Origin of the sequence: Metabacillus sp. 22489 (genome assembly GCF_052044855.1) — a bacterium.
Classification (GTDB): domain Bacteria; phylum Bacillota; class Bacilli; order Bacillales; family Bacillaceae; genus Metabacillus; species Metabacillus niabensis.
The window spans coordinates 115,344-199,769 of sequence record NZ_JBQENT010000004.1 but is presented as its reverse complement, the minus strand read 5'-3'; the positions used below and the strand labels follow the sequence as shown (position 1 = coordinate 199,769).

Sequence of the window (84,426 nt, the reverse complement as noted above, 5' to 3'; positions counted from 1 at the left end):
AGGAGAGAATCCGACAAAGCCAGGTGAAGGAGAGAATCCGACAAAGCCAGGTGAAGGAGAGAATCCGACAAAGCCAGGTGAAGGAGAGAATCCGACAAAGCCAGGTGAAGGAGAGAATCCGACAAAGCCAGGTGAAGGAGAGAATCCAACAAAGCCAGGTGAAGGAGAGAATCCAACAAAGCCAGGTGAAGGAGAGAATCCAACAAAGCCAGGTGAAGGAGAGAATCCGACAAAGCCAGGTGAAGGAGAGAATCCAACAAAACCAGGTGAAGGAGAGAAACCTACAGACCAGATAAATGGTAAGAATCCTACAAGAACCGATATGGGGGAAGAACTTCCTAGTACTGCTACAAGCCTATACAATGTTTTATTATTTGGAATAATGTTAGCTGCAGCAGGTATCGTACTAGTGTTTATTGTAAGAAGAATAAAAGAAAATTAATATTATTACATGACAAATGGCCAGCATCCAACTATTTATTCTTGGATGCTGGCCATTTTTTGAACTACTTTATGAAGCAATACTTTAAATGAGGTTATTGGAAATCGACAACGAAAGATAGATGAAGCTGTTTTAGTGATTATTACACCAATTGTAGAAACAAATTTGAATGAATTTAATGATATTTCTACCTGTTGATCATAAAACAGTTCGTTTTGGGCCACTTCAAGCCATTCAATCTAATAAAAAATATCATAATTTTACCCAAATAACTCCTTTTTCAAAAAAGTACTATTGTCGGAAAATTATTAAGGTACTAACGTAGAAAGAAAGAATGAACTTTATACGGTTCTTCTGGTAACGATTAGATTGAATCAAATTAATAAATGAGGTGAAAAGAGCTGCTTTTTTGCATATGGTTCAAAATTCAGATTATGACTTCGAAATATAAAACTAAGTATTCGAGATAAACTCTCATCATTTTTGAAAGGGTTTACGTTAAGGAGAGAGAATATTGTATTAATAGATACTTTTGACAAAGCACCTTTATAGAGACTCAAAATTTAATTAGGAAATTGTTTCGGTAATAAGGGAGGAGAAAAGGCATGAAAAAATATGTTTTAGTTGGAACTGGCGGAAGAGCCGAATTTTTTTATGGAGCAATTGTAAGGGATTTCAGAGAAGCGTGTAAGCTTGTTGCCTTTTGTGATTTGAATCAAACTAGAATGGATTACGCGAATCGTTTACTTGAAGAGAGATACGATCACCCGAAAATAAACACATACGTGCATACTGATTTTGAAAGAATGATAGAGGTTGAAAAACCAGATACCGTAGTTGTTACGACTGTGGACAGGACTCATCATACATATATTATAAAAGCTCTTGAATTAGGATGTGATGTGATTACCGAAAAACCAATGACAGTGGACGCTGAAAAGTGCCAAGCAATTATTGATGCTACAAAAAGAACCGGAAAAGAAGTTCGCGTTGCTTTTAACTATCGTTATGCCCCGCATAATACGAAAATTCGCGAGCTAATTATGAATGATGTGATTGGCCAAGTAAATTCTGTTCATTTTGAGTGGGCGTTAGATACACAGCATGGAGCTGATTATTTCCGAAGATGGCATCGAGATAAGCGAAATAGTGGAGGCTTGCTTGTCCATAAATCAACACATCATTTTGACTTAGTAAACTTTTGGTTAGATACAAAGCCAGAGACAGTTTATGCAACTGGCGGACTGCGTTTTTATGGTAGAGAAAATGCTGAAGCTAGAGGAGTTACACAGTTTTATCAACGAGCGTATGGGAGTGAGTATGCTAAAAATGATCCATTTGCGATTCATTTAGAGGAAAATGAACATTTAAAAGCTATGTATTTGGATGCGGAAAAAGAAGATGGATACCAACGTGATCAAAGTGTTTTTGGCGATGGAATTAACATAGAAGATACGCTTGGTGTTTTAGTCACATATAAAAACAAAGCGATTTTAAACTATTCGTTAAATGCTTATTTACCGTGGGAAGGATACATGGTTTCCTTTAACGGTACGAAAGGAAGAATAGAAGTTCGCATTCGTGAACAGTCATACATTAATTCAGGCGGAAGTAAGGATGACGAAGGCAGAGTAAAGGAAAAATCAATCATCGTAATGCCAATGTTTGGCAAGCCTTATGAGGTTGAGGTGATAGAAGGAAAAGGTGGACACGGTGGCGGAGATCCAATTCTGTTACAAGATATTTTCGGAACTCCTGTTAAAGACGAATTCAATCGTGCAGCCTCTCATGTAGATGGAGCGATGTCGATTTTGACAGGTATTGCCGGGAATATTTCACTTAATACAGGTCAGGCCGTAAAAGTAGATGAATTGATTAAGTTTTAAAATAGTCCAGTAAATTAAAATTCAGCTGGGACTATGCTCTGCTCTCTCATTAGAAAGGAGTGTTATATAGAATGATGAGTACGTTGCATCAACAATTTTTAAACCCTCCAGAGGAATTCACTCCGATTCCTTTCTGGTTTTGGAATGATCGTTTAACGAAAGAGGAAATCATTAGACAAATCAATGATTTCTATGCCAAAGGGGTAACCGGCTTTGTTTTACATCCAAGGATTGGTATTCCAGAGGAAATCGTTTATTTATCAGATTCCTATTTTCAATTTGTCCACACAGCTGTTGAAGAAGCCAAACGACTTGGAATGCAGGTGATTTTATATGACGAAGCAATGTATCCCTCTGGTTCAGCGAAAGGTTTAGTTGTAAAAGATAATCCGGAATATGCAAGTAAAGGATTAAAAATGATTGAGTATCCTTGTAACAAAAATGAAGAAATAAGGATTAATTTAGTTGAAAAGAACTCATTGGTTTCGGTTCAAGCAGTCAAAAAGTTATCATCAGAATCAATAGATTTATCATCCTCGAAAAAGTTAATTGTCCATAAAGGTAAAGTATCATTTTGTCCTCCTGATGACGGGAACTGGTCCATTCTCGTTTTTGTTGAAGCATTTTCTGGAGGAAGCATTCGTGGGATCCATTTTGGGGAAGATGATGGAGAAGAGCATGCACCAGCATCTGCTGATTTACTAAATCCTAAAGCAGTGGCAAAGTTTATTCAGATTACACATGATAGTTACTATGATAGATTGAAAGATTATTTTGGGAATACAGTCATTGCCATGTTTACTGATGAACCAGATATTTTGGGGAGAGGGGCAAAGGCTGGTTTAAAGCCCTGGACTAGAGATTTTCTCTCCTATTATAAACAGCATGGAAACAAAGAAGAGCATCTAGCCTCCTTATGGTTTTATGCTGGAGATGAGACAGAAACATATCGAAACAACTATCGAAAGGCTGTCAATTCAAGACTAACGGAAGCTTATTACGAGCAAATAAGTAAATGGTGTGAACGTCATGGAATTGCCTTAACAGGTCATCCAGCAGGAAGCAGTGACATTGGCTTGCTCGAGCATTTTCATATACCAGGTCAGGATGTTGTCTGGCGTTGGGTTGCACCTGAGGATGGAAAAGCGATAGAAGGAGTACACTCGACAGCTGGAAAGTGTTCTGCCGATGCTGCAAGACATAGAGGAAGACGACGAAATTTGAATGAATTTTTGGGTGTTTGTAGTAAAGAAAGTCCGTGGGCACTTACTCCAGGTGATATGAAGTGGTATATCGATTGGCTTTTAGTTAGAGGAGTTAATCTTCTATGTCCACATGCCTTTTATTATTCAATTGATGGAAAGAAGAGAAGTCACGAACGTCCACCAGACGTTGGACCGAATAACCTATGGTGGCCCTATTATAAACAGTTTGCTCAATATATGAAGCGTCTTAGCTGGCTAATGACGGATAGTATCAATCAAACGAGAATTGCTATTCTTTGTGGAGAGGATTATTTACCATGGAAAATTGCAAAACACCTGTACGAGAATCAAATTGAATTTAATTACCTTGAGGATTCTTTAATTTCTTCAAAAAGTCTGTTAACAGAAGGACAAATTAAGATTGAAAATCAAGCATATAACACTTTTATAATAGAAGATAGTTCAATGTTAGCAGACACCTTACTAGAGAAGCTTGAACTATTTATTCAAGGAGGAGGGGAGATCATTTCTCTCATAAATGAAGATGAAACGCTAACAATTAAGGGAGTGAAAACCATCGATAGGGCTGAAGAAATCATTGATACACTATCTATCGTTCAGCATGAAGAAGTGATGATTTCTCCAAAATGCAAGGATATAAGAGTTAGTAAAATCATTAAAGATTCCGAGCTATTTTATTTTTTTGTCAATGAAGGTGAAGAAAACTACAATGGAAGCTTTGTCTTGAAGGAAAAAGGTAGTGTTGAAAAATGGGATGCATGGACAGGGAGTATAGAAAAAGTGAATTTGAGGAATCGAGGGGGAAATTTAGTTGTTCCACTGCTACTCGAAAGAAGATCTTCGCTTGTCTATGCAGTTCATATAAATCAGCAACCTCTAATTGGGGAAGAGGAACGAGCGGATTTTACCATTGAAAAATTGGAGCTCGATAAAAACTGGTATGTAAATAATCATCAATTATTCGCTTTAGAATCCTGGCACCTTTGGAAGGGAATGGAGTCCTTTTCTGGGACAGTCGTTTATGAAAATCTATTTACATTAGATGAAATAGCTTCTATAAAAAAGGTTTTCCTAAATTTAGGTGAAGTATATGAAATCGTCAAGGTGACTTTAAATGGTTATGAGGTTGGTGTGAAAATGTGGGCTCCGTATCACTTTGAAGTGAATCCAGATTATGTAAGAAAAGGTGTTAATAAACTAACAATTGAAGTTACGAACAATCGAGCAAATGAAATGGATAATGCTCGTTTACCATCTGGATTGCTTGGGCCAATTACTTTTGAGGCACATGTTTGTAAAAAAGAAAAAAGCCATCATTACATTTAAATTTGAATAAGAACGATAAAAAATCTTATCTATCTCAAGAATGATGAAGATTTGAAAACGAATGCACTAGAAAAATATTATCATTATAAAGGGGAAGATAAAATGAATCAAACCGAGCTTATTAATAAAAGTAAAGTTAATACGTATATTGAACGGCTAATGGATAATCTTTCACAAATTAAGGACAGTACAGGGGAATACTTATTAAACTTCGATGGACTCGTAGTTGATGATAAAAGTTGGGCTGTATGGAATTGGCCGCAAGGTGTCGGGCTGTATGGGATTTTTAAATATTGGAAATTAACAAATAGCCAAAAGGCTTTAAAAATGATTAATGACTGGTTTGAAGCTAGATTTGAGGAAGGGGTTCCTCCGAAAAATGTAAATACAATGGCACCGCTATTAACATTAGCATTTTTATATGAAGAAACAAAGGACCCTACACTTATTCCTTATTTAGAAGAATGGGCTGAGTGGGTCATGAACGATATGCCGCGTACAAAAGAAAATGGACTGCAGCATATGACATACGGACCAGAAAATAAAAATCAGCTTTGGGATGACACATTAATGATGACTGTACTCCCTCTCGCAAAAATTGGAAGGCTTTTCAATAAAGATGAATATATTGAAGAAGCAAAGCAACAGTTTTTGATCCATATTAAATACTTAACAGATCGAAAGACAGGGTTATGGTATCATGGTTGGACATTTGAAGGTAACCACAATTACGCTGAAGCTTTATGGGGAAGAGGGAATTGTTGGATTACCATTGCAATCCCAGAAGTTATCGAAATATTGGATTTAAAGGAAGGGGATTTTTTAAGAGAGTTTCTAATTAATACCTTAACTAGACAAATTGAAGCACTTGCTAAATATCAGGATGAGAGCGGCTTATGGAATACATTAATTAATGATAAATCCTCTTACTTAGAAGCTTCTGCAACTGCTGGTTTTGCTTACGGGATTTTAAAGTCAGTTCATAAACAATATATTAGTGATGAATTTAAGGATGTAGCCTTAAAGGCAATTAAAGGGATTGTAAATGAAATAAATGATGAAGGTGCTCTGCAAAAGGTGTCAGTTGGTACAGGGATGGGTGATAGTTTAGATTTTTATAAAAAGATTAAAGTTACGAATATGCCATATGGACAATCACTTGCTATTCTTTGCTTATCAGAGTATTTACACGAGAGCTATCTTTGAAATGGACATTAATAATAAAAATTATATTTTAAAGCAGCCAAAGATTCATCTTTTTGGCTGCTTTTTCATCTTTAGCCCTTTCCTGCCTGAAAACCAGGATATTGAGTCATTCCTCCATCAGCAAAGAGTGTTAGACCTGTAACGTAGCTCGCTTCACTCGAAGCAAGCCATACTGCACATGCTGCAATTTCTTCAGGCTTGCCGATATAGCCCATTGGAATAAGCTCAACGACTCCCTTTTTAAGCTCAGGGTCATCAAACTTTTCTTTATTAATTGGCGTATCGATTGCACCAGGAGCGATGCAATTCACTCGAATTCCGTGAGGGGCGAATTCAAGTGCGAGTGTTTCAGTCATCAATTTCACGCCCCCCTTACTTGCTGCATAATGGACAAAATGAGGCCATGGGATTTCCTGGTGAACAGAAGACATATTGATAATTGAGCCTTTTATGTTATTGTTTAGCATATAGTCAATTGCTTCCCGACAACCTAAAAATTGACCTGTCAAATTCGTTGATATTACCTTATTCCAATCAGCGAGTGAGAGGTCCTCAGAAGGGACTTCATTTTCTATTCCAGCATTATTGACCATAATATCCAAGGAGCCGAATGTATCTATGGCATGGGCAATGATCTTCTTAATGTCGCCTTCCTTCGTGACATCACCTTGTATCGCACTTGCGATTCCACCCGTCTTTTCAATCGTCTTAATGATCTCATTTGCTTCCTGCTCTTCATTGAAATAGTTAATGACTACCTTCGCTTTTTCAGCACCGAATCTCTCTGCCATTGCCTTCCCTATACCTGTAGCTCCACCTGTAATCACAACTACTTTTCCTTCAAGACTTGGATACATATAATTCCTCCTTTATGTTTTTGTAAAGCCTAATAAGACTCCGCCAATGATAATAAACAAACATCCAAGTAAAACAAGCCATACCTGCTTTTTACTTTTGCGCTCGTTTAAAAAGAAAAGACCGCCGATAGTTGAAATAACAATGCCTGTTTGCGAAAGGGAAAAGCTTGTCGCCACACCGATTTTCGGTAAAGCAAGTAATAGTCCAAGGTTTCCTGTGCTCCAAAGAAGGCCTGTTAAAATATTTCGAACAGCATACTTATTGTATGGCTTATCCCGTAAAGTGATAAAGAATGCACCTGCTACCATTCCTATCGCTTGAGGTAGGATAGCTGCCCAACCATCAATATTAAACCAGCGAATTAATACGACATATGTAACATATCCTACTGTCGATACAAGCAAGATAAAAAATCCTTTTTTTCGGCTTTTAGCTTGTCCTTTATCATTCCCTTGCTTGATAGATGTAAGAATCGCACCTGTAATAATACAAGCAAGCGCAGCAAGCCCGATTATAATACTCTTTGTTGTTCCCCATTCCTTAAAAATAAAAACACCGAAGAATGTTGTTCCAATAAGCTGTAACCCTGTTGACATTGGAGCTGTTTTTGCAACACCTAAGTATCGAACTGCGCCAAATTGATTTTTTTGTCCTATGCACCAAAATAAGCCTGAAATAAAGCCTATTGCCCAGGTGACAGAAGACAAATGAGGCATCTTATAAAAATACACACCAATAGCAAATATTAAGGCACCAACTGTTGTACCAAGTGTCTGGCTGTCTTCATCTCCACCAAGCTTATTACTGACAAATACGATGCTGCCCCAAGTAACGGCTGCAAGGATGGCTAAAAGAATTCCTGTCATATGTGAGTACCCCATTCTCATTTATTGAAACGATGAATGCTTTTTTTTAGATTGCATGAATACGAACAATCTTATTCAAAATTGCGACACAAAAAAGTTTAATTCATATAAAGAATCTACCTTTCATAAACGATTATTATTGATTACATGTGCATGTATTCTTATAATGGATAATAACTAGATTTGTAAACGATTACACAACGGGTGAATGGCGGGAAATTTGTTGCTTTTTAAGAAACCTAGAATTTATGATTCTACAGGTTAATCAGAGGGGAGAAAACATAGTGATAAATGTTGAAAATCATGCATATTTATTTGTCCATTTTATTCATGAGAATGAAAGTAGGGCTGACTTAGAACAGGTGTATTTTTCCGTTAGTCAGGATGGGATAAGATGGGAGACTTTAAATGATCGGAAGCCTGTTTTAACCTCAAAGCTAGGTGAACAGGGGGTAAGAGATCCATTTATTGTCCGTTCTCCAATCGATCATAAATTTTACATAATAGGTACAGATTTATCTATGTATTTTCGCAAGGATTGGGACGAGGTACAAAAATCGGGCAGTCAGCATATTGTTGTGTGGGAGTCTACGGATTTAATCACTTGGTCAGAACAACGTTTAATTAAGGTTGGTCCTGAAACTGCAGGATGTGTTTGGGCTCCTGAAGCAATATATGATAAAGAAACCGATGATTTTCTAGTTTTTTGGGCATCAAGAGAAAACTTTGGTGCTGATAAACAAAAAATATTTTATTCAAAAACAAAGGATTTTAAAAACTTTACCAAGCCTAAACGTTATATTGAAAGAAACAACCATATTATTGATACAACGATTATTGAAGAGGATGGTAAATATTATCGTTTCTCAAAGGACGAAACGGTTAAAAGCATAACTGTAGAAGTTTCTGATAGTTTACTAGGCGAGTTCACTACTCTCGAGACGAATCTAAAAGATCTAATCGGAGTTGAGGGTCCTGCTTGTTTTAAATTAAAAGAAGGCAATAAATGGTGTTTATTGCTTGACCATTATGAGATAGAGAAGAAATATATCCCTTATTATACGACAGATTTACAATCAGCCCAGTTTACAAGAAGTAATGACGATTTAGATATTCCTGTAAATTCTAAGCATGGTGGTGTAATGCCAATAACAATAGATGAGTACAACGCTTTGGTGAAAGCATATGGGGGAAGTAGCATATAAAAGCTGTTTGGCAAAATTCTAAATACGAGTATTTTTTATTAATCAAAGGTAGCTTTAATAGGTTTGTAAAGAATCCGTATTAAATATTTTTTGTCCTTTCTATTAGACTAGTAACTACGAAAATAAAGTAATATTTAAAATACCGAGGTGCAATAATTTTGCACCTCGGTATTTTTATATTAGAAAAAAGCAGCATTAACACTCCAAGTGTCTTATTTTTCAGTAATTGACAAGCTTAATAATACAGCCGTTTTCACTTAAGTGTGAAAAAGACTGTATTAAATCTTCATAGCTCAATGATTATACTGAGTTTGTAATTGAAATGGTTTTCATAAAAAGTATAGAGAAGGGGGAATTACAAATGAGTAGTTCTTGGCTTGGATTAGAAGGGAAAGTTGCTATCGTTACTGGTGGTGCTTCTGGCATCGGCTTAAATATAACGAATGAGCTTTTAAACAATGGTGTGAAAGTAGTTGTTGCGGATCTGAATGGAGAAGAGGGACAACAATCTAATGGCTCTTACTTTATGAAATGTGATGTAACGAATAAGGTAAGTGTTGATCAAACAGTTTCAAAAACAGTAGAGTTATTTGGATCATTGGATATCCTAGTAAATAATGCAGGTGTCAATCTTCCAAGACTTTTAGTTGACGATAAGGGTGAAAAACCTGAATATGAATTAAGTGAAAAAGATTTTGATTTTATGGTTGCGGTTAATCAAAAAGGTCCATATCTTTTCGCACAAGCATCTGCTAAAGAGATGTTAAAGAAAGGTAATGGTGTCATTATAAATGTTTCTTCGGAAGCTGGTCAGGAAGGGTCTGCAGGACAAAGTTGTTACTCTGCTACAAAAGGAGCTGTCATTGCATTTACACGTGCTTGGGCAAAGGAATTAGGAAAACACAATATTCGTGTTGTTGCAATTGCGCCTGGAATTATTGAAACTACTGGATTGAGAACAGATGCTTATAATGAAGCATTGGCATATACTCGCGGTGTAACCGTAGATGGTTTATCAACAGATTATAGTAAATCTATTCCTTTAGGGCGTGAAGGGAAACTAAGCGAAATTGCTGATCTTGTTTCTTACTTGTCCTCTGATCGTGCAAGTTATATAACAGGTACAACATTTAATATCTCAGGCGGTAAATCCCGCGGTTGATGGCATAAGGGTCAAATCATAGCCTCTATGGATGCCAATTCGTACGGGGAAAACTATAATGGCATCCATTTTAGAAAGAGGTGCTAACAATGTCAGACATAATATTTGATGAAAGAATAGCTCAAATTCTGGAAATTGCTCGAACAAGTAAATACCATTCTCTAGAAGAATTTGCTGATGCATTGAACGTAAGTACAAGGTCTGTTCGCAATTATCTTAAGCAATTAAATGATGATTTAGTAGGAATAGCTTCAATTATAAATGAAAGAGGTAGGGGATATCGTTTAGATATAGTTGATAAACAAGCATTCGAATCTTTACTAGAAAAAAACAGAATAAAGGACGATACACTAAACTCTCAAAAGGGGAGAATTGCCTTTATAATTGACCGTTTAATGAATAGTGAAGAGACGTATACGCTTGATGATCTAGCATCTGAAATGCATATTGGTAGAACAACATTGGTTAATGAGATTAAAAAGGCAGCTGTTTCCTTGGAAACGTATAGTCTTACCATTCAAGGAAAGCCAAACAGAGGTATGGAGCTTAAGGGGAAGGAATTGGATCTCCGATTCTACATTCTTGATAATCTTTATGATGTTTTGTACGGAGATTACCCATTAGATACTGACATTATTGAAGCAATTGAGATGATATCAAATAAGCATAACCTAGAATCGACAACCCAAGCTAGATTAATGGAATTTATTATTATTATGCTGGATCGAATCTTGAAAGATCATCCAATTAGTGAAGTAGACGAAAAACATAATAAATTATTGGGGACAATGGATTACCAAATTGCATTAGAGATTGTACAGAAAATAGAAAATCAGCTTCCCATTAAGATTCCTCAGGCTGAAATTTTGTTTATCACCCTACCGATTGCCGGGAGAAGAACACCTACAAACAATCGGACATTAGCAGACATCGCAATTACACAGGATGTGCAAAGATTATTAGAGCAAATCATTGAGCATGTTGGCTTTAAGAAAGAAATTATTTATGAAAATGAGTCTTTTTTTAAAGATCTCCAATATCATCTAACTTTCATGTTAAATCGATTAATTTTTGGATTGAGATTGAAAAATCCCTTACTAGCTGATGTGAAGGAAAAATACTTCGTTGCTTACAAGATGGCAGAGATTGCTGGTCAAGTTGTTGAGAATAGATATGGGCTTAAAGTGCCTGAGGATGAATTAGGTTATTTAGCTTTCTATTTTGGAGTGTTTATTGGCCAAAGTGATTTAAAAGAAAAAAGATTTCGAAGAGCTGCTGTTGTATGTGGAACTGGTAGAGGAACAGCAAAATTAGTAGCGATCCAATTACAACGTGTTCTCAATCAAAATACAGAAATAGATCTGTTCTCAGAAAAAGAAGCAACAAAAGTGATATTGGATAAATACGATCTTGTATTTTCAACAGTGAAGCTGTCCTTTGAAACGAGTGCTCCTTTTATTATGATTAATGAGATTTTTGATGAACGTAATGTCTCTAGAGAAATCGAAAAAGTAACATATATGAAAAAATTAAAGATTCATAATGCGAATGACTATCAATCCATGATTACACATCTTGTTACAAAGGAGAAATTTTTCTTATTAGACTCGACCAAAGGCTATCAAGAAAATGTGCTAGAAATGATTGAACATTTAGTAGAGGATGGTCATCTCGATACTGGCTTTAAAGAGCGTTTGAAAGAAAGAGAAGAGCAAGGATCCATGGTGTTTGATCGCTACATTGCCTTTCCGCATACTTTTAACAATCGTTCGGCATCAATTGAGCTTGCAATTGGAGTATTTCCCGAAAACGTTGTTGCAGATGGGAAAGAAGTAAAGCTTGTTTTCTTACTTGGTCTGCCAGAACGACAAAATGATCATAATGAAAATTTAATTGTTAAGATTTACGACGAAATTATACGTATTGCTAATAACCAACAAATTATTGATCAATTAACGAATGTAAGCACATATGAACAATTTATGCGGGTGATTGAACAGTCGAGCAACTAATAAGGAACATCATGAAAGGGGAAAAAGAGTAGATGATATTATATTTAATTATTTTAATTGGAGCTGCTTGGCTTGTACAAAGTATCCTTGGATTTATGCAAATCAGACATTTTAACAAAAAATATGCTGAAATGCGAGCATTGGGAAGAGTAGCAATCGGAAAGAAAACAGGAGCATTTCGTGCCGGGACAGTTGTTATGATTGCCATTGATAAAAGAAATAAAATCTTAAAGGTAGCAAAAATGCAAGGTGTGACCGTATTTTCTCGAGTTAAAGAGTTAAAGGGGTTTGAAGGCAAATATTTATTGAAAATTTCTGAAGAAGATTTTCAAGGTGTTGATAAATTAACAAGACTAGCAATTGCAGACGCTCTTAGAAGTTATGACATTATTTCTAAAGGTGGCGAGCTGCAAGTGAAAAAAGGTTGGATAGACTTTTTAATTCCTAAAAAGAAAGAAATGAGAAGGGGTTGAAATAATGGATATTATTATTAATTTAGCAGAAGGCTTTATGGATTTATTCCGTAAAGGTGGAGAAACATTTGTTGGTCTAGTTACGGATATTGTACCGTTATTAATCATGTTATTAGTTGCGATGAATGCACTTGTTCGTTTAGTTGGGGAAGAGCGGGTCGAAAAACTTGCTAGAAAATCTGGGAAAAACCCATTTACAAGATATTTTATTCTTCCCGTCATTGGAACGTTTGTTTTAGCGAATCCGATGACACTATCACTTGGAAGATTTTTGCCAGAAAAATATAAACCGAGTTACTATGCTGCAGCATCATACTCATGTCATACGCATAATGGATTGTTTCCACACGTAAATCCAGGTGAGTTATTTGTTTTCCTTGGGATATCAGCAGGGATTACGACATTAGGACATGATGTGACAGAATTAGCACTTCGTTACTTCTTAGTAGGGATTGTAACAAACTTTTTAAGAGGTTGGGTAACAGATTTAACAACAGCGTATGTTGCTAAACAGCAAAATGTGAAATTAAAAGATACAGTTCAATTATAGGTGGTGGGAAAAATGACAAATTTTCAATCAATTAAAATAACAAAAGGTGCAGGTGGCTTCGGCGGACCATTAGTCATTACTCCGACAGCAGAAAAAAATAAGGTTGTTTATATTACAGGGGGACAAAGACCAGATATCGCAGAGAGAATTGCAGAACTTATTGGTTGCGAACTTGTCGATGGGTTTAAAACATCTGTTCCTGAAAGCGAAATGGCATGTGTAATTATAGACTGTGGGGGTACGTTACGTTGTGGACTATATCCTCAAAAACGAATTCCAACAATTAATATTATGCCTACAGGACAAAGTGGTCCATTAGCTAAGCATATTACTGAGGATATCTATGTTTCAGGTGTAAAGTCTGAAAATATTCAATTGGCAGACGGTGGCAGTGCAGTAGAAACAACAGTAGCTGCTGTTCAAGAGGGCAATGATAGCACAGTAAAAGAGCCTAGATATGATGCGAGCAAGAAAATAAGTGAACAACAAAAGCCAAAAGGTATTATGGCACGAGTTGGTATGGCAATGGGCTCGATTACTAGTGTTTTTTATCAAGCTGGCCGTGAAGCAATTGATACTGTAATCAAAACAATTCTTCCGTTTATGGCGTTTGTTGCAATGCTTATCGGTGTTATTCTTGAGTCTGGCATCGGTGATCTGTTTGCGAAATTCCTATCACCGTTTGCAGGTTCGATATGGGGATTAATTGTCATAGCTCTAGTATGTTCGTTCCCACTACTATCTCCATTTTTAGGACCGGGTGCTGTTATTGCTCAAGTAGTTGGTACACTTATTGGGGTTGAGATTGGAAAAGGGAATATTCCAGCTCATTTAGCATTACCTGCTCTATTTGCCATTAATGCACAAGCAGCAGCTGACTTCGTGCCAGTAGGTCTTGGATTGGCAGAAGCGGATGTTGAAACAGTAGAGGTAGGAGTTCCGTCGGTTCTCTATTCAAGGTTCCTAACGGGTGCACCAACAGTCTTTATAGCCTGGCTAGCAAGCTTTGGCTTATACGATAGTTGATATTTTCGCTCTATTTTTAAGTTTTAAAGCAGCTAAAATATAAATAAGGACAGGATTCCTCTACTTTTGGAGGATCCTGTCAAGATGAAATCGATTCCTATAAGAAAATTATGAATGAAAAGGAGTATTTTTCAATGCAAACTAAATTTGAAACACAAATCAATAAAATCGGTCCATCGGTATCAGATTTCCTTGGTGAAAAAATGTTAATTTTATTTGGTGAAAATGCACCAGCAGAACTAGCTGAATATTGTCTTTTAATTGATGTGAATGCTGTTGAAGATGACATTAAAGTTGGTGACACGCTTCAATTAGGTAACAATGAATATAGAATTACCGCTGTAGGTGATGCGGTTAAAAAGAATTTATCCTCACTAGGTCATATTACTTTAAAATTTGATGGTTCGAAGACTCCTGAATTACCAGGCACATTATATTTAGAGGAAACTGAGATTAAAGAAGTAAAAATAGGCGATAAAATTCAAATTTTTTCATAAAACGATGAATGAATACTAGCTTAACTTTTGTAGCGTCTTTAAAAGAAAATGAATAGCAAGAGTTAAGCTATTATTCTATCTTAGAAAGGGAGTAGTAAGTATGCAATTAGTAATTGATTCAGCGAATATTGAAAAGATTAATAAGTTAATTGAATTTTTTCCGATCGATGGAGTTACAACAAATCCGAGTATTATTGTAAATGAGAAAAAGCCGTACTTACCCTTATTAAAAGAAATAAGAACTGTAATGGGTGATAAAAAAGAGCTTTTTGTTCAAGTAATTTCTAAAAATGCGACAGATATGGTAGAAGAAGCAAAATATATTTGCGAAACTTTATCTGGAAATATCATTATAAAGGTTCCAGTAACTATGGAAGGCATTAAAACAATTAAACTACTTAAGCAAGAAGGAATCCGTACATTAGCAACAACAGTTTATACTCCAATGAATGCATATTTAGCTGCTAAAGCTGGTGCGGAATATGTTGCCCCTTATGTGAATCGAATTGATAATTTGACAGGAAATGGTGTAAAGGTTGTTAGTGAAATTACAGACATATTCTCACGTCATCATTTATCTTGTAAAGTATTAGCAGCAAGCTTTAAAAATGTTCAACAGATTCATAACATTTGTTTAGCAGGCGCCCAAGGAATTACTGCAGCACCTGAATTAATAGAAGCACTTATTGCACATCCTTCAATTGAAGAGAATGTTGAAAAATTTAGAAAAGACTGGCTCGATCAATACGGTGAGGAAAGCTTCATCGTAAAAGCAACAAAATAATCCTTTCGTAAATCTATTGAAGAAAGCTGAAGGTGAGAAACATGATTAAGGCGATTGTTTGTGATTTTGATGGGTTAATCATTGATACCGAATTCGCGTTATATGAATCATTTTGTGATTTGCTAAACATAAATTCTGGTGATCTACCAATTAATGAATATGCTAAATATATAGGGACTGATTCCACAGAGCTCTATCATTATATAGTGAGTAAATCAAACGGTGAAATGACACAAGAGGAGGTCATTGAAAAATCACATACGCTTCATAAGGAAAGGCTTGAGTCTCCTATTGCGCGAGATGGTGTTGAAGACTATTTAAAGGAAGCAAAGGCTAAAGGTTTGAAAATAGGGTTAGCATCAAGTTCAAATAGAGAGTGGGTAACGTATTTTTTGAAAAAGTTAAATCTTCTCGATTATTTCGATGTTATCCAAACTCGTGATGACGTAGAAAAAGTAAAACCGGATCCTGCGCTTTATCGGAATGTCATTCATTATTTTGGAATAGAACCATATGAGGCAATTGCCTTTGAAGATTCCGTCAACGGGTCAAAGGCAGCCATAGCTGCAGGATTGAAATGTGTAATTGTTCCTAATAAGATAACTGAGAACCTAGAATTTGAAGCCTTTCATATGAGATTAAATAGTATGAAGGAAAAAGAGCTTTCGAAGGTAATTGAAATTATCGATTCTTTGTATGTTTAAAGTACAATTGACTTGTTCGATAATTAATAAGCCTACATGTAGAAAAATGTAGGCTTTTTTGCATAGATTGCATAAGAATTCATGTATGAACTAAAGAGAGCTTATCTACTATCTCATCCTATTATTAAAGGATCGTCACTGTAGAAGAACAAGGTGTTTTCGGTTTAATACATTTGTAGTACTTATAAACGTTAGTAGCTTTACTCAACATGCATAAAAAGATTAAGTTTCTTCTAAACATCTCTTGTTTCCACTTAAATATACTTAATTATTTTTGCCGATTACCTTTAAGTCTAATTGCTCAATATTTTGAATAACTCGATCAAATCGTAATGGTTGAGGCTCACTTGGAAAAATATAATGCTCGTAAGGATCACCTAATGTTCGAAAAAATGGTTCAAATAAACCAGAAACAAGTAAACCAACAACCTTTGTATAATGTGAATCAAGACGGTAAGAATGAACTGTATTAGCTGGAACGTGGAGAAAATCCCCTGGATTTAACATGATTTCCTCTCCATTTGCCCACATTGTCATTTGACCCTCTAGGCAAAAAAAGGTTTCAGTATGCTGTTCATGGTAATGCTCAGGAATTTTTTCTCCTATTGGTCCCTCTGACACAACGACGATAAATTGCCCATTCGTATTCTCTTGTGTTGCAACAATCCGATGGAGCTGATCACCTGTTAGAAGTCGATCACCTTCTCCAGATTCTAATACATATGGAACAACATCTGTTGGTAGAGTTGCATTTTCAACAAGCAACGCTGTGGTAGATGATGGCTGCTCATTGAGAAATAGTTTAACATCTGCAATGGATTCAGCTTTTTCTAAAAGTGAGTTGGAAATTTCTTGATTTACGTGTGGAGGGTATTCTATCTTATCATAAGGTATACCGATAGTTGAATAAATCGCAGAAAGATTTCCTCCCATTGTGTATGAAACAAATCTGGTCCGATGGCTTTCCATTTGATAACAATGAATAGTACCAGCGGGAATATTGGCAAAATCACCAGGCAATAGAAGATGATTTTCTCCATTTAGTGTCAGCCTAAGCTTTCCATCAAGGACTAAAATGGCTTCATGAGTCGATTTATGAAGATGTAAAGGAAACTGGTCACCTTTCCCTCCTGCAATTAATACCTGTTCAAAAAGCTGACCAGTACTCTTTTCATCAGCCATAACTGTAGCAACCTGTCTGCCAAATAAATATCGTTTACCTTCACCGCTTCTTAGTAAATAAGGAACCTTTTCTTCCTGAAGAGAGTGCTTAAATAATGTTGTCATAAAGACCTCCTATAGACTAGTTCGGAATCGTATTAATTAGACCAGTCTATATAATACCATCGAAAAGGATAAATGAATATTATCCTTTTTTCCTAATTAAGTGTGGGATTTGCTCCTCAATTAGTAAGAGATATGATTTGTTCTGTTGGGTAATTGAGAGCATTATCCCACCTTCAATCATCGTATTTATTAGCATACTTGCCTTTTGAGCTACTTCTAACTCATAACCGTTTTGAACCAATTTTTCAGTGAAGATTGATTCCCAGCTTTTAAACGCATTCATACAGACTTCACGTAACTGCTCACTCAATAGTGCAGTTTCACTTGCAACGAGTCCAACGGGAATTCCCTCGATCGTTTCTGGATTATCAAACTGACTGGCAGTTTCTCGAATAAAAAGCTGAATCGCTTCAATTGGATCAGAACAGCTATCCAACGTTTGTTTCATTTTATTTTCAATAAATAATGCTGTATATTTAACTGCTTCGATAGCTAATTCTTCTTTTCCATTTGGAAAGTAGTGATAAAGCGAGCCTTTAGGTGCACCACTTTCTTTTATTATCTGGTTTAAACCAGTTGCGTGGTACCCCTGTAATTGAAAGAGACGTGAGGCAGTTTGAAGTATTTTTTCACGTGAATCCATTTTATTTTTCATTAAACAACCCCCTATTTAAAAACTAATATAGAGAAAACTTGATTGAAAGTCTAGATGTAGGAGATTTTAGATGTAAAAAAGTTATCCCGTTCAATACTTGATCAAAGGAATCAATAGTAGTATATAGAGAAGAGGTTGGCAATTTATGAATCAACGACTATGACCATACATTTGAAAAAAGAGAGCGATAAAGAATACGATATATAGTTCAAAAGGTAGTTGAATCAAGATACTTATTGACTTATGGATAATATTGCATTTAAATTAAATGAAATGGGTTTCAAAAAACCTTCAAGATTGCAGTGAAATTATAAGCGATGGAGGAAAGCTATGAAAAAGGAAAACATAACAATCTATGATATTGCTAAAGAAGCGAATGTATCTCCTGCTACAGTTTCGAGAGTACTTACGGGAAATGCAAAGGTTCGTCCACAGACAATGCGGAAAATCGTTGATGTAATTGAAAAATATAATTTCCGGCCTAATAGTTTAGCAAGGAGCTTATTACACAAGCAATCGAAGACGATTGGTTTTATTCTACCAGATATCAATCATCCATTTTTTTCAACATTAGTGCAAAAAAGTGAAGCACATGCTTTGGAATTAGGGTACACTTCGTTTTTATGCAATACGATGAACAGCTCGGAAAATGAATCAAAATATTTACAAAGCTTAGTAGAAAAACAGGTGGATGGGATTATATATCTAGGTGGAAGAATTAATGACACTGATACCGAACAAAAGTACGCAGATGAAATGAAGAAAGTGATGGAAAGAATACCTGTCGTTTTTGTGAATGGGCAAATGACAGGAGTTGATGCGCATATTGTAAGAACAGATGAAGAATCGGGAATTGAAAAGCTTGTTGAATTATTAGTTAATCTGAATCATAAAAAAATTGGCTTCCTCGGTGGAATAGAAGGAATAAGCTCAACAGATGTAAAAAAGAACACGTTTGTTAAAATGATGAATAATAAAGGATTAGATGTCAATAAAGATTGGGTTTTTGGCAATGGGTTTAGCATTGAATCTGGTGAAGAGGTTGCCGCACAGCTGCTCTATTTAAAGGAGAGACCAACAGCGGTAATCTGTGCAAATGATTTTGTAGCGATCGGGGTAATAAAAGTTCTAACAAAGTTTGGGCTAAAGGTTCCGGATGATGTTTCTGTTGTTGGGTTTGATGATATTTATTTGGCAGAGCATTTCCCTCCTGGGATTACGACTGTAAGTCAAAATTACGATTTGTTAGGGGAAACTGCTATCAATGTTCTAGTAGATTTAATAAATGAAAGGGATGCAGAGAGGGAAACGGTTGTTCCAACTTCACTCATATTAAGAGATTCTTGTAAATTATTTTCTGAATAATATGTGGAAAATATTGCTTATTACCTGAAAGTAAGGTACGATAATCATGAAAAGGGTTTCTTGCCAAAAGGAATATAATGTAATAGAAATGAATATTACTATGATAAAACTCTATATTCCTTTAACTTGAGTATTAATGAAACGGGTTTCATAAAGAGGTTTAGAGAGTGTTTGGAATTTACATTTATGGAAGTGAGGTATTCTTATGCTCAAACAGCTGAAGAAATATAGCTATACTCCCCCTGAAAATGGCTATCCAGAGTGGAACAACAACCCTGAAATTTTTCAATTGAACCGTTTGGATGCACATGCAACATTAATGCCATATAGGACTGTTGAGGAGGCATTAAAAGGAGATCGAACTGCATCTGAATTTTATCAGTCGTTAAATGGAAGGTGGAAATTCGCATTTTATGAGAATCCGGAAATGAGAAATCAAGCATTTTTTATGATGGATTATGACGATGAAAATTGGGATGAGATCAAGGTCCCGTCACATTGGCAGCTTCAAGGATATGACTATCCGCAATATACAAACCTCAGATATCCATGGGAAGGAAAAGAGGATATAAAGCCACCTTTTGCCCCAGTAAATTATAATCCTGTCGGGCAATATATTCAAAAATTTACGATTTCAGAAGATTGGAAAGGCCAGCCGGTATATCTTAGCTTTCAAGGAGTAGAGTCAGCCTTTTATGTGTGGGTGAATGGTGAATTTGTTGGATATAGTGAGGATACATTTACACCGGCTGAGTTTGATATTACTCCGTATTTAATTGATGGAGAGAATAAGCTAGCGGTAGAAGTATATCGTTGGTGTGATGCAAGCTGGTTAGAGGATCAGGATTTCTGGAGATTAAGCGGAATCTTTCGCGATGTTTATTTGTATTCAACACCAGAGGTTCATATCAATGATTTCTTTGTAACGACAGAGTTAGATTCTGATTATAAGGATGCAAAATTGAATATCGAAGCAAAAATCAAAAATGTATTTGAGAAAACAGTTCAAGGGTTTACGGTAGAGGCAGTGCTTTATGACAATGATGCTAATCCTGTTTTAGAGAAGCCAATTCAAATAAAGGTGGACATGAATAATCAATCCTTTATGTCTCTCTATGCTTCAACAATTGTAAAAAATCCATTTAAATGGAGTGCAGAAAAACCATACTTGCATACACTTGTTTTTATATTGAAAAATGAAAGCGGAACCATTATAGAGACAGAAAGCTGTAGGGTTGGTTTCCGTACCTTTGAAATAAAGGACGGCCTCATGAAAATCAATGGAAAACGAATTGTTTTTAAAGGTGTAAACCGTCACGAGTTTGCCTCTGATAAAGGTAGAGCAATTGGGTATGATGAAATGGTTCATGATATTAAACTCATGAAGCAGCATAATATAAACGCTGTCCGTACCTCTCATTATCCTAATCATCCATTGTGGTACGAATTATGTGATCAATACGGATTGTATTGTATTGATGAAACAAATCTTGAAACACATGGAACATGGAAATATGGGCAAAAGGATTTAGAAGATACAGTGCCAGGGAGCAAAATTGAATGGCAGGAAAACGTCCTTGATCGATGTAACTCCATGTTTCAACGAGATAAAAACCATCCTTCGATTATTGTTTGGTCGCTTGGAAATGAATCATTTGGTGGAGAGAACTTTCTTAAAATGCATGATTTTCTTAAAAAGAATGACCCGACAAGAATTGTTCATTATGAGGGTATTTTTCATTATCGCAAATCAGAAGCAGCCTCAGATATTGAAAGCACGATGTATATTAATCCTGAGGGTGTAAAAAAATATGCTGAATATGCCGAGAATGCAGAAAATCCGAAACCGTATATACTTTGTGAGTATAGTCATGCTATGGGCAATTCCTGTGGAAACCTTTTCAAGTATACGGATTTATTTGAAAAGTATCCGATCATTCAAGGAGGTTTTATTTGGGACTGGAAGGATCAAGCTTTAGAAGCAAAGACAAAGGATGGAGTGCCTTACTTAGCATATGGCGGTGACTTTGGAGAAACTCCACATGATGGGAATTTTTCTGGGAATGGTCTTATTTTTGCTGATGGAACAATCTCACCGAAAATTATTGAGGTGAAAAAGTGCTATCAGAATGTCCGTTTTACAGTAAATAATCTAGAAGCAGGAAAAATTAATGTAACAAATAACTATTTGTTTACAAACTTGCAGGAATTCGAACTTATTTGGCAGCTAGCGGAAAACGGAGTATTCATCCAAAAGGGTACAGCTGAAATAGAGATAGAACCATGTTCGTCAAAAACGATAAACCTAGCATTCTCCCTTCCAAAAGACTTTAAACAGTCTGATGAATACATTTTAACTGTAAGTTTGCATTTAAAAAATGACACAATTTGGGCTCAAAAGGGACATGAGCTTGCTTTTGAACAATTTGTCATTCCTACAGGAAAAGCAACATTTGATTATCCATTAATTAACTTTCCAGAAACAAAAGTACAGGTAGGAGAAAATGATGTAACAATAAAGGGTGAATTCTTTCATGCTGTTTTTAATAAAAACAATGGCTCGCTAGAATCATATAGTTACAAAGGGACGCATTTGCTTGAAAATGAATTGTCGCCAAACTTTTGGCGTGCGATGACAGACAATGACCGTGGGAATAAATTACATGAACGTAGCTCTGTATGGAGAGAAGCTGGAATGAATAAAGTTCTCACATCGTTTTTAGTGGATGTAGAAAATAGTGCGACTATCATTACAACTGCTTACAGTTTGCCAACCACAATGTCCACGTGCGAGATTATTTACACTATTACGGGTGATGGAGAAATAACAGTAGACTATAAGCTAAAGCCTGGAAAGGATCTTCCCGAAATACCTGAGGTCGGAATGATGACAACATTAGATGGTTCATTTGATACGATTACGTGGTATGGGAAAGGACCTTATGAAAATTACTGTGATAAAGAAAAGGGAGCTAAAATAGGATTATATACAGGTAAAGTAAAAGAGCAATATGTTCCATATTTAAGACCTCAGGAATGCGGAAATAAAACAGGTGTAAGATGGGCGGTGCTTTCTAATCAGCAAGGGGTGGGCTTAAAGATATCGGGAATCCCAACAGTTGAGGTAAATGCCTTACCTTATACACCTTTTGAGCTTGAAGAACATGATCATGGATATAAATTACCTCAAAGTGCTAAGACAGTGATTCGAATAAATGATCTACAAATGGGTGTCGGTGGGGATGATAGCTGGGGGCAAAAAACACATCCAGAATTCACATTATTTGCTGATAAATGCTACTCGTATTCTTTCAAGCTTAAGGGGATTCAGATAAAGGATTTATAACTCCTCGTAAAGATTTCACAAATGAGAAATAAGTAATCAATTATTCATACTAAGAAGTTTAGCTGTTCCCTTTGATAAGTTATAGAGCGAGGGAACAGCTAATGAGTGCACTTAGAAACCCGTTTCAATATTTGCGCCTTCCTAGAGGGGAGTTTAAAAAAATTATAGAAATTTGTCAAAATAATTGTATTTACTTTTATTTGCCGTATGAATATAATGGGAATTGTAGTAACCGCTTACAATATTGGTATTACAAGGCAAAAATAATGAATAAGAAACATTGCAATTTTTTTTTGAAACCCATTTCATGTCCATTCTAGAAATCATCCAAGAAAGAGTTAATCAAGAAGTCGTCCATCTTTTAATTATTCATTTTTGAAACCCGTTTCATTTCTAGTTTCTATTACATTTATCTTCTCCATATAGATGTAACAAGCCTTTCTATTAAATAAGAAAGTCTTTTTAAATATTGAGTATGGTAAGAGATTAGTAATCAACTAGATAATATTGTCGCTTTATTTGGTAAAGTTGGTTGCTGCTACATTATTAAGATTATGTTGTTAGGGGGGATTTATATGAAAACCGTAACTGTGCAGTCACAGACAACAATTGTTGAAAAACAGAAGAAAGAATCTGTATTTAAAAGAATGTGGAAGAACCGAACCCTACTGCTAATGTGTTTACCTGCAATTATTTTCTTTGCTATATTTGCATATCTACCAATGCCAGGATTATATCTTGCATTTGTAAATTATGATTATTCACTCGGGATATTTGAAAGCGCTTTTGTTGGCTTAGAAAATTTTCGCTTTTTAATTATGACAGGAGATTTATGGAAGCTAACCTTTAATACAGTTGCTTATAACCTAGCATTTATTATTCTCGGTAATTTCCTACAAATCGGTGTCGCAATTATGCTAAACGAACTTCGAAGTAAATGGTTCAAAAAAGTATCACAAACGATTATGTTTCTCCCGCATTTTATATCTGCAGTTCTAATTGGTTTACTAGCATATAACATTCTTAGCTACGATTATGGTACGCTAAATTCATTTTTAAAATCAATCGGAATGGATCCAGTTCAAACATATTCTAATCCTGCAATATGGCCTTATATCATCGTTGTGACCTTCCTTTGGCAATCTACAGGCTACGGCTCAATCGTCTATTTTGCTGCTATTATGGGTCTGGACAAATCGATTTTAGAAGCAGCTGAAATTGATGGCGCAAATGCATTCCAACGAATTCGATATATCATTATCCCTTGGCTAAAACCAACCTTCATCATTTTACTCCTATTCTCTTTAGGTGGAGTATTACGAGGAAACTTCGGCTTGTTCTACAATTTAGTTGGGGCAAATAATACAATGCTTTATGAGTCGACGGATATTATTGAGACGTATGTGTTCCGTACATTTAATGACAAATTTCAACTTCTCTCTTGGAAGTGCAGTTAGTTTATATCAATCAGTATTTGGATTTATTATCGTCATTACTGCAAACTGGCTAGTTAAAAAATTCTCGCCAGAAAACTCATTGTTTTAAAGGAGGGAATTGTTTATGCAAAGTACGAGTAGGCGGAATATAGACTTATCGACCATAATGGTTCGTATAATCGGTTATGGGTTTATCGGGATTTTTTCCTTATGTTGTCTTTTACCCTTTGTGTTAATCGTTTCATCTTCCTTCTCATCAGAGCAGGCGATTATGGAAAACGGCTTTTCCTTGTGGCCACTAGATTTCACTACGTTTGCATACGAAATTGTTTTTAGGAATCCAAGACTTATTATAGGTTCATATGCTGTAACATTTGGAATTACGCTAGTTGGTACAGCATTAGGTTTGTTCATTGTCGCCATGACAGGCTATGCATTACAGCGAGTGGACTTCCACTATCGAAATAAGATTTCATTTTATATTTACTTCACAACACTTTTTTCTGGTGGATTAGTGCCGTTTTATCTGTTAATCTCACAATATTTACATCTTAAAGATAATTATCTTGCAGTACTTCTTCCAGGATTATTAAGTCCGTTTTTAATCATTATGATGAAAGCGTTTACTAAATCAATCCCACATGAAATTACAGAATCTGCAAAAATGGACGGTGCCGGTGATTTTACGATTTTTCTCAGATTAATTCTTCCAATGTCAACACCAGCCTTAGCTACTATTGGTCTCTTTATTGCGTTAGGCTATTGGAACGAATGGTACAACTCAATGCTATTCCTATCACCGAACATGGAATATCGACCGTTACAGTTATTTCTCTATAACGTTATTACAAGTGCTGACTTCATAAGGAATTCTGCTGCAGCTTCAAATGTAGCACCACAGGAAATACCGTTGGAAACGATGAAAATGGCAACAGCAGTGATTGCAACTGGTCCGGTAATTCTCTTCTATCCTTTTGTACAACGATTCTTTATTAAAGGGATTACAGTTGGAGCAGTAAAAGGATAATTGGTTATGGCCTGAGGGAACATCCTCATTTCATAGAAAGAACAATTAAGTAAAGGGAGGCAATTATATGGTAAAGATGAAAAAGCTATTAGTACTGTTCATGGCAATGCTGTTGACCTTTAGCCTTGTGGCCTGTAATGGATTTAGTCAAACGAATTCAGAAAACTCCAATCCAAGCACAAAGGTCAATGAAGATGGGGAAATTGATACGTCAGAATTTGTTACGATTACGATGATGACATTGGGAGATAAGCCGACAAACGGTCAATTAGAAAAAGTAATGGAACAAGTAAATGCTAAATTAAAAGAAAAAGTAAACGCTCATCTTGAAATAAAATGGATTGAATGGGCGGATTATATGACAAAGTATAATCTAACTCTTGCGTCGGGAGAACCTATTGATTTAATTATCACAGCAACTGACTGGTTAGATGCGTGGGGAAATGCACAAAAAGGTGCATTCATGGATATTACTGAGCTACTTCCAACATACGCTCCTAAAACTTGGGAGGAAGTATCTGAAGAAAATTGGGAGCAAACAAAATATAATGACAAAATTGTGATGATCCCTGAGGACTCCTTTACACAATGGGTAAACCATGGCTTTTTCTATCGTACAGATTGGGCCAAGGAATTTGGAATTACAGAACCTATTGAGGATTTTGAAACATTAGGTAAGTACTTCCAAGGTATTATCGATAATAAACCAGGTGTCATTCCATGGGATACACCAGGAACAAACGTTACAACTGCATGGGGATATACAACTTCTTATTCAGATGCGATTGAAATTCCAATCGCTACAGGAGTATTCCCGATTTATTGGGCTAAATCCTATGAGGATCCATATACAATTATGAGTCCGGTGTTCGAAGATATTTTTGTCGATTATGCAAAGCTAATGAAAGATTGGGCGGATAAAGGCTACTGGCGTGCAGATGTATTAAACTACAAAGGAGACACTCGGGCATTATTCCAAGCTGGTAAGACAGGAGCTGACCAGCATCATACTGAAACATTTTCAGGCTTGCGTCCACAAATGGACATAAAACAACCAGGATCAGAAATCGATATGTTTGCATGGTCTGATACACGAGACAATTTAATTTCAATGTCGATTACTCACGGAGCTACTGCTGTTGGAGCGAAAAGTAAAAACCCAGAACGGGCGTTAATGGTATACGACTTACTTCGCAATGATGAGGAAATTTACAAGCTATTTAACTATGGTATTGAAGGCGTACAATATGAAATTAAAGACGGCAAACGTGTTCGTCCTGAAGGCTATGATGAAACAAAGCATTCCTTCGCTTCTAACTTCTGGGGTGGGCGTGTTGACAAGTTCGAAATTCCAAGTGCTGATAAGTGGGAGGGAATGTCTGAGATTTACGCGGAGTACGATAAAATTAAGAAGCCATATCCATATGGACAATTTGTTTTCGATAGTACTCCTGTAGAAGCAGAGCTTGCTGCTTTATCACAAGTAACTGCTCAAATGGTACCCGCAATTGCCTTCGGTAAAGCAGGAGACCCAGAAAAAGCTGTTGAAGACTTGCGTAAGAGATTAGAAGCAGCAGGGTATGAGAAGGTATTAAATGAAATCCAAAAGCAAATGGATGAATATAAAAAGCTTGTAGAGGGCAATTAATCGAACGATGAAAGTTAAGTGAACAGAGGGCTATCATACTTGCTTGATAGCCCTTATTCTATCAGTCTAAAATGCTTTAAATAAAACACTTACAATCACTTGTTAAGGGGTGTAGCGATTATGTCAAATGTACTAACTCAAGACTGGAATCTATCTGTAAAAAGTAGAATGTTTAACTTTGATTGGAAATTCTTAAAAGGTGACAATTCTGATGCGTATAAAATTCAGTTTGATGATTCAGCTTGGCGTACATTAGATTTGCCACATGATTGGAGTATTGAAAGTCCGTTTAAGAAGGAATATGCAAGCTCAACAGGGTATTTACCAGGTGGGATCGGTTGGTATCGAAAGAAATTTACTATCCCTAAAAATATTAAAGGAAAGAAGCTTTTTATTCAGTTTGATGGAATTTATAAAAATAGTGAAGTCTGGATAAATGAACACTTTCTTGGTAAACGACCATATGGTTACAGCTCATTTCATTATGACCTGACTCCATATGTGAATTTTGAAACAAAGGAAAATGTTCTTGCTATAAAAGTAGATCATTCCGATTTTGCTGATTCTCGTTGGTATCCAGGCTCTGGTATTTATCGAAATGTATTTATCAATATAACAGATAATGTGTATATCAAGCCATATGGAGTATTTGTTACGACACCGAACATATCAACACAAGAGGCTGAAATCCATATTCAAACAAGTGTGAAAAATGATTTTCAAGACGAAGCTACAATTCAGATAGAACATCATATTAAAGATGCTAATGGAAAAGAAGTAATCTCCTGTTCATCTATCGAGAAGATTCCAGCAAATGACGAACTTAACTTTGAGCATTCTGTTTTCCTTGAACAACCAAATCTTTGGTCACCTGATCATCCGTATTTATATAGTGTTGAAACGAAAATGAGAAAAAGTGGTGAAGTGATAGATATGGTGACAACGCCGCTTGGTGTTCGGTCATTTCATTTCGATGTGGATTCAGGCTTTTTTCTTAATGGTAAAAGCTTGAAATTAAAAGGTGTATGTATCCATCATGATGCGGGGTGTCTAGGAGCGGCTGTTCCTGAAAAGGTTTGGCATCGTCGTTTGCGGCTTTTAAAAGAAGCTGGTGTGAATGCGATTAGAATGAGTCATAATCCCCCTGCACCAGAATTACTGGATATGTGTGATTCATATGGATTTTTAGTTCAGGATGAAGCATTTGATGAGTGGGAATTTCCTAAAAATAAGTGGGTAGAGGGATGGAATCGAGGTGAACCATCTTTAGATGGCTATGCTTCTGAATTTGCTGAATGGGCAGAAACGGATTTGAAGGACATGGTGTTAAGAGACCGAAACCATCCGTCGATTATTTTTTGGAGTATTGGGAATGAAATTGATTATCCGAATGATCCATATTCACACCCAGTACTTGAAGAGCGCTATAATGCTGAAAAACCTGAAGCAAAGAGAATGGGGGAAATCGCCAAAAGGCTGGCGAGTGTTGTAAAGCACTATGATCCGACCCGACCTGTAACAGCAGCTTTAGCAAGTGTTATAATGTCAAATGAAACTGAGTTTCCAGATGCTCTAGACGTAGTTGGTTATAATTATCAAGAATTTCGTTATATTGAAGACCATAAAAAATACCCTAATAGAGTAATTTACGGAAGTGAAAATGGAAGAAATCACGATGTATGGATGGCTGTCAAACAAAATGATTTTATATCAGGTCAGTTTATCTGGACAGGGATTGATTATTTGGGAGAAGCACGTGGATGGCCAGTACGTCATGCAACTCCTGGAATGCTCGATCTTGCTGGCTTCAAAAAGCCTTTATACTATTTTAAACAAAGTGAATGGTCTGATCACGACATGGTCTATATCGGCTTAACACCTATCAAGGAAGAGAATCCAGGGCAAATTTATTGGGACCATGAAGTTATCTGCGCTTGGAAGGGGAATGAAGGAGAGATTGTCAGGGTTGCTTGTTGTACAAATTGTCCTGAAGTAGAGTTACTTTTAAATGGTGAATCATTAGGTGTAAAAAAGCGTAAAGACTTTCCATATGGAACGATCTATTGGGACGTTCCATATGCTAAGGGGACAATTAAGGCAATTGGTAAAAGGAACGGTAGCATTTGCTGTTCATTTGAATTAAAGACAGCTGATGACCCTTTTAAGTTAGAGTTACTTTCTGATACGAATACATTAAAAGCGAACAAACAGGATGTAGCACATGTAGAAGTTCAAATCCTAGATAAGAATAATACCCTTGTCTATGATGCAGATAATTTAATTGATTGTGAGATTGAGGGACCTGGTGAAATTATCGGAATTGAGTGCAGCAACCCTATAAGTCATCAGAATTATAAAGAAACAAACAGAAAAGCCTACAATGGAAAACTATTAATATATGTGAAGTCTACTAACAAATCAGGAACCATTACTTTAAAAACATCATCTGTTGGCTTGGAAAGCTCATCTGTTGAAATTAATGTTGATTAATAGTGTTACTTTCTTTAAATCTTAAGAAAAGTGATCACGCGAAAGGACAGAGGAGTTGAAAGAACTCTCATTTAAGCAAGAGTATTCGGAAACGGAATCTTCGACTTAGGCGAGAAGCTAAAAGAATAAAAATAATCGTTTGGAGATGCTGAAAATGCCGTATAACAAAGCGTCAGATACAACAAATCCTATAAAGGGACATAGGCTGAAAAATATTCCTGCTCATGACCCGTTTGTCTTGTCACATAAAGAAACAAATACTTATTATCTTTATACGACAGGAATTCCAGAATTAACGGATTTAGAGAGAAGTAGTGTACTTGTTTATAAAAGCAAAGACCTACTAAACTGGGAGGGCCCTTATGTCGTTTTTGAAGTCCCAGATGGAACGTGGGCACATCCACAGCATGGGACATGGGCACCTGAGGTTCATCACTACGATAATAAATATTATTTATTCGTCACACTTCATAATAGAGATAAGATCCTTGCAGAGCCACCAGAGGTTTGGAAAACCAATCATCTTCGAGGCACTAGCATTGCCGTATCTAATTCACCGGACGGTCCGTTTGAATTACTAAAAACGGATGGACCTGTTCCTCCTAGCACTTTCATGACATTAGATGGCACTTTGTATGTAGATGAGGGTGGAAAGCCATGGATGGTATATTGTCATGAATGGATTCAAGTAATAGATGGGACATTTGAGGCGGTTCCGCTTATGGCTGATTTGTCTTGCACAGATGGTGAACCTCTTCATCTATTTAAAGCTTCAGATGCACCGTGGATAAATGCTGAACGAAAGCCAGATGTAAAGCCTACTGTTTATGTTTCTGATGGCTGTCAATTGTATCGTACAAAAGGCGGACATCTAGTGATGCTATGGTCTAGCTATAAAAATGATAGCTATGTCCAAACAATCGCTAGCTCAAAGTCAGGGAAGCTAATAGGACCTTGGGAACAGCTTGAACCATTAGTCGAAGGTGATAGTGGACATGGAATGCTTTTCAAAACATTTGAAGATGAATGGATGCTTATTCTTCATCAACCATTTAGTACACCAGAGTCTCGAGCTAAGATTTATGAAGTAGAAGAAACGGAGAACAGCTTTAAGGTCATAAAACCTAGAGTTGATTTACACGGCTAAAAACTAGTAGAGGGTAACTCAAAAGGAGCTGCCCCCTCCAACAAACACTGATATATAGTAAACTAACCTCATCATTAGGTTGTATATTGTGTTTGGGGGGGCGAAGCTTTGCTTTTGAGTCACCCTCGTTTTATTTGAAAATCTCCTAAGATTATCAAACAAAATATAAAAGTTCAATACTCTCCAACTTGGATTGGTACGGTTTCAATAATCCTTTTTCTAGCATTCTTCGCAAATGCTTCTCTATAAAAATAGTATGTACGCTTTTACTATTTTCTTAGAGAAGGAGACTTTTCCCCTAATAGAAATAAAGCGGCCGAGCCGAGAAGTGTTGTAGTAAAGATAATTGTTCCCATCGGCACAGCGGACGCTTCATTTATTCCAGCAAGCGGTGAAACGATCGAGCCAATTAATAAAGGGAGCATTCCGAGTAATGCACTCGCACTACCTGCGCGATGCCCCTGTTTGGCTATGGCTACGGTAAAGGAGCTTGTCAGTACGATTCCCATACAAGTCATATAAATAAAAATTGGAATAACAATAAGTGCAAGTGGTCCTTTAATGATTGTCATGGCAAATAAAAATGCAGCTGCACACGTTGCCGTAACTACACCAATTTTTAGTAATCGCTTTTCCTCGATAATTCCTGCTAAGCGACCAACAAGAAAGCTACCTGTTATAATCGCAATTCCGTTAATACCAAATAGGATACTAAACATTTGTGGTGAAACACCGTATATACCTTGATACACAAATGGTGTACCTGATACATAAGCAAAGCTACCACCATGTACAAATCCTAGTGTAAGGGCATAGCCGATAAACGAGCGATCCTTCATTAAGGATCCCATCGTACGAATTGTATGTCCGAAAGAGCTTGGCATGCGTTTTTCGACGGGGAGTGTTTCTTTCAATTTGAAATAAATAGTGATTACGATAATTAATCCGATGATTGATAGTACAAAGAAAATTGTATTCCATGTTGCATTTGGGAACCATAAAATCCCGCCCCCAGCGATTGGTGCGGCCAATGGTGCAACAGCATTAATAACCATTAAGAGTGAGAAAAACTTCGTTAATTCTTTACCACTAAAACTATCCCGAACGACTGCACGGGAAATGACAACACCAGCAGACGCAGTCAGTCCTTGTAAAAAGCGACCAGCAATCAAAATTTCAATTGAAGGTGCAAAGGCACATAGTAATGTAGCAAGTACAAATAATGTAATCGAAATTAACAATGGTCTTCTACGACCATAAGCATCACTGACTGGTCCTACTACGAGTTGTCCTGTCGCAAGTCCAATTAAGCATGCTGTTAGACTCATTTGAACGAGCGAAGCATGAGCCTCCAAGTCATTTGCAATATCAGGGAAGGATGGTAAGTACATATCAATGTTTAGCGGGCCTAAAGCGCCAAGCATGCTTAGCAATAACGCTAATCCCAGCCGTTGTTTTAATGTTGGATTCTCTTGCATTATACATACACCTTTCTATTGTTCGTTCTATTATTTAATTGTCATAAGTTATATAAGATGACGAAGCCCAATATATAACATTAGCGTCATTAGTTCAAGGATATCGTTCTGAATAAGTAAAATTTCATTGTCTCATCATTACTATTGAAGCTATTTTGTGATTATAACACTAATTGGAGTACTTTGATTTGAAAAGTGAAGTTTGTTTCCACTAAAGGTACTGTTAAGCTTGGGTGTTTATTCTGCTACAGGAGTACTTACGTGGGTGGTCTAGAAGTCTTCTCCTCGAGTCTACCTACAAACGTATTTTAAGCATGAGTCTCTCACTTTCGCTTCAAACAATTAAAAAAAGTTTAAAAAAAGCACCTAATAAAAAAAGTCACCTTACTTTTTACAGTAAAGTGACTTTTAATGATTAAACTTATTTTTTTATTATTAATTGCGGATTAGGTAATCGAAAGCTCCTAAGGAAGCTGTAGCACCTGATCCCATCGAAATAATAATTTGTTTATAAGCACTATCTGTACAGTCACCTGCAGCAAATACTCCAGGAATATTTGTAGCACCATGCTTATCAACAATAATTTCACCGAAGCGCGTACGTTCAACTGTGTCACCTAACCAATCAGTATTAGGGACAAGACCGATTTGAACAAATACACCTTGAAGTTCAATATGATGTTCTTCTCCTGTTTCGCGGTCAATGTAAGAAATACCGTTCACTTTATCAGTACCTGTAATTTCTTTCGTTTGAACGTTTTTAAGGACTGTTACATTTGGTAAGCTATTTAGACGATCTTGTAATACAGAGTCAGCCTTCAACTCTGGCATGAATTCTAGTACTGTAACATGCTTGACTATTCCAGCTAGATCAATCGCTGCTTCAATACCAGAATTACCTCCGCCGATAACAGCAACATGCTTACCTTCAAATAACGGACCATCACAGTGAGGACAGTATGCCACACCTTTATTTTTGAACTCTGCTTCACCAGGAACGCCGATATTACGCCAGCGTGCACCAGTTGAAATGATAACAGTTTTACTCTTAAGAACTGCACCATTTTCAAGCTCTACTTCAATGAGGTCTTTCTTTTCTAAGCCCTTAGCACGTTGTAAGTTCATGACATCGATATCATAGTCTTTGACATGTTCTTCAAGACTTGCTACGAGTTTAGGACCTTCAGTATATTTGTTACCGATAAAGTTCTCAATGCCCATCGTATCCATAACTTGACCACCGAAGCGTTCAGCGACGATACCAGTACGAATACCTTTACGTGCTGCATAAATCGCTGCACTAGCACCAGCTGGTCCGCCACCAACAACAAGTACATCATAAGGATCCTTATTAGCAAACTCGGATGCATCTGGTGTGCTTCCTAACTTAGAAAGGATTTCCTCTAATGACATTCGACCACTGCCGAACGTTTCGCCGTTTAGAAATACAGTAGGTACAGCCATGATATTTTTGCTTTCTACTTCTTCTTTAAACGCTGCACCATCAATCATTGTATGTGTGATTCCTGGGTTAAGAACGCTCATAACATTAAGAGCTTGAACGACATCAGGACAGTTATGACAAGTTAAGCTAACATATGTCTCAAAATGATATTCGCCCTTAATATTCTTAATTTGGTCAATAAGTTTTTGATCAACCTTTGGCGCTCTTCCACTTACTTGCAGTAAAGCAAGCACTAATGAAGTGAATTCATGGCCAAGTGGAATACCTGCAAAAGTTACACCTGTATCTTCTCCGATACGGTTTACACTAAAGCTAGGTGTTTTCTGTAATTGTGCGTGTTCAACTTTAATTCTTTGTGACATAGTAGCTAATTCATCAACTAAAGCAAGCATGTCACGTGATACATTATCGTCTCCCGCGCTAACTTTAAGTAGCACATCGCCTTCCATCATTTGTAGATATTGGGCTAATTGTGCTTTTATATCTGCTTCTAAAATCATTGATTGCACTCCTTAAATTTTACCTACTAAATCAAGGCTTGGCTTAAGTGTTTCAGAACCTTCTTGCCATTTAGCTGGACAAACTTCACCTGGGTTGTTACGAACATATTGTGCTGCTTTAATTTTGTTTACAAGTGTACTTGCGTCACGGCCGATTCCACCTGCATTAATTTCAACAGTTTGAATGATACCATCTGGGTCGATGATGAAAGTACCGCGGTCTGCTAATCCTTCTTCTTCGTTAAGAACATCAAAGTTACGAGAAATTCTTTGAGAAGGGTCACCGATCATTATGTACTCGATTTTGCTAATTGCTTCTGAATGGTCATGCCATGCTTTATGCGTAAAGTGTGTATCAGTTGATACTGAATATACTTCAACACCAAGTTCTTTCAAAGTTGCATATTCGTTTTGTAAATCTTCAAGTTCAGTAGGGCAAACGAATGTAAAGTCAGCTGGGTAGAAGCAAACAACGCTCCATTTACCTTTGAAGTTTTTCTCAGTTACCTCGATGAACTCACCGTTGTGAAATGCTTGTGCTGTGAATGGTAATACTTCTTTTCCAATTAAAGACATAATATCTTCCTCCTAATATGATAAATTTTAGTATTTGATAATAATAATTCTAATTCAATATTTATTATTATATGAACATTAATATTTTGTCAAGGATAATGCTCATATTTATTATGAGTTATTATCTTTAAATTAAACCTAGTAGTCACTTTCTAATTATGATAATTTTTATAGGTAGATAGTCAATGTAATCTAGAATTATCTTTTTTTAGAGGATTTACCTTTTAAACAAAGGCAATCTTAAAGAGTAGTGTGGGGGGAACCATGAGACTTCTGCTTAGAGAAGCTTGTGAAGGGGTACCTAAAAGGCATTCAGCTACAAGTGTCTTTCGGATCACCTGTGGATAACGATTTCCTTGTACTGAAATCAACAACAAAGTATAACAGGTTTTAAAAAAGTTTTTTTCTACAATTTTTTAAAAGATTTTATATATTTAATACAGTAATGGTAGTAAATAATAGTATAAATTTTGCTATTTAAGTGAATGATTAATTGTTCTTTAGAGGTGGGGAAATTGGATCAACTGATATATACACTTTTAGCATATTTAAATAATTCCCTAAATAAGGATATTAATTATGATTTAGCTAAGAGCTTTTTAAAACATATCGATAAGTTAGAGAGTTTTTCATTAGATAGCGTTGCTGAGGCATGTCATGTATCTCCATCTACGATTAACCGTTTTTGCAAGAGAATCGGGTTTAAAAATTTCTCCTCCTTGCGAAACAGCATTGCCTTCTCAAATGAAATGGCCAACCAAGAAAGTCACGACTCAGAGTTACATACACATACTTTTTTGAAACAATTAAATGAGAATATTGAGCTAATTGAGAAAATACCTTTGGAACAAATTGATCGGATTGTCAATCAACTAAAGCAATCGAGAAGAATCGTTATATTAGGCTTTGAAAAACATCAGGTTCAGGCGGTGGAGCTGCAAAAGAAGTTATTTCTTTTAGGAAAGCTTTGTGAATGTGGAACAAATTTATTTAAACAAATTGATTCATTAGCTAGTATTTCTGATGAAGATATGATTATTACCATTTCGATTCAAGGAAACCTCGTTTCGGAAAATTCTCCGATCGTGGAAAAAATCAAAAAAGCTAAAGGACATAAATTGCTAATTACTTTTTCACATAAAACTCAAGAATTGGGAATATTTGATGAAATATTACAATGTGGGAAAATTGAAAATAGCAGTGTTAGTAGCTATACGCTTTTACGGATATTTGATGTATTGACATATCGTTTTCAGCATGAACATAGTTCTAACTAGTCTTCAAACTGGTCTTAAAGAGACCAGTTTTTTTTGTTTCTCAGTAGTATGATGAATGTATATTAAAGCTTTTCCCTTAATTTAAGCAGATGTTGATTGGCGTGGGAGCAAAGAGACTCTTGTAAGGGAAACATTGTCAAAGGTATCCCGAATGCTAAGAACGTCAGCGGAAAGAGAGTATCTGTTGAATATTCCTTTTTTGGATGTGTCTTTATAGTGAGCGCAGTGAAGAATAAGAGGCTTAAAAACTCTTCCGCTTTCGCTCAGTAATTAAATGTATTCAACACTGTTTATGAGTGGGAAATTGAAAAAGTTAAAACAGCCAAACTTATTGACTAGGAGGTAATAAAATGAAAAATAGTCGTTTTCCTGAAGGGTTTTTATGGGGTGGAGCAACAGCTGCCAATCAATTAGAAGGTGCCTACAATGTAGGTGGTAAAGGATTATCAATTTTCGATATGGTCACATTTGTTCCTAAAGATAAAAGAGGAAATAACATCGAAATGGATGTTAAAAGTGAACAAGAATTAGAAGAGCTTTTAGCGGGCAAAGGTGGAGATAATTTCCCGAAACGCCGTGGGATTGACTTTTATCATCGCTATAAAGAAGATATTGCGTTATTTGCGGAAATGGGTTTTAAAACATTCCGGTTGTCGATTTCTTGGCCACGAATTTTTCCAAACGGTGATGACCATGAACCAAACGAAGAAGGCTTGGCGTTTTACGACAAAGTGTTCGATGAGTTATTAAAATATGATATTGAACCGTTAGTAACCTTATCTCATTATGAAATGCCACTACATTTAGTGCAAAAGTATAATGGCTGGACTGATCGTCGTTTAGTTGATTTCTTTGTTCATTATGCGGAAACTGTTTTTAATCGTTATAAGAACAAGGTTAAATACTGGTTAACATTTAATGAAATTAACGTCTCAACATTTTCTCCGTATATCGGTAGCGGAATTCTTGTAGACCGTGTTGAGCATAAGGAACAGGCTATTTATCAAGCTCTTCATCATCAATTTGTGGCAAGTGCAAGAGTGGTAAAAGCATGTCATGAAATCATTCCCGATTCAAAAATCGGTTGTATGCTTGCTCGCATGGAAGTTTACCCGGAAACGTGCAGTCCTGATGATGTTTTAGCTGCATTAGAAGAAGATCAAAAGAATCTATTCTTTACAGATGTACAAGTTCGTGGCTACTATCCAAGCTATATGTTAAGTTATTTCGAGAAAAATAATATTCATATTCATATGCTACCAGGTGATGAAGAAATATTGTTGCAACATCCTGTAGACTTTTTATCATTCAGCTATTATATGTCAATGGTTGCAAGTGGATCACCTGATAAAGAGAAGGAAAAAGGGAATTTCTTCAGTGGAATTAAAAACCCTTATTTAGAAACATCTGATTGGGGATGGCAAATCGACCCTAAGGGCTTACGTATTACCTTAAAGAAAATGTATGATCGTTATCAAGTGCCATTATTCATTGTTGAAAATGGATTAGGTGCCTATGATAAAGTAGAAGAAGATGGCTCTATCAATGATGATTATCGTATTGAATACTTACGTGCCCATATTGATCAAATGGGAGAAGCTATCGTAGATGGAGTAGAAATTATGGGCTATACAAGCTGGGGATGTATTGATTTAATCAGTGCTGGAACTTCAGAAATGTCAAAGCGTTACGGTTTCATCTATGTCGACCAAGATGATTACGGTAATGGAACATTAGAAAGAAGAAAGAAAAAGTCGTTTGATTGGTATAAACAAGTAATTACTACTAATGGTGCACAATTGTAAGTGAAAAGGGTAAAAAAATAGAAGTGCCACACTTATTTTGTGAGGCGCTTCTATTCAATAAAATATGAAGGCTAGGTAAGATAGGAAGCTAACTTTCTCTCGAATTCTTCATTCAAAAAGATAAGAGTCTCCGTCATCAGGTACTAACACATTTGACGAGATTCCTTTTTCTTTTATAAAGCCTTTTAATTCATTTCTTGATAATGTCCAATGGTTAACAGCTTCCATATGAACAGAAATGATTTTTGCATGAGGTGCAGCTTTACACACTTCATAAATATCATCTTTGCCCATTACGAGTGAACCTCCTTCGAGGAATTGATTATCTCCACCATTAACAACAATTATATCTGGATGATATGTTTCGATTACATCTTGAACACCATCATACCAAACAGTATCTCCAGCAACGTATAGCGTTTTTTCGCTTTGATGACGAAAGACAATGCCACACACAAGACCAGCTAATTTTAAGATATCTCCTCTACCATGCTCACCCTTTGTTTTCGTTAAATGAATTCCTTCGAAAACAGTATTTTCTTCTAGAACCTCTACATTGTGAAAACCAGCATTTTGTATTTCTTTAGCATCATCATCATTTTGGACGAACATTTTGATTTCCTTTGGCAGCACCTCTTTGGCAACTTCATCCCAGTGATCTAAATGCAAATGAGTAACAATGACAGCATCTACCTGATCAATAATTTTGTTAGTGGGCATTGGTAACTGTACTAAAGGATTTCTCTGATCCTGTCTTAAAGAATTAGGAAACGCTGGATAGGCTCCCTTCTCAGCTAAAAATGGATCAATTAAAAATTTTTTATTTGCATATTGGACAACAAGTGTTGCATTTCGAATGAGTTGTATTTTCATTTTCATGTACTCCTTTTCTTTGAACTACGTATAGTTTATACTAGGACCAATTACGAGATACATAGATCAAATCAAGTCTTTTTTGCATTTAACTTGATTAATGAAAGGAGTTTATCATGTTAGATCACACTGATTTACGAATTATCGAAGAACTATCAAAGAACAGTCGTATTAAAATGAAAGAATTGGGTGAAAAAGTCCATTTAACAGGACAAGCGACTTCAGCTCGAGTAGCAAAATTAGAGGATAACGGAATCATTGAGGGGTATACAATTAAGGTCAATCACATAAAACTTGGACTGATTATTCATGCATTTATTCATATTTATACAAAAAGTGCAGTCCATGATCCATATCATACATATTTAAAAGAACATGAGAAGTATGTAATTAATAATTATAAAATTGGCGGAGATAGCTGTTACCTTCTCGAATGTAAATTTCCTTCAAATGAACAATTGGATGAATTTTTAAAAGGGCTAAATAAATATGTAAACTATAAACTGTCAATTGTCATTAGTAAATAGCTGCTTTGAAAACAAATTCTGTTGTACAGAAGCTAGCTCCGATTAATTTTCAAGGCAGAAAACGAAAAGAAAAAGGGTAAATTTGAAATAAATAGAATTATAGAGTAAAAGGGTTTTTCTATGTAAAAGTAAACTTGTTAAGGGGGGGGCTTCATTTGATCCATAAATTATGGCCTGATAACGTGCCTTACAATCAAGGGGAAAATGGGGAAGAGGAACCAATTATTACAGCTTATTTATTGGAGAAGCAAGAAAAACATGGCGCAATTATTGTTTGTCCAGGAGGAGGCTATGCAAGACGTGCTGATCATGAAGGAGAGCCTGTTGCAAAATGGTTGAACCGTCTCGGAATATCTGCGTTTGTTCTAAATTATCGAGTTGCACCATATAAACATCCTGTTCCACTACATGACCTGCAGCGCGCAATCAGATATGTGCGCTATCATGCAGAGAAATGGAATCTTGATAAACAAAAAATTGGAATACTTGGCTTTTCGGCAGGAGGTCACCTTGTCTCAACAGCAGCTACTCAATTTGATAGCGGTAACAAAAATGCAAGTGATTTGATTGAAAGGGAAAGCAGCAAGCCAGATCTTGCGGTTCTTTGCTATCCGGTTATTTCTTTTATGGAATCATATCATGAAGGCTCAATCATTAACTTATTAGGAGAAAATGCTAGTACAGATCAGCGACTTTTATTATCGAGTGAAAGAAATGTTTCTGAAGCTACACCACCAATTTTTCTTTGGCATACAGCTGATGATGCAGCAGTTCCTGTTGAGAATAGCCTTATGTTCGCACAAGCATTAAGTAAACAAAAGGTACCATTTGAAATGCATATTTTCCCTAGCGGACGTCATGGCTTAGGTCTTGCTGAGGAAGATCCAATCGTTAATAAATGGACAGATTTGTGTCAAGCATGGCTAAGTAAACAAGGATTTGGTTTAAATTAGATTAAGATAAGAGTGATAAATGATTTAAATATAGGTTGTATTAGGAGGCAAATATTGATAATAGCCTCTTTTTCTATGTTTAGAATCAGTGGTGCATTTTCGATTTAATATTTTTGCTCTCATTATTTATGCAGTAGAGCATATAAATTTGCGTATCTACTTAAGCGAAAAAAATCATCTTCACTAACCTACACTATATGTTCGGGTCTCTGAAAAATCGAACCTTCAATAATTTATAATTTAAATCAACATTACATTTACAAAATTCATATACACCAATAGTTTAAAAGTCATTTCAAATAATCAACAATCAAGCTATAAAGCAGGGTAACTATTTTGGGATATTATTTTGCATACATAGTATAAGAAGTTAAGTGTTACGCATGATAGTTTCAACTCTTGAATAAATTTAATTAATTATAAGAAAGAAAGGATAATGATGTCCTAAATTAGACTATAAGGAGAAAGTTAGGGTGTACCACTTTATATGGAACTTTATGAAAGCGCTTAAAAAGTAGTGGGGAATATTAAGAAATTATGAACAGAAAGAAAATCAATAAGTTTTAAAGTTTTTTAGAGGGGGTGATAAATCTATTTTAAATGTGATGAACGGCGAAAGAATAAAAAATGCTAAGAACAAGGGGGCGTTATGAAATGAAAAAGTGGTTACTGTTAGTTTTATCTGCAATCATAGTGTTTTCGTTAGCAGCTTGTAATAGTTCGTCAAGTGAGTCAAATTCAGATTCAGGGGATGGTAAGGATAAAAAAATTACACTTCGTATGGCATGGTGGGGATCTGATCCAAGACATGATTATACATTAGAAATTATTGAATTGTATGAAAAGCAGCATCCTAACGTGAAAATCCAGCCTGAATATGCAAGCTGGGATGATTATTGGAAGAAGATGGCTCCTCAAGCAACAGCGAATAAGCTTCCTGATATTATTCAAATGGACCTTTCTTACATTACACAATATGCAAATAACAATCAATTAGCTGATTTAAAACCATTCTTTGGTAAAGAAATTAATACAGAAGATCTGAGCCAGGACTTTCTCGATGGTGGAAAAATTGGTGATAAATATTATGGGTTAAACGGTGGGGTAAATGCTCTTAGTTATCAATATGATCCTGCATTGCTAAAAAAAATTGGCGTAGATAAAATTCCCGATAATTGGACATGGGATGATTATATCGAGATGGCTAAAAAGGCAGCTAAAGAAGGACTGTATTTTGAAAATGGACCAGGAACGGCACCAGATGTATCTTTTAATTATTATTTAAGAACGAATGGAAAAAGACTTTATAGTGAAGAGGGTACAGCCTTGGGCTATGATGATGACAAGTTATTTGTGGATTTCTTTAAGATGTATTCTGACTTAGTGAAAGAGAAGGCGATTCAACCACCTGATGCAAGCGCGCAAGTTAAAGGGTTAGAGGATGATCCTGTTGTTAAACAACAATCTATTGGTCTTATTCAGTGGTCTAATCAGTTTGTTGGGATTCAAGAAGCATCAAATCGTCCACTTGAAATGACCAATTTACCGGGACCAAATGCAGATAAAGGCCTATTCCTAAAGCCGAGTTTGTTTTGGTCTGTTGCTGAAAGCTCAAAGCATAAAGCTGAAGCTGCTAAATTTATCGACTTCTTAACGAATGATATTGAGGCCAATAAATTAATGCTTGGTGATCGCGGTGTTCCTGGCTCTCCGAAAGTCCAAGAAGCGTTATTACCGTTATTGACTCCGTCACAAAAACAAGTATTCAACTATGTCGCTTGGGCTGGGGAACATAGCTCACCATATAATGGCCCAGATCCGACTGAAGCAGGCGAAGTAATAAATCTTCTAAAGAACTTTGCTGATCAAATGGCTTATGGAGTTATGAAACCAGAAGAGGCTGCAATACAATTTAGACAGCAAGCTGAAAGTATTTTAGCACAATAAAACTTAAATAAAGATGCTACTGAGCCAAAAGTGTCTGGCAAAATGATTCTTTTACTAGGTTCAAGTGGTTAAAATAAAGGGGATAAAGCTGATTTTGAGAGCTTCATCTCCTTTTACTTGTTCTATAGTAAAAACTTCACTGTTTTTTTAACATTAATCTCTGATATCTATCTATTTTTTTCTAGTCAATTCTATTAAAATAACCAAGATTTCATCTTTGAGTAAACAAAGAAATGTAAGGGTTTACATTTTTGTTTGGAGGTGGTGATTCAAGGAAAATAGTCAATTTTAGAAAATACATCATAATGGGATGGAAAATGGGGAGGTAAATGAAAGTGGGAAAAGGAATAGTACAAAGAATATCTGTTTTAATGAGTACGGTTATGTTAACTTCTACATTATCTGGAATTACACCGTTTTCAACACCTTTAGTCAAAGCTTCTGAAGCTGCTCGTTCTAAACAAAGCAGTTCGATCCAACTAGAATATCTTGATAGAGGGGTTGTTGCGGCAACTACCTCTGAAGGTATATTTTTAAGCTGGAGACTTTTAGCTAATGAAGTATCAGGCCATTCAGAATCAGGATTAACAGGTGTTAATTTTAATGTTTATCGAGATGGTAAAAGAGTTGCCACAGTAAGGGATAGTACAAACTTTTTAGATGACAGTGGTTCTGCTACATCAAAGTATTATGTAGCGGCTGTTAAAAATGGCAAAGAAATTGAGCAAAGCGCTGAAGCTTCACCTTGGGATAATACATATTTTGATTTAAAGCTGAAAAAACCAGAAGATGGTGTAACACCAAGTGGGGAGGCTTATTCATACACAGCAAATGACATGAGTGTTGGAGATGTCGATGGTGACGGACAATACGAATTTTTTGTTAAGTGGGATCCGACAAATTCAAAGGACGTCTCTCAAAAAGGATATACAGGTAAAACGTATATTGATTGCTACAAAATGGACGGTACATTGCTTTACCGTATAGACCTAGGAGTCAATATTCGTGCAGGAGCTCATTATACACAATTTCTCGTATATGATTTTGATGGCGATGGAAAATCAGAACTTATGTTTAAAACAGCACCAGGAACAAAAGTCATTAAGTTCAACAAAAAAGGCGAGGTAGTGTCTGAACAATTTATTACGATGCTCAAGGAGGATAAGCAAGCTGGATACAGCCATGAAGATGATTATCGTATGAACAGTGAAGATTACTATAATCATCTGGTGGACATGTTCAAAAATTGGCATACCCAAAAAGAGGTTGTTAATGGGAATTGGCCGGCAACACTTGAGGAATGCTTTGGTATTGAAAAGCAATTTAATTATCCATTGTCTACTGAAGATGCGAAAAAATTAGCAGACTATTTTATTGATGTATATGCTCCAAGTAGAAGTGCGCGCAATGATCTAAGAGATTTTGAGGGCTTTATCCTTAATGGCCCAGAGTACTTAACGGTTTTTAATGGAGAAACAGGAGCAGAAATGGAGACAATTCGTTACAAATATGGACGTCATGATGACGGGCTTATGTGGGGGGATTATGCAATGTCCCGAATTGAGCCTGGTAATCGAGTTGACCGGTTCCTAGCTGGTGTCGCTTATTTAGATGGGAAAAAGCCATATGCAGTCTTTACTAGGGGGTACTATACTAGAACAACAATGGTTTCTTATAGCTGGGATGGAAAGCATCTTAAAGAAGAATGGGATGTTGATAGTGGCTGGACTCCTATGACAAATCCGTTTAATGATGGTCCGCACGGTCGCTTGGGAACAAGCGAGGAGTATGGATCCCTTACAACTCAAGGTGCTCATTCACTAAGCACTGCAGACGTTGATGGTGATGGGAAGCAGGAAATTATTTACGGCTCGGCAACAATTGATCATGATGGATCCTTGTTATATAGCTCAAGTGATGTCATGCCACCTGAAAGTGCGACACCAGGTGTAACAGCAGGATTAGAGATTTTTATGGTACATGAAGGTTGGTAGCTATGCTCCATATGGATATTCTCTAAGAGATGCTGCAACAGGTGAGGTCATTTATGGTGGGTATACAGGGAAGGATACAGGTAGAGGGATGATTGGAGATGTTCTTCCAGAACAGGAAGGATTGGAGACATGGGCGGTAGGTCTATGGACAGCAGATGGAAAAAGGCTGAGTACAAATGCTCCAGGAACGAATATGAATATTAAATGGTCTGCAGATATGACAACACAAATTGTCAATGGCTCTATTGATCAAACACCAACCATCCAAGATTGGAAAAAGGGCACAGTTCTGACAGCATCAAATACGAGAACAAATAACTACACAAAGGGAAATCCATCCTTAGTCGCTGATATATTTGGAGATTGGCGAGAAGAGATGCTTGTTCGAACAGAAGATAGTCAGGCAATTCGGATTTATTTGAGTACGGAGGTAACGGATCGAAAACTCTATACGTTAATGCATGATGCTCAATATCGAACAGGTATTGCTTGGCAAAATGTTGGATATAATCAGCCGTCCTATCCTAGTTATTATTTCGCTTCAGACACGAATTGGGGAAAAGTACCGACACCTACTATTTGGATGCCAGGCGAACTTGGAGCATTAAATAGCTTAGTAGCTTCGTTTGTAGAAAAAGGTGATGTTAAAGGCTCGCTAGCATCTCAGCTTGAGAACTCGTTAAAGCAAGCTCAGCATCATATTAATAAAGGTTCTTATTCTAAAGGAATTTCGTTTTCAGAAAAATTCATTAGACAGCTAGAGCAAAAGAATAAAAAGGATGAAGTAACGGAGAAGGCGAAAACTATCTTGATAGCTAAAGCTGACCAATTAATTGTGAATATAGAAAATATAGGATCATAGATTGTAAACGAATTTGCAATGAACATTTTAAAAAGCTACTTTGAAAAGAAGGTAATGATACGTTCTATTCTAAAGTAGCTTTTTCTTTTGACGGATTACATCATGATAAAGTGTGAAATAAGTCTGCATATGTAAAGAGAAGAAAAGTGAAAAAACTAGTACAAAAGTAGTGATTATCCGAATTATAAAGTTAAATAGTTTTGTAGTTTTAATATTTAAGTTACAAATCCAATTCCTCTAACGAATCACTTTCCCACAATTCCATAAATACTTTATTCATTGATTTTGCCATTTTGATGTCATTTATAGCTAGAAGGATTTCTTGATTCTCTTCCGCTGATTTTTTTGTATAGTTAAAAGAGCCTGTTACAACAGTTTTTTTATCAGAGATTGATAATTTCATATGCATCTTCTGTTCTTTATTAATCTTAATAGGTATGTTGTGCTCTTTGAGATTTTGAAAGATAGCCCAACTATCGCTGTTTTCTGCCTTTTTTGCATCAGTAATAATTCTAATAGATACCCCTCTTTTCTCAGCATCCAGTATTGCAGCTAAGATTTGTTCATTATCAAAGTTGTAAATGGCAATGTTAAGCTCCTTTTTAGTAGTATGAATGACTTTTAATAATGCTTCTTCTGGATTCCCTTTAATATCACTTAGTGAAAAGGATAATTTTGTGTCACTTACGTCCGACTCGCCATCTAAAGCTGATGTAATAGTAAAAAAGATGTTTATAATAAATGACAATACTAACAAGATATATAGAATAGAATTTTTCAAGATTTACACACCTTATCTATTTGTAATTCGTTGACAATACGTCAAAAAATATGTACTAGTAGTTGTTTTTTAGATGTTGTAAATATAACCGAACGTTGACAAAGTGTCAACATTCGGTTATATTTCATAAAGATTTTAAAACTCTAATCCAGAAAATGTTTCTTTAAAATAAAATGATCAAGCGGAATTAGTAAGAAAGGTGATGAAAGAAAGTGGCAGAACAAATTTCAGAGAATAAACTCGGTTTATTGCTTAAGGAATTATTAAAAGAACGTTCAATTTCCATAAGAAAATTTAGTGAAATGACATCTATTGATGCTGCGTCTATATCAAGAATTATTAATGGTAAAAGAAAGGCAAAACCAGAGCATTTACAAGAGTTTGCAAGGTGTCTGGATATACCAGTGTATGAATTATTTGTTGCTGCTGGTTATGAATTAAATCAGAAACAAGAGAACACGGATATCTATGAATCTCTTGAAAGTATTCAAAGTACTCTTCAAGCTTCAGGAGTATATAATGACTCATTTTCAATTGAGCGAATTAAAGAAAAGCTGCAAAATTATCAGCAGTATTCGCAAACAGATGAAGGAAAAGAGAATATTCTTAGCAATTTTGAGACGAAGGTACAAAAAACAGGAAGTATTGGTCCGTTTATTAATCAATTAAAGGGAATGTTTGACAAGTTTCGTATGAGAAAAGGAACAACATTAGAATTAGTAATAATGGGAAGTGCACTCATTTATTTTATTACTGCAGTAGATGTCATGCCTGATTATCTCTTTCCACTTGGATATTTGGACGATGCAGTAGCAGTTAAACTATCGTTAAACCTATTAAATGGAAAAAATGATATATTCAACATATAACTAGGAGATGTATGCAATATGGTGAAAGAACAACCTATCAGGAAAAAGAGGAAGCGGATAAAAAGAATAGTGACAATACTGCTTATGGTTTGTGTAGCGATTACCGGCTATTGCATCTATCAATATAAGAGTGGTTTATCCGAAGCAAGGAATGGCCTATATAAAAATGATGGAAAACTATTTGGTGACTTTCAAGGAGCTGAGCCTCAATTTGGAGAAATAAACATATTATTAATTGGAAGTGACTCAAGAGGAGAGCAACAAGCTCGTTCTGATACATTAATGATTGCCCATTATAATCAAAACACTCATAAAATGAAGATAGCTTCGATTATGAGAGATACATATGTAGAGATTCCAGATCATGGCATGCAAAAAATGAATGCTGCATTTGCCTTTGGTGGACCAGAGCTAGTTAGGAAGACAATTAAATATAATTTTGATATAGATATTAACTACTATGCAATTGTTGACTTTGAGGGTTTTACCAAAATTGTAGATCTTATTGCACCAGATGGGATTGAAGTTGATATACCTTATGAAATGAGTTATGGGATAGGAATGACACTTCATCCGGGCACTCAAGTGCTACGTGGAGATGAATTGTTAGGATATGTTCGTTTTCGTCACGATCGATTGAGTGATTTTGGTAGAGTACAAAGACAGCAAGAAGTAGTTTCAAAAATCAAAGATCAAGCGATCAGTATTCATAATATAGTAAACCTTCCAAAGATACTTGGAATGGCTGACCCGTATATTGATACTAATGTAGATGCTCCAACTCTAATATCGATAGGAAAGGGATTAATTACTGGCAAATCAAAATCAATGGAAACGATTCGCATACCAGTTAAAGATTCTTATGAGGATGAAACGGTAGACGTTGGAGCAGTGCTAAAAATTGACTTGGACAAAAACAAACAAGCTTTACAGCAATTTTTAGTATCGTATGAAGATGATTAAATGTCAGAGGGAATATAGGATTTTGTCTAATAAATTGAAGTCTTCCACATTATCAAATTATCTTTTTGAGTAATAAGAATTATTGGACTGAATTTGTAAGGTAAATGCTGAACATGAAGTTCATATTATACCCTTTAATCGGTAACTAAATTGTAATCTGAAACCCTTGCTAATGAAGAGTTTCAGATTTTTTTGTGATAGAAGATATTTCTCTCGATTAATTAGTTTCAAAATTTGTTTTTACAACTGAAGAGGCTATACTATGTTTTAGAATTTCTAACAATTGTTCGGCCATATAAGTTGAACTATAAATAAAGCCTCCGTTTATCCATTCTATAATCAAACCTAAAATAGCATATGCCTGATAACTAGCATGTAGTTCTCTATTTACTTTCGGATTTGGGAGGGAGTCGTTTAAGTCATTCAAGGTTAAGTCTTTTAAGACAGTGCAAAATTTTTGTTGAAATCCTGTTAACACATTTGGTTGAACAATAAGCGAGTAAAAATTTGAATATTGCTGTACATGATCAAATACTTTAACTGCTGATGTAGTGAGTTTATTAACTTCTAGTAATTGAATGCCCTTATATGGTTCACGATATGAATCAACTAGGCTTGTGAGCACTTCGTCTATGATTTCATTGAATAAGTCTTCTTTATATTGATAATGCTTGTAAAAGGTTCCCCTGTTTAAATCTGCAAAACGGACAATATCAGTTATCGATATTTCATTAAAATCCTTCTCTTTCATTAATGATAATATTGCATCTTTCATCGCTTTTTTAGATTTCACAATTCTTCTGTCAATATAGTCATTTTTATTAGACATTTTTCTGCTCCGATGTTCATTATATTTTTTTATTGCACATTAGTATGTGAATCTGTTTATTAATAGACAATTTTCTCATGTTTTGCTGATTGTATAATCTCTTTATAGGAAATTATACTATAGTTAGTAGTTAGCTAATCAACAACTGTTTATTAAAAAATGAACAAACTTACTATAGAATTTGGAGGAATGGATGATGAGACTTCAAAATAAGGTAGCAGTCGTGACAGGGGCAGCATCAGGAATGGGGAAAGCAATTGCAATTCTTTATGCAAAAGAAGGGGCAAAAGTAGTCGTTTCTGATATCAATTTGGACGCTGCAAATCAAACAGTAGAGGAAATAAAAACAAATGGTGGAGAAGCAATTGCTGTATTAGCCAATGTTGCTAAAGAGGAAGATATTCAAAATTTAATCGATACTGCTGTTAGTCAATACGGTACTTTAGATATTTTAGTGAATAATGCTGGTATTATGGATAACTTTGAACCTGCTGGTGATATTGAAGATGAAAAATGGGAAAGAATTTTTGCTATCAATACGACAAGTGTAATGAGAGCGACACGTAAAGCATTAACAATTTTCTTAGAAAAACAATCTGGTGTAATTATTAATGTTGCGTCCGCAGGTGGATTACAAGGGGCAAGAGCAGGTGCTGCTTATACGGCTTCTAAGCATGCTGTTGTTGGTTTCACAAAAAATACTGGATACATGTATGCGACTAAAGGGATTCGTTGCAACGCAATTGCTCCTGGTGGAGTTGAAACAAATATCAGTTCTTCTATGACTGGTGTCAATCCATTTGGAATGGAACGAATTCAACCTGGATTAGCTATAAATCCACGTGTAGGAAAGCCTGAGGATATTGCGAATATTGCTCTATTCTTAGCCTCTGATGAATCAAGCTTTGTAAACGGAACAGTAATAACTGGAGATGCTGGTTGGACAGCATATTAATTAAATGAATTTACTAAACGAGCCGACAAGTTGTTTTGTCGGCTTTTTTGTGTTTTGTACGTATCTTATTTAGACTTTTTTAGTTTCAACTTTAAGTATCGCTTTTTTGAAATCTATTAAAGATCAATATCCTTTCAAAAATTTTTATATTAGATAGGAACTTTCACCAATTTTTCACCAAACCCTACTAAACTATACCCATCAACAATGAAAGGAGAAATGAAAATGAAAAAAACGATAGCTTGGGGTTCGATAATTACTCCATTTGTTTTGGGAATCTACTTTTTGTTTGGAGGCTATAATGCTCTAGCGATGGGACCGCACGGACATGGACCTGATAGCATGATGCCAAGAGGAGACTTTGGTGGAGGGAGGATGATCGATGGTCCTCATCATGGAGGAGGGATTCCTTTGCTAGGGTTTCTTATATTCCTCATTATCGGAATTGTGATTGTTGTGTTCTTAATGAAATGGTTAAGAAAGAAATCACAAGCTTCTTCGATGCAACAGCTAATCAATACATCATTAATGAGCACTCACAAACCGATGAATCAAAATGAAACAATTTTAGATCAATGGGAAAAAAATCTAACAACTAAAAAGGAGAATGATTAAAAATGGGGATATTTAAAAGAATAAAAACTATTGCAAAGGCTGATATAAATCGTCTTTTAGATAATATGGAAGATCCGATAGCGATGCTAAATGAATATTCTCGAGAGATGGAACAGGAAATGTTGGAGGCTCAAAAAGCACTATCTCGGCAAATTTTTGTAGAAAATAAACAAGCGACACTTATCTATGATACGAAAAGTTTAATCGACAAAAGAACGAGACAGGCTAAGCTTGCGATTAATCAAAAAGAGGATAATATGGCGAAATTAGCTGTTCATGAAAAATTAATTCACGAGAAACAACTCGCTGTCTATCAGCAACAATATGAAGCAATTCAAGGACAGACGAAAATTCTTAAAGAAAAGCTACAAGAGCTTCAGGAAATTTACAGAGAGCTACAGCATAAAAAGGTGTTATTAGCGTCACGTGCTAATGTGGCACAATCGATTAAACAAATTCAGAATGTAACTGCCTCCTTCCAAACAGACGCAATAACGAAAGGAGTTGCACGCGCTGAAGAGCGAATTTCATTAATGGAGGCAGAGGTACAGGCGGGTAACCAATTTATGAATCCATTAGCGCAGCAAGAGGCTCTCTATCACAATTATGTGAATGAAGAAGAATTAGTTCAAGAGATAGAAAAGCTAAAGGGTGAAAAGGAAAGTCAGGTTAAGCAAGATTCATAGAGAAATAATTGGAAGCACTAAAAGGTTATGTTTAGTGCTTCCTTTTTTATATTTAAAGAAAGTTAAGTATTTTTGCCAAAGCGAAATAACCTGAAAGTAAGTAATTTTTATTAGAAAACAATTTAGCTATGAACAATATAATATATTGAAGTGATTTTTAAATGATTGAATTTGGAGGGAAGGTTCAATCTAGTAGTCAAAGTTATTCAAAATTCCTAGCAACTTCAAGTATATTTATCTATTCTTATAGAAACAAATCTTTGATTCGAGCAATCAAATCCTCGTTTTTGTTATATCAGCTATTGTAAACGATTGCTAAAATAATTTAATAAGGAATGCCTTTAACGGGAAGAAGGAGGAAGAATCATTGAAAATTATAGACTTAAAAACAAATCATATTACGAATCCAATTGGATTTCATTTAGAGAACAATCTTACATTTTCTTATAAAGTAACCGAGGCGAGTAGTAAGCAACAAGTAGCAGCACAAATTCAAGTTGCCTTATCACCAGCTTTTGATGAGATAATTTACGACACCGAGAGAAATGAAAACCTTAACAGCTTAGCCCATCAATGTGAGCTTTCTCTTTTTCCACGTACAAGATATTATTGGCGTGTAAAAGTTTGGGGAGATAATGGAGACGTTGCAATAAGTGATGTTTCCTATTTTGAAACGGCGAAAATAAATGAAAAGTGGATTGGCAAGTGGATAACGCCAAACCTCGCACCTGATATACATCCTATTTTTGAGAAAAAAGTCCAGCTAGCAAAGGAGGTAGAAAATGCGCGAGTATACATCTGTGGATTAGGACTATATGAGATGTATATCAATGAAAAAAAGGTTGGTAATGAGTACTTAACACCATTTAATAACGACTATGATAATTGGTTGCAGTACCAAACATACGATATTACAGATAACTTTATTAACGGTGAAAATAAAGTGAATATTCTGTTGGGAAATGGCTGGTATAAAGGTAGATTAGGATTCGAGGGTGGACAAGTAAACATTTACGGTGACAAATTTGCATTATTAGCAGAAATTCATCTTTCTTATAAGGATGGGACTAAAGAGATTATTGCAACAGACACGTCATGGAAGGTATGGAAAAGTAAAGTAATAGAAAGTGAAATTTATGATGGTGAAGTCTATGATGACACATTCCTAGATTCAGTAGAGTATGGTGTTAGTGAAATAAATTTAGGTTATGAACGATTAACTGCTCGACTCAGCTTACCTGTTGTTATAAAAGAAAAAAGAAAACCACTTCAATTAATAAAAACACCTGCTGGAGAAACAGTTATTGATATGGGACAAAATATGGTTGGGTGGATACAGTTTAAAAACCGTCTTTCTAAGGGGGAAAAGGTTATCTTACAATTCGGGGAAATTCTTCAAGATGGAAACTTCTATCGAGATAATCTTCGTGAAGCAAAAGCAGAATTTATATACATTTCAGATGGACAAGAAAAAACGGTACGGCCTCATTTTACCTTCTATGGATTCCGTTATGTTAAAGTATGTGGCTGGCAAAGTGAATTAGATTTGCATGATTTTACAGGCTGTGTCATTTACTCTGATCTCGAACAAACTGGCTTTATAAAGACTAGTAACACATTAGTAAACAAATTATTTGATAATGTTATGTGGAGCCAAAAGGGTAACTTCCTTGATATCCCTACAGACTGTCCACAAAGAGATGAACGCATGGGGTGGACTGGGGATGCACAGGTATTCTCCGGAACTGCTGCCTTTAATATGGACGTTTATTCTTTCTTTACAAAGTATGGATATGATTTATGGTTAGAGCAGAAAGAAAGAGATGGAGCAGTTCCAATGACAGTACCGGATATTCCCTCGCCTTTTAACCCAGAAAGTAGTTCAAGTGCTTGGGGGGATGCAGCGACGATTATTCCTTGGAATATGTACCTATTCTATGGTGATGACTCAATCTTAAAGCAACAGTTTGAAAGCATGAAAGCTTGGGTTGATTATATTAAACGGCTTGATGATACGTCAGGTGGGCATCGTTTATGGAAAAATGGTTTTCATTTTGGAGATTGGTTAGCTTTAGATGGGGAAAATCCAAAGCTACCGATGGGAAAGACAGATAACTTTTTTATCGCATCTGCTTTTTATTATTATTCAGCAGACATTGTTTCAAAAGCAGCGGGGGTATTAGGGAAACAAGAGATTGAGCGTGAATATCACCAATTAGCACAGGAGATTCGGCACGCAATCCAAAACGAATATATCTCTCCAAATGGGCGGATGACGATTGATACGCAAACAGCCTATGTACTAGCCTTATTTATGAACCTTGTACCTAATGAACAAAAACAGCGTGTAGCAGATGATTTAGCAAATCGGATTATAAAAGATAATAAACATTTAAAAACAGGGTTTGTCGGTACACCTTATCTCTGTCAGGTATTATCAGAGTATGGACATAATGATTTGGCATATACGCTACTGTTGAATGATGATTATCCTAGTTGGTTATATGCAGTTAAGCTAGGGGCAACTACCGTTTGGGAAAGATGGAATTCTGTATTACCAGATGGCAAGATGAATCCTGAAGGCATGAATTCACTTAATCATTATGCATATGGTTCGATTGTTGAGTGGATGTATCGATATATGGTAGGAATACAGCCGGATGAAACTGTACCTGGGTTTAAGCATGCTTTAATTGCTCCAAAACCTCATTGGAGAATGAAGTGGGCAAAGGGAACGTTGAATACAGCGTCAGGAACCTATCTTGTTTCTTGGCATATTCAAGACGATGGGTTATTAGATGTGAAGGTTGAAATTCCTTTTAACTCAACAGCAACACTAATTCTTCCTGATGCAAATAGTAGGCTTATTAGTGTCGAAGGTGATTTAGTAAATATGGAGCAGAATGGCTCAGAAGTGGTCGTTTCTTTAAATAGTGGAAGCTGGAATTTTACCTATTTACCTGATGCATCATATGTAAAGGTTTTTAATAGAAAATCTAAGTTAAAGGAATTACTAAATATACCTCCTATTAAAAATTATGTTTTGAACGAAATCCATGAAATTATGGCAATACCACCATATTTAATGAGTGAATATGAATTAAAGACATTAGAAGAAATATTGACTAAAAAAGGAGAATCGGAAGTTACTAAAGTAAGATTAGAAAAGATTGAAATGAAATTCAGACAAATCTTGAGCTAGAATACATACTTTGGCACAAATTAAATAGTTAGTAAGAAAAATGCTATTTCAACAAATGAGGTAGCATTTTTTTGTTTAGGAGATTATAACTTTCTGAAATTGTAAAAAAGCACATCGTCACCCTAGCTCACTAAGCTATTGTGATTTGTTTTTTAGGTGAGAAAGGTATTTTTGGCCACATTTATTAGTGCCTATTACTCCATATCGATCGGTTTAAAAAATAAGGAATCTTTGATTCAAGCAATTAATCGCTTTCATTTTGGTATTTCTTATGTTGAAAGCGATTGCTAAAATGAAGCTAAGATAAGCATTTCGTCCTAAGAATAATCAGGGTTTTAATGAGAAATTTCATTCTATTGCATTAGGAATATCGAGATATGAACATGGGGTCAAATTTGTGTTAATGGAGTGTGAGGTTATGGAAACTGTTAAAAAATATAATTTGTATTATGAAAGAACACAGAAAACGGAGCTAAAAAAGAGAGAGACAGCCTCATATATTGGTGGAGGATTAGGTAACTCGCTACTTTCTGGTCTTATCAACGTTTATCTAATGATTTATGCGACAGATGTATTTGGTGTATCAGCATTGGCTGTAGGGACAATCTTCTTTATTGCAAAGATTGTCGATGCGATATCAGATCCGATAGCAGGTATTATCGTTGATCGAACAAGAACACCATTTGGAAAATTTCGTCCATATTTAGTCGTAAGTAGTATTGCATGGGTGTTGTTAACAATCCTTCTTTTTAACGGACCAGATCTTTCTGACTCAGGGAAGTTCACCTATTTATTAGCAGTTTATATTTTATGGGGACTAGCCTTTACTTTTTTTGATGTTCCTTATTGGAGTTTTTCTACTGTTATGACTCAGGATGAAACAAAACGGACAAGATTAGTATCGATTGCCCGCGTATCGACGCTAGTTGGAATGATTTTACTAATGCTTGCTGGTGGGCCAATCGTAGCTTATATAGACGGAATTAATCCAGGAAGAGGATATTCTAACTTAGCAATTATTGCTTCAGTTTTGGCCTTGATAGTCATGCTGGTCATGGCATTTACTTGTAAGGAAAGGGTAAAATCAAGTAGTCAGGCGGTTAGTTTAAGAAGTACATTTTCTTATTTGAAAATGAATAGACCATTACAATTAACACTTTTATCTGCTTTTCTAGGATTATCGATGCCAATATCACAATCTCTATCTGTTTATTTTGCTGTAAATAATTTAGGAAATATATCATATATGGCAATGTTAAATATTCCTGCATTGCTAATTGTTCCATTAATACCGATGATCGTACCTGCTTTAACAAAACGATTTGAAAAGAAATATATTTTTCTAGCTTGTACAATTGCAAATGCAATCACCTTACTTATTTTATTTGTGGTTGGTTATGATCATTTACCATTTGTCTTTATTTTGAATGGAATCACCTTGTTTTTTGCCTTAATTAATTCTACGATTATTTCCTTGTTTATTGCAGATGCGATTGATTATGGTGAGTGGAAGACGGGAAATCGATTTGAAGCCATTTCATTTGCTGTCCAATCATTTACGAGTAAATGTCAGGGGGCGATCTCAGGTTTACTAGTCGGTTTCATCCTTACCTTTATAGGGTATCAAGCAGCTTCACAGAGTCAAACGCCTGAAACAGTTGATGGAATTTTCCTTGGCTTTACGGTGGTACCTGCGATAGTGGGGATTATTGCTGCAATACCTATTCTTTTCATCAAGTTTTCCGGGAAAGTTCGTGAAAGTGCTTTAGATGAAATAAAACAGAGAAGAACTAGCATAGATAACTAAATTGTTAAACCTACTTAGGGCTTACCCCTAAGTAGGTTATTTTCATTATAAAATATGTATGCTATAATTCCATGATTTAAGAAAGGGGAGATTTCAATGAATGGGGAAGAATTGCGAACATTTCTTGTATCAAATAATGAAAAACAAGCAGCAGAATGGGACTTGATAAAAAAAGAATTTAAACCAGAAACAATCAATATAAATGGTGAGCAAGTTTACGTGTTTGATATGATTTTTGATTTGACAATTACTCCAATTGAGGATCCAATCGGAATCTCTCAGCAATTGCCTTCTGCATATGTGCCAATGCATGTCCATCATTTTATTGAATTAATATATGTTTATCAAGGACAATGTACAGTTGCCTTTCAAAATAGAAAATTAACAATTTTTGAGGGAGAAATAGTCATAATTGATAAAAAGACACCACATGCGGTTGAAGGAATGACGGATACAGATATTGTGATAGATATTAAACTTAAGCATGATTATTTATCATCTAGCTTTCTTAGTAGATTTACGCAAAAAAGTATTATATCGCAGTTTTTAATCGATTCTTTAATTAACAATAGAAGTACGAATAATTATCTTTATTTTCCTTTTAAAGAACGCTCAAATATTGCTGGAATTATGGAGCATATTATGTGTGAGTATTTTGATAAAGACTTTTGCTCTGCAGATATGATTAACTCTTATTTATTCATATTATTTACTGAGTTAATTAGACATAGTAACAATACAAGTAGTATTAAACAAAGTGATTCAAAGCAGGATGCCATCGCTCTTAATTTTTTAAAATATATTGAAGACCATTATCAAAATTGTAATTTAACAGAGATGGCTGGTCATTTTAATTATCATCCAAACTATGCATCCTCTGTTCTAAAGAAAGCAACAGGAAAGTCTTTTAAGGATCTACTTCAGATTCAGAGATTAAACAAAGCAGCGTTATATTTAACAAACTCTAATCTTCCTGTAGCTGAAATCGCTGAGAAGGTCGGATACACGAGTTTGTCCTTCTTTTATAAAAAGTTTAATGAGATATTCCTGCAAACTCCAAAAGAGTATAGGGAAAAAAATCTTTAAAACAAGAGAAAAGTCCTTGATAAAAGCCGCCTTTATAGAGCGGTATTTCTTATTATCAGTATCTTTTATAAAGTAAACAAAAATATTTGAAATGAGCAATATTTCTCTTTCTTTTCAACATTAAATTAAATGAATGCGTTTGCTACAATGAACATTAATCGTATTATTTGAGGATGAAAAGGGAGTGTGAATAACATGACATATGAATTTCCACCTAATTTTATTTGGGGTTCAGCAACAGCTGGACATCAGGTTGAAGGGAATAATGTGAATAGTGACTTCTGGGCAGAGGAGCATGCGGAAGGTTCACCATATAAAGATAAATCCGGAGATGCAATTGATCACTACCGCCTTTATAAAGAGGATATCGCCTTAATGGCTAGGCTAGGATTAAAGGCGTATCGATTTTCTATTGAGTGGTCAAGAATTGAGCCTGAAAAAGGTGAATACTCAAGTTCTGCTATCGAACATTATCGGGATGTATTAGAGACTTGTCGCGAATATGGAATTACACCAATCGTTGCGATGCATCATTTTTCTTCACCAAGATGGCTCATGAGGCTTGGGGGATGGGCAAATTCTGAGATAGCTAATCTTTTCGCTCAATATTGTGAGAGAGTATTTAGAGATTTAGGTCATTTAATTCCATATACGCTAACAATGAATGAAGTGAATTTACCTGTTATGTTAAGAGAGGTGTTTTCGAATATTGGATTTATTCCACCTGTAGGAATTGAAAGGGACGCATGGGTAGCCCCTAAATGGAGAGAATCAGCAGCAAGACTATGTGGTACAACAGCAGATAAATATTTTACCTTTCATATGATTTCAGACGATGCTTCTATTAAGCTATTAAAAGAGGCGCATATGAAGGCACGTGATGTTATTAAACGGACATCACCTAATACAAAAGTAGGTCTTTCGATGGCCCTGTCAGATATACAAGCGGTTCCAGGTGGGGAATCACTTGCAGAAAAGAAATGGCAAAGTTATTTCGGGCAATTCCAGGATGTGATTACTGGTGATGATTTCTTCGGACTGCAAAATTATACCCGTGAGACTTACGGTCCAGAAGGGCAGATAGCTCCACCTGAAGATGCAGAGCTTACACAAATGGGTTATGTATATTGTCCAGAGGCGCTTGGAAATGTAATTCGCAAGGTAAGCCAATCGATCAAGATGCCAATTATGATTACCGAGCACGGGATAGCAACAGCAAATGATAAAAGACGAGTAGAATTTATTAGAAGAGGTCTTGAAGGTGTTCATTCTTGCTTAAACGATGGCATTGATATTATCGGATATCTTCATTGGTCAACATTTGATAATTTTGAATGGAATTCCGGTTATGCTATGCAATTTGGTTTAATTGAGGTAGATAGAGTTACACAGGAAAGAAAATCAAAGGAAAGCGCTCATTATCTTGGACGCATCGCTCAGAAGAATTCAATAATTACGAGATAATATTTATAAACATGTTTGACTGTTGTACTAGTTACATAAAGTAGTAGTCTCATGTGTTATTGAAGAAAGAATCTAAACGAGAGGGGAAGCATATGACTCAATTAATAGTAGACTCGTTAACATGTGAGTATCGAAAAAATCCATTGGGTATTGATGTGAAGAAACCGCGGATAAGCTGGAAGGTGAAATCTAATTTACGCGGAACGATGCAAAAGGCTTATCAAATACAAGTAGCTAGTAATGAAAGTTTTACAGATATATTGTGGGATACAAAAATTGTCGCGTCTGATGATTCGATTCACATTGAATATGAAGGTCCTGATGTAAAACCAAGAACAAGGTATTATTACCGAGTGAAAATATGGGATAACTATGACAGGGAATCCCCATGGAGTAAGGTAGCTTGGTGGGAGTCAGGGCTTATTTACACATCTGAATGGAAGGCAAACTGGATCACACCTTCACCTGAAGAAATTGACCCTCATTCAGAACCAGCATTTTTGCTTAGAAAGAAATTTGCTTTGAGGAAAGGGATTGTTTCAGCCCGCCTGTATGGAACTGGAGTAGGTTTGTACGAATTATTCCTCAATGGTGCTCGTGTTGGTGATGATTTATTTAACCCGGGCTGGACGAGTTATCATAAGCGATTGCAATATCAAACTTATGATGTTACAGAACAATTGGTAGAAGGGCAAAATGCATTAGGGATTGTGCTGGCAGATGGTTGGTATAAAGGAACGCTTAGCTTCGAAAATAAGCGTCATGTGTATGGAGATAAAAGAGCAGCTATCTTTCAGCTTTATGTTAAATATCAAGATGGTACAGAAGAGCTAATTACAACTGATCCTACTTGGAAAGCTTCTACTGGTCCGATATTATATTCGGAGATATACAATGGTGAAATATATGATGCGCGATTAGAGATAGAAGATTGGTGTCTTCCGAGCCTTGAAGAACAGAATTGGAAACATACAGTGAAGGTGAATTTACCAGTAGAAAATTTGGTTGCACAGGAAAATTGGCCAACCCGTGTGACTGAAGTGATAAAGCCGGTTGATACATTTGTCACTCCAAATGGTGAAACGGTCATTGATATGGGACAAAACATGGTTGGCCGGATAAGATTTAAAGTGAATGCGCCAAAAGGAACAAGAATTTGTTTAAAACATGGAGAAGTGCTTGATAAAGAAGGAAATATTTACTTCGGAAACTTAGGAAAAGCCGAGCAGAAGGTAGAGTATATTACAAAGGGAGTAGCTGAAGAGGAATATGCTCCTCATTTTACTTATCACGGCTTTCGTTATGTAAGAGTTGAAGGATATCCAGGACAAGAAAATGGTTTGCCATTAGACAATTTTGTTGGGGAAGTCATCCACTCAGATATGGAGCCAACAGGGGAGTTTGAATGTTTTCAACCATTGATTAATCAATTACAGAAAAATATTGTCTGGGGGCAACGGGGAAATTTTCTTGATTTGCCAACAGACTGCCCTCAGCGTAATGAAAGATTAGGCTGGACAGGCGATGCTCAAGTTTTTATTGAGACAGCAGTTTTTAATTATCATTGTGGTCCATTTTTTACAAAGTGGCTTCGTGATTTGAAGGCTGATCAGCTAGAAGATGGAAATGTTCCAATTGTTATTCCAGCTGTTGTTGCTGGAGTGGGCTCAGCTGCATGGGGAGATGCTGCAACGATCGTCCCATGGACATTATACCAAACCTATGGGGATAAGCGTTTGCTTTCTGAACAATACGAGAGCATGAAGGCATGGGTAGAATTTATTCGTAGACAAGGCAAAAGTGAATATCTTTGGAATAGCGGATTTCATTTTGGTGATTGGTTAGCCCTTGATGCAAAGGAAAACAGCTTTGTTGGAGCTACACCAAAAGATTTTATTGCGACCGTTTTTTATGCTTACTCAACAAGAATTGTAAGGGATACTGCAAAGATTCTTGGGAATTTTGCTGATGTGCAAGAATATAGTCTCTTATTGGATAAGATTATTGAGCATTTTAATCAAGAATTTGTTACACCTTCAGGAAGATTGGTGTCGCCAACGCAAACTGCACATGTCATTGCACTTATGTTTGATGTTGTGAAGGGAGAAGCAAAGGATAGAACAGCTTTTGAATTAAATGAGCTAATCATTCAAAATGATTATCACCTTACAACAGGCTTTGTCGGAACTCCTTATTTATGCTTGGCTTTATCAAAGGGTGGCTATCATGAAACAGCGGTAAAATTACTAATGCAGGAAAGCTATCCGTCATGGCTTTACGCGATTAAAAAAGGTGCTACTACAATATGGGAGCATTGGGACAGTATCAAAGAGGATGGTTCATTTTGGAGTGACCAGATGAACTCATTTAATCATTATGCATACGGGTCCATCGGGAATTGGTTGTACAAAAACGTGGCAGGGATTGATATGGATAATGCTGCTCCTGCATATAAACGAATCCGAATTGAACCGAAATTTGCTGGAATTGAATTGACCTTTGCAAAAGCAAGCTATGATATGATGTATGGAAAAATCTTATCCTCATGGACACTTACTGATGCAGAGGTAAAAATAGATCTTGAAATTCCGCCTAATACGACAGCAGAGGTCATTCTCCCTTATGCAACAATATCAGATGTTTTTGAAAGTGAGAACTTACTAATAAATGCTACAGACATCAGTTCTTATTTTGAGAAAGAAGATGGTGTTCATTTAACAATTGGGTCTGGAGTATATTGTTTTAAATACCGTAACAAGCATGGGTTGAAGCAAACTTTTTCAGAAGAAACAAGAGTTATTGATCTTCTCAATCAAAAGGAAACGCATGAGGTAATTGAGAGGTATGCACCAGGAATATCAAAACCACCAGCAATTTTTGCATTAAAAACCGAGAAATTAAGAGATTTACCAAAACATCCTGAGTCTAACCTTACAAATGGAATGGTAAAAGAGCTCATTGAGGATTTAAATAAAATAAACTGGTAATTTCGTTATCAAAATATAGCGAGAGGGTGACTCAAATGGGTCTGCCTCCTCTAATAAACACATTATATATTGAACTAACCTCATTACTAGTCTATATATTGTGTTTTAGGGGTCTGAACCTTTGGTTTGAGACACCCTCTTCTCTTTGCTACTTTTTATTTCCAGTTTCGTTTTAGCTTAAATAATTCTTGAATATAGCCATAGACAGAAACAGGTGACATAATCATTTGATAAAAAAGGATAAATAGGATGAAACCAACGAAATTTTTACGAATCCTAAGCTGTAAACGATTAAATACATAATTTCTCTGATAGAAATAGAGAATACTATAGCTAATGAGTGTCAAAGGGAGAACAAGCAATGTCATGGGACCAACGATTATGAAGTTTCCAAAAAAAGCCAATATTAAACCAGGAATCCAACATAATGTGTAGGTTATATCTAGATACGGCATAATGAAATTGATACCTGTTAAATATTTGACATATAGTTGCGGTTGCTGCCAAGGTTTAATTTCCTTCAAGCCTTCAACCATACCTCTTGCCCAGCGTGCTCGCTGTCGGACAAAATGTTTAAATGAGTTTGGTACCTCTGTAAAAGAAACAGCTAATGGTTCGAAATAAACCTTCCAATGCTTTTGAAGCAGGCGCCAGGTTAAGACAATATCCTCTCCTATTGCATCTGGCCATCCCCCGATTTCCTTTAAACATTTTGTTTTATATAAACTATATGCCCCTTGAGCTACTAAAGTACCTTGGTACAAGCCTTGAAGTCTTTTAATAGAAGCGATTCCTAAAAAATAATCCCATTCTTGAATTTTAGTCAATAAGTTATCTCGACTATTCTTCGTTAATACAGAACCAGCAACAGCACAAACTTCTTCAGAACTAGAGTTCATTCGAGCTACAAGAAAGCGTATTGAAGATGGGTGCAATAATGTATCAGCATCGATTGTAATAACATAAGATGTTTCTACAAAATTTAAACCATAATTTAAAGCATGAAATTTACCTGGCTTATCTTCTTGTAATAATTCAATTTCTAATTTTAAATCCTCCTTAGCTTTTAAAACTTCGTTAACTGTTTGATCAGATGAACGATTATTAATTACGATTGTTTTAATATTTCCTGTATAATCCTGGTTGTCTATATATCGAAGTGTTTGAAATATTTTATCCTCTTCATTATGAGCAGCAATTAGTATTGTAATTGAATCAGTAGGTTTTTCGTCTTTAAAGTGAGGTTGACGATCTAGGATTAAACTCATTATTAAAAAGGCATTCATATATCCGGGGAGATACGATATTCCTGCGATGATAAGGATTGCGACCTGAAAAGAAACGACTTCTGTTAGATCTTTCAACCATGGTAATGCAAGATAAATTGAGAGGCATATCCATATTAGAGAGAAAAGATGACTTAGCCAAAACTTCATTTTTATTGGTATGTAGTAATTACTTCTTTTCGTTTTTTTCTGCGAATTCACTTGTTTAAAACTAGATTTCATAGTATGTTTACCTTTCAAAGTGAGACATTGTAACATACAAAGGACATCATTTATTTAGACTCTTTTCTAAAATATTGTTATTTTTATGCGAGATTTTGTAAAGGTTGATTTGAGCATAATTCCGTGACTCCTGCTTAGCTGCGTGCCTGAGAAGGTGCTAACACCGAGGAGCTTTACAGGTCACCTGTGGTAAGCTCACCGTACCGCACGATGTAATCACTAAAAGGACTATATGACGCGAAGCTTATATATTATTATGAGTTGATAATAAAAGAAATATTACATGGCGTTTGTTTTTAAATGAAAGGAATTGGGGATTGTTGGTTGAACGGATTTCCAATACCTTTATTTTTCTAGCTATTTTATTTTCACGAACAAAATAAGTACAAAAGGACGATAAAAAGTTATAGTCAATCTACGAATTGTTTAGTTAGAATAATAATATATTTTTTAGATAGAAACTATGCTTCAAAACATAAATAGGGGGAAGTCTTTTGAGAGATATCGAGACTATTAAGAAGGAAATAGGTGAGTTTTCAAAGGCTAAGGAAATTCTTTCATATCGTGAAGTTGAAGAGCTTGCAAATATATTATTTGAAGATGAAGTCATTATGAACATTACAATTGGTGGTGTTGATGGAAATAAAGGGTTAGTAGTTGAAACCATTGAACGATTGTTATTTGTTTATTACAATGAGATATTTCAAGTAAAGGTTTTAGCCTTTTCTTTAGATGATTTAGAATATATTCATTTGAAACAGCAAAATCTTCATGTTGCAATGGAGCTTTTTTTCTCTGAAACGAAAATTGAACTAACTGATTTACCACCTGATGATGCTAATGACATAAAGGAAGAACTTACGAGTCAGATTGATTACAATCTATCTAACAAAAAGGGAAAATTTCAAAAAAAGCAGTATGGATTTCTTAAATTTATTGTTTTGGCTGGAATAGCTGTACTCGCAGGATATTTAGCAGGGCCACATTTTAATGTAGTGACCGTGTACGATCAGGGGTTATCTGAGGCTCTAACACAACAAGAGGGAGAGAAGCAGTATCAATTAACCTTTTCCGATTTTGAATTCGATGTAGGTGAATACGGATCAACTGTAAGAGGAACGATAACAAATCAATCTGATAAAGTTTACCGCTATATAAATATTGATATTCAATATTACAATCGAAAGGGAGCAATTGTCGAAAGCCAAATTGAAACAGCGCTTGATTTAAAGCCGGGAAAGTCGTGGCATTTTGAATCAATGCCTATTAGTGAATATGCTAAGGATTTTGAAATTGCTGGAGTATATGCTGAGGAAGCTAAAACTGAAGTGGATGGATAAACAAAAAAAGGGTGACTCAAGGGTCTGACCTCCTGGTTTTGAGACACCCTCCTTACGTTATAAATATCATTCAAATGGATACTTTAATCCCCATTGCCCACGGACAGTATCAAGTATTTTCATAATTCCTATAGATTCCTCTAAAGGAATCGTTGTGCTTTCAGTTAGACCATCAAGCAAGCATCGACCTACTTCTTCAGCCTCAAACGTATAACCGTGTGATTTTCGGTCATCTGTATAGTGAATGGCTTCCTCATTGTTTACATGTAGAGTCGCTGTTTTTGCATTTAAAAAGGAAGGAATATGAATATATCCATCTGTACCAAAAATATAAGCTTCATTTGTTAAGCCAAGGCGAACCGCTCCATTTAAGCTTGCAGTTTTCCCTGATGGATAAGAAAGAATAATAGAGAATTGTTCATCAACACCAGTTTCACCAATATAAGCTGTACTCAAGATTTTCTCCGGCTTCGAGCCAAAAACCATTGAAGCAAAGGAAACAGGATATATTCCTGCATCTAGTAATGCACCGCCACCGAGGTCAGGATTTAATAATCGATGCTTTGGGTCCCAATCCATTCTAAAACCAAAATCAGCCTTTACAAGTCCTACTTCACCGATTTTACCGGCTTGTAGCCATTCATTAACTTTACGAATAGGTGGGAGAAAGCGAGTCCACATTCCTTCCATAAGAAATAGCTTATTTGCCCTTGCGTAGTGTACTAATTCTTCAAGCTCAGCTGCATTCATTGTGAATGGCTTTTCACAAAGAACAGCCTTTCCTGCGTGTAAGCATGTGAGAACATTTTCCTTATGAAATGGATGTGGTGTCGCGACATAAATTGCATCAACCTCTGGATCTTGTGCAAGCTCCTCATAGCTACCATAGAAATGAGAAATCTTATGTGTTTTAGCAAAAGTAGAAGCGCTTTCTTTTGTGCGTGAGCCAACCGCATAAGCTATGCCATTGCTAGCATGAGCTAAATCCTCAGTAAATTGTTTTGCTATCCAGCCAGTTCCTAGAATTCCCCATTTTATTTGATTCTTTTCCATTTTCTCCACTCCTTCTATTTTGTTGAATCTAACTACACACTACCATAGATTGAATACTACGTGTAAAAGAAATACATTTCAAGTTATATTTACTAAGTAAAAAGGTGGATATGGACTCCTAAATTTAAATCATTGTGAAATGCTTTAGTTCAACTAATTTGTTTTCATAGTTTTATTGATAGTATAAAACATAGTGCTGTTATCCATAATGGTTAACGATTGATACAAGAGAGGCTGTGTCAGATATGAACTATTATGCATCAGTGACGATAGAGTTAATATCAGGATTAGTCATATTATTTATTATCACGAAAATATTAGGAAAAACACAATTCTCGCAAATTACACCATTTGATTTTATTTCAGCTCTCGTTTTAGGGGAGTTAGTTGGCAACGCTATTTATGACCATAATACGAAGCTCCGTGAAATTGTTTTTGCTGCAATTATATGGGGATTACTCATATACCTAATTGAATTTATTACACAAAAATTCACGAAAGCAAGAAGGCTCTTAGAAGGGGAAACGAGTATTGTCATTAATAAAGGAAAAATAAATTATCATGTCCTTAAGAAAAGCAGGATGGACATAAATCAATTGCAAAGCCTATTAAGACAACAAGGCTATTTTTCAATTAAGGAAGTGGAATATGCAATTTTGGAAACAAATGGGCTTGTAAGTGTCCTGCCAAAAGCGGAATTTGACACTCCTAAAGTAGGTGATTTCGAGCTCCCATTAAAGCCAGTCCATATAACAGTTACGTTAATCCTTGATGGAGAAATAGTGTACAATAATTTGAAGAAATATGGTCTTGAAGAAAAGTGGCTCATAGATGAACTAGCTAAGCAAGGAATTTCCGATTATAAAAACGTTCTATATGCGGAATGGAAAGAAAATGAGGATGTATACGCGATTGAATATGAACATAAAACGAGTTGAATATCATGATCCTTACACTTTAAAAGGTAAGGATTTTTTTGTTTTCAACAAATACATAAGATGAGGATTTTAACTTCCTCTTTATTTATAGTCAAGTTGGAAAGGTATAATTTGGTTTGCCCTTGAAGAGAATAAAACGGTAAATACTGATTATTTCTATCATAGTTGGTGATTGTTCATGAGAAAGAGGTACGAAAAATTATTAGCACAGGAAAACGAAAAAGGTCAAGAGGCAAAGAAAAATAGCCAAGAAGCAAATAAAAAAAGCGAGAATGATACTGGAACGGAAAAGAAAAATGAAAACTCGCTTTCAAATCAATTAAGAGATATAAGTACCTCGAATGATTTTAAACAACTCACTTTAGATTTCGATTCATGCTCGTTTTGTATAGGATACTATACAACATTAGTTGATAAGGAAATTATTCATCGTGATATTTTTCCGTATTTAAAGGCAAGTGATTCAATTTCTGCTTTGCCGTTAGTGCTACCAATCGAAAAGGTAATCGTGACAACAGATTTATCAAAAATAAAGGAGAACCTTTTAAAAGGATTTATCTTAATTTACGAAAAAAACAAGGAAACTGAAGTATGTCTTGTAAAAGCAAGTGTAGAAAATACAAGACAGGTTTCTCTTCCCGAGGTTGAGTTTAGTGTAGTTGGACCTAAAGAGGCATTTGTTGAATCATTGGATACGAATATTAATCTTGTTCGAAAGAGATTGCCGATTCCTGAATTGGTGGCAAAGGACATTATCGTTGGGAAATTATCGAAAACGAAGGTTTCTGTCCTTTTCATTGATGGAATTGCTAATCAAGAGAATGTAAATACCGTGATCCAACGTTTATCAACGTTAGATTTTGACCAAATCAATGATAGCTCAATTATTACACAATTAATTCAAGATAATCAAAATTCCCCATTTCCCCAACTTATTGATACGGAAAGACCAGATCGTATTGCCGCTGCATTAGGGGAGGGGAAGGTTGCGATTTTAGTTGATGGTGCACCACATGGATTAATTGGACCTACTACTCTTTTTGAATTTTTTTCAGCCTTTGAGGATTACTTTTTAAATTGGACGGTTGCTTCATTTTTCCGTTTGGTCCGCTTTTTTGCTGTATTATTTTCAATTTTAATTACACCTATTTATGTCGCTGTTATTACGTATCATTATGAATTAATTCCAAAGGATTTAGTTAATACACTTGTCATCTCACGTAGTGGTATTCCTTTACCACCAATTTTAGAGGCGCTAATTTTAGAATTAGCAATTGAATTGCTCAGAGAGGCTGGAGCAAGACTACCAACAAAGGTAGGTCAAACGATCGGTATCGTGGGTGGTATCGTAATAGGAACTGCTTCCGTTGAGGCAGGCTTAACTAGTAATGTTTTATTAATTATCGTTGCGCTTGCAGCTTTAGCTTCTTTTACAACTCCGGTATATCAGATGGGTAATACGATTCGCTTAATTCGTTTTCCGTTTTTATTTATGGCTCATATTATTGGTCTTTTAGGGGTTGCGATTAGCTTTTGTTGCTTACTCATTCATTTATTAAAATTGACTTCATTAGGAAGACCGTTCCTAGAACCATTTTATCCGCCAAGAATGAAAGATTTAAAGGATTCACTTATTCGTTTACCATTTTCCTTCCAGTCAAAGCGACCGATCCAAGAACAAACTGAAAAAACGGATCGCTTTAATGCAAAAAAAGCAAAAAAGAAGAAGGATCCAGCAAAAAAGAAGCATGGATTTTAGGAGGGTTACGAATGGAAAAAAAGAAGTTTCAAATTTCTCATTTTCTTGTTTTTTCAGTTATTCATTCGATTCAATTGGGTGTTGGAGTTTTTGGCTTTCAGCGGATTATTATGGAGTCGGCAGGTAATGATGCACTGATCGCAGTCATCACTGCAGCTTTATTGATGAATCTGATCATTTGGTTTATGTATGTGCTCTTAAACAGGCATAAGAAAGACCTAGTAGACATCCATAAAGAATTGTTTGGAAAATGGATTGGCGGTTTTTTTAGCCTAATTTGGGTTGCTTATTGGATATTAATCGCGATTACAGTCCTTCGTACGTATTTAGAGGTAGTACAAGTGTGGGTTTATCCAACGATTAATATTTTGATATTTAGTCTTTTCATGCTTGGACTTACTTATTATTGTGTGACAGGAGGATTTCGAATTGTTGCGGGGATAAGCTTTTTAGGGATAGTTATTCCGTTTTATATTTTCTTTACCTTTCTTTTTCCATTAGAATATACGAATTTTCGAAATTTCCTTCCATTCTTTAACCATTCTATTAGTGATTTAGCCATTGCTACAAAGGATATGATTTTAACGTATATTGGACCTTCAACATTGCTAATGTTTTATCCGTATATAAAAAACCCGGAAAAATCGCAAAAATGGGCACATTTAGGAAATTTTATTTCATTAACTTTATATTTATACATTTTAATCATTTCAATCGGTTTTTTTAGTGAAAAGCAAGTAAGTCAGCATATTTGGGCGACATTGTCGATGTGGAAAATAGTTGAACTTCCATTTGTTGAGAGGATTGAATATATCGGGATTACTTCATGGATTTTAATTATTCTTCCTAACCTTTGTATGTCTGTTTGGGCATCAAAGAAAGGGATTGAAAAAATTTTTAATCTAAAATCTAAAACGGCAATTATTCTTATTTTGCTTATCGTTCTTCTTTCAACAGTTCTTATTCGAGGCAGGGAAGCTGTCCAATTCATCAATACATATATAGGGGACTTTGCTTTATATATTGTTTTTCTTTATTTACCTTTCCTTGCGATTTTGTCTTTCATTATAACAAAGGTTAGGGGGACAAAGGGTGCAAAAAGTTAAAAAAGCTGTTCTGCCGCTTCTTGTAGTATTTATGCTATCAGGATGTATGAATATTGAGAAAAGGGTATTAGACGATATTCAATTGGCTACTGCTTTAGGCTATGAATATATTGATAAAGATACGTTTGAAACTACTGTTGTCTTCCCTAATTTTCAGCCAGACAAGTCTGTGAAAAATGAAACAATTACAGCGAAATCGGTTCTTACTCGGGAAATTCGTGATTTGCAAAGCTTGCAATCAGATAAGCCATTTGTTAGTGGGAAAATTGAGGTAACCTTGTTTGAACGGAAAACTGCAGAACGTGGTTTAGCAAATTTGTTGGATGCACTTGAACGGGACCCTTCAGTTGGTGCTAAAGTTTATTTAGGTATTCTTGAAGGAAGTCCGAGGGATTTTTTAAGCAAACAATATGGAAATGCGGACAATGGTATTTATTTATCTAATTTAATTGAACAAAACATTGAATCAGGATTAATTCATAAGACAAATCTTCATCAATTTATGTACAAGCTCTATGCAGAGGGGATTGATCCTGTCCTGCCAATTCTTGAACAAAAGGAAGGGAATGCAAATTTAAAGGCGTTAGGACTATTTAAAAATGACAAATTGGTTGATGAAATAAAACCAGATCAATTTTTTATTTTTAAAATTTTGTTAGAGCGGAGAAGTCAGCGTGATTCATATGCGATCCAATTTAAAAATAAAGGTAAAGCCTCAATATATAATATTAAAGCAACAAGGAAGTTTGAGATCCCGAAGCCTATGACGAGCTCCGATATTAATATGAATATAAAAATTAGATCCATCCTTTTAGAATATCAGAATGGTTCATTATCAAAAGCAAAAATGACGATACTGGAAAAGGAAATGGAGAAAGAATTTAAAAAAGCAGCAGAAGATATGATAAAGGAATTCCAAGAAAAGGAGATCGATCCTTTAGGAATAGGGGAGCAAGTTCGAACTCGTTCCCGAAACTGGGATATGAAAAAGTGGAAAGACATCTATCCTACAATAAAACTAAATGTAAATGTTGATGTTGAATTATTAGAATCTGGTGTCATCCAATAAAGAATGTAACATGGTGAATTTAAACATACTATGACTTGACTATAGAAATACTTTCCTTTTACAAAGTTGGTGATAAACATAAGGAGGTAGCATAATGGCTTTTCACACACCACAAAAAATTGCACAGATGACAATTGATGCTGGACTTAGGAAATCAAATCTTCCACTTAGATCCATGTTGATTTTAGGATTTTTAGGTGGAGCATTTATATCGCTAGGATATTTGTTAGATATAAGAGTTACAGCAAGCTTACCTGAAGAATGGGGTTCATTTAATGGGTTTTTAGGTGCGAGCGTTTTCCCTTTAGGCCTTATTCTTATCATTTTAGCTGGCGGGGAACTGTTGACAGGAAATATGATGTCCGTTTCAATGGCGTTTCTAGCAAAAAAGATTCCTTTGCAAAAGCTTCTAATAAATTGGTTTTGGATTACGATTGCGAATTTTATTGGTGCTGTATTTGTCGCTTATATTTTTGGACATATCGTTGGCTTAACTGAATCAGGTCCGAATTTGAATCAAACCGTTGAATTTGCAAGGGCAAAAATTGATCATACCTTTCTTCAAGCCTTTTTCTCGGCAATTGGCTGTAATTGGTTAGTCGGGTTAGCTGTATGGCTTTCATATGGTTCAGAGGAAATGAGCGGTAAGATACTTGCGATTTGGTTTCCGATAATGGGGTTTGTAGCGATAGGATTTCAGCATATCGTTGCAAATATGTTCGTCATTCCGGCAGCAATCTTTATAGGACAAGCAACCTGGAGTGAGTTCCTGGGGAATTTTGTCCCTGTATTTCTTGGCAATGCAGTAGGAGGAAGCATTTTTGTTTCCTGCTTTTATTGGCTAGCTTATTCTGGGGAATTGCCACCATCAGCGAATAATAATGAGAGACAAGTACGAAGTAACCAAGATTAATGGTGGAATAAAATTATTTAAAATCTCATCGAGTATAGAGCCTTCTTTATATTGAAATAAGGAACATACGTTCGTATAATATAAGGAGAGGTGAGCTTCATGGATAACTATGAGATTATGTTAACGATGAAAAAGTCAACGATATCTGGGAAGGGATATACAGAAGTGCAAGTGATGGATTTCAGTAGAGGACGGATTTGGTACATTAATTTCCATCAGCTTGAGAATGAACCACTACCAGAATCATTGCGTGAATTTGTCAGGAAGAATAGCAAAAAGATACTTGAAGGAAGCTGGCATTATAACCATTTAAGTAGGAAAAAGCGATAAATGTAGCACAACAAAAGGGTCAAGCCATTTAACAATATACTTGCTTGTATTTGATATTGCAGTCGGCAGACCCCTGTTTTATTTTCATAAATTATTTCTTAGTATTTAGATATTGACGGATTTTATCAACTGCTTCATCAATATTGTTCGCCTTAATGGTTACGATGTGATCAGCACGATATTGTTTAGTTGAATGTTCATATAATGGGTCATAATAATATTCCAGTAAATATCGAACTGCAGAATCATAGTTTTTTAATTCTAAATCTGTTTGTATTTGTTTCGCAATCGGTGTATGAATACGTCGTTTAATTCGAAGGAAAGCACTTATACATTCTTCCTGATGATCCCATGGTTGATAGTCCTCTAAAATATGTTTTACTCTTTCCTCAATTGGCATTTCAATTAATAATTGAGTTCCACTTTCTTTTTTGTCGATAATAAAGTCTGGAATCATCACTTTTCCAATTCGCTTGCTTTCACCTTCAAATAATATATAAGGTGAGCATTTAAGTCTCTCAAGCTCCTCGAGAAGCAAAGCATCAAATGTTTTTTGGTTATGTGGGGTTAAACCGATTTGTCCAAATATTGATCCTCTATGCTTTGCAAGACCCTCTAAATCAATCGTAGGATAGCCTTCGGTAGCTAAACGATGGAGGATTGTTGTTTTTCCTGAGCCTGTATTGCCGTTTAATACAAATGCATCAGAAGTTATTTGAAATGAGTGAAGCTTTTCTACAACTGAATTTCGGTAATTTCGGTAGCCACCCTCTAAGCGGAATACCTCGATTCCCATTAATGAAAGAACTGTTGCAGAAGTTCGGCTTCGCATTCCTCCACGCCAACAAAAGACTGCTTTTTTGCCTTTAATTTTGGAAAATTCCTTAACGAAAGCAGGTAATTTAGCTGAGATGATTTCCAAGCCTCTTTCCTTAGCAGCCTGTGGATTGACCTGCTTGTAAATCGTTCCAATTTCAGCTCGTTCCTCGTCATTAAAGAAGGGAATATTCATACTACCTGGAATCGTAGAATCAAGAAATTCTGATGGTGATCTCACATCGATAACAGTAAGGTCCCCTTTATTTTTTAATGCGATAAGTTCCGTAACAGATATGTCCTTAAACACTTTATGTTCCACCTTTCTGTTTTAACAATATAAAAAATCGGCATGACGGCCGATTTTTATTAAAGAACTAATTTTTGGGAACTCACATTAAATAACAGTAATATGTCCTGAATTCTCCTCAGTTACTTCACCGATAAGTGCTGCTTCAACACCAGCCTTTTTCAATTTTGATACTAATTCCTCTGCTTCTTCACCAGCTATAGATATTAATAGACCACCAGATGTTACAGCATCACATAAAATCCATTGATCGATTTGGTCCATTGTTTCTGGGAAGGTTACATCACCTTGTAAATGGGCAAAATTATTTTTTGTACCACCTGGCACAGCACCGGCCTCAGCTAATTCTCTCACTCTTGGAAGTAATGGAACTTGATCCTTAAAAATTGTTAAACCTGTTTTACTACCTTTTGCCATTTCAGATGCATGTCCAAGTAATCCAAAGCCTGTGACATCAGTACATGCATGCACATGATATGGTTCCATCGTTTCTGAAGCTGTCTTATTTAACGTAGCCATCACCTTTGTAACAAGAGCTATTTCTTCCTCTGTTAGTAAATTCCGTTTAATCGAAGTTGTTGAAATCCCGACTCCAATTGGTTTTGTTAGAATTAATTTATCTCCTGGCTTCGCACCAGCATTAGTCCGAACCTTATCAGGATGAACGATCCCTGTGACAGCTAAGCCTAATTTAGGCTCCTTGTCATCAATCGAATGACCGCCAACAAGTGTAGCACCTGCTTCCTTTATTTTATCTCCGGCACCACGTAAAATTTCCGTTAAAATCGATTTTTCTAAAGTTGAAATTGGGAAAGCAACAATATTCAACGCTGTTAATGGTTTTCCACCCATTGCATAAATATCACTAATTGCATTTGCAGCAGCAACCTGACCGAATGAATACGGATCATCAACGATTGGTGTAAAGAAATCGACGGTTTGAACAATCGCTAATTCATCGTTTAAACGGTATACACCCGCATCATCACTCGTGTCTAACCCCACTAATAAATTGGGATTTGGAACTGCAGGAGGCAGGTCTCTTAACACTTGAGCTAAATCTGCAGGGCCTATTTTACAGCCACAGCCACCTTTAGATGATAATGAAGTAAGCTTAATTTGTTCTGTATCAGACATGAAGAAAACAACCTTTCTAAACAAGTTATATTGTAAAAATAAATATATGAGAATTGAAAAATAACGAAGTGCTTTTTCGACAAAATAATATAATTGCACTAATAGTGTCTTATCTTATTATAAAACACTATTGTAGCAAAGTGAAATAAATGAAATGTTGTCGTATCCGTGTTCCCTTAAGTATTTCATAATGAAAAGCATTTTAAGATAATGTTGCGCATAACTGTGATATAATATTTTGTCGTCTATAAATTTATTAGGAGGAGACCATGAATCAGCTTGATACAACATTACTAAAACAAACAAATCATAAGAAAACGATTTGGTTTGTCATTTCATTTATTGTTATCGCGACTGCTGGTTTACTTTATGTAAAATGGTGGCCCTACTTTAACAAATCAATTTTAGCAGCCAATACGCATTCTATTGGAGCTTCAATACTAGGAGATGGTTCAAATCAATCTCCTTTGTGGCAACAAGCATTAGAGTATGCACTTGCTTATTTCAATTCTGTATGGAAAGCGGCTATTTTAGGAATTCTCCTCGGGTCATTGCTTCAGGTGCTGTTACCAACGGGATGGCTACTTAAAGTTTTAGGGAAAACTTCATTCGGGAGTACGGCGATCGGCGGATTAGCTGCTGTACCTGGAATGATGTGCTCTTGCTGTGCAGCACCGATAGCTGTTGGACTTCGGAAAAAAAATGTTTCTGTAGGGGCTGCATTAGCGTTTTGGATTGGAAACCCGATGATCAATCCGGCCACACTTATATTTATGACATTTGTTTTATCATGGAAATTTACCGTAATAAGACTTGTTTTCGGTCTAATTTTAACTTTTGGCGTTAGTTATTTAGCGAATCGGTTTGTAAAAGATATACAGCCAATTGATATTGACCAAATGATCCCCGAGGAAGAAGAGAAAGGCAGCTTTTTAACTAGATGGCTGAAAAGCATGGGAATGATGGTTGTATATATTGTACCAGCCTATGTACTATCTGTTTTACTTCTAGGTGCTGGACGTGTATGGTTATTCCCACAATTAAGTGAAGCTCAAACGAATAGCATCCTTGCAATCTTAATTTTTGCCATTGCTGGCATGCTGTTTGTTATCCCAACAGCAGCTGAAATTCCGATAGTTCAAACATTTATGTCCTTAGGAATAATTGGTGGTGGTCCTGCAGCGGCGTTATTAGTAACACTGCCAGCAATTAGCTTACCTTCTCTCATAATGGTTGCAAAATCATTTCCGAAAAAGGTGCTTTTATTTGTTATCGCATCAGTCATTGTTCTTGGAATAATAAGCGGTTTGGTAGGGAAACTTATTTTATAGCTTAGAGAGTAATAGGGTGTCTTTAATAGAGACACCCTATAACTTTTTCTTGAATTACATCATCTATTGCTCGGTTTAAATGTGGAAAATAAACGAGGTTCTTCAAAAAGTTTTTATTATAAAAATCATTAAACCAACTTGACATATAGGAATTATGGGCTTAATATACAGTTATTAAAACTTTCATAAAAGTTTGAAAATATCTGATTGGACTACCAAAGGATATAGAATCGTTGTGAATTATTCACTTCGTTTCTATATCCTTTTTTGTTTAGGTTTACCTAAATTGTCTCGATGCTCCTTTACCATTCCTTTGGGTGTAAGGGATTATAGGTGAATGTTCAAAATGGAATTTCAAGCTTTATGAATTAATAGAATGCCCCAACTTAGCTGTTGGGTTAAGGTTGTTTTCACTAAAGCTGCTTGCTTTCCGCGGGGCGAGCACTAGTCTTGGCAAAACAGCAATCCTATTAGATCCAAGCAAACATAGAGCAGTATTGTTTAAAAAAACTTACTAGATAAAATCAGGAGGACCCTTACATGAATAAGGTAAAAGCAATGTTTTTTACAATAACGATCATCGTTACATTTGTAATCGCTGGTTGCTCATCAACAAAGGAAAAAGTTTCAGCAAATCAAGAAAATGGAACAAATGAGATACGCATGGCAATTGATACTGCAGCAGGGGGATCCTTACAATTTCGTGCAGCAGAAGAACAAGGATTTTTTAATGCCCATGAGATAAAGCCACAGCTAACAAACTTTGCAATGGGAATAGATACTGTAAACGCAGTATTAACAAAACAAGCGGACACCGGGATTGCAGCAGATTATGTAACGATTAATTCCTTAGCAAAGGGAGACATGGTTATCATTTCAACGCTTACAAGGGCTAACGAAAAATCGGCAAGTGAGACACAATTACTTGCTAGAGAGGAAATAAAAACGCCTAACGATTTAAAAGGGAAAAAGCTAGGTGTTTCTAAAGGAACGGTCTACGAGTATGTTTGGGATCAATATTTGAAAGCGAATGAAATTTCTGAAGAGGATGTTACGTATGTGCCTTATAGTACCCCTGATGAAGCAATCGTTGGAATGAAAAAAGGTGATATTGAAGCAGTTTGGATTGGGGGTGCTTTAACTGATAAATTTTATAGCATTAACGGAGTTCATCAATTAGATAATTTACTTGGAGCGGGTGTGAGTATTGATAGTTATCTATTAGCAGACAGGACATTTGTGGAAGAAAATCCGCAGGCCATTGAAAATGCATTAAAAGCATTACAGGAAGGAATTGAGTTTGTACAGGAACAAAAGGAACAGACAGCACAAATAGCATTCGAGCAATTAAAAATTCCTAAGGAGGATGCCCTTAAAGATTTAGAAAGAACAAATTATGTACTAGGCTTCACAGAAGAGGATGCAAAGCATTTAGAAGAAATGAAAAGCTGGCTTGAAGAGAATGGGATTTTAGAGGAGTCATTTGATTTGAAAGATAAACTTATGCTGGATCCATTAAAAAAGGCTGTTCCAAGCTTAGTGACCTATGAATAACAAGGAGTGAAGGATGAATGAGTTCAATTACAGAAAAGGCAATTGCGAATGTGCCAGCAATTTCTATTACTGGATTGTCAAAATCATTTTTAAACAATCATCATTATGTACTTGAGGATGTGAATTTATCAATTGGAAAAGGAGAATTTTTTATTTTACTAGGGCCGAGTGGCTGTGGGAAATCTACGTTACTGTCGATGATTGCTGGTTTTATTCAAAAAACTTCAGGTGAGCTTATTGTTGATAATGAAGAGGTTAGCAAGCCGGGGAGAAACCGGGGAGTGGTGTTCCAACAAGCAGATGCAGCGCTTTTTCCTTGGTTAACCGTAAGAGAAAATGTTGAGTTTGGCTTAAAAATGAAAAAAACGCCAAAGTCAATTCGTCACGAAACATCAGCTTATTTTATTGAGCTAGTTGGCTTGAAAGGACATGAGCAAAAGTTTCCGAAGGAGTTATCAGGAGGAATGAAGCAACGTGTTCAATTAGCAAGGGTGTTAGCGAATGACCCTGACATTTTGTTAATGGATGAACCATTCGGTGCTCTTGATGCTATGACTCGTCGAACAATGCAAACTGAGCTTGTAAGAATATGGAAGGAAACGAACAAAACGATTATTTTTGTCACTCATGATATTCAAGAAGCTCTATTATTAGGTGAACGAATTGGTGTGATGTCAGTAGGACCATCATCAAAAATTGAGACGATTTATTCGATTCCTTTACCATATCCAAGACAGTTTACCAATAAAGAGTTTAATACGTATTATCAAAAGATACAAAACCATTTTGATTGAAGGGGGGATATAAAGTGAGTGTAGTAAATAGTGAAGTCGTAAAAAAAGAGGTAGCTTATCCAAAAAAGAAACCACAATTTCAGACGATTATCAGCAGGTTATTAAGGACTGGGGTAATTCCCTGGGCAATTGTACTAATCATTTGGTCATTAGCAGCTAGTTTGTCGGATCCACAGTTTCTACCTGGGCCGATAGCAGTGTGGCAGGGTGCGTTGGATTTGACCCAGGATGGCTCTCTTTTCTTGTATATGTGGGTAAGCTTCCTAAGGGTTATTTCTGGATGGCTGCTAGGAAATATTGTTGCGATTCCAATAGGTTTATTGATTGGAAGAATACCAGTATTAAGAGCTCTCGTTGACCCGATAATTAATTTTGTTCGTTTTATTCCACCGCTTGCTTTTATTACATTATTCATGCTCTGGTTTGGCATTGGTGAACAATCGAAAATATTTTTAATCATGTATGCAACATTTTTCATTGTTACGATTAACACAATTACGGGTGTGCAGGCAGTGGAAGAGGATAAAATTCGTTCAGCCAGGAGTATGGGGGCATCTGAAACTCAGATCATGTTTCATGTCATCATTCCTGCAACACTTCCTTACATATTTACAGGTGCGAAATTAGCAATGGGCTCTTCCTTTATGGCTATCGTAGGTGCTGAGATGGTTGCGGCGAATGAAGGGATTGGCTATATGATTTGGAATGCGAGATTGTATTTTAAAACCGACTGGATATTTGTAGGACTCGTCATTTTAGGATTAATGGGATTTATTATGGACCGCTTATTTAATCAATTCGGAAAAGTGTTGCTAAAGCGATATAACGTAGTGAAGGAATAGAAGGGAAGAGGACGAAAATGAGTATATATGAAGATGAAAAATTTCAAGGTAAAATCGGAAAAACTATTGACGATTCGATTTCATGGTGGCCATTAGCAGAAGAATCCTCGGAAAAAAAGCCGAATGTTGTTGTTATTCTATTAGATGATCTTGGCTTTTCACAGTTAGGTTGCTATGGATCGAGCATTTCAACACCTGCAATCGATCGATTAGCTTCAGAAGGACTTCGATATAATAATTTTCATACAACCGCGATTTGCTCTCCGACAAGAGCGGCTTTATTAACAGGAAGAAATCCACATTCTGTCGGCGTGTCTTTTGTATCAGAATATGATAGTGGATTTCCACATAGCCGAGGGAAAGTCAGAAAGGATAGTGCATTGTTAAGCGAGGTTCTTGTTGATAGAGGCTACAATACATTTGCAGTTGGAAAATGGCATTTAGCACCTGGGAAGGAGCAAACAAATAGCGGACCGTTTGATAATTGGCCATTAGGTCGTGGATTTGAGAAGTTTTATGGATTTCTTCCAGGTGCTACGAATCAGTGGAATCCTGACCTAGTTGAGGATAATCATCGCATCCGTCAGCCAAAACCAGCAGAAGAAGGCTACCATATAACAGAAGATTTAACAGACAGAGCAATAACATATATAAAAAATCAAACCTCTGAATCTCCTAATAAGCCATTTTTTCTCTATTTAGCGTATGGAGCTCCACATGCTCCACACCATGCTCCTGAGGAATTTATTGCTAAATATAAAGGGAAGTTTGACAAAGGCTGGGATGTGATTCGAGAAGAATGGTTTACAAACCAAAAAAAGCTTGGCCTTGTTCCACAGGATGCGGTTTTACCAGAGCGAAACCCAGATATAAAAGCATGGGACGATTTATCCGCAGAGGAGAAAAGGCTTTATGCACGATTACAAGAAGCCTTTGCCGGATTTTTAGAGCATACAGACTATCATATTGGCCGATTTATTTCGTTTCTGGAAGAAATTAATCGCTTAGAGGATACCCTTGTCATACTTTTATCAGATAATGGAGCATGTGCGATGGGGGGAGAAGAAGGGACAGTGAATTCGTGGCACGGTGGCGGTGAGTCATTGGAAGCAAAATTAGCACGATTAAATGAAATTGGTGGTCCTAAAGCAAATAATCATTACCCAAAGGGCTGGGCTTATGCTGGAAATACTCCGCTTAAATGGTATAAATCCTATGTGCATGAAGGTGGAATTAGAGATCCGTTAATCATTCGATATCCGAAAAAAATTAAAGACCCTGGTACGGTTAGAACACAATACCATCATGTAACAGACATTGTCCCGACGGTGTTAGAGTTATTGGATTTAGATATGCCAAATTATTTGAAAGGCATTAAGCAGCAACCTGTTCATGGCACGAGTATGCTTTATACATTTGAAAAGAATGATAAGACCCGTAAAACAACACAATACTATGAAATGATAGGGAATCGAGGAATTTGGCATAATGGCTGGAAGGCGGTATCTGCGCATACTCCTAATGGGGATTTTGAGCATGATGAATGGGAATTATACCATACTGATACAGATTTTACCGAAACAAATAACCTAGCAGAAATTTATCCTGAAAAACTGGAGGAATTAATCGAGCTTTGGTGGAAGGAGGCTGAAAACTATGGAGTCTTTCCACTCGATGGTCGAACGCTTGATAAAAAGCTAGCGGGATTGAAAAAAGTTAAAACAACAGAGGTTGAACCATCATTTAAAGTGTTCTATCCATCACTGGCACCCTTCCACGGTTCAGTAGCACCTGATTTGCGGAATAAGGATTTTGACATTACTGCTGAAGTAAGAATAACTGATGATACAGAAGGGGTAATTCTAGCTCACGGTGAAAACAGTGGGGGGATAAGCATCTTTATTCAGGGTGGTAAATTACATTTTTACTATAATCATAAAAATATTGATAAATATCTCGTACGTTCTGATAAAAGGCTTTTATCAGGTGAACATCATTTGAAGATACGACATCATAAACGAAAAGACGATCAAGGTATGATTCGTTTATATGCAAATGATGAACTTATTGGTGAGGGGATAATCGGTCATATTCACGATTTAGGCTTTTTTAATGGCTTGTATCACGTTGGATATAATGAATTAAGCTATATCACGCCATATTACAAGGAGCCTTTTTCATTAGGAGATCAGTTGAAAAAATTAAAAATTATTACAGGCTCCTATGAAAAGGATTTACAGGAAGTGATTGAAAAAGAGCTCGCAATTGAGTGATTGATAAACAACTAATAATGGAACAGAGGCACTAGTAAACCTGAGTATTTCTATAGGGAAACATAACATGATAATCGACCGAACAATCGGAGATTCCACTTGCATTTAATCTTCAATGCAAGTAGAATCTCCATTTTTTGTAGAGTAATGACAAGTCTACAAATGTAGGTTTGTTATCAAAAAGAATATATATGTCTGATTGGACGACCAAAGGACACGAAAATCTAAACTTCGTGTTCTTTGTCTTTGTTTAGGAAACGATAAAAATCTTAAAACTGCGGGATAAGCACTCACGTATCCAGCTTCCAGTGCCTAGCCCGTCTTTGGTATAAGCTAAAGGCTGATCAAGACGCCCTGAGCTTTTGTTCATGAAACGAATTAGGAGGGAGCATTATTGAGAAATTACTTATTTAAAATTGTCGCTTTCTTGATTGTTCTAGTATTAGCCGGTTGTGCAACAAGTAATGGGGAAACGATTTCGAGTTCAGCAAGCGAAGGAAGTAAAACAAGCCAAGTTAGGTTTGGGATCGATGCGGGAATTTCAACACTTCCATTTAGAGTATCAGAGGAACAAGGCTATTTTGAAAAATACAGCTTAGAGCCAACGATAGCTAGCTTTGCCTATGGAATAGATACGATTAATGCACTTTTTACGGAGCAAACGGATACAGGGTTTGCAGCAGATTATGCATTATTAAATTCATTAGGAAAAGGCGATTTAGTTATTCTCGGGACGATTACTAGAGGGACTGAACAATCGAATCAAGATATCACACTTTTAGTAAATGGAAATATACAATCTGCTCAGGATTTAAAAGGAAAAAGGTTAGGTGTTGCTAAAGGAACTGTCTATGAATATATCTGGGCCAAATATTTAGAGAAAAATAAGATTGCTGAAAAGGATATCAAATTTATTCCTTACAGCTCGCCTGATGAAGCGATAATAGGAATGAAGAATGGTGATATTGATGCAGTTTGGGGAGGTGGTGCACTAAATGAAAAATTTAAAAGTATTGAGGGGGTGAGGCAAATTGACGACTTAAATGGAGCAGGTGTCTCTATCAATCTTTATCTACTTGCAAATAAATCATATGTTACGAAGAATCCAAAAAATATCGAAAATGTGTTAAAGGCTTTAAGTGAAGGGATTGAGTACATCCAATCAAATAAAAAGGAAGCAGCAAAAATCGCGTATAAACAAATCAAGCTACCAGAAGCTGACGTGCTACGTGATTTAGAACATACGAATTACGTACTTGGTTTTACAAATGAAGATGTCTTGCATCTTGAGGAAATGAAAGAATGGCTAGAAAAAAGAGGCACATTAACTGATAAATATGAAGTGAAAGAGAAGCTCTATATCGAGCCGCTAAGAAATGCTTTACCTGAAGCTGTGACATATGAAGAATAACGAAAAAGATTACATTTTCACCAAACGAAATAAGAAGCAATTTAGTTTGAGGGGTATTTGAAAAATCTAACTCGGCTATGAGTTAAGTAAAACATGGGAGGAAGTTTAAAATGACAACAATTCAAACAGAAGGAATCAAGGTATTACCTGTTGCAGGGAGAATCGGAGCAGAGGTTCAAGGAGTTAAATTAAGTGGTGACATTCATCCATCAGTCTTTGAAACAATAAAAGCTGCTTTAGATGAATACAAGGTTTTATTTTTTAAAGGTCAGAACCATTTAGATGATGCAAGCCAGGAGGAATTTGCAAAGCGACTAGGTGAACCATATGCACATCCAACTGTACCTGTAAAAGAAAATTCAAACTACATCTTTGAGCTTGATTCAGAGCATGGTGCAAAAGCAAACAATTGGCATACAGATGTAACATTTGTACCTGAAGTTCCAAAGTACTCTATATTAAGAGGCGTCACAATCCCTAGTGTAGGTGGTGATACCGTTTGGGCTAATACTAATACAGCTTATGAGGATTTGCCAAAGGGCTTGCAAAAGCTAGCGGATGAGTTATGGGCGATTCATACGAATGAATATGATTACGCACAATTTAAGCAATATGTAAGTGAAGCTGATGAAGTGAAAAAGAAATACCGTGAAATCTTTGAATCTACTAAATATAAAACAAGACATCCAGTTGTTCATGTTCATGCCGAGACTGGGAAAAAGCATCTTTTACTTGGAGGCTTTGCTGGGAAAATTGAAGGGTATTCAACAAGTGAATCTGAACGGTTATTAAGCATCTTTGATAGCTATGTTACTCGTTTGGAAAATACTGTACGTTGGCAGTGGACAGAAGGGGATGTAGTTATTTGGGATAACTTAGCAACACAGCATTACGCAATCGCTGATTATGATGAGCACCGTGTCGTTCGCCGTGTTACTGTAGGAAAAAACGTTCCAGTTAATCAAAGCAATGAAGCTAGTTCATTAATTTCAAAAAAATAGGAAGAAATCATTACAACGAAAAAGCTGTCGTCCTATCGGCAGTTTTTTCGTTCATTTTAGCTGATTAAACCTTTTATCTATAAACAAAGGAGTGGATTTTATTTGAAGGCAAATCTGATTCAATCTTGCTGTTCTCTTTCTAGACATGAACCGAATCAATTGGAGGAAATAAATGTGAAGCAAAATCCAGTTTTTCAAAAAGAAAAGATGGTGTTGCTACCAGGTGGGGAGTTTTTACTCGGCTCGAACGATAGTGAAAGCTCTGTGGAGGATGGAGAGACGATCCGTCGCAAAGTCACAATAAACTCCTTTTATATGGATAAGTATGCAGTCACAAATGAACAGTTCTCTCAATTTATTAAGGAAACAGGCTATGTAACGGAAGCAGAAAGATATGGCTGGTCTTTTGTTTTTTATTCATTCATTCGTGACGTTGATGAATCAGATTTATTAGGTTCTTCGCCACATACACCGTGGTGGCATGCAGTGAATGGAGCAAATTGGAAATATCCTGAGGGGAGGAATTCATCAATTGCAAATCGACTAAGACATCCTGTTGTTCATGTTTCATGGAATGATGCAAAGGCATATGCAAATTGGGCAGGAAAGCGCCTCCCAACTGAATCTGAATGGGAATACGCTGCTGCTAGTGGAGTGATTGATCGTACATACCCGTGGGGAAACGAATTGCATTTAAATGGAATACATCATTGCAATATTTGGCAGGGGGAATTTCCGTCGGTAAATAATGGAGATGACGGCTATTATGGCACAGCACCTGTTGATAGCTTTGAAGCAAATGACTTTGGTCTTTATAATATGTCAGGAAATGTTTGGGAATGGTGTGAGGACATTTATAATACTCAGTTTGCGAGAGAAGCTGTCTTACAGATGGAATCTAATGTGAGAGTTATAAAAGGTGGCTCCTATCTTTGCCACCATTCCTATTGCAATCGGTATCGAATCTCCGCCAGAACCTTTAATACAGCAAATAGCACTACCGGGCATATGGGATTTAGATGTGCTGCAAATCATTTCTAAGGGGGACTGTCCCCCCTTAGCGAAAAATATAAAAAAATGAATGGATTTTTCTACTAAATAGAACATGGATTTACTACATTCTTTTCATTTAAACTTAGAGGAAAAGAATCATTCTATGTCCTGTTCATTACAACAATTATGGAAGCGCTTAAAATGGAAGGTAGTACTTGAGCTGAATGATAGGCTTTTGTGGCGATATCTAAATACATTTATTGATAGATTAATATGATAACTTACAGCAAAGCTTACGAAACACAATATTCATGCATATTTGGCAACAAGTACACTAGCATGAAAATAGTTCGGGGAGGGAAGAAACGTGACAAATGGAGCACTAAAACAAATAGATAAAAGAATACCAGAATATGGCGCTTATAGCAGGCAACCAGCAGAAACATGGGAATTTTCCAATGTGACAGGAAATGGTGAGCTTGGGGCAATGCATTTTGGTCCACCACAAAAAGAAACAGTTATCGTTAATCATGCCGAATTATTTTTACCACTCGGTTCAACCGAGGAAATTCCTAATATGGCACCTTTCTTAGAAGAGGTTCGCAAGCTAAGTAAGACAAAGGGCTATATTGCCTCACATGAATATTTCATTCGTGAAGGTGAAAAATTAGGGCATACAATTGTTAATACAGATCCCTTTCATCCTGGAATATTCCTAACAATTGAACAACCATCGATAGGAGCAGTAACAGATTATCTTCGCACTGTTAATTTTGCAACTGGTGAAGTATCGGCAACATGGAATGAGGGGAGCCAGCATTTT

64 protein-coding genes and 2 pseudogenes (1 of these 66 cut by a window edge) are annotated in these 84,426 nt (G+C 36.0%); 52 read left to right on the top strand and 14 right to left on the bottom strand.

Annotated elements, in window-relative coordinates:
• From ACTJJ9_RS04150 to bglB, 4 genes are all read left to right on the top strand, one after another.
• On the top strand, nt 1-442 hold a 442-nt coding region (locus ACTJJ9_RS04150; protein WP_440768473.1), incomplete at its 5' end, for an LPXTG cell wall anchor domain-containing protein.
• 605 nt (nt 443-1,047) lie between these two features.
• The gene (locus tag ACTJJ9_RS04145; RefSeq protein ID WP_095298421.1) at nt 1,048-2,328 is read left to right on the top strand and encodes a Gfo/Idh/MocA family oxidoreductase; all 1,281 of its coding nucleotides are present in this window, start codon (nt 1,048-1,050) and stop codon (nt 2,326-2,328) included.
• A 71-nt stretch (nt 2,329-2,399) separates the two neighbouring features.
• Nucleotides 2,400-4,880, top strand: a complete 2,481-nt coding sequence (locus ACTJJ9_RS04140; protein ID WP_440768472.1) for a glycosyl hydrolase — start codon at nt 2,400-2,402, stop codon at nt 4,878-4,880.
• Between the two features lie 102 nt (nt 4,881-4,982).
• A complete protein-coding gene (gene bglB / locus ACTJJ9_RS04135) occupies nt 4,983-6,086 on the top strand; it encodes a beta-galactosidase BglB (RefSeq protein ID WP_145580642.1) in 1,104 nt (367 codons plus the stop codon).
• Between the two features lie 71 nt (nt 6,087-6,157).
• Here bglB and ACTJJ9_RS04130 read toward each other — a convergent pair whose 3' ends face one another.
• Together ACTJJ9_RS04130 and ACTJJ9_RS04125 are read right to left on the bottom strand one after the other, a co-directional pair.
• Nucleotides 6,158-6,943 (bottom strand): glucose-1-dehydrogenase, encoded by a 786-nt coding sequence (locus tag ACTJJ9_RS04130; RefSeq protein WP_095298426.1) that lies wholly within the window; start codon nt 6,941-6,943, stop codon nt 6,158-6,160.
• 12 nt (nt 6,944-6,955) lie between these two features.
• Entirely contained in the window at nt 6,956-7,810 is an 855-nt protein-coding gene (locus ACTJJ9_RS04125) for a GRP family sugar transporter (RefSeq protein WP_145580641.1), read from the bottom strand.
• A 284-nt stretch (nt 7,811-8,094) separates the two neighbouring features.
• On the opposite strand from ACTJJ9_RS04125, the gene ACTJJ9_RS04120 reads away from it, so the two are divergent.
• The 9 genes from ACTJJ9_RS04120 to ACTJJ9_RS04080 all read left to right on the top strand — a co-directional run bounded on the left by ACTJJ9_RS04120 (nt 8,095) and on the right by ACTJJ9_RS04080 (nt 16,223).
• Complete coding sequence (locus ACTJJ9_RS04120; RefSeq protein ID WP_255451780.1) at nt 8,095-9,015, top strand: glycoside hydrolase family 43 protein; 921 nt, start codon at nt 8,095-8,097, stop codon at nt 9,013-9,015.
• Nucleotides 9,016-9,376: 361 nt separating this feature from the next.
• Entirely contained in the window at nt 9,377-10,177 is an 801-nt protein-coding gene (locus ACTJJ9_RS04115; protein WP_095298432.1) for an SDR family oxidoreductase, read from the top strand.
• A gap of 89 nt (nt 10,178-10,266) precedes the next feature.
• Entirely contained in the window at nt 10,267-12,189 is a 1,923-nt protein-coding gene (locus ACTJJ9_RS04110; protein ID WP_145580639.1) for a PRD domain-containing protein, read from the top strand.
• 32 nt (nt 12,190-12,221) lie between these two features.
• A complete protein-coding gene (locus ACTJJ9_RS04105; RefSeq protein WP_145580638.1) occupies nt 12,222-12,662 on the top strand; it encodes a transcriptional regulator GutM in 441 nt (146 codons plus the stop codon).
• Nucleotides 12,663-12,666: 4 nt separating this feature from the next.
• A complete protein-coding gene (gene srlA / locus ACTJJ9_RS04100) occupies nt 12,667-13,212 on the top strand; it encodes a PTS glucitol/sorbitol transporter subunit IIC (RefSeq protein WP_095298438.1) in 546 nt (181 codons plus the stop codon).
• A 12-nt stretch (nt 13,213-13,224) separates the two neighbouring features.
• Complete coding sequence (gene srlE, locus ACTJJ9_RS04095) at nt 13,225-14,238, top strand: PTS glucitol/sorbitol transporter subunit IIB (protein ID WP_145580637.1); 1,014 nt, start codon at nt 13,225-13,227, stop codon at nt 14,236-14,238.
• A gap of 134 nt (nt 14,239-14,372) precedes the next feature.
• Complete coding sequence (locus tag ACTJJ9_RS04090) at nt 14,373-14,735, top strand: PTS glucitol/sorbitol transporter subunit IIA (protein ID WP_095298441.1); 363 nt, start codon at nt 14,373-14,375, stop codon at nt 14,733-14,735.
• Nucleotides 14,736-14,835: 100 nt separating this feature from the next.
• On the top strand, nt 14,836-15,519 hold the full coding sequence (locus ACTJJ9_RS04085) for a fructose-6-phosphate aldolase (RefSeq protein ID WP_145580636.1): 684 nt from the start codon (nt 14,836-14,838) through the stop codon (nt 15,517-15,519).
• A gap of 41 nt (nt 15,520-15,560) precedes the next feature.
• Nucleotides 15,561-16,223, top strand: coding sequence for an HAD family hydrolase (locus tag ACTJJ9_RS04080; protein ID WP_145580635.1), 663 nt, complete (start codon nt 15,561-15,563; stop codon nt 16,221-16,223).
• Nucleotides 16,224-16,487: 264 nt separating this feature from the next.
• Here the strand turns inward: ACTJJ9_RS04080 and ACTJJ9_RS04075 are convergent, their stop codons facing one another.
• Nucleotides 16,488-17,510 carry a quercetin 2,3-dioxygenase gene (locus ACTJJ9_RS04075; protein ID WP_145580634.1) on the bottom strand — a complete coding sequence of 341 codons (1,023 nt, stop codon included), beginning with the start codon at nt 17,508-17,510 and terminating at the stop codon, nt 16,488-16,490.
• A gap of 79 nt (nt 17,511-17,589) precedes the next feature.
• Nucleotides 17,590-18,165 (bottom strand): TetR/AcrR family transcriptional regulator, encoded by a 576-nt coding sequence (locus ACTJJ9_RS04070; RefSeq protein WP_095298448.1) that lies wholly within the window; start codon nt 18,163-18,165, stop codon nt 17,590-17,592.
• Between the two features lie 330 nt (nt 18,166-18,495).
• Here ACTJJ9_RS04070 and ACTJJ9_RS04065 point away from each other — a divergent pair, with 330 nt between their 5' ends.
• From ACTJJ9_RS04065 to ACTJJ9_RS04035, 7 genes and pseudogenes are all read left to right on the top strand, one after another.
• On the top strand, nt 18,496-19,530 hold the full coding sequence (locus ACTJJ9_RS04065) for a LacI family DNA-binding transcriptional regulator (protein ID WP_095298450.1): 1,035 nt from the start codon (nt 18,496-18,498) through the stop codon (nt 19,528-19,530).
• A gap of 205 nt (nt 19,531-19,735) precedes the next feature.
• Complete coding sequence (locus ACTJJ9_RS04060; RefSeq protein WP_145580633.1) at nt 19,736-22,876, top strand: glycoside hydrolase family 2 TIM barrel-domain containing protein; 3,141 nt, start codon at nt 19,736-19,738, stop codon at nt 22,874-22,876.
• A gap of 647 nt (nt 22,877-23,523) precedes the next feature.
• A pseudogene (locus ACTJJ9_RS04055) lies at nt 23,524-24,421 on the top strand (ABC transporter permease).
• A 15-nt stretch (nt 24,422-24,436) separates the two neighbouring features.
• Nucleotides 24,437-25,339, top strand: a complete 903-nt coding sequence (locus ACTJJ9_RS04050) for a carbohydrate ABC transporter permease (protein WP_095298455.1) — start codon at nt 24,437-24,439, stop codon at nt 25,337-25,339.
• 67 nt (nt 25,340-25,406) lie between these two features.
• Nucleotides 25,407-26,987, top strand: coding sequence for an ABC transporter substrate-binding protein (locus ACTJJ9_RS04045; protein WP_145580632.1), 1,581 nt, complete (start codon nt 25,407-25,409; stop codon nt 26,985-26,987).
• 120 nt (nt 26,988-27,107) lie between these two features.
• A complete protein-coding gene (locus tag ACTJJ9_RS04040; protein ID WP_255451779.1) occupies nt 27,108-29,477 on the top strand; it encodes a glycoside hydrolase family 2 TIM barrel-domain containing protein in 2,370 nt (789 codons plus the stop codon).
• Between the two features lie 154 nt (nt 29,478-29,631).
• Nucleotides 29,632-30,624, top strand: a complete 993-nt coding sequence (locus tag ACTJJ9_RS04035; RefSeq protein WP_145580631.1) for a glycoside hydrolase family 43 protein — start codon at nt 29,632-29,634, stop codon at nt 30,622-30,624.
• Nucleotides 30,625-30,893: 269 nt separating this feature from the next.
• Here ACTJJ9_RS04035 and ACTJJ9_RS04030 read toward each other — a convergent pair whose 3' ends face one another.
• From ACTJJ9_RS04030 to ahpC, 3 genes are all read right to left on the bottom strand, one after another.
• Nucleotides 30,894-32,102: a Bcr/CflA family efflux MFS transporter gene (locus ACTJJ9_RS04030; protein ID WP_145580630.1), complete on the bottom strand. Its 1,209-nt coding sequence runs from the start codon at nt 32,100-32,102 to the stop codon at nt 30,894-30,896.
• A 435-nt stretch (nt 32,103-32,537) separates the two neighbouring features.
• Complete coding sequence (gene ahpF / locus ACTJJ9_RS04025; protein WP_095298463.1) at nt 32,538-34,067, bottom strand: alkyl hydroperoxide reductase subunit F; 1,530 nt, start codon at nt 34,065-34,067, stop codon at nt 32,538-32,540.
• Between the two features lie 12 nt (nt 34,068-34,079).
• Nucleotides 34,080-34,643: an alkyl hydroperoxide reductase subunit C gene (gene ahpC / locus ACTJJ9_RS04020; RefSeq protein WP_095298465.1), complete on the bottom strand. Its 564-nt coding sequence runs from the start codon at nt 34,641-34,643 to the stop codon at nt 34,080-34,082.
• A 515-nt stretch (nt 34,644-35,158) separates the two neighbouring features.
• Between ahpC and ACTJJ9_RS04015 the strand changes: the two genes are divergently transcribed.
• Together ACTJJ9_RS04015 and ACTJJ9_RS04010 are read left to right on the top strand one after the other, a co-directional pair.
• Nucleotides 35,159-35,920 carry a MurR/RpiR family transcriptional regulator gene (locus ACTJJ9_RS04015; protein WP_186324103.1) on the top strand — a complete coding sequence of 254 codons (762 nt, stop codon included), beginning with the start codon at nt 35,159-35,161 and terminating at the stop codon, nt 35,918-35,920.
• 350 nt (nt 35,921-36,270) lie between these two features.
• Nucleotides 36,271-37,725, top strand: a complete 1,455-nt coding sequence (locus ACTJJ9_RS04010) for a glycoside hydrolase family 1 protein (protein WP_145580628.1) — start codon at nt 36,271-36,273, stop codon at nt 37,723-37,725.
• Nucleotides 37,726-37,833: 108 nt separating this feature from the next.
• Here ACTJJ9_RS04010 and ACTJJ9_RS04005 read toward each other — a convergent pair whose 3' ends face one another.
• Nucleotides 37,834-38,598 carry an MBL fold metallo-hydrolase gene (locus ACTJJ9_RS04005; protein ID WP_145580627.1) on the bottom strand — a complete coding sequence of 255 codons (765 nt, stop codon included), beginning with the start codon at nt 38,596-38,598 and terminating at the stop codon, nt 37,834-37,836.
• Nucleotides 38,599-38,714: 116 nt separating this feature from the next.
• On the opposite strand from ACTJJ9_RS04005, the gene ACTJJ9_RS04000 reads away from it, so the two are divergent.
• The 4 genes and pseudogenes from ACTJJ9_RS04000 (at nt 38,715) to ACTJJ9_RS03985 (ending at nt 44,881) form a co-directional block, all read left to right on the top strand.
• Complete coding sequence (locus ACTJJ9_RS04000) at nt 38,715-39,125, top strand: Lrp/AsnC family transcriptional regulator (protein WP_095298473.1); 411 nt, start codon at nt 38,715-38,717, stop codon at nt 39,123-39,125.
• A gap of 155 nt (nt 39,126-39,280) precedes the next feature.
• Nucleotides 39,281-40,078, top strand: a complete 798-nt coding sequence (locus ACTJJ9_RS03995; protein WP_145580626.1) for an alpha/beta hydrolase — start codon at nt 39,281-39,283, stop codon at nt 40,076-40,078.
• A 654-nt stretch (nt 40,079-40,732) separates the two neighbouring features.
• Nucleotides 40,733-42,025: an extracellular solute-binding protein gene (locus ACTJJ9_RS03990; protein ID WP_145580625.1), complete on the top strand. Its 1,293-nt coding sequence runs from the start codon at nt 40,733-40,735 to the stop codon at nt 42,023-42,025.
• 329 nt (nt 42,026-42,354) lie between these two features.
• Nucleotides 42,355-44,881: pseudogene (locus ACTJJ9_RS03985) on the top strand (rhamnogalacturonan lyase).
• 220 nt (nt 44,882-45,101) lie between these two features.
• Here the strand turns inward: ACTJJ9_RS03985 and ACTJJ9_RS03980 are convergent.
• Complete coding sequence (locus tag ACTJJ9_RS03980; protein ID WP_095298481.1) at nt 45,102-45,662, bottom strand: phospholipase D-like domain-containing protein; 561 nt, start codon at nt 45,660-45,662, stop codon at nt 45,102-45,104.
• A gap of 212 nt (nt 45,663-45,874) precedes the next feature.
• Here ACTJJ9_RS03980 and ACTJJ9_RS03975 point away from each other — a divergent pair, with 212 nt between their 5' ends.
• Both ACTJJ9_RS03975 and ACTJJ9_RS03970 read left to right on the top strand, forming a co-directional pair.
• Nucleotides 45,875-46,531, top strand: coding sequence for a helix-turn-helix domain-containing protein (locus ACTJJ9_RS03975; protein ID WP_145580623.1), 657 nt, complete (start codon nt 45,875-45,877; stop codon nt 46,529-46,531).
• An 18-nt stretch (nt 46,532-46,549) separates the two neighbouring features.
• Nucleotides 46,550-47,494, top strand: a complete 945-nt coding sequence (locus ACTJJ9_RS03970) for an LCP family protein (RefSeq protein ID WP_145580622.1) — start codon at nt 46,550-46,552, stop codon at nt 47,492-47,494.
• A 217-nt stretch (nt 47,495-47,711) separates the two neighbouring features.
• On the opposite strand, the gene ACTJJ9_RS03965 is transcribed toward ACTJJ9_RS03970, so the two are convergent.
• On the bottom strand, nt 47,712-48,323 hold the full coding sequence (locus ACTJJ9_RS03965) for a TetR/AcrR family transcriptional regulator (RefSeq protein WP_145580621.1): 612 nt from the start codon (nt 48,321-48,323) through the stop codon (nt 47,712-47,714).
• A 196-nt stretch (nt 48,324-48,519) separates the two neighbouring features.
• On the opposite strand from ACTJJ9_RS03965, the gene ACTJJ9_RS03960 reads away from it, so the two are divergent.
• From ACTJJ9_RS03960 to ACTJJ9_RS03925, 8 genes are all read left to right on the top strand, one after another.
• Nucleotides 48,520-49,278 carry an SDR family oxidoreductase gene (locus ACTJJ9_RS03960; protein ID WP_095298489.1) on the top strand — a complete coding sequence of 253 codons (759 nt, stop codon included), beginning with the start codon at nt 48,520-48,522 and terminating at the stop codon, nt 49,276-49,278.
• A gap of 225 nt (nt 49,279-49,503) precedes the next feature.
• Nucleotides 49,504-49,893 carry a hypothetical protein gene (locus ACTJJ9_RS03955; protein WP_095298492.1) on the top strand — a complete coding sequence of 130 codons (390 nt, stop codon included), beginning with the start codon at nt 49,504-49,506 and terminating at the stop codon, nt 49,891-49,893.
• Between the two features lie 2 nt (nt 49,894-49,895).
• A complete protein-coding gene (locus ACTJJ9_RS03950) occupies nt 49,896-50,579 on the top strand; it encodes a PspA/IM30 family protein (RefSeq protein ID WP_145580620.1) in 684 nt (227 codons plus the stop codon).
• Between the two features lie 367 nt (nt 50,580-50,946).
• The gene (locus ACTJJ9_RS03945; protein WP_145580619.1) at nt 50,947-53,781 is read left to right on the top strand and encodes an alpha-L-rhamnosidase; all 2,835 of its coding nucleotides are present in this window, start codon (nt 50,947-50,949) and stop codon (nt 53,779-53,781) included.
• Nucleotides 53,782-54,199: 418 nt separating this feature from the next.
• Complete coding sequence (locus tag ACTJJ9_RS03940) at nt 54,200-55,588, top strand: MFS transporter (protein WP_186324102.1); 1,389 nt, start codon at nt 54,200-54,202, stop codon at nt 55,586-55,588.
• A 96-nt stretch (nt 55,589-55,684) separates the two neighbouring features.
• Nucleotides 55,685-56,674 carry an AraC family transcriptional regulator gene (locus ACTJJ9_RS03935; RefSeq protein WP_145580617.1) on the top strand — a complete coding sequence of 330 codons (990 nt, stop codon included), beginning with the start codon at nt 55,685-55,687 and terminating at the stop codon, nt 56,672-56,674.
• Nucleotides 56,675-56,869: 195 nt separating this feature from the next.
• Nucleotides 56,870-58,138 carry a family 1 glycosylhydrolase gene (locus ACTJJ9_RS03930; RefSeq protein WP_145580616.1) on the top strand — a complete coding sequence of 423 codons (1,269 nt, stop codon included), beginning with the start codon at nt 56,870-56,872 and terminating at the stop codon, nt 58,136-58,138.
• Between the two features lie 92 nt (nt 58,139-58,230).
• Nucleotides 58,231-61,125 carry an alpha-L-rhamnosidase gene (locus ACTJJ9_RS03925; RefSeq protein ID WP_145580615.1) on the top strand — a complete coding sequence of 965 codons (2,895 nt, stop codon included), beginning with the start codon at nt 58,231-58,233 and terminating at the stop codon, nt 61,123-61,125.
• 155 nt (nt 61,126-61,280) lie between these two features.
• Here ACTJJ9_RS03925 and ACTJJ9_RS03920 read toward each other — a convergent pair whose 3' ends face one another.
• On the bottom strand, nt 61,281-62,633 hold the full coding sequence (locus ACTJJ9_RS03920) for a glycosyltransferase family 2 protein (RefSeq protein ID WP_145580614.1): 1,353 nt from the start codon (nt 62,631-62,633) through the stop codon (nt 61,281-61,283).
• 494 nt (nt 62,634-63,127) lie between these two features.
• Between ACTJJ9_RS03920 and ACTJJ9_RS03915 the strand changes: the two genes are divergently transcribed.
• Nucleotides 63,128-63,973, top strand: coding sequence for an FxLYD domain-containing protein (locus ACTJJ9_RS03915; protein WP_145580613.1), 846 nt, complete (start codon nt 63,128-63,130; stop codon nt 63,971-63,973).
• A gap of 66 nt (nt 63,974-64,039) precedes the next feature.
• Here ACTJJ9_RS03915 and ACTJJ9_RS03910 read toward each other — a convergent pair whose 3' ends face one another.
• Nucleotides 64,040-65,026: a Gfo/Idh/MocA family protein gene (locus tag ACTJJ9_RS03910; protein ID WP_145580612.1), complete on the bottom strand. Its 987-nt coding sequence runs from the start codon at nt 65,024-65,026 to the stop codon at nt 64,040-64,042.
• Between the two features lie 245 nt (nt 65,027-65,271).
• Here ACTJJ9_RS03910 and ACTJJ9_RS03905 point away from each other — a divergent pair, with 245 nt between their 5' ends.
• The 6 genes from ACTJJ9_RS03905 to ACTJJ9_RS03880 all read left to right on the top strand — a co-directional run bounded on the left by ACTJJ9_RS03905 (nt 65,272) and on the right by ACTJJ9_RS03880 (nt 71,141).
• Entirely contained in the window at nt 65,272-65,964 is a 693-nt protein-coding gene (locus tag ACTJJ9_RS03905) for a DUF421 domain-containing protein (RefSeq protein ID WP_145580611.1), read from the top strand.
• 178 nt (nt 65,965-66,142) lie between these two features.
• A complete protein-coding gene (locus ACTJJ9_RS03900) occupies nt 66,143-67,723 on the top strand; it encodes a spore germination protein (protein ID WP_145580610.1) in 1,581 nt (526 codons plus the stop codon).
• 11 nt (nt 67,724-67,734) lie between these two features.
• Nucleotides 67,735-68,829 carry a GerAB/ArcD/ProY family transporter gene (locus ACTJJ9_RS03895; RefSeq protein ID WP_145580609.1) on the top strand — a complete coding sequence of 365 codons (1,095 nt, stop codon included), beginning with the start codon at nt 67,735-67,737 and terminating at the stop codon, nt 68,827-68,829.
• Nucleotides 68,816-69,898 (top strand): Ger(x)C family spore germination protein, encoded by a 1,083-nt coding sequence (locus tag ACTJJ9_RS03890; protein WP_145580608.1) that lies wholly within the window; start codon nt 68,816-68,818, stop codon nt 69,896-69,898. Before ACTJJ9_RS03895 ends, ACTJJ9_RS03890 begins: the two co-directional genes overlap by 14 nt.
• 94 nt (nt 69,899-69,992) lie before the next feature.
• Nucleotides 69,993-70,811, top strand: a complete 819-nt coding sequence (locus ACTJJ9_RS03885; RefSeq protein ID WP_145580607.1) for a formate/nitrite transporter family protein — start codon at nt 69,993-69,995, stop codon at nt 70,809-70,811.
• Between the two features lie 99 nt (nt 70,812-70,910).
• Nucleotides 70,911-71,141 (top strand): hypothetical protein, encoded by a 231-nt coding sequence (locus tag ACTJJ9_RS03880; RefSeq protein WP_095298517.1) that lies wholly within the window; start codon nt 70,911-70,913, stop codon nt 71,139-71,141.
• A gap of 91 nt (nt 71,142-71,232) precedes the next feature.
• Here the strand turns inward: ACTJJ9_RS03880 and mnmH are convergent, their stop codons facing one another.
• Nucleotides 71,233-72,267 carry a tRNA 2-selenouridine(34) synthase MnmH gene (mnmH, locus tag ACTJJ9_RS03875; protein ID WP_145580606.1) on the bottom strand — a complete coding sequence of 345 codons (1,035 nt, stop codon included), beginning with the start codon at nt 72,265-72,267 and terminating at the stop codon, nt 71,233-71,235.
• Nucleotides 72,268-72,354: 87 nt separating this feature from the next.
• Nucleotides 72,355-73,404, bottom strand: a complete 1,050-nt coding sequence (gene selD, locus ACTJJ9_RS03870) for a selenide, water dikinase SelD (RefSeq protein ID WP_145580605.1) — start codon at nt 73,402-73,404, stop codon at nt 72,355-72,357.
• A 269-nt stretch (nt 73,405-73,673) separates the two neighbouring features.
• On the opposite strand from selD, the gene ACTJJ9_RS03865 reads away from it, so the two are divergent.
• From ACTJJ9_RS03865 to ACTJJ9_RS03825, 9 genes are all read left to right on the top strand, one after another.
• The gene (locus ACTJJ9_RS03865; protein ID WP_145580604.1) at nt 73,674-74,735 is read left to right on the top strand and encodes a permease; all 1,062 of its coding nucleotides are present in this window, start codon (nt 73,674-73,676) and stop codon (nt 74,733-74,735) included.
• 540 nt (nt 74,736-75,275) lie between these two features.
• On the top strand, nt 75,276-76,289 hold the full coding sequence (locus ACTJJ9_RS03860; protein ID WP_145580603.1) for an ABC transporter substrate-binding protein: 1,014 nt from the start codon (nt 75,276-75,278) through the stop codon (nt 76,287-76,289).
• A gap of 17 nt (nt 76,290-76,306) precedes the next feature.
• The gene (locus ACTJJ9_RS03855) at nt 76,307-77,083 is read left to right on the top strand and encodes an ABC transporter ATP-binding protein (RefSeq protein WP_145580602.1); all 777 of its coding nucleotides are present in this window, start codon (nt 76,307-76,309) and stop codon (nt 77,081-77,083) included.
• An 86-nt stretch (nt 77,084-77,169) separates the two neighbouring features.
• Nucleotides 77,170-77,925, top strand: coding sequence for an ABC transporter permease (locus tag ACTJJ9_RS03850; protein ID WP_255451783.1), 756 nt, complete (start codon nt 77,170-77,172; stop codon nt 77,923-77,925).
• 17 nt (nt 77,926-77,942) lie between these two features.
• Nucleotides 77,943-80,198, top strand: a complete 2,256-nt coding sequence (locus ACTJJ9_RS03845) for an arylsulfatase (protein WP_145580600.1) — start codon at nt 77,943-77,945, stop codon at nt 80,196-80,198.
• 394 nt (nt 80,199-80,592) lie between these two features.
• Nucleotides 80,593-81,609 (top strand): ABC transporter substrate-binding protein, encoded by a 1,017-nt coding sequence (locus ACTJJ9_RS03840; RefSeq protein ID WP_145580599.1) that lies wholly within the window; start codon nt 80,593-80,595, stop codon nt 81,607-81,609.
• A gap of 110 nt (nt 81,610-81,719) precedes the next feature.
• Nucleotides 81,720-82,610, top strand: a complete 891-nt coding sequence (locus ACTJJ9_RS03835; RefSeq protein ID WP_095298532.1) for a TauD/TfdA dioxygenase family protein — start codon at nt 81,720-81,722, stop codon at nt 82,608-82,610.
• 102 nt (nt 82,611-82,712) lie between these two features.
• The gene (locus tag ACTJJ9_RS03830; protein ID WP_255451776.1) at nt 82,713-83,651 is read left to right on the top strand and encodes a formylglycine-generating enzyme family protein; all 939 of its coding nucleotides are present in this window, start codon (nt 82,713-82,715) and stop codon (nt 83,649-83,651) included.
• A gap of 319 nt (nt 83,652-83,970) precedes the next feature.
• Nucleotides 83,971-84,426, top strand: the start of a protein-coding gene (locus ACTJJ9_RS03825; RefSeq protein ID WP_145580598.1) for a glycosyl hydrolase family 95 catalytic domain-containing protein. Its footprint extends 1,899 nt past the window's final position; 456 of the gene's 2,355 nt are visible here — the first part of the coding sequence; its start codon is at nt 83,971-83,973; its stop codon lies beyond the right edge, outside the window.

Bases quoted from the DNA above. Each gene is read 5' to 3' on its own strand.
- ACTJJ9_RS04145 (WP_095298421.1), top strand. From the start codon at position 1,048: ATGAAAAAATATGTTTTAGTTGGAACTGGCGGAAGAGCCGAATTTTTT.
- ACTJJ9_RS04140 (WP_440768472.1), top strand. From the start codon at position 2,400: ATGATGAGTACGTTGCATCAACAATTTTTAAACCCTCCAGAGGAATTC.
- bglB (WP_145580642.1), top strand. From the start codon at position 4,983: ATGAATCAAACCGAGCTTATTAATAAAAGTAAAGTTAATACGTATATT.
- ACTJJ9_RS04130 (WP_095298426.1), bottom strand. From the start codon at position 6,943: ATGTATCCAAGTCTTGAAGGAAAAGTAGTTGTGATTACAGGTGGAGCT.
- ACTJJ9_RS04125 (WP_145580641.1), bottom strand. From the start codon at position 7,810: ATGACAGGAATTCTTTTAGCCATCCTTGCAGCCGTTACTTGGGGCAGC.
- ACTJJ9_RS04115 (WP_095298432.1), top strand. From the start codon at position 9,377: ATGAGTAGTTCTTGGCTTGGATTAGAAGGGAAAGTTGCTATCGTTACT.
- ACTJJ9_RS04110 (WP_145580639.1), top strand. From the start codon at position 10,267: ATGTCAGACATAATATTTGATGAAAGAATAGCTCAAATTCTGGAAATT.
- ACTJJ9_RS04105 (WP_145580638.1), top strand. From the start codon at position 12,222: ATGATATTATATTTAATTATTTTAATTGGAGCTGCTTGGCTTGTACAA.
- srlA (WP_095298438.1), top strand. From the start codon at position 12,667: ATGGATATTATTATTAATTTAGCAGAAGGCTTTATGGATTTATTCCGT.
- srlE (WP_145580637.1), top strand. From the start codon at position 13,225: ATGACAAATTTTCAATCAATTAAAATAACAAAAGGTGCAGGTGGCTTC.
- ACTJJ9_RS04090 (WP_095298441.1), top strand. From the start codon at position 14,373: ATGCAAACTAAATTTGAAACACAAATCAATAAAATCGGTCCATCGGTA.
- ACTJJ9_RS04085 (WP_145580636.1), top strand. From the start codon at position 14,836: ATGCAATTAGTAATTGATTCAGCGAATATTGAAAAGATTAATAAGTTA.
- ACTJJ9_RS04080 (WP_145580635.1), top strand. From the start codon at position 15,561: ATGATTAAGGCGATTGTTTGTGATTTTGATGGGTTAATCATTGATACC.
- ACTJJ9_RS04075 (WP_145580634.1), bottom strand. From the start codon at position 17,510: ATGACAACATTATTTAAGCACTCTCTTCAGGAAGAAAAGGTTCCTTAT.
- ACTJJ9_RS04070 (WP_095298448.1), bottom strand. From the start codon at position 18,165: ATGAAAAATAAAATGGATTCACGTGAAAAAATACTTCAAACTGCCTCA.
- ACTJJ9_RS04065 (WP_095298450.1), top strand. From the start codon at position 18,496: ATGAAAAAGGAAAACATAACAATCTATGATATTGCTAAAGAAGCGAAT.
- ACTJJ9_RS04060 (WP_145580633.1), top strand. From the start codon at position 19,736: ATGCTCAAACAGCTGAAGAAATATAGCTATACTCCCCCTGAAAATGGC.
- ACTJJ9_RS04050 (WP_095298455.1), top strand. From the start codon at position 24,437: ATGCAAAGTACGAGTAGGCGGAATATAGACTTATCGACCATAATGGTT.
- ACTJJ9_RS04045 (WP_145580632.1), top strand. From the start codon at position 25,407: ATGGTAAAGATGAAAAAGCTATTAGTACTGTTCATGGCAATGCTGTTG.
- ACTJJ9_RS04040 (WP_255451779.1), top strand. From the start codon at position 27,108: ATGTCAAATGTACTAACTCAAGACTGGAATCTATCTGTAAAAAGTAGA.
- ACTJJ9_RS04035 (WP_145580631.1), top strand. From the start codon at position 29,632: ATGCCGTATAACAAAGCGTCAGATACAACAAATCCTATAAAGGGACAT.
- ACTJJ9_RS04030 (WP_145580630.1), bottom strand. From the start codon at position 32,102: ATGCAAGAGAATCCAACATTAAAACAACGGCTGGGATTAGCGTTATTG.
- ahpF (WP_095298463.1), bottom strand. From the start codon at position 34,067: ATGATTTTAGAAGCAGATATAAAAGCACAATTAGCCCAATATCTACAA.
- ahpC (WP_095298465.1), bottom strand. From the start codon at position 34,643: ATGTCTTTAATTGGAAAAGAAGTATTACCATTCACAGCACAAGCATTT.
- ACTJJ9_RS04010 (WP_145580628.1), top strand. From the start codon at position 36,271: ATGAAAAATAGTCGTTTTCCTGAAGGGTTTTTATGGGGTGGAGCAACA.
- ACTJJ9_RS04005 (WP_145580627.1), bottom strand. From the start codon at position 38,598: ATGAAAATACAACTCATTCGAAATGCAACACTTGTTGTCCAATATGCA.
- ACTJJ9_RS04000 (WP_095298473.1), top strand. From the start codon at position 38,715: ATGTTAGATCACACTGATTTACGAATTATCGAAGAACTATCAAAGAAC.
- ACTJJ9_RS03990 (WP_145580625.1), top strand. From the start codon at position 40,733: ATGAAAAAGTGGTTACTGTTAGTTTTATCTGCAATCATAGTGTTTTCG.
- ACTJJ9_RS03970 (WP_145580622.1), top strand. From the start codon at position 46,550: ATGGTGAAAGAACAACCTATCAGGAAAAAGAGGAAGCGGATAAAAAGA.
- ACTJJ9_RS03965 (WP_145580621.1), bottom strand. From the start codon at position 48,323: ATGTCTAATAAAAATGACTATATTGACAGAAGAATTGTGAAATCTAAA.
- ACTJJ9_RS03960 (WP_095298489.1), top strand. From the start codon at position 48,520: ATGAGACTTCAAAATAAGGTAGCAGTCGTGACAGGGGCAGCATCAGGA.
- ACTJJ9_RS03955 (WP_095298492.1), top strand. From the start codon at position 49,504: ATGAAAAAAACGATAGCTTGGGGTTCGATAATTACTCCATTTGTTTTG.
- ACTJJ9_RS03950 (WP_145580620.1), top strand. From the start codon at position 49,896: ATGGGGATATTTAAAAGAATAAAAACTATTGCAAAGGCTGATATAAAT.
- ACTJJ9_RS03940 (WP_186324102.1), top strand. From the start codon at position 54,200: ATGGAAACTGTTAAAAAATATAATTTGTATTATGAAAGAACACAGAAA.
- ACTJJ9_RS03935 (WP_145580617.1), top strand. From the start codon at position 55,685: ATGAATGGGGAAGAATTGCGAACATTTCTTGTATCAAATAATGAAAAA.
- ACTJJ9_RS03930 (WP_145580616.1), top strand. From the start codon at position 56,870: ATGACATATGAATTTCCACCTAATTTTATTTGGGGTTCAGCAACAGCT.
- ACTJJ9_RS03925 (WP_145580615.1), top strand. From the start codon at position 58,231: ATGACTCAATTAATAGTAGACTCGTTAACATGTGAGTATCGAAAAAAT.
- ACTJJ9_RS03920 (WP_145580614.1), bottom strand. From the start codon at position 62,633: ATGAAATCTAGTTTTAAACAAGTGAATTCGCAGAAAAAAACGAAAAGA.
- ACTJJ9_RS03910 (WP_145580612.1), bottom strand. From the start codon at position 65,026: ATGGAAAAGAATCAAATAAAATGGGGAATTCTAGGAACTGGCTGGATA.
- ACTJJ9_RS03905 (WP_145580611.1), top strand. From the start codon at position 65,272: ATGAACTATTATGCATCAGTGACGATAGAGTTAATATCAGGATTAGTC.
- ACTJJ9_RS03900 (WP_145580610.1), top strand. From the start codon at position 66,143: ATGAGAAAGAGGTACGAAAAATTATTAGCACAGGAAAACGAAAAAGGT.
- ACTJJ9_RS03895 (WP_145580609.1), top strand. From the start codon at position 67,735: ATGGAAAAAAAGAAGTTTCAAATTTCTCATTTTCTTGTTTTTTCAGTT.
- ACTJJ9_RS03885 (WP_145580607.1), top strand. From the start codon at position 69,993: ATGGCTTTTCACACACCACAAAAAATTGCACAGATGACAATTGATGCT.
- ACTJJ9_RS03880 (WP_095298517.1), top strand. From the start codon at position 70,911: ATGGATAACTATGAGATTATGTTAACGATGAAAAAGTCAACGATATCT.
- selD (WP_145580605.1), bottom strand. From the start codon at position 73,404: ATGTCTGATACAGAACAAATTAAGCTTACTTCATTATCATCTAAAGGT.
- ACTJJ9_RS03865 (WP_145580604.1), top strand. From the start codon at position 73,674: ATGAATCAGCTTGATACAACATTACTAAAACAAACAAATCATAAGAAA.
- ACTJJ9_RS03860 (WP_145580603.1), top strand. From the start codon at position 75,276: ATGAATAAGGTAAAAGCAATGTTTTTTACAATAACGATCATCGTTACA.
- ACTJJ9_RS03855 (WP_145580602.1), top strand. From the start codon at position 76,307: ATGAGTTCAATTACAGAAAAGGCAATTGCGAATGTGCCAGCAATTTCT.
- ACTJJ9_RS03845 (WP_145580600.1), top strand. From the start codon at position 77,943: ATGAGTATATATGAAGATGAAAAATTTCAAGGTAAAATCGGAAAAACT.
- ACTJJ9_RS03835 (WP_095298532.1), top strand. From the start codon at position 81,720: ATGACAACAATTCAAACAGAAGGAATCAAGGTATTACCTGTTGCAGGG.